This is a genomic window from Paenibacillus sp. EKM301P (genome assembly GCF_011800295.1).
Lineage (GTDB): Bacteria > Bacillota > Bacilli > Paenibacillales > Paenibacillaceae > Paenibacillus > Paenibacillus polymyxa.
In genome coordinates this window covers 230,686-326,744 of the sequence record NZ_JAALFM010000004.1, presented here as the reverse complement: position 1 = coordinate 326,744, position 96,059 = coordinate 230,686, and the positions used below count along the sequence as shown (strand labels likewise).

General features: G+C 45.9%; 88 protein-coding genes (1 of these 88 running past the window's edge). 21 read left to right on the top strand and 67 right to left on the bottom strand.

Annotated features, from left to right (window positions below; genetic code table 11):
* Positions 1–191: 191 nt before the first annotated feature.
* The 27 genes from HFD99_RS12950 to HFD99_RS12820 form a co-directional block, all read right to left on the bottom strand.
* On the bottom strand, positions 192–743 hold the full coding sequence (locus HFD99_RS12950) for a nitroreductase family protein (protein WP_031463315.1): 552 nt from the start codon (positions 741–743) through the stop codon (positions 192–194).
* Between the two features lie 158 nt (positions 744–901).
* Positions 902–1,285 (bottom strand): YraN family protein, encoded by a 384-nt coding sequence (locus tag HFD99_RS12945; protein WP_016819286.1) that lies wholly within the window; start codon positions 1,283–1,285, stop codon positions 902–904.
* Entirely contained in the window at positions 1,285–1,584 is a 300-nt protein-coding gene (locus HFD99_RS12940; protein ID WP_016819285.1) for an EscU/YscU/HrcU family type III secretion system export apparatus switch protein, read from the bottom strand. Before HFD99_RS12940 ends, HFD99_RS12945 begins: the two co-directional genes overlap by 1 nt.
* Positions 1,581–3,701: a DNA ligase gene (locus tag HFD99_RS12935; RefSeq protein ID WP_025364642.1), complete on the bottom strand. Its 2,121-nt coding sequence runs from the start codon at positions 3,699–3,701 to the stop codon at positions 1,581–1,583. Before HFD99_RS12935 ends, HFD99_RS12940 begins: the two co-directional genes overlap by 4 nt.
* Positions 3,702–3,791: 90 nt before the next feature.
* A complete protein-coding gene (locus HFD99_RS12930) occupies positions 3,792–4,439 on the bottom strand; it encodes a ribonuclease HII (RefSeq protein WP_123797131.1) in 648 nt (215 codons plus the stop codon).
* Positions 4,440–4,647: 208 nt separating this feature from the next.
* Positions 4,648–5,508 carry a ribosome biogenesis GTPase YlqF gene (gene ylqF, locus HFD99_RS12925; protein WP_026065473.1) on the bottom strand — a complete coding sequence of 287 codons (861 nt, stop codon included), beginning with the start codon at positions 5,506–5,508 and terminating at the stop codon, positions 4,648–4,650.
* An 87-nt stretch (positions 5,509–5,595) separates the two neighbouring features.
* On the bottom strand, positions 5,596–6,222 hold the full coding sequence (gene lepB / locus HFD99_RS12920; protein WP_016819281.1) for a signal peptidase I: 627 nt from the start codon (positions 6,220–6,222) through the stop codon (positions 5,596–5,598).
* A gap of 101 nt (positions 6,223–6,323) precedes the next feature.
* Positions 6,324–6,668 carry a 50S ribosomal protein L19 gene (gene rplS / locus HFD99_RS12915; RefSeq protein WP_007429998.1) on the bottom strand — a complete coding sequence of 115 codons (345 nt, stop codon included), beginning with the start codon at positions 6,666–6,668 and terminating at the stop codon, positions 6,324–6,326.
* A gap of 227 nt (positions 6,669–6,895) precedes the next feature.
* Positions 6,896–7,711, bottom strand: coding sequence for a tRNA (guanosine(37)-N1)-methyltransferase TrmD (gene trmD / locus HFD99_RS12910; RefSeq protein ID WP_039277115.1), 816 nt, complete (start codon positions 7,709–7,711; stop codon positions 6,896–6,898).
* Complete coding sequence (gene rimM, locus HFD99_RS12905) at positions 7,711–8,226, bottom strand: ribosome maturation factor RimM (protein WP_016819279.1); 516 nt, start codon at positions 8,224–8,226, stop codon at positions 7,711–7,713. The genes trmD and rimM overlap by 1 nt, the downstream gene beginning before the upstream one ends.
* A gap of 97 nt (positions 8,227–8,323) precedes the next feature.
* Complete coding sequence (locus HFD99_RS12900; protein ID WP_013370648.1) at positions 8,324–8,554, bottom strand: KH domain-containing protein; 231 nt, start codon at positions 8,552–8,554, stop codon at positions 8,324–8,326.
* 23 nt (positions 8,555–8,577) lie between these two features.
* Complete coding sequence (gene rpsP, locus HFD99_RS12895; protein ID WP_013370647.1) at positions 8,578–8,850, bottom strand: 30S ribosomal protein S16; 273 nt, start codon at positions 8,848–8,850, stop codon at positions 8,578–8,580.
* Between the two features lie 69 nt (positions 8,851–8,919).
* The gene (gene ffh, locus HFD99_RS12890; RefSeq protein ID WP_017427912.1) at positions 8,920–10,296 is read right to left on the bottom strand and encodes a signal recognition particle protein; all 1,377 of its coding nucleotides are present in this window, start codon (positions 10,294–10,296) and stop codon (positions 8,920–8,922) included.
* Positions 10,297–10,347: 51 nt separating this feature from the next.
* Complete coding sequence (ylxM, locus tag HFD99_RS12885) at positions 10,348–10,716, bottom strand: YlxM family DNA-binding protein (RefSeq protein ID WP_016819277.1); 369 nt, start codon at positions 10,714–10,716, stop codon at positions 10,348–10,350.
* Between the two features lie 166 nt (positions 10,717–10,882).
* Positions 10,883–11,533: a PAQR family membrane homeostasis protein TrhA gene (gene trhA, locus HFD99_RS12880; protein WP_016819276.1), complete on the bottom strand. Its 651-nt coding sequence runs from the start codon at positions 11,531–11,533 to the stop codon at positions 10,883–10,885.
* Between the two features lie 148 nt (positions 11,534–11,681).
* Entirely contained in the window at positions 11,682–12,698 is a 1,017-nt protein-coding gene (ftsY, locus tag HFD99_RS12875; protein WP_039277112.1) for a signal recognition particle-docking protein FtsY, read from the bottom strand.
* A gap of 38 nt (positions 12,699–12,736) precedes the next feature.
* Positions 12,737–16,306 carry a chromosome segregation protein SMC gene (smc, locus tag HFD99_RS12870; RefSeq protein ID WP_123797101.1) on the bottom strand — a complete coding sequence of 1,190 codons (3,570 nt, stop codon included), beginning with the start codon at positions 16,304–16,306 and terminating at the stop codon, positions 12,737–12,739.
* Between the two features lie 255 nt (positions 16,307–16,561).
* Positions 16,562–17,260, bottom strand: a complete 699-nt coding sequence (rnc, locus tag HFD99_RS12865) for a ribonuclease III (protein WP_013309856.1) — start codon at positions 17,258–17,260, stop codon at positions 16,562–16,564.
* A 12-nt stretch (positions 17,261–17,272) separates the two neighbouring features.
* A complete protein-coding gene (gene fabF, locus HFD99_RS12860) occupies positions 17,273–18,511 on the bottom strand; it encodes a beta-ketoacyl-ACP synthase II (protein ID WP_123797099.1) in 1,239 nt (412 codons plus the stop codon).
* A 227-nt stretch (positions 18,512–18,738) separates the two neighbouring features.
* Positions 18,739–18,972: an acyl carrier protein gene (locus HFD99_RS12855; protein ID WP_007429985.1), complete on the bottom strand. Its 234-nt coding sequence runs from the start codon at positions 18,970–18,972 to the stop codon at positions 18,739–18,741.
* A 109-nt stretch (positions 18,973–19,081) separates the two neighbouring features.
* On the bottom strand, positions 19,082–19,831 hold the full coding sequence (fabG, locus tag HFD99_RS12850) for a 3-oxoacyl-[acyl-carrier-protein] reductase (RefSeq protein ID WP_039277108.1): 750 nt from the start codon (positions 19,829–19,831) through the stop codon (positions 19,082–19,084).
* A gap of 51 nt (positions 19,832–19,882) precedes the next feature.
* Positions 19,883–20,824: an ACP S-malonyltransferase gene (fabD, locus tag HFD99_RS12845; protein WP_016819271.1), complete on the bottom strand. Its 942-nt coding sequence runs from the start codon at positions 20,822–20,824 to the stop codon at positions 19,883–19,885.
* Between the two features lie 81 nt (positions 20,825–20,905).
* Positions 20,906–21,895: a beta-ketoacyl-ACP synthase III gene (locus tag HFD99_RS12840; RefSeq protein WP_017427907.1), complete on the bottom strand. Its 990-nt coding sequence runs from the start codon at positions 21,893–21,895 to the stop codon at positions 20,906–20,908.
* 8 nt (positions 21,896–21,903) lie between these two features.
* Positions 21,904–22,896 carry a phosphate acyltransferase PlsX gene (gene plsX / locus HFD99_RS12835; RefSeq protein WP_017427906.1) on the bottom strand — a complete coding sequence of 331 codons (993 nt, stop codon included), beginning with the start codon at positions 22,894–22,896 and terminating at the stop codon, positions 21,904–21,906.
* Entirely contained in the window at positions 22,880–23,476 is a 597-nt protein-coding gene (gene fapR, locus HFD99_RS12830; RefSeq protein WP_014599659.1) for a transcription factor FapR, read from the bottom strand. Before fapR ends, plsX begins: the two co-directional genes overlap by 17 nt.
* A gap of 276 nt (positions 23,477–23,752) precedes the next feature.
* The gene (gene rpmF / locus HFD99_RS12825; protein WP_013370634.1) at positions 23,753–23,926 is read right to left on the bottom strand and encodes a 50S ribosomal protein L32; all 174 of its coding nucleotides are present in this window, start codon (positions 23,924–23,926) and stop codon (positions 23,753–23,755) included.
* A 190-nt stretch (positions 23,927–24,116) separates the two neighbouring features.
* Positions 24,117–24,638, bottom strand: coding sequence for a YceD family protein (locus HFD99_RS12820; RefSeq protein ID WP_017427905.1), 522 nt, complete (start codon positions 24,636–24,638; stop codon positions 24,117–24,119).
* Between the two features lie 354 nt (positions 24,639–24,992).
* Here HFD99_RS12820 and HFD99_RS12815 point away from each other — a divergent pair, with 354 nt between their 5' ends.
* On the top strand, positions 24,993–26,228 hold the full coding sequence (locus HFD99_RS12815) for a nucleotidyltransferase (protein WP_039277104.1): 1,236 nt from the start codon (positions 24,993–24,995) through the stop codon (positions 26,226–26,228).
* Here the strand turns inward: HFD99_RS12815 and HFD99_RS12810 are convergent.
* The gene (locus tag HFD99_RS12810) at positions 26,218–27,249 is read right to left on the bottom strand and encodes a SepM family pheromone-processing serine protease (protein ID WP_039277102.1); all 1,032 of its coding nucleotides are present in this window, start codon (positions 27,247–27,249) and stop codon (positions 26,218–26,220) included. The genes HFD99_RS12815 and HFD99_RS12810 overlap by 11 nt on opposite strands.
* A gap of 193 nt (positions 27,250–27,442) precedes the next feature.
* On the opposite strand from HFD99_RS12810, the gene HFD99_RS12805 reads away from it, so the two are divergent.
* Positions 27,443–28,726 carry a nucleoside recognition domain-containing protein gene (locus HFD99_RS12805; RefSeq protein ID WP_019686973.1) on the top strand — a complete coding sequence of 428 codons (1,284 nt, stop codon included), beginning with the start codon at positions 27,443–27,445 and terminating at the stop codon, positions 28,724–28,726.
* Here HFD99_RS12805 and coaD read toward each other — a convergent pair.
* The 8 genes from coaD to HFD99_RS12765 form a co-directional block, all read right to left on the bottom strand.
* The gene (gene coaD / locus HFD99_RS12800) at positions 28,689–29,210 is read right to left on the bottom strand and encodes a pantetheine-phosphate adenylyltransferase (protein ID WP_016819264.1); all 522 of its coding nucleotides are present in this window, start codon (positions 29,208–29,210) and stop codon (positions 28,689–28,691) included. The genes HFD99_RS12805 and coaD overlap by 38 nt on opposite strands.
* Complete coding sequence (gene rsmD, locus HFD99_RS12795) at positions 29,203–29,841, bottom strand: 16S rRNA (guanine(966)-N(2))-methyltransferase RsmD (RefSeq protein ID WP_016819263.1); 639 nt, start codon at positions 29,839–29,841, stop codon at positions 29,203–29,205. Before rsmD ends, coaD begins: the two co-directional genes overlap by 8 nt.
* Positions 29,842–30,157: 316 nt before the next feature.
* Complete coding sequence (locus HFD99_RS12790) at positions 30,158–30,280, bottom strand: cyclic lactone autoinducer peptide (protein WP_013370626.1); 123 nt, start codon at positions 30,278–30,280, stop codon at positions 30,158–30,160.
* Positions 30,281–30,285: 5 nt separating this feature from the next.
* A complete protein-coding gene (locus tag HFD99_RS12785) occupies positions 30,286–30,801 on the bottom strand; it encodes an accessory gene regulator ArgB-like protein (RefSeq protein ID WP_039277100.1) in 516 nt (171 codons plus the stop codon).
* A complete protein-coding gene (locus HFD99_RS12780) occupies positions 30,794–31,426 on the bottom strand; it encodes a hypothetical protein (RefSeq protein ID WP_039277099.1) in 633 nt (210 codons plus the stop codon). Before HFD99_RS12780 ends, HFD99_RS12785 begins: the two co-directional genes overlap by 8 nt.
* Before the next feature lie 170 nt (positions 31,427–31,596).
* The gene (locus HFD99_RS12775; RefSeq protein WP_039277097.1) at positions 31,597–32,715 is read right to left on the bottom strand and encodes an acyltransferase family protein; all 1,119 of its coding nucleotides are present in this window, start codon (positions 32,713–32,715) and stop codon (positions 31,597–31,599) included.
* A gap of 164 nt (positions 32,716–32,879) precedes the next feature.
* Positions 32,880–34,697, bottom strand: a complete 1,818-nt coding sequence (locus tag HFD99_RS12770; RefSeq protein WP_013370622.1) for an APC family permease — start codon at positions 34,695–34,697, stop codon at positions 32,880–32,882.
* A 193-nt stretch (positions 34,698–34,890) separates the two neighbouring features.
* Complete coding sequence (locus HFD99_RS12765) at positions 34,891–35,727, bottom strand: AraC family transcriptional regulator (RefSeq protein ID WP_019686969.1); 837 nt, start codon at positions 35,725–35,727, stop codon at positions 34,891–34,893.
* Positions 35,728–35,864: 137 nt separating this feature from the next.
* Between HFD99_RS12765 and HFD99_RS12760 the strand changes: the two genes are divergently transcribed.
* The 3 genes from HFD99_RS12760 (at position 35,865) to HFD99_RS12750 (ending at position 40,022) form a co-directional block, all read left to right on the top strand.
* Positions 35,865–37,892: a beta-galactosidase gene (locus tag HFD99_RS12760; RefSeq protein WP_123797095.1), complete on the top strand. Its 2,028-nt coding sequence runs from the start codon at positions 35,865–35,867 to the stop codon at positions 37,890–37,892.
* Between the two features lie 67 nt (positions 37,893–37,959).
* Entirely contained in the window at positions 37,960–39,186 is a 1,227-nt protein-coding gene (locus HFD99_RS12755; protein WP_123797093.1) for an MFS transporter, read from the top strand.
* Between the two features lie 209 nt (positions 39,187–39,395).
* On the top strand, positions 39,396–40,022 hold the full coding sequence (locus tag HFD99_RS12750) for a BclA C-terminal domain-containing protein (protein ID WP_123797091.1): 627 nt from the start codon (positions 39,396–39,398) through the stop codon (positions 40,020–40,022).
* Between the two features lie 74 nt (positions 40,023–40,096).
* Here the strand turns inward: HFD99_RS12750 and HFD99_RS12745 are convergent, their stop codons facing one another.
* A complete protein-coding gene (locus tag HFD99_RS12745; RefSeq protein ID WP_016819255.1) occupies positions 40,097–40,927 on the bottom strand; it encodes a DegV family protein in 831 nt (276 codons plus the stop codon).
* Between the two features lie 425 nt (positions 40,928–41,352).
* Between HFD99_RS12745 and HFD99_RS12740 the strand changes: the two genes are divergently transcribed.
* Positions 41,353–41,874, top strand: coding sequence for a hypothetical protein (locus HFD99_RS12740; protein WP_016819254.1), 522 nt, complete (start codon positions 41,353–41,355; stop codon positions 41,872–41,874).
* Between the two features lie 88 nt (positions 41,875–41,962).
* On the opposite strand, the gene HFD99_RS12735 is transcribed toward HFD99_RS12740, so the two are convergent.
* The 3 genes from HFD99_RS12735 to HFD99_RS12725 form a co-directional block, all read right to left on the bottom strand.
* Positions 41,963–42,544 (bottom strand): NAD(P)H-dependent oxidoreductase, encoded by a 582-nt coding sequence (locus HFD99_RS12735; RefSeq protein ID WP_016819253.1) that lies wholly within the window; start codon positions 42,542–42,544, stop codon positions 41,963–41,965.
* A 72-nt stretch (positions 42,545–42,616) separates the two neighbouring features.
* On the bottom strand, positions 42,617–43,039 hold the full coding sequence (locus HFD99_RS12730) for a MarR family winged helix-turn-helix transcriptional regulator (RefSeq protein ID WP_016819252.1): 423 nt from the start codon (positions 43,037–43,039) through the stop codon (positions 42,617–42,619).
* A 191-nt stretch (positions 43,040–43,230) separates the two neighbouring features.
* A complete protein-coding gene (locus tag HFD99_RS12725; RefSeq protein ID WP_016819251.1) occupies positions 43,231–44,382 on the bottom strand; it encodes an iron-containing alcohol dehydrogenase in 1,152 nt (383 codons plus the stop codon).
* Positions 44,383–44,628: 246 nt separating this feature from the next.
* Here HFD99_RS12725 and HFD99_RS12720 point away from each other — a divergent pair, with 246 nt between their 5' ends.
* From HFD99_RS12720 to HFD99_RS12705, 4 genes are all read left to right on the top strand, one after another.
* Complete coding sequence (locus HFD99_RS12720; RefSeq protein ID WP_045243871.1) at positions 44,629–45,663, top strand: stalk domain-containing protein; 1,035 nt, start codon at positions 44,629–44,631, stop codon at positions 45,661–45,663.
* A 265-nt stretch (positions 45,664–45,928) separates the two neighbouring features.
* Positions 45,929–46,453 (top strand): GNAT family N-acetyltransferase, encoded by a 525-nt coding sequence (locus HFD99_RS12715; protein ID WP_031463300.1) that lies wholly within the window; start codon positions 45,929–45,931, stop codon positions 46,451–46,453.
* A gap of 33 nt (positions 46,454–46,486) precedes the next feature.
* A complete protein-coding gene (locus HFD99_RS12710; protein WP_123797089.1) occupies positions 46,487–46,858 on the top strand; it encodes an iron chaperone in 372 nt (123 codons plus the stop codon).
* Positions 46,859–47,145: 287 nt separating this feature from the next.
* Positions 47,146–47,823 carry a tetratricopeptide repeat protein gene (locus HFD99_RS12705; RefSeq protein WP_016819245.1) on the top strand — a complete coding sequence of 226 codons (678 nt, stop codon included), beginning with the start codon at positions 47,146–47,148 and terminating at the stop codon, positions 47,821–47,823.
* A gap of 109 nt (positions 47,824–47,932) precedes the next feature.
* Here the strand turns inward: HFD99_RS12705 and HFD99_RS12700 are convergent, their stop codons facing one another.
* From HFD99_RS12700 to HFD99_RS12655, 10 genes are all read right to left on the bottom strand, one after another.
* The gene (locus HFD99_RS12700) at positions 47,933–48,571 is read right to left on the bottom strand and encodes a GDSL-type esterase/lipase family protein (protein ID WP_045243873.1); all 639 of its coding nucleotides are present in this window, start codon (positions 48,569–48,571) and stop codon (positions 47,933–47,935) included.
* A gap of 69 nt (positions 48,572–48,640) precedes the next feature.
* Positions 48,641–49,063 (bottom strand): GNAT family N-acetyltransferase, encoded by a 423-nt coding sequence (locus HFD99_RS12695; protein WP_045243874.1) that lies wholly within the window; start codon positions 49,061–49,063, stop codon positions 48,641–48,643.
* A gap of 41 nt (positions 49,064–49,104) precedes the next feature.
* Positions 49,105–49,659 (bottom strand): nucleotidyltransferase family protein, encoded by a 555-nt coding sequence (locus HFD99_RS12690; protein ID WP_017425770.1) that lies wholly within the window; start codon positions 49,657–49,659, stop codon positions 49,105–49,107.
* A 21-nt stretch (positions 49,660–49,680) separates the two neighbouring features.
* A complete protein-coding gene (locus HFD99_RS12685) occupies positions 49,681–50,934 on the bottom strand; it encodes an MDR family MFS transporter (protein ID WP_017425771.1) in 1,254 nt (417 codons plus the stop codon).
* 34 nt (positions 50,935–50,968) lie between these two features.
* A complete protein-coding gene (locus HFD99_RS12680) occupies positions 50,969–52,702 on the bottom strand; it encodes an ATP-binding protein (RefSeq protein WP_123797087.1) in 1,734 nt (577 codons plus the stop codon).
* 49 nt (positions 52,703–52,751) lie between these two features.
* On the bottom strand, positions 52,752–53,816 hold the full coding sequence (locus HFD99_RS12675; protein ID WP_017425773.1) for a cobalamin B12-binding domain-containing protein: 1,065 nt from the start codon (positions 53,814–53,816) through the stop codon (positions 52,752–52,754).
* 182 nt (positions 53,817–53,998) lie between these two features.
* Positions 53,999–54,460 carry a MarR family winged helix-turn-helix transcriptional regulator gene (locus HFD99_RS12670; RefSeq protein ID WP_013309820.1) on the bottom strand — a complete coding sequence of 154 codons (462 nt, stop codon included), beginning with the start codon at positions 54,458–54,460 and terminating at the stop codon, positions 53,999–54,001.
* Between the two features lie 197 nt (positions 54,461–54,657).
* The gene (locus HFD99_RS12665) at positions 54,658–55,125 is read right to left on the bottom strand and encodes a VanZ family protein (RefSeq protein ID WP_167440911.1); all 468 of its coding nucleotides are present in this window, start codon (positions 55,123–55,125) and stop codon (positions 54,658–54,660) included.
* Positions 55,125–55,793 carry a ribose-5-phosphate isomerase RpiA gene (rpiA, locus tag HFD99_RS12660; RefSeq protein ID WP_016819237.1) on the bottom strand — a complete coding sequence of 223 codons (669 nt, stop codon included), beginning with the start codon at positions 55,791–55,793 and terminating at the stop codon, positions 55,125–55,127. Before rpiA ends, HFD99_RS12665 begins: the two co-directional genes overlap by 1 nt.
* Before the next feature lie 60 nt (positions 55,794–55,853).
* Entirely contained in the window at positions 55,854–56,324 is a 471-nt protein-coding gene (locus HFD99_RS12655; RefSeq protein ID WP_017425775.1) for a GNAT family N-acetyltransferase, read from the bottom strand.
* A 467-nt stretch (positions 56,325–56,791) separates the two neighbouring features.
* Between HFD99_RS12655 and HFD99_RS12650 the strand changes: the two genes are divergently transcribed.
* The 3 genes from HFD99_RS12650 to HFD99_RS12640 all read left to right on the top strand — a co-directional run bounded on the left by HFD99_RS12650 (position 56,792) and on the right by HFD99_RS12640 (position 63,518).
* Positions 56,792–58,561: a methyl-accepting chemotaxis protein gene (locus HFD99_RS12650; protein ID WP_016819213.1), complete on the top strand. Its 1,770-nt coding sequence runs from the start codon at positions 56,792–56,794 to the stop codon at positions 58,559–58,561.
* 144 nt (positions 58,562–58,705) lie between these two features.
* Positions 58,706–62,401 (top strand): non-ribosomal peptide synthetase family protein, encoded by a 3,696-nt coding sequence (locus tag HFD99_RS12645; protein ID WP_016819212.1) that lies wholly within the window; start codon positions 58,706–58,708, stop codon positions 62,399–62,401.
* A gap of 118 nt (positions 62,402–62,519) precedes the next feature.
* Complete coding sequence (locus HFD99_RS12640) at positions 62,520–63,518, top strand: polysaccharide deacetylase family protein (RefSeq protein ID WP_016819211.1); 999 nt, start codon at positions 62,520–62,522, stop codon at positions 63,516–63,518.
* Positions 63,519–63,605: 87 nt separating this feature from the next.
* Here the strand turns inward: HFD99_RS12640 and HFD99_RS12635 are convergent, their stop codons facing one another.
* Both HFD99_RS12635 and HFD99_RS12630 read right to left on the bottom strand, forming a co-directional pair.
* Positions 63,606–64,226: a TraX family protein gene (locus HFD99_RS12635; RefSeq protein ID WP_016819210.1), complete on the bottom strand. Its 621-nt coding sequence runs from the start codon at positions 64,224–64,226 to the stop codon at positions 63,606–63,608.
* A gap of 22 nt (positions 64,227–64,248) precedes the next feature.
* Complete coding sequence (locus tag HFD99_RS12630) at positions 64,249–64,926, bottom strand: CBS domain-containing protein (protein WP_038978158.1); 678 nt, start codon at positions 64,924–64,926, stop codon at positions 64,249–64,251.
* Between the two features lie 215 nt (positions 64,927–65,141).
* On the opposite strand from HFD99_RS12630, the gene fsa reads away from it, so the two are divergent.
* The 3 genes from fsa to HFD99_RS12615 all read left to right on the top strand — a co-directional run bounded on the left by fsa (position 65,142) and on the right by HFD99_RS12615 (position 67,679).
* Positions 65,142–65,789: a fructose-6-phosphate aldolase gene (fsa, locus tag HFD99_RS12625; RefSeq protein WP_013370592.1), complete on the top strand. Its 648-nt coding sequence runs from the start codon at positions 65,142–65,144 to the stop codon at positions 65,787–65,789.
* A gap of 233 nt (positions 65,790–66,022) precedes the next feature.
* Positions 66,023–66,478 carry a MarR family winged helix-turn-helix transcriptional regulator gene (locus tag HFD99_RS12620; RefSeq protein WP_016819208.1) on the top strand — a complete coding sequence of 152 codons (456 nt, stop codon included), beginning with the start codon at positions 66,023–66,025 and terminating at the stop codon, positions 66,476–66,478.
* A gap of 1 nt (position 66,479) precedes the next feature.
* Entirely contained in the window at positions 66,480–67,679 is a 1,200-nt protein-coding gene (locus HFD99_RS12615; protein WP_045243876.1) for an MFS transporter, read from the top strand.
* Between the two features lie 118 nt (positions 67,680–67,797).
* Here the strand turns inward: HFD99_RS12615 and HFD99_RS12610 are convergent, their stop codons facing one another.
* Both HFD99_RS12610 and HFD99_RS12605 read right to left on the bottom strand, forming a co-directional pair.
* Positions 67,798–69,114 carry an MFS transporter gene (locus HFD99_RS12610; protein ID WP_016819206.1) on the bottom strand — a complete coding sequence of 439 codons (1,317 nt, stop codon included), beginning with the start codon at positions 69,112–69,114 and terminating at the stop codon, positions 67,798–67,800.
* Positions 69,115–69,204: 90 nt separating this feature from the next.
* Positions 69,205–70,923, bottom strand: coding sequence for a methyl-accepting chemotaxis protein (locus HFD99_RS12605; RefSeq protein WP_045243877.1), 1,719 nt, complete (start codon positions 70,921–70,923; stop codon positions 69,205–69,207).
* 276 nt (positions 70,924–71,199) lie between these two features.
* On the opposite strand from HFD99_RS12605, the gene HFD99_RS12600 reads away from it, so the two are divergent.
* Positions 71,200–72,150 carry a serine hydrolase domain-containing protein gene (locus HFD99_RS12600; RefSeq protein ID WP_045243878.1) on the top strand — a complete coding sequence of 317 codons (951 nt, stop codon included), beginning with the start codon at positions 71,200–71,202 and terminating at the stop codon, positions 72,148–72,150.
* 141 nt (positions 72,151–72,291) lie between these two features.
* Here the strand turns inward: HFD99_RS12600 and yicI are convergent, their stop codons facing one another.
* The gene (gene yicI, locus HFD99_RS12595) at positions 72,292–74,616 is read right to left on the bottom strand and encodes an alpha-xylosidase (RefSeq protein WP_045243879.1); all 2,325 of its coding nucleotides are present in this window, start codon (positions 74,614–74,616) and stop codon (positions 72,292–72,294) included.
* 181 nt (positions 74,617–74,797) lie between these two features.
* On the opposite strand from yicI, the gene HFD99_RS12590 reads away from it, so the two are divergent.
* Entirely contained in the window at positions 74,798–75,727 is a 930-nt protein-coding gene (locus tag HFD99_RS12590) for a helix-turn-helix transcriptional regulator (protein WP_031463290.1), read from the top strand.
* Positions 75,728–75,845: 118 nt separating this feature from the next.
* On the opposite strand, the gene brnQ is transcribed toward HFD99_RS12590, so the two are convergent.
* Positions 75,846–77,198, bottom strand: a complete 1,353-nt coding sequence (gene brnQ, locus HFD99_RS12585; RefSeq protein ID WP_016819201.1) for a branched-chain amino acid transport system II carrier protein — start codon at positions 77,196–77,198, stop codon at positions 75,846–75,848.
* Between the two features lie 558 nt (positions 77,199–77,756).
* On the opposite strand from brnQ, the gene HFD99_RS12580 reads away from it, so the two are divergent.
* Entirely contained in the window at positions 77,757–79,031 is a 1,275-nt protein-coding gene (locus HFD99_RS12580; protein WP_019686955.1) for an oligosaccharide MFS transporter, read from the top strand.
* Between the two features lie 63 nt (positions 79,032–79,094).
* Here HFD99_RS12580 and HFD99_RS12575 read toward each other — a convergent pair whose 3' ends face one another.
* Positions 79,095–80,798 carry a methyl-accepting chemotaxis protein gene (locus HFD99_RS12575; RefSeq protein ID WP_016819199.1) on the bottom strand — a complete coding sequence of 568 codons (1,704 nt, stop codon included), beginning with the start codon at positions 80,796–80,798 and terminating at the stop codon, positions 79,095–79,097.
* Between the two features lie 31 nt (positions 80,799–80,829).
* On the bottom strand, positions 80,830–82,107 hold the full coding sequence (locus HFD99_RS12570) for an ABC transporter substrate-binding protein (protein ID WP_016819198.1): 1,278 nt from the start codon (positions 82,105–82,107) through the stop codon (positions 80,830–80,832).
* Between the two features lie 244 nt (positions 82,108–82,351).
* Here HFD99_RS12570 and HFD99_RS12565 point away from each other — a divergent pair, with 244 nt between their 5' ends.
* Positions 82,352–83,200, top strand: a complete 849-nt coding sequence (locus HFD99_RS12565; protein WP_029514320.1) for a copper amine oxidase N-terminal domain-containing protein — start codon at positions 82,352–82,354, stop codon at positions 83,198–83,200.
* Between the two features lie 137 nt (positions 83,201–83,337).
* On the opposite strand, the gene HFD99_RS12560 is transcribed toward HFD99_RS12565, so the two are convergent.
* The 5 genes from HFD99_RS12560 to HFD99_RS12540 form a co-directional block, all read right to left on the bottom strand.
* Positions 83,338–83,679, bottom strand: a complete 342-nt coding sequence (locus HFD99_RS12560; RefSeq protein ID WP_016819196.1) for a darcynin family protein — start codon at positions 83,677–83,679, stop codon at positions 83,338–83,340.
* Between the two features lie 82 nt (positions 83,680–83,761).
* Entirely contained in the window at positions 83,762–84,343 is a 582-nt protein-coding gene (locus HFD99_RS12555) for a Crp/Fnr family transcriptional regulator (RefSeq protein WP_025364613.1), read from the bottom strand.
* A gap of 124 nt (positions 84,344–84,467) precedes the next feature.
* Positions 84,468–86,309: an adenine deaminase gene (locus tag HFD99_RS12550; protein WP_016819194.1), complete on the bottom strand. Its 1,842-nt coding sequence runs from the start codon at positions 86,307–86,309 to the stop codon at positions 84,468–84,470.
* A gap of 103 nt (positions 86,310–86,412) precedes the next feature.
* Positions 86,413–88,773: an RNA polymerase recycling motor HelD gene (gene helD / locus HFD99_RS12545; RefSeq protein WP_016819193.1), complete on the bottom strand. Its 2,361-nt coding sequence runs from the start codon at positions 88,771–88,773 to the stop codon at positions 86,413–86,415.
* Between the two features lie 360 nt (positions 88,774–89,133).
* Entirely contained in the window at positions 89,134–90,165 is a 1,032-nt protein-coding gene (locus HFD99_RS12540) for an FUSC family protein (RefSeq protein ID WP_031463284.1), read from the bottom strand.
* A gap of 355 nt (positions 90,166–90,520) precedes the next feature.
* On the opposite strand from HFD99_RS12540, the gene HFD99_RS12535 reads away from it, so the two are divergent.
* Positions 90,521–91,690 (top strand): glycosyltransferase family 4 protein, encoded by a 1,170-nt coding sequence (locus HFD99_RS12535; protein ID WP_016819191.1) that lies wholly within the window; start codon positions 90,521–90,523, stop codon positions 91,688–91,690.
* Positions 91,691–91,723: 33 nt separating this feature from the next.
* On the opposite strand, the gene HFD99_RS12530 is transcribed toward HFD99_RS12535, so the two are convergent.
* From HFD99_RS12530 to HFD99_RS12515, 4 genes are all read right to left on the bottom strand, one after another.
* Positions 91,724–92,356: a DUF2238 domain-containing protein gene (locus HFD99_RS12530; RefSeq protein ID WP_016819190.1), complete on the bottom strand. Its 633-nt coding sequence runs from the start codon at positions 92,354–92,356 to the stop codon at positions 91,724–91,726.
* A gap of 26 nt (positions 92,357–92,382) precedes the next feature.
* Positions 92,383–92,586 (bottom strand): YwbE family protein, encoded by a 204-nt coding sequence (locus HFD99_RS12525; protein WP_016819189.1) that lies wholly within the window; start codon positions 92,584–92,586, stop codon positions 92,383–92,385.
* 69 nt (positions 92,587–92,655) lie between these two features.
* The gene (locus HFD99_RS12520; protein WP_016819188.1) at positions 92,656–93,396 is read right to left on the bottom strand and encodes a DUF1361 domain-containing protein; all 741 of its coding nucleotides are present in this window, start codon (positions 93,394–93,396) and stop codon (positions 92,656–92,658) included.
* A gap of 215 nt (positions 93,397–93,611) precedes the next feature.
* On the bottom strand, positions 93,612–96,059 hold the 3' portion of the coding sequence (locus HFD99_RS12515; RefSeq protein ID WP_016819187.1) for a beta-mannosidase. 105 nt of this gene lie beyond the right edge of the window; 2,448 of the gene's 2,553 nt are visible here — the last part of the coding sequence; its start codon lies beyond the right edge, outside the window — the gene reads right to left on this strand; it ends in the stop codon at positions 93,612–93,614.

Here is a 96,059-nt window from a genome sequence, read left to right as displayed (position 1 = left end):
CACGTTCCATGTAATTTTTTATACATATCAAAAAGCACCTCTTCTCATATTGAAATGTTCCTCTGGGGAATCATTGCCTATATGAAAAAAAAGTGCTTCCAAATTTTCATTCATTGCAAAAAAATATAATGTTCTAAATTTAGCTCTCAACCCTAATTTCAAACCCTCAACTAAGCTTATCTGACGACAGATTATTTGTCAATCAAGGTTAACTTATCGGCTACTGGAGTACGGGATCTTGATTCCGGGATAACATCAGGATAGCCTGCATATATCATTCCAATTACCTTCTCACCTGGTTGAATTCCCAAGCAATCACGGAACTTAGGCGAATACAGAAATGGTTTTGTCACCCAAAACGTTCCGATTCCTTTGCTCCATGCAGCAAGCATAAAGTTCTGTACAAGCGCGCTGACCGCTGCAAAATCTTCATCCCAAACCGCTTGACGCGGGTCTTCTTCCATCACCACTAAAAGCTGTATCGGGTTGTGTAAAATCCCACTTTCAAACTTGTTATCCTTACCGATATCGGCGGCAATTGCCTCTGCAAGCTTTCTCCGTCCCTCACCAGCAAACAACAGAAAGCGCCACGGTTCACGCATTTTATGATTAGGAGCCCATACCGCGACGTCCAGTAGTTCTTTAATCGTATCTACCGGGATAGAGTCAGATTTGAATCGTTTAATCGTCCGGCGTTCCTGAATTACATCTATGACATGTTCACTAAAGGTATGCTTTGTCACGTAAATCCTCCTTCACAGGTACAACGACTAGATATTCATTATAGAATGAAAATGATAACTATTCTCAATAAAATATACCTGCAGCTTTCCTTTCTGTCAACCTGTACATATGAATTCCGTCCTGCGCTCCAACCTTCGTAAAAGTTCTTACTCTTTTTTTAAAATGCATCTATAAAATGGTCCGTAACCACAGCCGTTTCATCAGATAATCGTACAGAAATCATATCAAAACGAATTGGAGCATCTCCAATTCCGTTCATATGCAAGTATACTGCGGCTGTTTGACGAACCTGGGTGATTTTACGCGGAGTAACTGATTCTGCTGGTGTTCCATATTTGGAGCTACTTCGGCTACGTACTTCAATAAACACGAGTATGTGCTCCTGCCTGGCAATCAGATCTATTTCCCCGCTGCGGCATCGCCAATTGCGGTCTAGGATACGATAACCCAGGGTTTCTAAAAACAAAGCTGCAGCATCTTCTCCCATTGCTCCTTTGGCTTTCCGTTGATCCTTGCCTCTCGTCTTCATGTCATACCCCATCACCAGTCATCTCTTGGAGCAAGCCGATCCATTTGATAAATATAGGTTAGCACCTCTGCTACCAACTGATAGAGTTCAGCTGGGATTTGCTCGTCCAAATCAAGTTTGGACAGTACTTCAACCAGCGCAGCATCCTCCTGAACAGGAACGCCATGCTCTTTGGCTTTTTCTAAAATACTGTCCGCAATGCGGCCGCTCCCCTTGGCAACGACAATCGGCGCTTCGCTCTCACCGGGCGTATATTTAAGGGCGACCGCCTTCTTCATGGAAGGTGAAGGAGGTTCCAAGGGCTCTTTCATATTTTAAGATCGACTCCTTTGTACGGCTGAGGCACATAGCTTTGTACCTCGGAAGAGGCAGGGCTGCTCTGTTCAGTCCTTACGGGCATAGGCTCGGTTCGCAACGTTAGAAGTTGGTAGCCTAGCGACTCCAGCGCGGTGCGAATGGACTCACGTCCACTGGTTAGCAGCGAAGCCGCCCAATCCTGATCATTATGAAGCTTGAGACTTACAATCCGATCTACAACCTGCACATCCACCAGCGTCGGACCAAGCCCTTTCATGTCCAAATCAAACCAAAGTCGACAGTTGGAGGCATCCAGTTCTCCGCGTTTGCCACGGCGGGACTGAATCTGGATTGTAGCTGTTTCACGACCGTCCGGTCCAATAAACGGTATAAACATATGCACTTGTGCAAAAGGCGCCGTTCGGTCTGTATTGAGCAGCAGCTGCTGGCCTGTCAGGTGCTGTACAACCTGCTGTGCCGCCTCTTTCAAAGCAGGCGGCAGGTCGTCACTGCTCATTAGCTGGAGTAGTGCCCCTTTTACGGTGTCTGCGGCCGCTGACACGGAGTCGTCTGCCGTAGCCGCTAATCCCGGCAGCGTCTGCGGCACTCCCTCGGGCGGCTCCGTACGTGCCGCCGTCCCTTGCGCGAGCTGTGCAGTCGAGCGGTGTACCTGCTGCTCGTGCTCAGCACCGAGTAGCTTCAGCACGCGGCCTACCCACGGATCCTCCATAGGGCTGATCTTCGTGCTCGTCGTAGGCTGTGAAGCGGCAGCATCTGCCGTACGCGAAGCGCCAGCCGCTGGCTGCGCTACCTCTCCCTTGGACTGATCTGGCGCAGCCGTGCTCAGTTCGGGTGGCACTGCTGCACGCAGCTCTTGCAGCAGGAGACGCAGCCGCTGGATCGGAGCCTCTAGCGTAGCAGCGTTGCCCGCCGCGGAGGGCGGCGCAGAGCCAGCTGCTGACTGTGCAGAAGGACGGTCTGCCATGACTACGTTTAAGGCAGACTTCGCTCCCGCAGGCTCTGCCGTGGCCGGAGCTGGAGCACCATCGGCATCCTTAAGCTGCGTACCTGCCACAGTAGCTTGCTGTGGTTGCTCCACTTTAGTACGGGAGCCGTTTAATGCGTCAGCAGCGTCCGATTCAGGCGCATTTGCACCAGCGTCCAATACCACTGTCGCTCCTCGTCCGTTAACTGCTTCCGGCTCTTTTGAGGCAGTCCCGTTGGCTGCAAATGCAGTAGATCCCGCCGGAGTATCCGAATCGGTAGCCAAAACACTCGCTTCGCTCACTGTAGCAGCAAGATTGGCTGCCTGAGTCCCTTTTAACAATTCCTTGCCACCTGTGGCTTGTTGTCCCGTTTCTGCCTGTTTTGCAGCGGCAGTGCCAGAGGGCTCCTTGGACAATGTAAGAGTTTGGCCTTCCTGTCCATCTGCAATCATCACAGAAGAAGTGCCTGTTGGACTAACTGACGTTCGGTCAGCGCTTTTTATTGTTGCTTCCCCAACTGAACGGTCAGTGGGCGTTCCCTGCCCTTGCTGCTTTAACACCGCTTCAAGTTCTTGCTCCAACGATGACAACAGATCATTTAAAGGAGGCCCAAACATCGTTTGGCGCAATCCATTTATGCTTTCGGCTGTTAATGGGAGTCCCCGCTGAAAGGCAACTGCCGCTGCCTGTACAAATGTGCCCAATTGCACATTACCGCTTTGCTTCGACAAGGCTTCTTGTAAAGAAGCCGCATTTTCAGATGTCAACGGCACACCATTCTTTTGCATTGCCTGTATAAGCTCTCTGTTCTGAGCTGTATCCGGCAGTCCCGCCGATTCCAATACATCTGTCAGCGCTACGGTTTGCTGTGGCATATTGGCAGCATCATTCAGAGGCTTAAGCACAGTCATTCCACTGGAAGAAGCCGGCTGTACCTGAAACGTTGCAGTCTGTCCAGGTTGAAGAGGGGTCTCCAGCTTTGCCCTAACCTGAGAACCCTGTATTTGCAACACTGCCTCGTCGCCGTCCTCAGACACCTTTAATACGACTCCTCTTACGACCTGGCCTGGCTGCATATCAAGTTTTTTCGCCTCTCCCGCCTTCACATCTCCAAGTAATCCACGGAATACAGATCCGATGTTCATATCGCCCCTCCCCTCGCTCTTCCCCTATCAAAAGGGCCTGTAATATTAGATATATTTTATATCGGTATTGTCCTGATTCATAATAAGTACCTACAGATCAAACAACGTCGGTTGCTCGGTTAACAAATTGCCCAGAAAGCTGCGTCTATGCATTTCTGTAGGCCCTAGCGCCAAAATTTGTTCTCTATGCAACTTGGTAGCATAACCTTTATGTATACCAATCCCATATTCCGGATATTTCGCATCCCATTCACCTTTGCATAGCCGATCACGGGTCACCTTGGCAATGATAGAAGCTGCTGCAATAGACTGACTGTTCGCATCCCCCTTAATGATGGATAGCTGGGGAATAGGCACATCTACCTTTTCTGCATCCACAAGTAAATAATCGGGAGACACATGCAAATCCTCAATAGCCTTTTTCATAGCTAAACGAGCCGCTTGTTTAATATTGATATCATCAATCATCCGCGCGTCTACATGACCAATTCCTACAGCGATTGCCTTCTCCATAATCAGTTCGTAGTAGGCTTCTCTTTTCTTGTCCGTCAATTTTTTGGAATCGTCTACACCCTCCAATAGCTCACCTACTGGCAGAATGACTGCTGCCGCCACAACATCTCCAAACAGACATCCACGCCCCACCTCGTCAATACCTGCAATCCGCTCACAAGATTGCTCCCAGCATTTTTTTTCATAGTGTAGCATGTCCTTTACTGCATTCTCTTTAGCTTCCATATTCAATACCTGCCCATCTTTACGTAGTTTAAGCTTCACTCATGCCGTAGCTCTAGCGATTGAATTCAGCTTACCACATACCTCTACCGTTCAAAACCCTTTTCTATATACCTTTACATACCAAAAAACCTTCCTCCTCTCCGGAGAGATGAGGAAGGTTCTTCCTTGCCACAAAATGCAATCTTCTGTATCGGGTGTACTAGGATTATCAGTATGGTGCTTCTAAACTGAATCGTCCCAGCTTGCCTGCACGCAGCTCACGCAAAATAATTTTTGACGCCTTTTCGAGATCTACACGCCCGCCACTCACAATACAGCCACGTTTACGTCCGATAGCCTCCATAACGCTCACAACATCATCTGGATTTTCTGTATCCTCAGGACGTTCGGTAAGCTCAAAACGCTCTGCCATGGTATCCCAATAATATTGGACAAAATATTTTGTCGCGAAAAAGGCAATGTCCTCTACATTTAGAATTTCTTCCTTGATCGCGCCTGTAACTGCCAGACGATAGCCGACGTTCTGATCCTCAAATTTAGGCCACAAAATACCTGGTGTATCCAACAACTCAATTTCACCGGTCTTGATCCACTGTTGCGCCTTCGTTACTCCTGGACGATCGCCTGTAGCTGCAATATTACGTCCTGCCATTCGGTTGATCAATGTCGATTTGCCGACATTTGGAATTCCGACAATCAAAGCACGTATAGGACGCGGATTCATTCCCTTCGAAATCTGCCGGTCTATTTTTTCCTTAAGTAACAGCTTGGCCTGAACCGGAATTTCTTTGAGCCCCGTCCCTGTCGAGGCATCCACCGGAAAGGCTACATGCCCCTGCTCCTTAAAGTAGGCAATCCATTGCTGTGATACTACAGGGTCCGCCAAATCTGCCTTGTTCAAAATAATCATTCGCGGCTTGCCTTGCAAAATATCATCAATCATCGGATTTCGGCTGGAAAGCGGCAACCGAGCATCAATCAGCTCAATAACCAAATCAATCAGCTTTAATTTTGCTTCAATTTGGCGGCGCGCTCTGGTCATGTGACCAGGAAACCATTGAATCGTCACCGTCATCACCCCATTGAGCGTAACCCCTACATTTACCCTTAGGCTCCTAGTTAGGGTTACGGCAGCTATGCTGCTTATTAGTTATTTCTAGTGGTTAATCCACTGCATATCTTTCACCGGCCAAAAAATGACATCAGCCCGGCCAACGACTTCCTTCAAATCAATGTATCCAATCATCCGGCTATCTGTACTATTGGAACGGTTATCGCCCATAACAAAAATATGCCCTTCTGGCACTTTTCCATCCTTAAATTTCTCATTTGGAAAATTGGTAAACTTGTTGTAAAGCTCGCCATTTTGATGTGCTTCTTCCAAAGAAGTCTTGAGATAAGGTTCTTGAATCGGCTTACCATTTACTGTAATCGTGTCACCTTCTACTTTGACCGTATCACCCGCAACGGCGATGACGCGCTTGATGAAGTCTCTCTTTTCTTCCGGGACATGGAACACAATTACTTCACCCGGTTTAGGAGCACGAAAATCATACAAAATCTCATTTACAATGACGCGTTCTCCGGTATGAAAGTTAGGCTGCATCGACGGGCCATCCACAATAAAAGGCTTAAAGAGAAGCCAGCGGATTAAAAAGACAAGCACTAACGCAATAATGATGGCCTTGAGCCACTCAAAAATCTCATTTTTTGGTTTACGCTTGGGCGTACCATCCTGATCAGTTGGCTGCTGTACAGCTCCTTGTCCTACTTCTTGTTCCATAGCTCACTGTCCTCTCTTTACGGTCAATAATCCACAGTTCCCTATGTACGTAGAAAAAACGAAAGGAGCTTGTAACCAAGCCCCTTTCGTTATTCGTTGTATTAACGACGAATTTCTTTAATTCTCGCTGCTTTACCGCGCAGTTCACGAAGATAATAAAGCTTCGCACGACGCACTTTACCACGGCGAGCCACTTCGATTTTATCGATTTTTGGGGAATGAAGCGGGAAAGTTCTTTCCACACCTACACCGTAAGAAATTTTACGAACTGTAAAAGTCTCACTGATTCCACCACCACGGCGTTTAATTACTACACCTTCAAACAACTGGATACGCTCACGAGTTCCCTCGATAACTTTCACGTGCACTTTCAAAGTGTCACCAGGACGAAAGTTAGGCAAATCTTTACGCAGTTGTTCTTCAGTAATCGCTTGGACGATATTCATCTATGACTCCCTCCTTCCGTACAGGTGTTCATGTTTCTTCTGGAAACTCTTCCGTTTCCTTCATCATCCACAGAGGACCACCGTATTACACACAACAGATGTATTGTATCATGGAGGTTACCGCATTGCAACAACAAAAAGGGATTTGACCAAACATTATTTAATTGACTTCATTATAAAACAGGTCACCGCCTGCTTTCAAATCCACTCATGTTAATAGTGCTTTATCACTTGTCCCCCGAACGGTCCGATTGGTGCTGCTCCTCAATCCACGCGCGCTCCTTGCTTGTCAGTTCAGCCTGTTCCAGCAAGTCCGGTCGACGTTCCATCGTGCGACGTAACGCCTCTTGTCGTCTCCAAGAGCCAATATTGACATGATGCCCTGATAAGAGTACATCTGGCACTTTCCAGCCCCGAAACTCAGCAGGCCGAGTATAATGGGGGTATTCCAACAGCCCTGTACTAAACGAATCTGTTACCGCACTCGTTTCATTACCTAGCACTCCTGGTAACAACCGTGTCACACTATCGATGACGACCATGGCTGGCAACTCGCCACCAGTCAATACATAATCTCCGATCGAAAGCTCATCCGTCACCAAATGCTCTCGAATACGCTCATCATAACCCTCATAATGTCCACATATAAAAATAAGATGCTCCTCTTTGGCCAGCTCTTCCGCTTTTTTTTGCGTAAAAGTCTCTCCTTGTGGACACATCAAAATAATACGCGGAGTTTTTATGTCTGCGTTATGTTCGGCATCTTCATGTAGAATACCTTCAACGGCAGTTTCAAATGCTGGTTGCTCTGATTTATCCAACAGCGCCTCCACGGCAGCAAAAATAGGGTCAGGCTTCAAAACCATGCCGCCCCCACCACCATAGGGCGTATCATCCACTTGCCCATGCTTGTTACCAGCATACTGGCGAAAATTAACCGCTTGCAGTGATACAATCCCCTTATCCCTTGCTTTTCCCAGAATGCTTGCATTAAAAACTCCATCAAACATCTCTGGAAACAGGGTCAGTACATCCACCCGCATTACAGCAGACCTTCCATTAACCGTACTGTAACCCGTTTTTCACGCACGTTTACATCCAAAATAACATCCTCTATATACGGCAATAGCAGTTCCTTACCTTTAGGCATTTGGACTACCCATACATCATTGGCTCCTGGTGTCAAAATTTCTTTTACCACACCGAGCTCAGCTCCGTCTTCCGTTACTACTTCCATACCAACTACTTCATGAAAATAGAACTCGTTTTCTTCCAATTCCCCTAGCCGCTCAGCAGAGACCTTTAACAAAGTACCTTTATATTTTTCAACATCATTGATGTTGTGATATTCCTTAAATTTCACGATAACCATATTTTTTTGAAAACGCGCTGTTTCTACAGTTACGGGAATCGGTGCTTTGTCATCTGCTGGAAAGATCATTAGCTCGCTGCCTTTGGCAAAACGATCCTCAAGAAAATCAGTTGTCGTTAATATTTTTAGCTCACCGCGAATTCCATGTGTATTCACAATTTTCCCGACATTAAACATTTGCTGCATCGTGTTCCTCCTGCATGTGATCGGTTCCGCTCCATATCATCTTCATCATGTACGAAAAAGGGTTAGGACATACATCCTAACCCACTTTCGTATATCTTTAAGATATGATGTCTACGGTAACCCGTTTATCCATCTTAACGGCTGCTGATGCAACCACAGTGCGAAGCGCCTTGGCGATACGTCCCTGCTTGCCAATGATCTTGCCCACATCCTCAGGATGTACACTAAGCTCATACACTACAAGTCGATCCTTCTCCAAGGTCTTCACGGTCACATCATCCGGATGATCGACTAAAGCCTTAGCAATGATTATCACTAATTCTTCCATGGTTGACCCTCCGTATCAGCACCTTATTTCTGTGTTTTAAGCTCATGAAACTTTTTCAACACGCCCGCTTTGCTAAGCAAGTTGCGAACAGTGTCGGATGCTTGTGCACCATCTTGCAACCATTTCAGCGCTTTATCTTCATCAATTTTTACAACCGCTGGTACTGTAATAGGGTTGTAGTAACCGATTTCTTCGATAAAACGACCGTCACGCGGGGAACGAGAATCAGATACCACGACGCGATAGAAAGGAGCTTTATGTGCACCCATACGTTTCAGACGAATACGAACTGCCACGAAAATTCACCTCCTTCAAAAAGTAGACTGTATATTGCTATCCCATAAATCCAAAGGCCTATCGACCTTTTAACGGAAAGGAAACTTCATACCTTTGCCCATACTCTTCAGCTGCTTCAGAGCCTTGTTTTTGCCACCCTTAGGTCCCATCATATCTGAGAACTGCTTCATCATACGGCGCATTTCGTCAAATTGCTTAATGAGACGATTTACCTCAGCCAGCGATGTTCCACTGCCTACAGCAATCCGCTTGCGACGGCTATGATTAATCATGTCCGGGTTTTGCTTTTCCTGTGTAGTCATCGAATGAACGATAGCCTCAATCCGGCCCATCTGTTTGTCATCCACTTTGATGTCTTTCATTTGCTTCATGTTGCCCATACCAGGAATCATATCGAGAATCTGGTCGATCGGGCCAAGCTTCTTAACCTGATCCATTTGCTCCAGAAAATCTTCGAAAGTAAACTCGGCATTGCGCATTTTCCGTTCCATTTCCTTCGCCTTATCGGCGTCGATATTGGACTGCGCTTTTTCAATCAGGGACAGCATGTCACCCATGCCTAAAATCCGTGAAGCCATTCGCTCAGGGTGAAACGGCTCCATCGCATCCAGCTTTTCACCCAATGTAGCAAACTTGATCGGGCATCCCGTCACAGCTTTAACCGACAAGGCCGCGCCACCACGAGTGTCGCCATCCAGCTTTGTCAGTACAACTCCCGTTAACTCAAGGCTATTGTTAAAGTGCTCCGCAACGTTAACTGCGTCCTGTCCTGTCATGCTATCTACAACCAGCAGAACTTCATCCGGTTTGACATTAGTATGGATCTGACGCAACTCTTCCATGAGTTCTTCATCAACATGAAGACGACCGGCAGTATCTATAATAACGTAGTCATTACCATTATCCTTAGCATGCTGCATACCCTGTTTTGCGATTTCCACCGGGCTTGTCTGGTCTCCCAATGTAAATACAGGTGCATTAATCTGCTCACCGAGAATCTGAAGCTGCTTGATCGCGGCAGGTCTATAAATATCACCAGCTACAAGCAATGGACGATGGTTTTGCTTTTGCAGCAACTTCGCCAGCTTACCTGATGTCGTCGTCTTACCTGCGCCCTGGAGACCCACCATCATGATGACTGTAGGCGGTTTGTTTGCTTTGGCAAGCTTGGCCTGACTTCCACCCATCAACTCGGTCAATTCCTTGTTTACGATGTCGATAATGACCATACCTGGCGTAAAGCTGTCCATCACTTCCTTACCAACGGATTTCTCCTTTACCTTGGCAATAAAGTCCTTTACAACCTTGAAGTTAACGTCCGCTTCAAGCAAAGCCAATCGCACTTCACGCATTGCCTGAGCCACATCATCCTCAGACACCTTTCCTTTGCCGCGCAATTTACTGAATACATTTTGCAAGCGAGTCGATAATCCTTCAAATGCCATACTTTCGCACCTCCTTGTCTACCAGGGTTGTTAGTTCTTCATTTATATATCCTACAATTCCTGCAGGCGATTTACAATTTGTTGGACATGTTGCAATGTCCCCTCATCAGGCTTACCAACTTTACCGAATGCATCATATAGCGTCACATTCAGCTCCTCTAAATCTTGGAGTCTACGTTCATGCTTACTTAGCAATCCAAGCTTTTCCTCATACATTTCTAATACCTGTTCAGCACGTTTAATATGTTCATAGACTGCCTGACGGCTAATTTGGAATTCCGATGCAATTTCCCCTAAAGAAAAATCATCATGGAAGTAATATTTTAAAAACATCTGTTGCTTCTCTGTAAGTAGAGGTTCATAGAAGTCAAACAGTCGGTTAATCCGGTTTGTCTTTTCCAGCCGATTCTCCTGACTCATCGTGTATACCTCCATCGTCAAGGAAAAACACTTTACAGTTCTTTTCAACGTTCCTTATCATACATAAAAGAAAAGAAGATGTCAAGCGTTATCCCTTGTCATATAAAAAAAAGCCGATCCGCTACCCTTAAACGGGAAAACAGATCGACTTTTTTGTCCCTCTCACTCACACTCTTACCGGAGTAAGATACAGCAGAATAGCCAGAAAATGAAGTATGCTGCCTGCTAAAACAAACAGATGCCAGATCGCATGGTGATATGGAAATGCTCGCCACACATAAAAAATCGTGCCCAGCGTATACATAAGACCACCTACGAACAATAGCGTCATCCCTCCGGCGGGAACAATGGCCATCAGGGGATTCCAGGCAATGGTAATAAGCCAGCCCATTATAATGTAAAACACAGTAGACATAAACAGGAAGCGTTTGGTGAAGAACGCCTTGAACAGTACACCAAACAAAGCAATCCCCCAAATCACTCCAAACAGCGTCCATCCCAGAGTACCTCGCAATGCAACGAGCATAAAAGGGGTGTAGCTACCTGCAATGAACAGGTAAATACAAGAATGATCGAATATTTCGAACAAATCCTTCAATTTTCCTTCACGCAGGCTATGAAGCAACGTGGAATTGGTATACAGCAACAGCATTGTAATTCCGTAAATTGTAAAGCTTACGACATGCCAAGCAGTTCCTTTCATGCTAGCAAAAACAATGAGCAGCACAAGCGCCGCCACACTTAAAACGGCTCCAATACCATGTGTAATCGCGTTAGCTACTTCTTCCCGTCGGGAATAAGTATAGGTGTTTGCCATCGTTTTTTCACCCGGCTTCCTGAGTAATATTTTTTTACAAGAATTTATCCGGCATCGTCAAACCTTTTGCTTTCATTATACAGTTGGGCGGGCTTAAGCAGCAACAGGAGCACTGCTTAGTACTTATAAGCAAGCCTAATCAAACGGATTAGTTCTGCTCTTCCTCGCCAGCAGCAGTTGCTTCGACAGCCTCTTCTTGGATCAAACCGGCGAACAAGGCATGAACGAATTGTTCTGAATCAAACGGTTGAAGATCATTCACTTTTTCACCTAAGCCTACCAGCTTAACAGGCAAATTCAATTCCTGACGGATGGCCACAACAATCCCACCCTTTGCTGTACCATCCAATTTTGTCAGTACCAGACCGGTTACGCCGCTCTTCTCACCAAATAGCTTGGCTTGGTTAAGTGCATTTTGTCCAGTCGTCGCATCAAGTACCAACAAAACTTCATGAGGTGCGTCTGGAATTTCACGCTGGATAACGCGGAATATTTTGTTCAATTCCTCCATCAGATTGCTTTTATTCTGAAGACGTCCTGCTGTATCGCACAACAAAACATCTACTTGACGCTGCTTGGCAGCCTGTACGGCATCAAACATAACCGCAGCTGGATCAGAACCAGATTGTTGTTTGATAACCTCTACTCCTGCCCGCTGACCCCAAACCTCCAACTGTTCAATCGCGCCCGCTCGGAACGTATCTCCAGCGGCTAACAATACTTTTTTGCCCTCTTGTTTAAAACGGTGAGCCAACTTGCCAATGGTCGTTGTTTTGCCGACTCCATTAACGCCTACGAATAGAATGACTGTAATCCCGTCTGGATTCATTTTGAGCTGACTATTGTCATTGCCCCGCAGCAACTCAGACAGCTTTTCCGACAGTACAGGCTGTAACTCGGATGCATCCTCGATTTTGCGTTTTTTCACTTCTCCCCGCAAGTCTTCAATGAGGTTCATAACCGTATTGACGCCTACGTCCGCTCCGATCAGAATTTCTTCCAGTTCCTCATAAAATTCCTCATCAATTTTTTTACGGCGAATCATCAGGTCCGTTACTTTTTCAACAAAACCTTTACGTGTCTTTTCCAAGCCATCTTTGAACTGCTTTGTGACCGATTCCGTTTTGCTTGCGATGCTTTCCTTCAATTTTCTAAAGAAACTCATGGATTCCCTCCGTTGATCTGAAAGTATGTTATTTGATGTCAGGCAATCTCAGCTTCATCGTTGTCCAGCTTGACAGATACGAGTTTAGAAACCCCGCCTTCTTCCATTGTAACCCCGTACAGCACATCGGATTCTTCCATGGTGCCCTTACGGTGTGTAACTACGATAAACTGTGTCTGCTCTGAGAATTCCCGTAAATACTGAGCAAAACGCACCACATTTGCTTCGTCTAATGCTGCCTCTACTTCATCAAGTACACAGAATGGAACAGGTTTAACGTGTAAAATGGCAAATAATAAAGCCATTGCTGTTAGAGCCCGTTCACCGCCTGACAACAACTGCAGGTTTTGAAGTTTTTTGCCTGGAGGCTGAGCTACAATGTCAATACCCGTCTCCAGCAATCGTTCTGGATCAAGCAACACAAGGTCTGCACGTCCGCCTCCGAATAGCTTGGAAAAAACCGTTCCAAATTCGCGACGAATCGCATCGAACGTGGTCTTGAAGCGTTTGGACATTTCATCATCCATTTCACGAATAACCTGGTAGAGCGTTGTCTTGGCCTCTACCAAATCAGACTTTTGCTCATCCAGAAACGTATAACGCTCGTGTACACGCTGGTATTCCTCAATAGCACCCAGATTAACCTCACCCAGCGCAGAGATCCCGCGCTTGAGCCTTTCCACCTCACTCTGCGTACCTTCAATATCTTCCGGTATAGGGTAACGCTGCTTGGCCAGCTCATAGCTGAGTTCATAATCATCACTTAATTTTTTCAAAACATTTTCCAGTTCCACATCAAGTCGGTTTACTCCAATTTCTGTTTGGCGAAGCAGTTCCTCCACCGACTTAAGCTGAATTCGCTGTTCTTTTGTATCATTCTCAGCAGCTTCCAGTTTTTTGGATAAGCTGCTACGTGCAGCCCGTTTGAACTCCAATTGCTCTGCAGCTTCTTCCTTTTTCAAACGGTATTGATTGAGATTTTCAATCTGTTTCACGGTCTCCTGCTCATTGGTGAGCAAATCCGCTTCAATGGAAGCAAGCAAGGTCTTGTTTTGTCTTGAGTCCTTACCAAGGGTATCATAATCCCCACGCAATCTGCGAATCTGCTCTTCCAATGAAAAACGCTCTTGGTCCAGCTTGCCTTCTCTTACCTTGAGATTCGTAAGCTCTCCCTGCAGCTGCTCTTTGGCTGATTCATTCGCTTTACGCGCAAATTCGGCAGCGTGAATGGCCTGATGCGTTTTCTTCTCTTCTTCCTCCAGCGCAGCCAACTTTACCAGTGCTTCTGCACGGGAAGCTTCCAGCTCCTTGATTTCCTGGTCAAAGCCCTTTTTCTCCTGACCAGACGCTGCTACCTGCTCCAGTACATGACGAAGTTCATGCTCGAGTTGTTTGAGCTCCATTGCCATCTGCTGCTCTTCGGTCCGCTTCACATCGCCACCCTGGCGCAGTTCGTCCAGACGGGTCTGTGTCTCCTCCAACTGCCGTTTGGTATCTATTGCACTCTGACGCAATCTTGCAATTTGCTGTTCCGTATCTAGAATGTCTTGATCTAACTGATCCAGCTGACGTTTACGGCCTAGCAGATTAGCATTTTTCTTGAACTGGCTCCCCCCAGTCATGGAACCACCTGCATTGACAACATCGCCTTCCAGCGTGACAACACGATATCTATATTGGCAACGGGCCGCAATGCGATTGGCATCTTCCAACGTACGAGCAATGACCACATTCCCCAAGAGACTGCCTACGATTCCGGCATATCGATCATCGTACTGAATAAGATCTGCACCGATCCCGACAAAGCCTTCTGCGCTTTCCACAATCTGGCGTTCCCCCGCACCGATCTGACGCGGACGGATAACATCCATAGGCAAGAATGTCGCTCTGCCCAGTTGACGTTGCTTTAGAAAACTGATCGCCTGTCTGGATACCGATTCATTTTCCATCACAATATGCTGAACTGAAGCGCCCAAAGCGGTTTCCATCGCCTGCTCTAAATGCTCAGGTACTCGAATCAGCTCCGCTACCGCTCCATGCACACCGTGCAAAGTACCCTTGCGTGAAGCCTTTAACACCTCTTTAACTCCGAGCATGAAGCCGTCAAAGTCATCCTGCATTTCTTTCATTGTATCTCGTCGTGAAATTTGGGCCTCTCGTTTTTGTTCCCATTTACGAACCGTACCCTGGTTTTCTTCCAGTAGTTTTTGCAGGGCCTGGTATTGTTCACTTCCCTGAATATAGCCACTGCGCAAACTGCTAATTTCCTGTCCCAGCTTCTGAATCGCTGCTTCCAATCCTTTTTTTCGCTGTTCAAGCTCAGCTTTCTGGGCTTCCCATTTGCCGGATTCATCACTCACACGATTCACTCGGCGTTCCAACGCTTCCCTCTGTTGGTCGGTATAACGAATTTCGTTACGCGCCTGCGCCATCTGATTCATCAGCTCCAGCAGACCACCCTTAAGGCTCTCCTCTTGCTCCTGGCTGATTCCACCTGTGACGCCAATCAGTTTGGCTTCTTCGTCAGACAGTCGCGCACGCAACTCGTCCAACTCTACATTCAGCGTTGACAGCTTTTCATTTAGTTGATCCAGTTCGCTTTTGCGTTCGGAATGCCGTGATTCGCTTGTGCTGAGGGATAAGATCAATTGTTCCCGATTGGCCTCCAAATTGCGTGTGCGCTCTTTGAGCAATTCACCGTAGCCTTCACTTTTTTCCGTAGCTTCACTGTATTGCAGCAGATCCTTTTGCAGACGTTCTACTTGCTCTTCCAGTTGCCGTAATTCATTGCGGTCGCTTTCCAGCATTGCATCGTGGCGGGACACCACTGTAGACAATTGAAGCTGCTCCTGCTGCAACAAAGCTAGTTTGGAAGTCGCTTCGCTCCATGAAGTGTGGATTTGTTCAATTTGATGGACGTACATCGAAATTTCTTTGGATTTTAATTCACTGCGCAGCTCTTTAAAATGAATCGCCTTTTCAGACTGCTCCTTAAGAGGTCCAATCTGCTCCTCCAGTTCACTGACCAAATCGTGAATACGCAGCAAATTTTGCTCTGTTTCATCCAGCTTGCGAACCGCATCTTTTTTACGTGATTTATATTTTACAATACCCGAGGCTTCCTCAAAAATCCCCCGTCGATCCTCAGATCGGGTACTTAGAATTTCTTCAATACGTCCTTGCCCAATAATCGAATAAGCTTCTTTACCAATCCCTGTATCCATAAACAGCTCTGTAATATCTCGAAGTCTGCATGATTGACGATTAATGAAATATTCACTATCCCCACTCCGATGCACACGTCGCGTTACCGTCACTTCACCAAAATCCAGAGGCAACGCCTGATCTTCATTATCCAGCGTAAGCGATACTTCACCGTAATTAACAGCCTTACGAGCATCACTACCTGCAAAAATAATGTCCTCCATCTTGCCGCCACGCAGTGATTTGGCACTCTGTTCGCCCAGTACCCAACGAATTCCGTCGGAAATATTACTTTTCCCGCTCCCATTGGGTCCGACGACTGCCGTAATGCCGCGGACAAATTCCATTTCCGTTTTATCTGCAAACGATTTGAAGCCCGCCAGCTCAATGCGCTTTAAAAACATCCTCAATCTCACCTCTAACATTCAAATATGCTTGTACATCACCATTGCCTGATTGATATGAATTATCCCTATTGTAGCATAAGACTAATGTGGAAAAAGCACAGTATCGACGCTCACGTTATAGCAGTAAAGCCACGAAAAAAGAGCAAAACGCAGTCCATTCGCCATTACGGGCCGGGACTCCCCGCGGACTGCCCTTTGCTCTTACTTTGTGTCCTCTGCTTGCGTCACCCGTTCGGGCCGCTCAGGTACCGATTACGATTCCGCCAGCTTCAAACGGTTTAAAGCAACTGCCGCCGCTTGCTGCTCAGCTTCTTTTTTGGAGCGTCCTGTACCTGCCCCCAGCCGTTCGCTGTCCATATATACCTCGGCTACAAACTCACGTTCATGGGCAGGTCCGCGTTCCTCGACAATCTTGTATTCAAGCATCCCCATGTTATGATGCTGTGTCAGTTCCTGAAGCTCTGTTTTGAAATCACTCATCTGAAGCTTACCGTTTAATACAATTTGAGGAAAAATATAACGTTCTAGAAACGACCGGACGGCTTCCAGACCCTGATCCAAATAAAGCGCGCCTACGAACGCCTCGAACACATCAGCCAACAGAGCAGGACGAGTACGTCCGCCTGTCAGCTCTTCACCTTTTCCAAGCAGTACATACTGCCCGAACTCAAGCCCGACAGCAAACTTCACCAAAGAAGGCTCACAGACAATAGCTGCACGCAACTTGGTTAGTTCGCCTTCGGGCCGGTTAGGGTACTGATTGTACAATTGCTCGGACACCGTCAGCTCCAGAACAGCGTCACCCAGAAATTCCAGACGCTCATTATCTGCATGCTGACTGAACCGATGTTCGTTTACGTAGGAAGCGTGCGTAAAGGCCTGCTTCAGAAGCTGCCGATTGTTGAATTGAATATGAAGTTTCTGCTGTAATTGCTTCAAGTCTCCACTCAACGAACTGACCCCTTACGCTTCATATTTTTTTAGAATAACCGTAGCATTGTGACCGCCAAAACCAAAGGAATTGGACATAACCACATTCAGTTCCGCTTTTCTTGGCTCATTAGGCACATAATCAAGATCACAAGCCGGGTCTTGATTATCCAAATTAATTGTTGGCGGAATCGTCTGATGTTGAAGCGCAAGACCACAGATTACAGCTTCAACACCTCCCGCTGCACCCAGTAGATGCCCTGTCATCGACTTGGTTGAGCTGATCGCTACCTTATAGGCATGCTCTCCAAGCGTTTTCTTGACTGCTTCTGTTTCCGACTTGTCACCAACCGGTGTAGATGTACCGTGTGCATTGATATAATCGATTTCTTCAGGATTCAACCCAGCATCACGGATCGCCATTCTAATGCAGCGTGCTGCTCCCTCTGGATCCGGCTCTGTCATATGATGGGCATCACCAGAAAGACCGTAGCCAATCACTTCGCCGTAAATATGTGCACCACGCTTCAAGGCATGATCCAACGATTCCAGAATCAGAACACCAGAGCCTTCGCCCATAACAAACCCGTCTCTTTCGGTGTCAAATGGACGACTTGCCTTTTCCGGCTCATCGTTACGTGTGGACATCGCTCTCATGGAGCAAAATCCAGCAATACCAATCGGGCGAATCGTCGCTTCGGCACCGCCGCAAATCATAGCGTCAGCGTCACCACGCTGAATCATGCGGAAGGAATCACCAATGGCATGACTACCTGTGGCACAAGCCGTAACTGGCGATGTATTGGGGCCCTTAGCTCCGAGTGAAATCGAAACTTGACCGGAACCCATATTAGCAATCATCATCGGGATGAAGAAAGGGCTTACGCGTTTAGGTCCCTTTTCGATCAATGCATTATGCTGATCTTCCCAAGTACCCAATCCGCCAATGCCAGAACCGACAGATACACCAACACGCTCGGCATCCACATTCTCTCCGATTACGAGCTTACTGTCCTCAAGTGCCAATTTACTAGCAGCAACCGCAAACTGCACAAAGCGGTCCATTTTGCGTGCATCCTTACGATCGATATAATCCTCTGGATTAAAATCTTTAATGGAAGCGGCTATTTTTGTAGTGTACTCACTTGTATCGAAAGCTTCGATTTTACTGATACCAGATTTACCAGCCATCAGATTATCCCATAGTGTGTTCAAATCCTGTCCCAGCGAAGTGATTACACCCATTCCTGTTATGACAACACGTTGTTTCAAAGATAATCACCTCTATGTCTACTGCAAATTGTATTTTTAGATCGCACACGCTTGTGTACAAAAATAATATAGAATCAACTAAAGTTAGTAATGCCGCATTATACTCAGCCGTTGACGAAGTGAAACTAAGCAAATTCAAAAACACACGACAATTCCGTCTTTAGTTCAATCTGTATAATTAGGAGAAAGTCCCGCCTGTAACAGAACGGGACTTTTGATGACATGAATTAGGTATGAGATTGTATGTACTTCACAACTTCACCTACAGTTGTAATTTTCTCTGCATCTTCATCAGAGATTTCCATATCAAACTCATCTTCCAATTCCATAACCAATTCAACTACATCGAGAGAATCAGCGCCTAAATCATCTTTAAAAGATGCTTCAAGTGTAACTTCGGCTTCGTCGGCTCCCAAACGGTCAACGACAATGCGTTTTACGCGCTCCAATACATCGGACATCCGGCTCACCTCCTCCTTATGGTATTATACGAAAATTACAATTAAAATGCCATAGAAGAGAGTTTTCATTAACTACTCTCCATCGGGGCATGCGGATTGGCAACATGAACTACATATACATGCCGCCATCCACATGCAAAGTCTGGCCCGTCATATATGAGGAAGCATCCGAGGCCAAAAATAGCACCACATCTGCAATTTCCTCAGGCCGTCCAAGACGGGCCAGCGGAATACCGCTAAGCATATTGTCACGCAAATCATCAGCCAGCACCTGCGTCATTTCAGTGTCAATGAATCCAGGAGCCACACAGTTGACTGTAATTCCTCTTGAGGCAAGCTCTCTAGCAGAGGATTTAGTAAGTCCAATCACTCCCGCTTTAGCAGCAACATAGTTGGCTTGTCCTGCGTTACCAAGTACACCAACAACGGAAGAGATATTGATAATTCGGCCGGAACGCTGCTTCATCATTGGACGTGTCGCCGCTTTGAGACAATTAAACACACCCTTGAGATTCGTTTCGATCACCTGATCGAATTCCTCTTCTTTCATCCGCATGATTAAATTATCTCTTGTTATGCCAGCATTATTCACCAGGATATCAATCTTGCCCCAAGCGCCGACCACATCCTTGATCAACTGATCAGCTTCTTCAGCACGTCCCACATTAGCCTGAACTGTAATAGCTTCCACACCTTTGGCACGAATCAGCTCTGCTACCTCAGTCGCAGCCGCTTCACTACCAGCATAGTTTACTGCAACATTAGCGCCTGCTTCAGCCAGCGCCAGTGCGATACTACGGCCAATTCCGCGCGATGCTCCCGTAACCAGCGCTATTTTTCCACTTAATGCCTTAGACATCATTATCCTCCCTTGCAAGTATTTAACCCGTAAAGGTAATCATTAATACTTTTAACGGGCTTCTAGGGCTTCTGTTATAGAAGCAAACGACTCCAGGCTACTCATGTTATACAGCTTAACCGTTTTGTCAATCTTTTTAACCAGTCCGGTCAAAACACTTCCCGGTCCGAACTCAACAAAGGTGTCCACCCCTTGTTCCAGCAGCCATGCTACGCTGTCTTCCCATAGTACCGGGGAATAGACCTGTTCCACCAACAGTTGGCGAATTTCACTTCCCTCACGTACAGGTTTTGCTGTCACATTGGTCACAACCGGAATCTGGGCTTCGGCAAATTTCACAGTCTCCAATTTATCGGAGAGCTTATCTGCCGCTTCCTTCATCAATGACGAGTGAAAAGGTCCGCTGACCTCCAAAGTAATAGCACGCTTGCCGCCTGCTTCCTTCACACGTTCAGCGACGGCAGCTACGCCCGCCTGTGTACCGGATACAACAATCTGTCCGGGACAGTTGATGTTGGCCAGTTCAACCAGTTGACCAGATTCCGTAATATCACGGCACAATGCTGCCAATGCTTCACGATCAGCGCCCAGCACAGCAGCCATCCCGCCTTGTCCATCAGGAATGGCCTGCTCCATAAACTGACCACGTGCACGAACAGTCTCAACTGCATCCTCAAATGTGAGAACACCGGAAGCCACTAGCGCACTGTACTCTCCTAGACTGTGCCCAGCCACATAATCAGGGCGGATGCCCTTTTCCTTGAACGCTTCATACAACGCAATACTCGCCGTTAACAGCGCAGGCTGCGTATTGGATGTTTGCTTCAAGGCTGTGTCAGGCCCTTCAAAGATCAGTGTGCTTAGCGCGAAACCCAAACGTTCGTCCGCTTTACGGAATACTTCTGTTGCAGCCGGAACTGCTTCATAAGCATCTTTAGCCATACCTACAGCTTGTGAACCCTGACCGGGAAATATAAATGCCGTTTTGCCCATCGTGCATGCACCTCTCTGTATCCAATGCTTCTTCTGTAAAACACCAGACAAATTCAATATTATATCAAATCTTCCACTTAATTACCAGATAAGAACCGACGCACCCCAAGTCAAACCGCCACCAAAGCCCACCATTAGTATACGGTCGCCTTCCTTCATGCGGCCTTCCTCAGCTGCTTCCACAAGAGCAAGAGGAATGGATGCTGCGGATGTATTTGCATATTTATTAACATTAATAACTACCTTTTCCTCTGGCAAATCCAAACGTTGCATTGCTGATTGGATGATTCGGATATTGGCCTGATGCGGAACGAACAGATCGATGTCGTCCTTGGACAACCCAGCTTTTTCCAACACATCAACCGTTGCTGTTCCCATAACGCGAACCGCGAACTTGAACACTTCGCGTCCATTCATGTAAATATAGTGCTGTTTATTTTCCAGTGTGTCTGCACTCGCAGGCAAACGTGAGCCCCCAGCTTCCAACTTGAGCAAGGTGCCTCCAGCGCCTTCAGCCCCCAGATCAAAGGATTGGAATCCTCTACCTTCAGGTACTTCACCAATCACTACAGCTCCTGCTCCATCTCCGAAAAGCACGCAGGTGTTGCGGTCAGTATAATCTGTAATCCGGGAAAGGCAGTCTGCACCAATGATTAACGCATTGTTATAAATACCTGTCTTAATGAAGCTAGTTGCGGTAGCCAGCCCGTACACAAAACCCGAGCATGCAGCAGACAAATCGAAAGCCGCTGCGCCTTTGGCCCCCAACTTGTCCTGAAGAATGCAAGCAGTTGACGGAAACGCCATATCTGGTGTAACCGTAGCTACTATAATCAGGTCCAGATCTTGTGCCGTCATACCCGCAGACTCCAACGCCTTAACTGCTGCTTCATAAGCCAAATCAGATGTAGCCTGTTCAGGAGCAGCAATATGGCGCTCCTGAATCCCTGTACGGCTAACAATCCACTCATCACTTGTTTCAACGATTTCTTCCAAATCTTTATTGGTCAGAATTTTCTCAGGTACGTATTTCCCTGTTCCGATAACACCAACCGGCCGTAATTTATTCATATCGTCACTCACTTCCTGCTGATTTCCTTGGATATACTTTCCACCAACCGGTTTTGCAAGGCCGTACGAGCCTGCCTTACCGCATTTTTGACGGCAATGCCATCAGACGAACCGTGACTTTTTAAGACGAGTCCGCTCAACCCCAACAAAGGAGCCCCGCCGTGCTCTTTATAATCGAGTTTCCCTTTCAGCCCCCGAAGTTCAGGCATAATCAAGGCTGCCGCAAGCTTGGTCTTTAAGGATTTGGTGAACTGCTCTTTAAGGAGAGAAAATATCGCTCCAGCTGTTCCCTCTAGCGATTTTAGCATAATGTTTCCGGCGAATCCGTCGCACACCAGTACATCACAATTTCCGGTTAACACATCTCTGGATTCAACATTCCCCACAAAATTGACAGGTAACTGCTCGATAAGAGGATACGCCAACTTTGTTAGTTCATTGCCTTTTCCTGCTTCAGTCCCAACATTCAGCAGACCTACCCTTGGAGAAGCCACTCCGTGAACTTTCTGACGGTACAAGCTCCCCATCAGTGCGTACTGGGCAAGATGTTCAGGCTTAGCATCCATATTGGCCCCCAAGTCCAGCGCCAGAATACCTTGATCATCAATCGTCGGTATCATCGGCGCAAGAGCCGGACGCTCAATGCCCTCCATTCTTCCAACCACTAGCAATCCTGTAGTCATTAGAGCGCCTGTATTACCTGCGGATATCATGGCATCCGCTTCGCCTTCTCTAACCATTCGACCCGCTACGACCATGGAGGCATCCTTTTTACGCCGCACTGCCTTTACAGGTTCGTCCTGCGCATCTATCGTTTCGGACGTATGGCGAATGGTGAGGTTCGTCGGCAGCGCCCTCCCGTTCAAAACCGCTTCAATCCGTTCCCGGTCACCAACCAGCGTAATGTCTGTATCCTTCCATTCCGCCGCCGCAGATAACGCGCCCTCTACTGTCGCCTCAGGAGCATTATCTCCTCCCATGGCATCAATGGCGATCCGCATGCTGACTTCCTCCTTCGCTATACTCTTCCTCCGTGGAGCGATAAATGACAAAGTTGCCTTGGAATACCATTTCTTCTCCTACGTAAGCAAACACTTCCACTTTGGCCTTCCCTTTTTGTTCTGGATTTGAGCGTACATATGCCTTGGCAATACATTTTTCACCCAAATGAACCGGACGAACAAAGCGAATATCCGCTGAAGCGGTCAATGCTATCTCATCGTTAATTACGGCAACGGCCAATGAATTGGCCTGTGCAAACACATAATGTCCTCGCGCAATGCCTGTACGTGAAAAAGTATGTTCCTCTTTGATTTCAAAAATCGAAATACCACTTCGATCCAACTGGAGATCAACGATGTCCCCAATTACTTCATGTAAAGGCAAGGAACGAACCTGATCGTAGGAGCGCTCAGCCATCAGCTTTAGCCGCTCCCGTAATTCTGGGATTCCCAGTTCCATCCGGTCCAGCCGAATGGTCTGAATGCTTACCTTCAGCTGTCTTGTCAATTCCTGATCCGTCACGAACGGATTATCGTCAATTAATTGAGTCAGCCGTTGCTGTCTCTGTCTCTTCGGCAAACGTTCGATATCAGTGACGCCTCCTTTCCCTACAGTAAACTGCCGTTCAGCCGACAGTTCAGGTTACTTCACGTTCTAACGGCTAAACTTCAAGCCGGTTTGTCTTCTTGTATGTATAAAGGAACCCCTTAGGCCCTTCTTTCTTAGAACCTGGTACTAAAACAGTATATAGCATGCTGACGCAAAAAGAAAGCATGCTGATAAAAAAAGTAGCGCCTCACTGTAGTGAAGCGCTACTTTCTCTGCGAATATTCCAAAGAATCCGCTTATCGGACATTATTGAGAGATGATCTCTCTAGCTTTGTACGTTCCGCAAACTTTGCACACATGGTGAGCAAGTTTCAATTCGCCGCATTCGGAGCATTTCACCATACCTGGTACTTCCAGTTTAAAGTGAGTACGACGTTTGTCGCGACGAGTTTTGGATGTTCTCCGTTGAGGTACTGCCATTATTCCCACCTCCTTAAACAGATCAACCCCGCATGACGGGTATGACTTCTTATCTCATTCAAGACCGAAAGAAAATGCCAAAAGACAATGATCTTACAGCCGGTGAATCAAGCCTGCAACATCCACGTATCGGTTCAATAACTTCCCGGCACAAGCGGATGATGATTTTTTTCAGAATTGAACTCAATTCTCATTTAAAAAAATCCTTAAGCCCTGCCAGACGCGGATCAATCTTTTCCGTATCACTATCGTTACTGTCGTCGGAGCCAAGGCTCCAGTCTTGTCCGGCCGCTGGCGCGATCCCCTGACAATCCTCACTGCATATAGGCGCAAACGGCACATGCAGTACAAACAGTTCTTCACAATACGGTGCAATGTCGAAGGAATCCTCCGTCACTGCGATAAAATCGCCATCTTCATCCTCCTCTTCAACATTTGAAGATGAGGTTTGCTTAAACCGTTCACGAAATTCAATATTCAAATCCTCGTGCATCGGGCTCAAACAGCGGGAGCAAAGCATGTCCAGACCTGCGGTCAACGTGCCTTCCACACTCATCGAGCCTTGACCCAGACTAACGGCGACCAAGTCGGTCTCCAGCGGGGAAACGGCTGTAACATCAGCACGATCATCCACCAATTCACTCACATTAAGAGATTCACGGATAGGAAAGGGACCGTCACTTGTTGCTACTTTGCGAAAAAATAGTTGCATCACTATCACTCCAAACAAACAAAAATTATTATACCGACTGATCGAGTCGTTTGTCAACACCTTTCACTTTACACCACTTACAAATCCATCGATTTTCCAATGGTTCGGCAAGATCTATGCGGATGCAAAAATGTGTTGTATTTATCATGTACCTGTGAGTATTCGTACCCCCGCCACTCTTCGTGTACAATAATGCGAGTATAAAGCTTTTTGCTCCAGGTCTCAATGGTCTTGTTCAAGTGCATGATGAAATATCAGATAGCTGCCCTGAAAACATGCATTCGCTAGTAGTAAACCACTCATTCAAAATAGTTATCAAATAAGCTACTTCAAGAAAGGAGCCGACATACAGTCTTGAAAACACTCGGTATCATTGTAGAGTATAATCCCCTGCATAACGGACATGTCCATCACTGGAAGGAGTCTCTTCGTATCACTGGTGCACAGCGAACGGTGGCTGTGATGAGCGGTCCCTTCCTTCAACGAGGCGAACCCGCGATTACAGACAAATGGTCACGCACCGAAATGGCACTTGCTATGGGCGTAGACCTGATTCTGGAGCTGCCTGTGGCCTATGCTGTCCAGCCCGCAGAATGGTTTGCCCGCGGCGCGGTGACCCTGCTCTGCGCGACGGGCATCGTCGACGCGCTCTGCTTCGGCAGCGAGAGCGGAGATATCGCCCCGCTGCACACGCTGGCCCGCGTGCTGGCGGCAGAGCCGGCCGAACTCAAGGCCGGCATCGCCCAGCGCCTGAGCAAGGGCGCAAGTTATCCTGCCGCCTACGCAGGAGCCGCAGCCGCGCTGGCAGCCGAAGGAGCGGACGGTGCTGCGCTCGCCGCTCTCATGCAGCAGCCCAACAATACGCTCGGGCTGCATTACTTGATTGCGCTGGAACGGCTGGGCAGCACAATCAAGCCCTTTACGGTGGCCCGCACGGGATCGGGATACCATGAGACGGTGGCGCCTGCGGACGGAGCCATCGCCAGCGCCACGGCCATCCGCCGTCTGCTGCTGGACGGCGGGCCGGAGGCCGCGTCGCCGTACGTACCTGCGGCGACCCTGGAGATTTTGCAGCGCGAGTGGCAAGAAGAACGTGCCCCGCTGCATTGGGAAGCGTTCTGCCAGCCGTTGCTGAACGCCCTGATCACGCGTAGCCCGCAGCAGCTGGCGGAGCTGCACGAGGTCACCGAAGGGCTGGAGCATCGCCTACAGCAATCACTGTACACGCTGCCTCATCCCTCTATGGAGGCCCTGTTTGCCGCTGTCAAGACAAAGCGCTATACTCGTACAAAGCTTCAGCGGATGTGTACACATATTTTGCTGAATCATGCCAAAGCTGATATGACTCCCACTGAGCTGGCGAAAGGTCCCGGCTATATCCGCGTGCTCGGCTTTAATAGGGCTGGACGCGAGTTGCTGGCGCGAATGAAAGACACCGCCACCCTGCCAGTATGGGTCAAGCCGTCTGCCGGATCACATGCCCATCTGGACTGGGATACTGCCGCAGCCGCCATACATGCAGCCGGGATGCCGCGTCCCGCCATACGTGACATGTATGCTGATTACTTGCGACCGCCCCTTATGGTTTAATAGGCAGCTTTTCCATATAATTCAGCGCATCGCCAAGCTTGCGAACCGGGACAAGCTTCATCTGGGTTCCGATTTGCTCTGCTTTGGCTTTGGCCTCTTTATAATTATCCGCCGGGACGAAAAACAATTCCGCACCCTGACGGTCAGCAGCGACGATTTTATACTTGGCGCCACCAATCGCTCCAACCTGACCGTCCTTATCAATAGTACCCGTACCGGCTACACGATATCCCTTACTTAAGTCACCTGGCGTCAACTGGTTATAGATTTCCATAGTAAACATCAAACCTGCCGAAGGTCCGCCGACATCCGTGGATGTAAAATGAATCGTTTTACGTCCATCCTTTGGCTCTACCTTCTGTACTGTAGCAATACTGACACCAAACCCGGAACGTTGTTTTCTCGTCTCACTGTCCGTGATGGTTGTTAATGGAGCTTGCACTGCCAGCAACTTTCCATCGCGCTTTAGCTTCACTTTAGCCAGCGTTCCGGGTTTCTCATCCTCCAATGCCTTCCGAATGGAATGATTATCAGTTACCCTCGTACCGTTTAACTCTAATATTTCATCTCCGGGCTCAAACACGCTGTTCGGTCCCGGAACCTTAAATACATACACATAATTCGGCACAATGCGATAGGAAACATGGGCACGGGTATAGGCAGCCTCCATCGCGGAAGATTGGGAATCCCCCATATACCATACCTGCTCTGCTGCATATTCATCTTCACTTCTGCCATGCAGACGATCCTCTTTGCGCTGAATCTCCGAGTTGCTGTCCAGTTTGGACATAGCTAGCATGATGACATTGGCATATCGCGCCGATACCGTCGTCATCATAAAGCTCCCCCGTTCGTTGCTATCACCTTCCTGTACTTTAACCATCGGTTTGATCTCGTTTGCCCCACCTGGTCCATAGATCAGATAAGGGGTTGGCATATAAACCAGCACATAGACCATTGCAGCCAGCATTAAGACATAACCGGTTGTAAAAAAGGCTCTTTTCCGGTTAATTCGCATCATTGCTTCTCCCCCTTGCAGCCTAACTTCTCTTATCTTACCCAACCTCTGCACCACCTGTTCTCAAGCCTTTCAAAAAAGCATACATTGTTTACGACAACATGTACGAGCAACCTATATCCAGACAATGAAGGTGAATAACGCTGGAGACAGCATCCGACTCTCCTTAGTATATTTATGAGAGGTGAAATCTTTGATGCAAAAGGAAGCCCGCCCTGCTCCTTACTGGACAACCTTGCTGCTTGGCCTCGGAGCCATTTTGCTTGTAATGGCTATTGTTGCCTCACCAGAAGAAGTATTTCAAGCCTCTACCCAGGGACTTAAATTATGGTGGAGCATTATTTTCCCGGCCATGCTGCCTTTTTTGATGCTATCTGAAATGCTCATCGCCTTTGGTCTGGTACATGGTCTAGGTGTTCTGCTGGAGCCGTTCATGCGATCCTGGTTTCGGCTGCCAGGACGAAGCGGCTGGGTATTGGCCCTCGGTCTAACTGCGGGATTCCCGGCTGCTGCGGAAGCGGTACGCCAATGGGCACAACAGGAGGATATGACCGCGCTTCAGCTTCGACGTCTGACCGCTATCGCTCATTTCTGCAATCCGATTACGATCCTGCTCGTCATTGGCACAGGACTGCTGCACAATGCTGCTGTAGGTGGGCTGTTACTTGCCGTTCACTGGATTTCCGGGCTGCTGGCAGGCTGGATCACAGCCAGAATACCTGATTCGTCCAAAAAATCGAAAAAACGGGAAACGCCAGCTGCCATCCGGCGCGCTTCTGTTTCCCGCACTACCACCTCCCTGATCCGATCCGCATGGGAAGCTACCCGCTCTGCCAGAGAACGGGATGGCCGCAGTTTTGGAAAACTGTTAGGCGAAACCGTATCCCATGCTGTACAGATGCTGATGGTGACAGGTGGATTCATTATTTTCTTTTCCGTACTGATTCGGCTGCTGACCTTATACTCAGGTCAAGGAACGCTTTCTATGGTGTGGCCTGCTTGGATGGAAATCCATCTGGGTTCCTATGAAATCAGCCGCCTGCCCTACGATCTCCGTACACAAGCAGCGCTGATCAGTGCTGTGTTGGGCTGGGGCGGCTTGTGCGGCTGGCTTCAAATTACCGCCGTCACCAAACCTTCCGACAAGGGCATCACCTTCACCTTATCACGAGTGCTACATGGGATCATTGCTTTTGGACTAACCTTGGCGGCATGGACTCCGCTTAGCCACATTGTCAGTAATACAATTCCTGCTTACGTCAGCCGCAGTTCTGTATCTTCTTTTGCCGAAAGTGTAAATGATTCCGGATCGCAATCTGTCATGGCCGGAGCCAGCAGCTTATTAACACAAATAGTAGGAACATCCATGTACCCCTGGCAACTAACCGTACTGTCCGTTGTACTTCTGAGTACGATTATACTTGCTCTGCTCGCCGTTTCCTTTATGACTTCATGGTGGAGCCACCGCGATTCGCGCTAACCTTGGCACGCAGTGCGTCTTCCACCTCTGGTGACACCAGATCTACGACCTTGCCATCAAAATGCGCAATTTCCTTCACCATACTGGAACTCAGATATGAATAAGCCGGGTTGGTCATCATAAAGATCGTTTCCGCATCCGGGTTCAACTTATGATTTGTAGAGGCTAATTGGAGTTCATATTCAAAATCGGTCACTGACCGAATTCCTCTGACAATAACCTGAGCCCCTTTTTGGCGTACATAATTGGCTGTCAGATCACGGAAGCTGTCCACTTCAACGTTTGGAATATCGCGAGTTACCGTACGTAGCAGCTCCATTCGCTCCTCAAGTGAAAACAGCGGATTTTTACTAATATTGTTAAGAACCGCGACGATCAGTAAATCAAACTGTCGGGCCGCTCTTTGAATAATATCCTGATGCCCCATCGTCACGGGATCAAAGGTTCCCGGATATACGGCAATACGTGGTTTGTGCTCAATCATGATGGTCCTCCCCGTCTGATTCGGTGATGCCGAATTTGACCCCTTCGGCTTCTGTATGTTCTTCGGCGTCTGACAAAGCATCATCAAAGTGATAAATGGATAACGCTGTTTCACCATAGACCGCTTTTCTAACCTGTTCAAACGGTCCGAAACTTATCGGATACTCATGTCCCGATTCATACTCCAGCACGATGATTGCACCTGAACGAAGCAAGTCCAACTCGGCCATACGGCTCATCAATTCATCCCCGTGCTTGAGACGATAAGGCGGGTCCAGAAAAACAGCATCAAAAAGAGCTCCACGTTTTGCCAGCGCCTTAAGCGCTCGTCCGGCATCATTGCGGAACACTTCTGCCTTTCCTTCCAATCCAGTTTTTCGCAAATTTTCTTTAATGACATCAATGCTTTTGGATTCCATATCAATAAAAACTGCCTTGTCCATTCCCCGACTAAGCGCCTCTATACCCAGGCCGCCACTGCCAGCAAACAAATCAAGCGCGACTCCTCCATCAAAATAAGGACCTATCATGCTAAATAGCGCTTCCTTGACCTTATCCGTGGTCGGTCGCGTCCCGGTGCCGGGAACTGCCTTTAACGGCCTTCCTTTGGCACTACCCGATACCACTCTCACGCTGAAACTCACCTATTTTCTATATGTGTTCATAACCATATAAAGATTATGACGTTATCGTACCACATGCATCGCCGTTTGAAAAACTTAGTGATGAAGCAGGTATAAAAAACCATCTCCTGGGCATCCTTAGGATATCGGCATTCAACCAATGTCGTAGACAACCGCGGAGAAGACTTACGTTTCCCCATAAGCTCTTCGTCCGGTTTCTCCTCTCCCATTCGGGCGCTCTTTCGTAGAGCGCCTGTTTTTTTTGCATAAAAAGAAGCTGCTTCATAGCAGCTCTATGTATTATTTTTTCTATTCTGCATTTTGCTTATTTCAGCAGTTCCTCGGGTGTATCTCCTTGATAAACATACACATAACTTGCCACTGATACAGCAAAAGTCGCGAACATAGACAACGATGTGGCTAACCCGTATACTACTTTTTTCATCATTCCACTCACCTCCTTCCCCGGATTAATGTTAGGCTTTGAACCAAAAAAGCAACAGCCACTACAGAAGAACCTATTACAAAGTTAGTACATACAAGCAAGGAAGATAACAATCGCAAGAGGGGATAAAATCGCACTGGAATGCGCGACTGCTTTTCAATTCTGGACGGGGCAAAGCATAAAACAAGAATGAGAGCGATTCCGGTAAACAGGTTTGTCAACCCATTATTTAAGGAAATGCAAGATATGTATGTAAAAGCTACAGAGGTCACCAGCACACATGCCATACCCGTTTTCAAGTGAATACCACCAGATACTTGGCGCAGCAAGGCAAAAGCGACGAGAATCGTTACAGCTTCGACCATCCGCCCCGTGAAGAATGAGGCGAATAGTGTCAACACGATGATCATAGACGCATTCAGAATGAGAGCAAGTGCGTATTTAAGTACTGCGACGGAGGCCGGATGATCAGGCACAGTACGTTTAATCTGGTTAGCAAGTTTGAAAGCCATCGTTTCAATCATCTCGGTATTCCTTTCCGACTGCATAGTAGATAAAAAATCCCGATACCAGTGCAAAAAATATCATACTCAACCATACCTCGCTATAGTAAAGCACAATAGAGGTTGAAACGAGAGACAGAATGATCAGTGTGATGACAATGCCATATTCCTCTTTGAACTTAAGCTTTTTGAAATTTGGGGAAAAGCCGATCTCTTTTCGATACAATATAAATGAAATAAGTAGTCCTGTCGCTGCGCTAACCACTTGTAACAGATAGCCCTTCAAGGATCCGTTCTGCAGTTCAGCAACCGGCAGGTTACCGAACATAGCTTTCAGGAGTACCGACTGAATAACGGCATATGCAAAATAACCGGTAACTGTCATAATACCTGACCAAACAATCGGAATCTTCACCACCGTAGCAAGTAAAAAAATAAAAAGCAGCATATTAATGACAGGTACTAAATAGGAGAGTGAAAATTCCTCTCGGAGCAAATAGCTTTGCAGGTTCATAATCAGATTCACAAAAATAGCCTGCCATAGATAAGGAGTCATTCTAACTTTAAAGATACTGAGAATCAGCGCAAAAACAGCTACTCCTTCCAGTGTAGAGAAAAGTAAAAAGCCAAGTGGCTCCAAAAGCATACGTGCATCTCCTTTACAATTCCAACAAACCTCATCGGTGTATTCAAAAACTTGGATGTACATCGAATATAAAGGGCTGGGAGCTACTTTTCAAGGGGTCTTTTCAATAATTTCGTAGATTTATTCAAGCACTTCAACCAAATGTTATCTGATGCTGCTTCAAGTTGCAACTAAGCAACACTTTCTTTGACCGAATCTTCCTGCTTGCGTACAGATTTTATACGTGATATAAGCTTTTTCCCCAATCGGATGCCGGGCTGTTCTATCCACGTGTAGGTAAACCAGGAAAGTCCAGCGGTGATTAGCAACGTCATGATGAACATAAGTGTGAGGCTGACCAAAGGAGCAAACGGTAATTTAATCTGTATGATTAGCCCCAGGACCAGCATATGCGTCAAATACATGCTATAGCTGAGGCGGCCGATCCATGACCACACGCGATTAAGTAGCCATTTCGGCTGCCAATGATACAAAGCATACGCCCCTAACAGCAAGCCAACACCTATGAGATAATCCGTCATACCTCCAAAAAACGCAAACAGCACAGTAACAAGCAGAAGCCCCCCACTGAGCGGGTCTACACTTTTCCAATGACGCTCGTCTTTCCAAATGAAAAACAACAATATCCCCAGCCCAAAGACAGGCAACTGATTCGGAAACCATAAATACAAATAATGCCCCCATAAAGATTGATCACTAATCAATGGATATTGAGCAAACACCGTATTTAACCCGAAGCTTGCCACAAGCACCATCACGACAAACCAAGTCGCATGGCGAACCGATTGAATCAACTTAAATAAGAGGGGGATAAATAGATAAAACATACATTCCACCGCAATGGACCATTCCACACCGATAATGCTGTTGATCCAATACGGATTGAGACCATTCAAAAACAGAGCATGGGCTGCAATATTAGTGACAGTAACTCCCTCCTGATCTCCAAGCCAAAATCGCGGACCTGTCCCATTTACAACTAAATAGATTCCTAACATTATGTAATACAAGGGTGCAATCCGAAAAAAACGACGCAACAGGTAGGCCACCATTCCTTCTCTCTTGTCACTCGAACGCCTGCTCAGAGATAGAAACAGCGTAAAAGCGCTAGCCATATAAAATAAAGCGACTCCTTTGGCTCCTATGCTCAAGCCTTTTTGCAACCAACCGTTTAATCCGTCCACATACTGACTGACATGCACAAGTAACACTCCGATAATCGCCAGCGCCCTTAGCGTATCTACAAATTGCAACTTATCTTGTTCCATCTTCCCCTTGTCTTCGGGCATCGTATCCCTCCATAACAATTCTTAATGATACGTTTTGTATCCATAATACACAAAATGTATCACCCAAGTAAATATCCCCATTATGTAAAAAAACACTCTCCGACCGCACCAAGATGCGGTCAAAAAGTGTTGATTTTATCATGCTAATGAGTATTAATATGGCTTTATTTGTTTAAATGAAAAGGTACGGTCGTTACGATGACGTCTTTGTAATTGATTAAATAAGCTCTCATCAGCAAACTGGTCTGATTGTGCAGTATATTTTCCCACCAGTGTTTAGTGATAAATTGTGGAATGAGAACTGTGATATGGTCCTCGTCTGCCTTTTTCCACTCTACTGTATCGATGAACTTGCGGAGCGGATTAATGATGCTGCGATAACGGGATCTCAGCACTACTAAACGTATACCTACATCCCACTCTTCCCACTTCTGTTCCATTTTTTGAATCGCTTCATCATCCACACCCACATATACAGCAACCACATTGTCCGACAATGTTTTGGCATAGCTGATGGTATTCATAACGACTCGTGTAATGCCTGCCACCGGAATAATAATCGTATTGCCCTTGACCATAGGTTTGTCCTTCGTGATATCAATGCGTAGTTGTTCAGCCGTATTTTTGTAATGTTTGTTGATCTTCATAAAGAAATACAGTACCAAAGGCAGGAAGATAAAGACTACCCACACCTGGCTAAACTTAGTGAAGATAAAGATGAGCGTAATCGACAGCGTGGTTAGCATCCCAACCGTATTAATAGCCAGCTTGACGACCCAGCCAGCAGGTTTGAGCCGAATCCATCGAATCATCATACCAAGCTGGGACAGGGTAAACGGGATAAATACCCCTACAGCATAAAGCGGAATGAGATTTTCGGTATTGCCACCAAAAACGATGACCAGCAATGCCGAGAAGATACTCAAAAACAGGATACCGTTAGAATAACCGAGTCGATCTCCACGAACCATAAACATATGCGGCATATATTTGTCCTTAGCGAGCATAAAAGCGAGCAACGGAAAGGCTGAATAGGCTGTGTTGGCCGCCAAAAACAAGATAAGCGCCGTCACACCTTGAATGATGTAGTACATCACACCGCGCCCAAAAGTGGCATTCGCAATTTGCGAAATGACTGTTTCTTGCGGATTAGGACGAACACCGTACCAATAAGCCAGCAAACTAATTCCGATAAACATACAGCCGAGAATCAAGCCCATCATCATCAATGTAGTTGCCGCATTTTTGGCAGCAGGCTTGCGGAAGTTCGGAATGGCATTGGAGACAGCTTCTACACCGGTTAGCGCCGAACAGCCCGAGCTGAATGCTTTCAGTAAGAGAAACAGACTGACGTTGGATACCGTAGCTCCAAATTGCGGCGCCGCCGCATGGGCTCCTCCTGCCAGATAGTGAATGATACCACTAATAATCAAAACAAAAATGGCAACAACAAATAAGTAAATCGGTATCGCCAGCACCGAGGCAGATTCCGTCACCCCGCGCAAATTCATAATAGTCAAAAAGATAATCATCACCAAAGCAATTGCGATCCGATGATCATGTAACGATGGGAACGCCGATGTAATGGCATCTGTACCTGCCGATGAGCTAACAGCTACCGTTAGAATATAATCGACCAGCAGAGAGCCGCCTGCAATCAGACTTGGACTCTTTCCCAAATTGTCCTGTGCGACAATGTAGGCTCCCCCACCACCAGGGTAGGAAAAAATGGTCTGTCTATACGACAGGATCAGGATGATAAGCAAACCCAACACCGCAATGGATATAGGGATGGAATACCATAGGGCAGCGAAGCCCGCTGTAATTAAAACCAGCAGAATTTGCTCCGTGCCGTAAGCTACAGAGGACAATGCATCTGAGGACAGAATGGCCAGTGCCTTGAGCTTATTCAGTTTCTCATCTTCAAGGGCCGTCGACTTTCGCGGACGACCGATTAATAACCTTTTGACTTTACTCAGCATTTCGTTGACTCCTTCTTTGGATGAGGGTTTTGCAAAAGAACTATGAATCGTATATTTATTATGTCACCTGCACATCAGATTGATGAAACAAATGAACTATTATTTTATACTCCCTCATCCAGAAAAAAACAATAAGGAATGCTCCCTAAAAAGAGCATTCCCGAGTAAGAAAGAGTATTTTGATAAAATACCCTTATGTATACAGTATTTTGAACCTTTCAGGCGTAATTCCTTCCGCTCGGCGGAATGTTGCCACAAAATGACTGACATCTCGGAAGCCTACGCGCTCCGAAATCTCCTTCACCGTTAATTGCGGATACTCCGTCATCATTTCCTTCGCCTTCCGCAACCGAATTACAATCAGATAAGCATACGAAGTCACACCGAACGCTTGCTTAAACAATGTATTTAAATGACGAGCGCTGACATTCATCATCACGGCCATATCCCTTAAACCCACATCTGGGCTGGCATAATTTTGCTCCATAAAGGTCAGTACAGGGGTTAAACGTTCCACATTATGAGAAAGGGAAGGCATCGAGCTATGTTGTCCATGTTTACGCAGCAGAGTCAGAAAACGGTACATATTGGCCGAAGCATCTAATCCAGACAAATCACGTTCACTAACCATGGAGTGTAGCATGTTTTCCCCAAAGCTGTGCAGCTCGCTATCCGGGTCCCAATGATACCCTCGCGTATGCTTCAATCCGAGTGCAGTCAATACAGCAGCGGCGATGGGTCCGTCAAATGTGATGTATAACGTTCGCCATACCTTGGTCGCCCGTCTGTATGCATGGGCTTCGCCTGGCAGCAGCAGGACCCCGGACTGCTCGCCCAAACGGAAGGTCCCCCCTTTATATGTAAACATCCCCTCACCAGACACTGTCTGAATCCAGTGAAAACATGGATAGCCCTCTGGACGGGACACATCCTCCTGTCTGCTATTAAATCCGATACTTTCAATAAAAAGAGGTAAAGAGTGCTCACGAGTAGTCAGGAAAAATCGCAAATGATGGGGAGTCAAAATCATAAAAAGCACCTCCGGCGTATGCGGTATTTGTGTCTCATGTAGATCCATATTGTTATATACATGTTCATTTTATTATATTTAAAAGCATTAATTTGTATTATAAGATAGGATTATTCTTATATACAGAGGTGATTGGCATGATAAGCAGCAAACTTCCTAAAGTATTTTACGGTGGGGATTACAATCCTGAGCAATGGGATGAGGCCACGCATCAGGAGGATTTACGGATGTTCAGGCAGGCCGGCATTGATATCGCCACACTCAACGTTTTCTCATGGGCTAAAATTCAGTCTGATGAAATCACATATCATTTTGAGTGGCTAGATCAGCTAATTGATAATCTTTATGAAAGCGATATCTTCGTTTGTCTAGCTACTAGTACGGCAGCGCACCCTGCTTGGATGGCTACCCGTTATCCCGACATTCTTCGGGTCGATGCTGACGGGCGTAAGCGAAAATTCGGTGGACGCCATAACTCTTGTCCAAACAGCCCAACCTATCGGAAATACGCGGAGCAGATGGCTGACCGACTTGCAGAGCGATACAAAGACCATCCCGCGATCCTCGTGTGGCATGTTTCCAATGAGTATGGCGGGGATTGCTATTGTGAAAATTGTGCCGCAGCGTTCCGAGTGTGGCTCAAACAAAAATACGGATCACTGGAAGAGCTAAACCGAGTGTGGAATACTTCCTTCTGGGGTCACACCTTCTATGATTGGGATGAAATTGTACCTCCAAATAATCTAAGCGAACATTGGGGAGAAAATCACTCCACATTCCAGGGTATATCCCTCGATTATGCGCGCTTTAATTCAGACAGTATTCTGGATTGCTACCTGCTGGAATATAACGCGATAAAAAAACATATTCCCGATGCCGTGGTAACAACCAATCTGATGGGATTTTTTAAGCAACTGGATTATTTTAAATGGGCTAAGCACATGGATATAGTATCTTGGGATAGCTATCCCGGAGCTAATACCCCGATAAGCTATACGGCGATGGCGCATGATCTGATGCGCGGCTTGAAGGATGGGCAGCCCTTTATGCTGATGGAGCAAACACCGAGCCAGCAGAATTGGCAGGCGTATAATTCACTTAAACGGCCTGGTGTTATGCGTTTATGGAGTTATCAGGCTGTAGCACATGGCGCGGATACGGTCATGTTTTTCCAGCTTCGCCGCTCGATCGGTGCTTGTGAGAAATTCCACGGGGCTGTAATTGAGCATGCCGGGCATGAGAACACACGTGTATTTCGCGAGGTGGCACAGCTTGGCAGCGAGCTTGGTGCTTTAGGCAACACGCTGCTTGACGCAACTGTTCATGCCAAAGTAGCTATTTTGTTTGATTGGGATAATTGGTGGGCTTTGGAAAAATCAAGCGGCCCTTCTGTCGCCTTGAAATACTTAGATCAGGTGCATAAGTATTATGCTACCTTCTTTCGGCGCAACGTACAGGTAGACATGATTTCTGTGGATACAGATTTCCAAAAATATGATCTCATTATCGCGCCTGTACTCTACATGGTCAAGCCGGGTACTGCTGAGAAGCTGGAACAATTCACAGAGCGTGGCGGCACCTTCCTAACAACCTTTTTCAGCGGCATTGTAAATGAAAACGATCTGGTCACAACCGGAGGATATCCTGGTAAGCTGCGTAATCTGCTCGGGATCTGGGTGGAGGAAATTGATGCGCTTCTGCCTGAATCACACAATCGCATTATATTGAAAGAAAAAGTGGGCGTATTAGAAGGTGAATATAAATGTGGGTTGCTCTGCGACTTGCTGCATAGCGAAGGAGCCGAGGTGCTGGCGGAATACGGCGATGATTTCTATCAGGGCAAGCCAGTGCTGACACGCAATCGTTTTGGTGAAGGTGAGGCGTGGTACGTCGCTTCAGACCCTGAGGAACCTTTCCTTGATGGTCTGCTGGGCTACATTTGTGAGCAAAAAGGGATTTCATCCCTGCTGCGTGCTCCTGCGGGCATAGAAGCCACTATGCGGTCCAAAGATGGAAAGTCTTATCTATTTGTTCTGAACCATAATGCCCAGACACAGCAATATCATCTGGATGACCAAAAAGGAAAAGAGCTAATCAGTGGGAAATTCCTGGAAGGGGATATTTCTATTGAAGGCTATGGCTTTCAAGTACTGGAGCTATCCTAATGATTCAAATCTGACTTATACCATTCACTTTACTGCATGAAGGTAATTAGTACCAAAGGAGTTAATCATGAAACGACTGCTATGGATCGGCAGCTTGTCTTATTTTTTAATTGGTCTAGCCCATGTGGTTGTAGGCTCCCTACTGCCCGTGTTGCTAGAGCATTACGATAGAAACTATACAGATGGCGGAAGCCTGATATTCGCTCAATTTTCCGGCTTTCTGGCTGGAGTCCTACTGTCACCGTGGCTTGCCCGGACTTTTGGCAAACGCCGAAGCCTGATATTTGCCCTCCTCCTGCTATGTGCGGCTGAAGTGCTATATTCACTACTGCCGCCTTGGGGCTGGCTATATGCCGTCGGGGCAGTAGCCGGATTTGGCTTCGGCATGGTAGAAGCAGTCATAGGTACTATTGTTATTGGGGGTATTACCCAAGGAACGGGCGCGGCTATGAGCCGTCTGGAAGTCTTTTTCGGGATCGGCGCCTTAGCAATGCCGGCTATCGCCAGCCAATTCATTGCTCTAGGTTGGTGGCGACTGGCATTCCCCATCATCTCCTTGTTTGCAGCCGTAGCCACTATAGCCTGGCTGCGCGGGTCCTTTGGCACAATGGACGCTCTATTGGACGAACAAGAACACCGAGGTGACTACCATAAGCGTGCCACTAATTCACTGGAGTCACCTACCGTAAAGGCTTCTAAAAGCAGCCCTATAGGCAATTGGAGGCTCCTTGCATTATTTATCGTTTTTTTCTTTATCTACGTAGGAACAGAGATGAGTCTGGCCAATTTCCTGCCCTCCATGTTCATCGAGCGACTCGGTCTCACACAAGCCGAAGCAGCACTCAGCGTCACCTGCTTTTGGTTGGCAATGGCCTTTGGACGGTTGTTCACAGGCTACATTGCCGATCGATACGGCTACGGTGTCTTTGTCGCTCTGAGCTCACTGGCAGCGACTCTGCTGCTGTGTGTGTTCCCGTTGATCCAAGGCACTGCTGGTGCCTTTGTCCTTATCGTACTGCTGGGACTCGGCATGTCAGGCATCTTTTCCATCGCTCTTGTTTTTGCCAGCAAAATGATGCCAGGTACAGAAGAATCGACGACCAGCCTGCTTATCGGTGCAGGTGGAGTCGGAGGGGCCCTGCTGCCCCTATGGCTTGGAAACAGTATGGATCGTGGAGGGGCAGTTGCTTCAGCTTGGTTACTGGCAGTATTTGCTTGTATCCTGTGCCTGCTTGGCGGTATCCTGTACGCCCTATATGTGCGAAAAAAGCGGCTTCAAACCGCTTCATCATGATATAAGCTACTACTGGCACCCCAAAAGTATCCTTAGTTGACAACCAAGGATACTTTTGGAGGTGCTTTTTACATACTAGACGAATGTACCTTGTACAGAAGCCTGTTTTTAGTCAAAATAGATCGTTTCCTATGAAACACAGGACAGATATCTATGCCTCCTCTAGATGAATGGAGTACTATACAACAAACCATATGGAGGTGTTTGTATTGGGTCGTCCAAAATTGAACCAAAAAAAAGGCCGTAAAAAAGATGTTTTCGTTCGTGCCTGGTTTGATAAGCTAGAAAAAAAGTTTGAGGAAATGCCCCCCAAAAAAAGAAGCCGCTCGAAACGGAAATCGTTTGGTAAAGACATCATTGTCAAAAAGCAAGTTGTACGTGTGAACATTAATCATGATGCTGAAGGGGATTCCAGAACCACAGGTGATATAGCGCAGTTCGGTTACATTTATAATGTGAGGCCCCAACTCGTTTCGATTGAAGGGGAGGTCATTTTCGATACGAACGGCATACTTACACCTGGGATTGCTCACCTTCCAGGGACTACACAAATTGCTGTAGCCGATGCAGGAAAGTATGAAGTCCGCTTTTCGGTGTCGGGTGTGGAACCTAACCAATTCGCCATCTTTATTAATGGCGTACTGGCTGAGGGAACCGTGTACGGCTCAGGAGCGGGAACACAACAGAACACCGGGCAAGCCATCCTCGCCCTGGCATGCGGTGATGTCCTTACTCTGCGTAACCATAGCTCTACTGCTGCTGTTGCCCTGCAAACACAGGCCGGAGGAACTCAAGCCAGCATAAACGCCTCTGTTCTCATTAGAAAATTGGGATAGGCTTAGACTCATGCAAAGCCCCAATATACTAAAAAGGGTTTATCCATCGCACGAGGATAAACCCTGAATACTTTTTAAAAGGCGATAATGATCCCTTTGTCATTGGCATACATTGAACTAATTCCCCTGGTGGGCACAATATGAATATCTTTAAATTGATAGCGGTTCTTCAAGGTATTCATTAACTTTTGCGCCAGTCCGGGATTATTGCAATGAGTAATAACGATGCTTTCTCCTTCGGTACTTCGACCACTTTTTTCAATGGTATCTGCCAACTTTTCAATGATTTGATTTTGACCACGGGCTTGAGTAAATAATGCGATGTTTCCGTCACCATCTGAACCTAAAATGGGCCTGATATGCAAGAATGAGAGTATCTTTCCAGTAATTTTATTCATTCGTCCGTTCTTGACCAAATTATCCAAATTCTCTAAAACAAAATAGGTTTTCATCTTGCTGATAAAGCTCTCCAGGGAAGAGATAATTTCGCTTTTATGATATCCTTCGTCGATCAGCTTGCGTAGTTTTAAAGCTAACAAGAGTTGCCCAGCCGATGCGCTTTTCGAATCGAATACATGAACATCCGCTCCCTCTTCTTCCGCCATATCCTTTGCTACCAACGCACTGGAATACGAGCTGGACAGGTTGCTGGATAATGTAATGGCAAAAGAAGTATGCGCGCCTTGAAAGGCTTCCTTATACAGCATAGGTGATGGTGATGCGGAACCAATCTTGGTTGTACAGGCTTTCATTTCTTCCATAAACTGAGGCAAGTCCAATGTGTCATCATCTATGAAGCATTTTTCACCCAATGTCATGTTTAATGGAATCGTAGTTACTTGCATCTCTTCTTTAAGCTCTGTCGTTAAGTCGCAGCAACTATCTGCTATGATTTTATATCTCACCCAGTACACCCTCACATTATGTTATTTTTCACTAGAATCCGCATTCATCATATTCAAGGAAAGCTCAATTAACTGCATCAGGCATTTCCATTGCCACATCGCCTTTTTCCTTATTCCCGTAAGCGCTGCCGTAATTCTTATTCTGAATACATGCAGGTAATCACTGAGTAAGGAAAATTAATTTCATTATCTCGACGTTAAACTAAATATGGATACTATGTACTATAAAGAATTGCCAACGATAATAACAATGAAATATTTGTGAATTATTATACTTTCCCCCTACACCTTCAGAGGTCTCTTAGCCCAAAACAAAAAAATTCTTTAATCTCATTCATCGACTCGTTACAATTAAATAGTATACTCCAATATTTGCGATAAAATAAACCATGCTAATCTCTGTGATAGTAAGGAGTCTTCAAACTATGCTTAAGCTAATCTCCAAAAAAAGCTTCATTATATGTATTGTTATCCTGATCGCTTTAACGGCATATTTCACAAAAGATCTATGGACGGAGATGTCGGTAAAATCAACGGATCTATCGGAATTGACAATAAACCATATTCCACTAAGCAAGAATATTGCGGAGATTGATTTGACTGCTTATAGAAAGAATCCGGATTTTAACGATAAACACACGAAAGATGCCGATCACAGATATTTTGAAAATTTCTTGATTGTCTATAGCTCTAGTGGAGAGATTATGAAACTGCAAACCTTGTCCGAGAGTGAATTTTCCAGTATCGATGGTCACAAGCTTCAGAAACTTGATGATGTAAAAAATAAATTGGGTAACCATTTCGTGGATCAAAGCTACGACTCCGCCCAAAGCCTAAACGCCTTAGTATATTATGACAAAACAAATCATACAAAGGCTAGTTTTGTATATCCCCATAATAACAAGCAGGATCAGATCGTTGTCTGGACTATATTAGAAAAGTATTAGCACTTATAAGAAAAGGCCAACCCTCAAATGCTGGTTGACCTTGTCGTTTAAAGAATGTCCTACGCTTCTGAACGAATATGAACTAACTTTACAGCACTGTTTTAACCGTGTCTTGTACTTGTTTCAGCAATCCTTTATAACCGTCTTCATCAAGGTAGCCGATACTTCCAAGCAGCAAGTGGCCAACCGATTCAATTCCAACGAAATCAAAAATTCCTGTATCTGATGTGAGCTTCAATCCTGTGGTCATACCGATTTCATCGTAGATCGCGTTGGGAGTACCATGTGTATTCACGATAAACCCTTTTTTACCTGTAAGCAGCTTATTAATCCCTTCTGTACCAGCCGTATAGGCAAAGCCGTATGCAAATACACGATCAACATAACCTTTCAAGATCGCAGGAAGTCCTGTCCACCAAATGGGCGAAATAAACGTAATCGTATCGGACTGCGTGATATACTCCTGCTCTAATTTGATATCAGCCGGTGTTTGTCCAGCTCTCATCGCAGCAGTATCCTCAGGTTTTAATACCGGTTGAAAATTAAGAGCGTATAGATCGCGTACAACGACTTCGTCACCTTTTTCCTTCAAGGTGGTTACAACCGTTTCCAGTATCGCGTGATTAAAGCTTTCAGCGTTAGAGTGAGCATAGATGATAAGATGTTTCATTTTCATAACCTCCAGATGTTTTATTGTTATTTTGGCATTTGTATAGATATCTATACATTTGTTTAAAAAAATTTAAAACCTGTTTTTTACATGCTCCAGCAGATATTCCAGTTGTTTTTGTTCCTCGTCTTTGAGACCCCCATAGATGGTTTCTTTTAATTTATAGGAGATCGTCTCAAATATAGGCTCCAGCTCTTTTCCCTTTTCGGTAAGATAGATCAGAGTAAGCCGGCTATCCTCCCTTTCTTTTTTCCTCTCCACATACCCCAATTTTACTAGCTTGTCGATCAAAACAGTGACTGTGGGCTGCTGACGAGCAATTTTTTGCGTCAATTCCTTAATCGAAAGTCCATCCGTTTGATACAGAAACATCAGTATTCCACCATGGGTAGGTACAATTCCTTCAACTCCATAGGATTCGAGCTCAGATACAATTAATTTATTGATCGAGTCCCTAATGGTTCCTACAAGTGCAGCTGCATTATTTTTTAACATACAAGCATTATTGCATAGACATCTATACAAATCAAGTATTCAGTCAGTCTGATCGGATTTTCACGTATGAAATGCTTCAAAGAATAAGATTTAAGTCTGTTATAATAAGAATGCAAAGGGCCGTCCCTGGTGTTCTTAATCAGTTCCTGGGACAGCCCTTAAAGTATATAACAAAATAATAGCAGTATGATTTATAGAATTTTCTTAAACATTTCGATAACTTGTTCTTTGCTAGGTATGAACGGATTGCCCGGAGCACAAGCATCCTTCATGGAGTTTTCGGCAAGCAAATCTAAATCCACCTCATTTACACCTAGTTCAGAAAGTTTGGCAGGAATCCCTACTTCCTTCGACAGGTCTTTGATTCTTTGAATTACATAGTCCGCGCATTCTTTATCCGTTTTCCCCTTATCTTCAAAACCGATTACCTTAGCGATGGCACGAAACTTCTCTGGTACATGCTTGGCATTCTCCTCCTCCACAATCGGCAGCAGCATGGCATTGCAAACCCCATGAGGCAAATCGTATACGCCGCCTAGCTGATGGGCCATAGCATGGACGTAACCCAACCCGGCATTATTAAATGCAAGTCCTCCCAAGAAAATAGCGTAAACCATTTGTTCACGTGCTTCTATATCATGACCGTCGCTCACTGTACGGGCCAAGTTGTTAAAAATAAGTTCTACTGCTGCCAACGCGGTCGCATTTGTAACAGGATAAGAACCCGGAGTAACCAAAGCTTCAATGGCATGAGTCAAAGCATCTAGTCCTGTAGCTGCCGTTAATGCGGCGGGTTTGTCTACCATCAGTTCAGGGTCGTTGACTGAAATCGTAGCTACGCTATTCTTGTCAACCATAACCATTTTGACTTTGCGCTCTTCGTCCGTAATGACATAATTGATTGTAATTTCTGCGGATGTTCCTGCCGTTGTATTAATGGCGACAATGGGCAGCGATTTATGCTTGGATTGATGAACGCCCTCATACTCCGTTATATGTCCCCCATTGGTAGCAATAATGCCAATTCCCTTGGCCGTATCCTGTGGGGATCCTCCACCAATAGAAATTAAAAAGTCGCAGCCGTTGTCCTGTAGAAATTGAACGCCATCATGTACGTTTTTACAGGTTGGATTGGGCTTGACCTCATCGTATACTACATAGTTCAAGCCAATATCATTCAGCAAGGATGTGACCTTGCCTGCAATTCCACTCTTCATCAGAAACTTATCGGTCACGACCAGTGCTTTGTTTAAATGTAGTTCTTTTATATAGGGTCCAACTTCATGCAAACAGCCTTTTCCCATCAGATTGATAGATGGTACAAAAAATACATGTGCGCTCATAAAAATCTGCCTCCTAAGGATTCACTTTTGATCCCTCGCTAAATACAGAACTACTCTAAAGTGAAACATTTCACATTTGTAATTCTATCTTTATTTAATTTTGATGTCAACATAAAAACACAGATATGACTTTGTTTTATTTTTGTTTATTTTGGTTTTTGAATTAATCCAATAATTGGTACACAACTAATCGGAGGCAGTCTCGTACAACTTAGATGAACAACTTAACAACGAGGTGATGACAGCATGACAATCAACAAGAAAGTAGGGCTGGCTCTGCTGGCCGTATCACTGCTGCAAGCAACCCCGTCTTACGCCAAGTCGGCGCCGCTAACTCCAGTAACAACCGTTTATGTGGATGACCGCCCGCTTGAGCTTACTGCCCAACCGCTACTGCTAGACGGGACAACGCTCGTCCCTATGCGTCAGTTGTTTGAGGCGCAAGGAGCTGTGCTTTCCTGGAACGGAGCCAGCAAAACCGTAACAGCAACCAAAAACGACACGACGCTGACCTATCGTATTGGAGAAGTTGCTGCCACCCTCAACGACAAAACGCTGTCCCTGAACGTTCCCGGACAGATTGTTAAGGGCAACACAATGATTCCACTGCGTTTTGTGAGCGAAGCACTCGGGAGCACAGTGAAATGGGACGCTCTAACCCGAACGATCCGAATTGCCTCTAAAGAAGACTTTTTCACAACGATTCTTTCTGGAGTCAACTTGCGCAGCAAACCAGATTCATCAGAAGCTTCTCCTTCCCTGCGGCTTATTCCAACCGGTGAAAAGGTTCATGTCATCCGCGAGGTTAATGCTCTCTGGCTGGAAGTACGCACTAAAAACAACCTGACCGGATACATATCGGCTAAACCAAAATACAGTGATTACACCAGCACTTCTCTAGCAGAACGGCAGGGTGATGAACTGATCGCCTACGGGCAAAAATTCCTTGGTACCCCTTATAAATTCGGCGCAGCAACCGGACAGACAGCGACCTTTGATTGTTCCTCATTTGTAGGGGAAGTGTTCCGACATACGCTCTCTATCGACCTCCCCCGTGTCTCTTACGATCAGGCAAAAGAAGGCCGGGAGGTGGGGCTGAACGAACTGCGCAAAGGTGACCTGCTGTTCTTCAGTGCGCGTGGGCTGGAGATCGGCCATGTGGCGATCTATGCAGGGAACAACAAATTGCTGCATACTTTCTCCAAAGAGCGCGGCGTTCATTTTGATACGTTTGACGATAAATGGAAGAAACGTTTCGTAACAGCCCGTAGACTGTTTTAAGACGGACTGGATAGCCAATAACAGTAGCTAATCCAGTACCACATTCAATTTTTTCTGTTTGCCTTTTGCCGGACGCCTCCCTTGCGGTTTGCGTTCAGGCGGCAAAAGGATTGATTCGTTCCCCTTATTCAACACGTAATTCGATCCTCTTCTTTAACACTTTCTCTCAAAATCTTGAATATTCCATCAGATCTGCTTAAATAGGTTTAATAGCTTGTGCAGAAAACACGAATATGTATGCTAATGATGGACAGGAGGAATCGTTATGCAATTTGAAACAGATCGGCTCATCATTCGTGATATTTGCAGATCCGATTGGGGAAGTATACATACCTACACGTCATTGCCCCAAGTTACTAGGCACACAGCATGGGGACCCAATACAGAAGAAGATACAAAGGCATATATAGAACAAGTTCTAGTCTCACAGCAGGAAAAGCCACGACAAGACTACGAACTAGCTATATGTCTGAAAAACACTGGAATTCTGATCGGCGGTGTTGGTATTCATGTCAAAGATACTAATGCAGAAGTGGGTTATATTTTAAACCCAGATTATCAAGGAAAGGGTTATGCAACAGAAGCGGCACGAGCCCTGCTAGGATTTGGATTTAGTACACTTGATGTCCATCGTATTTATGCAACATGTCGTCCAGAAAATAAAGCTTCTGAGAAGGTTATGCAACAGATCGGAATGCAACGTGAAGGTATAATGCGAGAACACTGGTACTACAAAGGCGAGTTTCATGATTCATATTTGTACTCTATTCTTGTTGAGGAATTCCTCTGAACGATACAATTTTGATTTTAGGAGGGAACTTACATGGAAGCTTTTGCAGAATATTTAGCGCATATTGATAACCCGCAACATCAAGCCCGAACGGAAGAGGTTTTAGCTTGGGTAATCAAGAAGTTTCCAAATTTAATGCCAAAAATTGCGTGGAAACAGCCTATGTTTACCGATCACGGCACATTTATTATTGGCTTTAGCATAGCCAAACATCATTTGGCTGTTGCCCCTGAAAGGGCAGGGATTAATCATTTTTCTGATTTAATTGTGCAGGCTGGCTATAATCACACCAAGCAGTTGATACGTATCCCATGGGATAGTGCAGTTGATTTCTCATTACTTGAGAAAATAGTCGAGTTTAATATTTTGGATAAGGCCGACTGTTCAACCTTTTGGCGGGAATAAAAAAATAGGATGGACCAATGCAACTAACTCATCTGCATATTCCCAAGTTGTCTTCAGTCACTCAATGTAATACTGATATTTCTCATGCTCCTCCATACAAGGAGGAGTCTTTGTACATACGACATTTTCACAAGCATCAATCTAAACGATGTATACTCTTCCATTCCCCCACCCACATAGAAAGCTATCATTCTTCGAAATCTCATCATGCTAATGCCCCTGAAAGCGCCCCTATGCTATAATGTGGAAAGTATGGATAGCTACATATACAGGAGGATTGGAGCAGAATGATTGGGAAATTTTTGATTTTCTCTCTACTGTGGAGTTTGCTCGGTAACCCGTTTTTGGCAATGCTCGTACTCTTAATCTTGATCTATATATTGGATCGCAGCTTTGTCGGTGTATTGCCCAGCATCAGCAAACCGTGGAAAAGAAGACGCAATGCAGCACGATTGCGTCAACAGATTGCGTTAAACACCAACGATGTGGCTGCCAAGTTTGATTTGGCTCGAATTTGGATCGAAAGCAAGAAATACTCGCAGGCTTTGGAGCTACTATTGGAAATTCAATCCCGATATGAAGATTCAGCAGACTATTGGAACGCGCGGGGTACGGCTGAGGTACACACAACCCATCTGGAGGATGGAGAACAGCATTTACTCAAGGCCCTGGACATTAACCCGCGAGTGCAATACGGTGAGCCCTATTTGCATTTAGCCGCTGCTTTCAAGGAACGTGACGTAAATAAGTCACTACACTATCTACAGCAATTTCAGGAGATCCAGTCTTCTTCTAGTGAGGGCTATTATCTGACAGGCCTAATGTACCGTATGCTGGGACGCAAGGATGAAGCCAGCGCTGCATTTAACCAATCCATTGCTGTCTATCGTTCTCTGCCCAAATACCGCAAACGAAGTGAGCGCAAGTGGGCTGCTCGTAGCTTATTCCGTAAATTAATCGGCTAAACCGCACACTGAAACGCAAAAAAAAGAGGCTTATGATGGTCAGTTCCTACTGGCATCATGAACCTCTTTCTTTCATATACTTTGTCCGATCCGAAGCATCCGCTCACACTCATCGTAACGGCGCATAACCAAGTCGATTCAGTTCTTCCGCAATCACGCGATAACCACGGCTGTTCGGATGTATCCGGTCCAGCGAAAGCAATGCCCGTTCATTGCCTTCGAACGCGGGATAAATGTTCGCTACCCGGTAATTGGGTCCACCCAATGTATAGAGAAACGAGTTGAATTGGCGTACATATACTCCCGCCTCTCTTATCCCTGGAAAAGGATTATATAATCCCACCATTCGGATGATAAATGGCTCACGCTGACCGGACTTTATTTGATACAGGGCATGTACAATTTGGCGTACATGTTCTTTGGTATGATTCAGTGCTTGTGGAATGGAAGAACCTGAAGAGCCTGGGCCTCCAGCAAGTGTACTGATATATGGACGTAGATCATTGCCGCCGATCGTCACCGTTATGAGTTCAGCCCGATTGATTGCTGACCGAAAAAGCGGATTGTTGCGAACCATAGACAGCAGCTCCTGCGATGTCAGTCCGTTGATTCCCAGATTCTCGTAACTGACTGGTGTACGGAGATATCTTTCTGCCATTTGCCGATAGACAGGTACAAAGCCGCCACCTAGCAACGTCCCTGCACCTGTCGTTAAAGAATCTCCAATCGCTGTGTAGTGATACGCCAATGAACCCCACCTCCCTCCGACATAACATATATTATGTAGAAAAAAAGGAAGCGGGACCCGGAGATTCGCTTATTCTTCGTCTATTTCATATACACAATGAAATTGCCCACCATCTGGCAAATCCTCTGATCCATATACAGCAAACCCCACGTTGCGGAAGAAATCTGCCCCCTCCGCATCTGTATCCACCATAAGTCGCTTCGGGCTACGCTCCTTAATAAGCGTAAGCAACATCCCTCTGCCGTAGCCTCTATGACGATTTTCAGGCAATACAGCCAGATGATGGAGCACAATCGTTCCATTCTCCCGCTCCTCAAAACCGACAACACCTACAATAAGTCCTTCATCTTCCACACCGAACAACTTCCATTCATCCGAGGCTTGATAAGCACGCAAAGCTGCCTCTCCGCGTTCAGGATGATCTAGCACGGCGTAGGTAAGCAGCTCCAGCACCTCCTCACGAGCTGAATCTGGTTTTATATTTTTAAACATCGTTAGTCGTCTCTCCTTACAATCTGAAATGAGATTACACTTTAATTTTCCACAATAAGCAACGGCCAGTTATCTAGCCACTGTTTTTCAAATACACGCTGACGAAAAGCCGTAGTGTGACGGAACAATGGGCTTTGACGTACCCGCATATCCAGCAGATCTTCCAGCCCATGCGGACAAATGACCTCCATTTGATCCTTGGCATTCAATCGAATGGCTACAGCAGTTGCCGTCTCTGGCCAGCGACTCATCGCATCCTCTATCGAGGAATACGGAGCCTCCCCATTGCGAATATGCATCCGAGCTTGATTTTTGACAGACCAGTTGCGTCCCGCCTGTTTACGATTCAAGGACTGCTCCAGAAATTCATCTCGTTCCTCTAGCGTATTTTTGGGGTCAAAATAAATAACATCGATATCGTTTAGTGGTGTAGCTGTTGTATAACCATGTAGCTTGTCCCACACACGGTTGCGTACATAGCCCGCGGCTATACAACCTTGCGGAAGCTTCAGCTCTCGCACATAGCGCAAGTCTTCCAAGACCTGTGGATCATTCATATATTGTATGATTCGTAGCACATTTTCTTCCGACTTCATCCTGTACTCAGCCCCCTTTTTTTATGATGACAGTTGCTGCACAGACTCTGCTCCTTGAGCCGCGAATCGGGCTGTACGCTGCGCCAAACGGCGGCGTGCGACCAGCAGGAAGGGAATACCGATCACAACCGACAGTGCAACCGGAACAAACACGGCAAGCGGTGCCGTTTGACCATAGACATCCAGCAACCAGCCACCAAATAAAGGAGCCAGTACACTACCCAAATTATTAAAGCCGATCGTACCGAAGTAGGTCCCTTTATATTGAGCATCAGCAATTTGATCAATCAGTACGTCCAGCATCGTGAACAATAATACTTCGCCTATTGTAAACAGCACCATATCCAGTATAAACATCCAGCCTGAGTTTAGCATACCGCACAGCAGCAAGCTGACCGCAATACATATATTCCCTGCTATTAAGGAATTCACTGGAGAAAAGCGGCTTGCCAGCCGCACCAGTGGATACTGAAAAGCCAATACGCAAACCGCGTTGACCGTTAGCATGTATGTAAACCACCGGGTACCTTCCTCGAAGGACAACGATAAAAATTGAGGCATTGTCGAATTGGAATGGGCATAGCCCATTACGCAGAATACAGTTCCCAACAGAATCGGCATAAATATGGGATCTCTGCTGGCTGTTCGGAACGCCTCGCCTATCCGCAGCGGAGCCTCTCCCGCTGTTGTGCCTACATGCAGATCCGATGCATACCGAGTAAACTGGATCAACAGCAGTACCCCGTACAGAGCATACACACCAGCGGCTACCATGAACGGCGTACCTGTAGATGCCGATCCCAACATCAAACCAAGCAGCGGTCCTGCCACCACACCAACATTAATCGCCGCATATCTCATGTTATAGACAAGCAATCTCTTCTCCTTGGGGGTTACATCGGATAATAGCGCCCGCGAAGTTGGCTCGAACAAGGATCTGCACAGTCCATTCAGAGCATTAATAACAAAAAAGGCCCAAGCCGCTTCTGCCAACGCAAAAGCGACAAATACAAGCGCCCAACTCGCGATGGATACCAGCATGACCTTACGTCGTCCGATCCGATCTGAAATATATCCACCGTAAAAGCTGGCAAAAATGCCAACCAGCGAGCTGACCGATACGATCACCCCCGTATGAAAGGGGGTGACCCCCAGACGGGTGGTCAGATAAATAGACAAAAATGGGATGCTCATAGAGGTCGCCATCCGACCAAAAATCGTACCCGCTATAATTGTCCAGGCCAGCGGGTGAATGGAACGCAGCTGTTCTTTCATATATATATTTTAGTTCCTCCTTCTAGGTACAAGTCTAACAAGGGGGAGACAGTCTCGACTGGTGAATATAACGTTCCAGTTCTAAACACGTTGCCTGATAGACAGACTGGAGCGCAGACAACTTCCCTTGTACATTCTCAAGTCGGTTCTCCCGTGCAAGCTGTTCAATATCAGACAGCAATTTGGACAAACGCCCGACACCCAGACTCACGCTGCCTGATTTCAACTCATGAGCAGCCTCTACTACTTTTGTGGCTTCGCCCGCAGCAACCAGTTCTTTTAACTTGTTGATTTTGGCAGGTGTATCACTGGTATACATTTCGACCAATGACTCAAGTAATCCCGTGCTACCATCCTCGTCCAGCAGCATGATCTCACGAATAACATCCTCATCCAAAATAGGCTCAGATTCCGGAATGGATAGCCATTTGGCCAGCTTTTCTGAGAGATTTTCAATCGTCACTGGCTTCATCAAGTAATCGTTCACACCAATCTCCCGCCCACGAGCCTGGTCTTCCTCGGACACATTTCCGGTCAAAGAAATGATCGGCACAGGCGGCTGTTGGTTTTCTGCTTCCCACTGGCGGATCGCTTTCGCCGCATCGTGACCATTTAGCAAAGGCATATGATGATCCATTAGAATGCAGGCGTAGGATCGTTCGGAGGCCGCTCTTACTGCAGCTTGTCCATCCTCGACAAAGTCAATATGCTGGAATCCCAGGTGGTTAAGCTGTAATTGCACTACTTGACGATTCACCCGATTATCCTCTGCTACCAAAATAGCTTGAGAATGACTATGCTCACGAAGCAACTCGCTACGTACCGTCAATTCACCATTTTCATGTTCCTCTATTTCAACTGCCTGTCCTGATGCCTTCCTGAAGGGAATTTCAAACCAGAACGTGGAGCCTTGGCCTTCTTCACTAACGACCCCAATCTCTCCCTGCATAAGTTTCACAAATGAGCTGCATATCCACAGCCCCAGTCCCGTTCCTCCATATTGGGAGGCGCTGCCTTCACCAGCTTGCACATAAGGCTGAAACAGCTTGTCCTGATCCTCCGCTGAAATCCCGATGCCCGAATCCTGCACCTCAAAACGAACACGTTGGGAATCCTTAGTTTCCTCAACCAATTTTGTCCGAACAACAAGGTTCCCTTCGCTTGTAAATTTATTTGCATTGTTCAACAGATTGAGCAAGATCTGCATGATCCTTGCCGAATCTCCTTCGAGATGCTCTGCCACGGCACGATCAGTCTCTATACTCAACTGGTTGCCCATCTGATAAATTTGCGGCTCCAACAACTGGGCAACATGGCTCATAATCGCCTGAACTCTGACATTTCCGATCTCTAACTCCATCTGTCCTGCTTCTACTTTGGATATATCGAGCAGATTATTAATCATGTTTAGCAGCAGAGAGGCCGACTCACGTATCACACCGATGGCCTGCCGCTGATCTGGAGACAGTTTGGATGAAGCTAACATTTCGATCATCCCCAGAATTCCGTTCATTGGCGTTCTAAATTCATGACTAACCACGGCGAGAAAAGTGCTCTTCAGGTCATTAGCCCTTATCGCTTCTTCCTTTGTCCGCTTTAATTCCGCATTGCTTTTGGCAAGCTGACGCTGCAGATTGACCAGTTCGTTGTTCATTGCTGAAAATTCATTCAGCAGCTTTTCTTCCTCAGCCTTGCTTTTCAGAACCTCATCCGTTAATTGTTCGACCGTTCTCCGCAGGACAGCCATTTCTGCTGTCGGTTCCTTCATATTAAAAGGCCCCCTTTACAAAATGACTTACGGGTTGCCAACACTAACATTATCTCTTGAGCGAAAGTATGTCCTCTGCTACCTCCAGCGCTTCCTCCGCACCTGGTGCATATCCATCCGCTCCCACTTCCTGCCATAAGTGTGAATCAAGATTAAAGGGCAATCCACCGACCATAATTTTCACATGACTTGTAGTTGTATTTTGGCGGATCACAGTAATCAGCTTTTTCACCAGATGGACATGGTAAGCCATGGTAGCTGAGATAGCCACCACATCTGCGTTGTAGCTCACAATGGCCTGAAGCAGACTCCGATCAGGTACATTGGCACCTAAATAGTACGTATCCCAGCCATCCATCTCGAAGATATCAGCCAGCATACGCAGACCTATTTCATGCTGCTCGCTGCCTACACATGCTGCTACGAGGCTGCGTCCCTTATTTCCAGCACCTATCCATCTGGGATACAGACTGGAAATAATAAACTGAGTCGCGGCAGTACAAAAATGTTCTTGACCAACCGTAATTTTGCCTTCATGCCACAGACGACCTATTTCATATTGCGAAATTTGAAAAATATATTTATAAGTATGTTGAATAGACATACCTTCATCTAGCAAATGGATGATCCAATCCAAAGCCTGTCTGCGATTACCAAACAGTAAATATTCCAAATATTGAGCCACATCGGCAGCATAGGGATTATCATCTGTAATAAAAGAAGCGTACTCCTCTTTCTTCCCAATTTGCTGTATCCCCAATTCTAAATGCTCCAGCACCACCGTTTTTTCCCTGTGATGAAAGTGCTCTACCAATGTCTCCCGAATTAATTGAAAATTGATGATCAAATCTTCTTGGGTTATGCCGAAACCTTCTAAAAGTCGCTTTAACCAGGAAACATAATACGTAAATAAAATAGGACTGCTCACGATTACACTTTCAGCTAAATAGTTCAAACTATATAAAGAGTCCTGTTTTGTCTTTATTTTACCGTTGTCCCCAAAGCGCTCCAAAAGATCTGGCTGTAATTCGTATTGTTTGTGGGTAACTAGCTCAGCCAAATCTCCTGCTTGCATCAATAGCGACTCACCTGCGGTATATTGCTGTATACTCATGTACAGCTCCTTCCCCGACAAGGTATTTGTATATGAAACAGGTTCTAGGGATGACCTCAGATCGAGACTATTAGACAATTATACCTGATTTGCGTCCCCACTGCCCAAAATTAGACAAAAAAATAAAATACCGAAAAGTCGGTATTTTATCTTAAAGCTGATTTAACCAGAAAATGCAACACTTATGATCCGTTACTCTTCTGTCCCTCAGCTGTTAGTCCAAGCTTTTTTAGCAGATGAATAGCCTGCTCCTTCTCTTCCACGGATAAGCCATCCACAGTCTCCATAATAACACGATGATGCTGCGGGAATATTTGCTCAAAAAAATGACGTCCATCATCAGTTAATTCTGCATAAATTACACGCCGATCATCTTGTGACGCACGGCGGGTAAGCAGGTTTTTTTTCTGGAGTTTATCCACCACATACGTAATATTCCCGCTGGAGATCAGTACCTTTTCTCCAATCTTCTGCAAAGGCTGCGGTCCGCGATAATACAAAAGGTCAAGCACACCAAATTCAGTTGTATTTAATCCATGACTATGAATGTCCCGATTCGTGCGAGACGTGACCGAATTATAGGCACGAGCCAGAACAACGAACAAATTAAGCGCTAAGTCCTGATCATCTGGTTTTACAGACATATTAACAGCCTCCGTTACTCATATCTTTATTCCAAGATATCTTAATTGCGTACTTTTGTCAAGTTTAAGCGCTTCCCTTCCTGCTTTTACGGTCTGTATTGAAGGAATTACCATCTATTATGCGGAAGTTGTCGTTCATTATGTAAAAAAGCCTGCCCTCGACCAGTCATTAAATACTGATATCGAGAGCAGGGCGATTATGATTCAATTCTTAATTTCTTACGTAAAAATACGTAGGCAACACGTCCGCATAATACTCCCAGTACATTCAGTATGATGTCATCCACATCCATCGTACCTGCGCCCAGCAGCATTTGGGTTACTTCGAGAATGACCAATGCGGCCACCACCACTAACAGCAGCCTGCCTACCCTTCGCATAGATACCCAAATGATCGGCAAAAGAATACCGAAGGGGATGAACACACCAATATTCCCGAGCAAATTAACACCCCATACCCGAAAAGGGGAAGAATGCATGGCCCGCCAGTATCGCCCGATCGTATCCAAGGGAACAACATTATATGAATACGGAGGTCCTGATGAATACGGAGGTCCTGGCCGCAGCGTGCGACCAAAACCGAGAAACATCCAATATAATAGAAGCCCTGTATATAATATCAATAACACGAATGCTACATTATAAAACAGACGGTTACCAGACATTATTTATTCCGTACGTCAATTTGTCCATTAGCTCGTGCGATAATAACTTGATCCGCCATGTTAATGAACAGTCCATTATCGACTACACCCGGAATCTGATTCAAGCGAATTTCCAGTTCCTGTGGGTTTTCGATCGTACCATAGCGGCAATCGGCAATATAATTTCCGTTATCCGTAAGGAAGCGCTCGCCGTCTTTCATACGCCATTCCGCTTTACAGCCTGTCTGCCGCAGAGCCTCTAACGTCCATTCACTGGCAAAAGGCACCACCTCGACCGGCAAAGGGAATGCGCCCAGTACCTTCACATCCTTGGACTCATCCACAATAATGATTAATCGATCGGTATTGCTTTCCACAATTTTCTCTCTCAGCAGAGCACCGCCTCCACCTTTTACCAATACCAGTTGCTCATTCACCTCATCTGCACCGTCAATGGTAACGTCAAGCCTCCCAATCTGATCAAACGGAATGATGGGAATTCCCAGCTCCCTGGCCTGATCCTCCGAGGCTTGGGATGTAGCTACAGCCTGTATATGTAATCCTTGTGCCACACGCTCTCCGATTTTTTGAATAGCCCAATAGGCTGTCGAGCCTGTACCAAGTCCTACTTTCATACCTTCCTGAATCGCCTCAACTGCTTTTTCGGCCGCTTTTTGCTTCAAATTCATTATCATCTCTCCCGCTATATAGGCTAGTGTTGATCAACATCTATTTTATATGAGAACGCTTTATAAAGACAGAGACAGCTTTTTACCATAACAAAGACTATTTTCATCGTGTTCATACTCCCCAAATCGTTCAATAGGTTCGTATCCCTGCTTGGTATAGAAGGCAATTGCTTCAGGTTGAGCTGCTCCAGTCTCTAGATTAATCCTTACTACTCCCCGCTTTCTGGCTTCCTCTTCCAGAAAAGATAATAGGCTAACTGCAATTCCTTGTCTGCGATAAGAGGAATCAACATAAAATCTTTTAAGCTCCATCTCTTCCGCATCTATAGGCCTAAGCCCTCCGCAAGCAACTGGTTTTTCATCCATATACACAACAGCGAAAATCATATTTTTAACTTTCGGGTTGGAAAAATCAACCAAGTAAATTTGATCGGCAGGATACCTTTCCAACAAGTCTTCATCCAGCCTGCGAATCAAATGATGCAGATCCGCATGATCGCTCTCAACCTTTAAAATCGTAAACCTCGACACTTTTCTCATCCCTCTTCTCTATACATAGATACATGGACTCATTTCGCAAACAAATCACGAAAACCGCGATAAATCAAGCATTCGCGGCTTCAAATATGAAAAATGTCCCAAATTGATAAGTGCATTTGACTCTATTATAAAGTATGATGGTTTCTGTTGAATAGTTGCTTATGGACTGAAATGAACTCGAATTTCAAGCAGGAGTATAAATTGGAAAATACTGAAATACACACAACCTTTACCTATTAAAAATTAATTTTTTATTGCGTTAGGTATTCATTTCATGAGCTTTTTGTACGACATATATATAGGGATATCATACTTGTCTGAAAAAGACTTAAGACCTATTTTGAAAAAATCAAGGGTCAATTATCTCTATTTATTGTGTTTGTAAGGGGGACTTGATTATCTCATTCGATAAGCGGTTCAACACCATATACAAAAATACTACCAGGGAGTGGAACATTTTGAAAAAGTGGAGTAGCTTATCATTCTTCACCAAAAACTTATTATTATCCTTCTTCAATATCGTATTGATCGGGCTAGTCCTTATTGTGTCTAGCTATTTGATCCAACGTACGATTTTGATTGACCAATTGCATGGGCAAGTGGAAAAAATCACATTGAAGTGGGCGCAGGGCATTAATTCCGATGAAGTATCCCAAGCGGTTCAAGAAAAAAATTATGATGGACCCATTCAAACCAAACTTCGTACCTATCTAGATAACATCATGGCAACGAACCCGAATATCTCTCACGCCTATATTTTCGGAACAGAGCTGGAAAATGGCAATCAGACATCCATTGTCGCCATGCCAACAGATCTGAGAGAATCATTTGAGAAAGATAAAATGGGTGTCGGCGCTATGTACGAGCAACCCAATGTCGTAGCTGTAGGCGTAACTAGCATGCTGGACTCCGGCAAACCTACATTCACCAGTTTTTACGATGACTCTTTTGGTACATGGACGACTTTGATGACGCCGATTAAAGATCCTAGTGGCAAAATCTTTGCCTATTTTGCTGTCGATGCTGATGCCGGTGCTGTACCTGCCGGATTGACCAAGCTGCTCATTAGCGGCGCCACCATTTTGGTGATATTCCTACTGATCTGCCTGGCGCTTCAATATTGGGTAGTAAAACGCACACTATCTCCGATTAAGCAACTGATGTACGGTATCAGTGAAGTAAGCAGAGGAAATCTGGATGTTCAAATTCATGCTGGCCAAGATGACTTGGGGCTCGTGAATCAAAACTTCAACGATATGGTAAGCCATATTAACAGCATTATGACCAAAGTGAAGCAGACTACTGATGAAGTCAATGAATCTGCGAAGGAATTACTCGCAATCTGTGAGCAAAACGGAATCAATTCCAACATCATCAACCAAAATATCAATGAAATTACGGATAATATCCGTTCACAGGAAAAAGCGACAGGCGATAGTGCACGAGCTATGGCTGAAATGGCATCAGTCATTCAAAATATTGCTACCAGTTCTTCCAATGTGGCGGAAGAAGCCAATTCGGTAGAGAAGCGTTCGAATGAAGGTAACGAGATTGTAGATAAGGTATCATCCCAAATGCATTTGATTACCGATTCAGTAACGAATACTTCCCGTATCATCAAGTTGCTGGACAGCCGTTCACAGGAAATTGGCAATATCATTAGCACCATTTCAGGAATTTCTAGCCAAACGAACCTGCTCGCCCTGAACGCTTCTATTGAAGCTGCGCGTGTCGGTGAAGAAGGTAAAGGCTTTGCCGTTGTGGCCAATGAAGTACGCAAGCTGGCAGAACAATCTGCGGAGGCAACTAAACAAATTACGTCTCTGATTGAAGAAATTCAAAGTGAAATCGGACAAGCTGTGAATTCGATGGAGCAAGGGAACGTTGAAGTTCAAAACGGTATCGTCGTTGCTGGACAAGCAGGCGAGTTGTTCAATGACATTCTTCAAGCAACTAAAAATCTAGCATGGCAAATCCAAGAAGTATCCAGTGCTACTGAGCAAATATCTGCGGGGACACAGGAAATGACCGCGACAGCAGACGATCTTTCCTCCACCGTAACCAAAACAGCCAATAACAGTGTTCACATTATGCAAACGGTAGAGGAACAAAAAGCCTCTTTGGATTCTATCATTGAGTCATCCCATAAGCTGACGTCCATGTCTGAAGAGCTTCAAGAAATTACATCTTATTTCAAAATTGCAGACACAAACCGTACCAAATCATAATATCCATTTATCGATTTCAATGCATATTTCATAAGTAAGTCGTTCGGTGATGCCTCCCTCCTGTTCATCCATTTGAAGGGATCGGGGGCATTTATTAGCTTCATCACTTATATTGAAACATCAAACATTCAGGAGGTTAGCGTAATGGCTTCATTACTACAAAACAGCACACAGACAGCTCCATCCCCATTCCTAGTTCCCTTGGATTTTGCACGTATACAGCGCAAGTATACATCCTCTACTTATCAAGTAGAGTTAGAAACATCCATCTCGGAACAACTGAATCAACAAAACACTCCGGAAGACAAACAAGCAGTGCTCTTATCAGCGTATACTGCATGGTTATATCGTCTATCCGCAGAGGAAGAAGTTTCTTTCTCTACTTTTGTGCCTCAATCCGGTCTGCTTATAGCATCGTTGACAGTTGAAAAGGAAACGACTTTTCATGAACTGGCAAGCTTATTTCAGGAGATGCTCCGTGAGCCTAATGCATTCCTGGCAGAACCGCAAGCTGATACTTCATTTTCAACAACACTTCCTACAGACAGCGGTGTAGAATCCCGTATTATGGACTGGGCTGTTCGTGATAACAATGGCACTTATCAATTACAGATTCGGTATGATCAATCACTCTTGCTGGAAACAACGGTGGTTCGCTACGCAGAATACTTTGCAACCCTTCTGCGAGGCGCGCTCAACAACAGCCATGCACTTGTAAATTCCATTGACATATTATCGGACGCAGATCGAGCTGCTCACGAAGCTTTAAATGATACCGTCGTAAAATATCCTGAGCATCAGACGATTCACGGAATGTTTGAAGAAGCGGCTTCCCAGTACCCTGATCGTCCAGCTATTGCTTCGCATACCGGGGAATATACGTACCGTGAATTGAACGAGCGTGCTAACCAAGTCGCACGTGTTTTGTTATCCAAAGGCCTCACCAAAGGTGAATTCGTGACCATCTTCATGGAACGAAGCTTGGAGACCGTTATTTCCCTGCTCGGCATCCTAAAAGCCGGAGGCGTGTACGTTCCTGTTGATCCCGCTCATCCTGCTGACCGGAGTAGCTACATTGTCGAGGACACGCGTTCTCCTTTTGTCTTAACAACTTCCGCACTCACCCAACAAGCGGCTGAACTATGCGGGTCCATTGAAACCGTAAAAGAAATATTAGCTATTGACGGACCACTGGCAGGTTATGCAGCAAGCAATCCAAACGTTGAAGTAAGTCCAGATGATCTAGCTTATGTCATCTACACCTCCGGTTCTACAGGCAAACCAAAAGGTGCCCTGATCGCTCACCGCGGTGTCGTTAACCTAGGAGCTGTCGTACAACGCGATTGTGACATTACGCCTCAGGATGTATTGACCCAATTCGCCACCTATAGCTTCGATGCTTCTGTATGGGATACGATTGGAGCCTTGTTTTACGGTGCAAAATTGTACTTGCTGTCTTCCGAAGAGCGCGTATCTGTGGAAGAATTCGCTGAAGCCATCGAACGTACGGGCACGACGATTATTACCATTTTGCCAACTGTATTCTTTAATCAGCTATCGACGTACTTGTCAGACGAAGGTTATCGCAAGCTCGCAAATGTTCGGATTGTTACCGTGGCAGGCGAAGCGCTGTATGGCTCACAAGTTCGGGCGTTCCAAAGCAAATTCGGTACAGACACAGACATCGTCAACGTATACGGACCAACCGAATGCACCGTAGCGACGACGACCCATCGGGTCCGCGGTGCCGTCCCTGAACATGTCGTTAATATCCCGATCGGCAAGCCGATTTACAATTACAAAGTGTACATCGTTAACGACGATAACAAGCTTTGCCCAGTCAATATTCCGGGTGAAGTATGTATTGCTACGCCTGCGTTGGCCCACGGCTATCTCCATCAGCCGGAGCGTACAGCCCAATCGTTCGTGGACAATCCTTTTGTCCCAGGTGAAAAAATGTACCGTTCAGGTGATATTGCCAAGCTGCTGCCAGACGGTACGATTGAATACGTAAGCCGGAAGGACTCGCAGCTCAAAATTCGGGGGAACCGGATTGAAATAGGAGAAATTGAAGACCATTTCTCCAAACATCCAGGTGTTCAGGACGTAGCTGTTGTCGCCGTCAAGGATCACACAGATCAGAACATGTTAGTGGGCTATTTCACCACTTCGGACGGACAGTCCATTCCACAGGACGTTATACAGTCTTATATTGGAGGCAAGCTGCCTTCCTATTTTGTACCAACCCATGTCATTCACCTGGAAGCTATGCCTATTTCACCAACTGGCAAGATCGATCGTAAAAAGTTGGCTCTGCGCCCACTTCCTGAAGTGTCTGATCTTACGTCCGGCGGGGAACCTCTCCGTGAAGGAACTGAAACACTCATTGCCGAAGCATGGACACAAGTGCTTGGTAAACATAACATTGGCGCGACTGATGATTTCTTCCTGATCGGAGGCGATTCGCTTCGTGTCATTCATGTGCTGGCTATTCTGAAGCCGCGTTATGGCGCGCTGCGTATTGGAGACTTCTTCCGCTATAAAACTGTTCGTGAGCTTGCTGAATACGTGGAGCAATTAGGTACAGAACAAGCGCCGCAGCGCAAGTCACTCGCGATTTCTCAGGAAAAAACAGATTTGAATGAACATCCTATTGAGTTGCCTGGCGCTTCAGATTTAGCTGAAATCCGCGACTTGCGCGTGATTTTATTGACCGGAGCCACAGGATATCTGGGTTCACACATTCTGTATGACCTGCTCCACCGGACAGAAGCCAAAGTATACGCAATGGTACGCCCTTCTCAGGACGGTCCATCTGGCTTTGAGCGTATTCAATCCGTTTTGACAGGATATTTTGGTCAAGATATCTCCAGCTTGATGGAAGGACGGGTGAAGGCTATCTATGGGGATCTAGAGCAAGCGGATCTGGGTCTCTCTTCTGTCGACCGCCATATGCTAGAGCACCAGATCGACGGTATCATTCACAGCGCTGCTGACGTTCGCCATTTTGGTGATTCGGCAACCTTCGATCGCACGAATGTGACCGGAACATTGGAACTGCTAAAAATCGCTCAAGCTAAGCCAGGAGTCTCCTTCCATCATGTTTCCACTATGGGAATACCGGAGGATCTTGCAAACGAAGGAAAATGGGAAACGACATTAGAGCTCTCTGCCTTCCCAGATGAACTGAACGTGGACAACCTGTACACGAACAGTAAACTTGCGGCAGAGAAGCTATTGTTCCAAGCAGCTCAAGCAGGTACACCTGTCTCGATCTACCGTGCGGGTAATTTGACAGCCCATTCGGCCAACGGACGCTTCCAGCGTAATATCGACAGCAATGCTTATTATCGTATGATGAAGGCGATGCTGCTGCTGGGCAAAGCTCCACAAGCCGATTGGCATACAGACTTTACACCAATTGATTACGCCAGCCGTGCTATCGTAGAACTGTCCGTCAAACAAAAAAGTGCGAACCGCATTTTCCATATCTGTAATCCGAACCCACTGCCATATGATGAACTGATCGCTATGGTAAACCAGCTTGGTTACGCAGTAGAAACGCTGCCTTTTGACGATTACAGCGCTTGGCTGCTGAATCCGTCTTCTGGCATTCAGGAAGATGCACTTCACCTTGCTATGGGACAACTCGAAGGTGATGGTGCCAAGGATTCAGCTTACCGTTACGGCTGCTCTGTAACCACAGCTCTGCTGGAACAAGCTGGCGTACAGTGTCCGGTAACCAACCTGGAGTTTATTCGCAATATGATCCAGCATGCGGTCGAGATCGGTTACTTCCCGGCCTCATCTTCGGTATCTGTACAAGCAACACAGAGGTAACAAAGTTGTGATATTTCCCCCGCGTGTTTTCGGTATGATAGACTAGATTTTGCTAGTTTCATATTTAGTATAAACCTCTATACTTTCAGAATTTTTTGCATGCGGGGGATGTCATTCAATGAAACACACTTTTTTAAAAAGAACATTGCTCATCATAAGCTTGGTAGCTATTCTCGGGATTTTGGTGCATGAAGCACGTAATATTTATCACACACCTGTAGTCAAAGGAACTCATCGTACACGCACTGCTAATGCAGATCGACTGGTACGCCATTTATTTTCACTGACGCCTACGCCAGATAAGGTATATTACCAAAACAAAGTAATTGTCCTGATGTATCATGAAGTAACCAAGACTCCACCTGATCCCGGTGCTCTCAAGCTTAGTAATTTAACAAAACAATTGGACGAAATGAAAGCAAATGGCTTCCATTGGATCACCATGAAAGAGTATACGGATTTTATTTTACATAAAGGCAAGGTTCCCGCTAATGCGGTCCTTATGACATTTGACGATGGTTATGAATCCTTCTATACGGACACTTTTCCCGTGTTGAAGAAGTATCATGTTCCGGCTACCAATTTTCTCATTACATCCACAATCAGCAATCCTAAACATATTGGTATACCCAAGCTGACATGGGATCAAATTCATCAGATGCATGCAGAGGGCATTGATTTTTACAATCATACCAATGACCAGCATGCTTACGGATACTCCAACACAAAGCGCACCAAACAAAAACCACTTCTGATGGGCCCGGTGTATTCGAAAAAGCTGGGGCGAATGGAAACCGAGGACGAGTTCAAACAGCGGGTTTATACCGATTTGGACCTGGCTGACAAGAAGCTGTTTAAACATTTACACAATGATCAGAATGTACTGGCCTTCCCTTATGGTGGGTATACCAAGGAGACGTTGGAAATTTGCCGCTCCTTGGGAATTGACGTTACGTTTACGGTGAAACGAGGAATTAACTCACCAGGGCAAACGAACGGCTATCGCGTCAATGCAGGAGGAATACACAATATTCCCGAAGTATTGGTGCAATATATGAAAGAAGGGGCTCCACTTCGCCCACTTCCTTTTGCCCAAGGTCCCAACAAAGTATCCTGAACAGCATAGTATATTTAGGATAAAAAGAACCTTTACAACCACTATAAGTCGTGGTTGTAAAGGTTCTTTTGTTGTATGGATTCGAGTTCAGGGCCAGATACGAATTAGCGCAATAACAGCCAGATGTACGGGATAAAAGCTGCGCCACAACCAACGCGGTACCCGACGATAAAATCCGCTCTCCCCTGTGGCAAAACATACAATCAGAATACTGGACAGCAGACTAAAGTGCTGAATATTCGCATGGTGTACCATATCATACACAACATTCAAAACAAAATGGGCAGCAATCATCATATATGAACGGGTGTATCGATAGATGAGAACAAGCAGCAGACCATAGGCTCCGTAATCCATCTGGCTGAGCTCCATGAACAGGGCTGTGAGGACGTACAGACCCGATACAGCCACCCAATGCTTCATGCGAGATGCAGCAGCCAGCGCGAGTAACGACGCCAGTAGCGTCCAGATCACATTGGGTCTATACACATCAAATGCCAGCATATAGGGCACCTGGGAGATCAAGGCCAGCCCTAGCAGGCGAAGCATGTAGCTCCGCATATTTCGGGTACGGGTATAGCCCATATAGAGGGCGTATGCGTAGATTGGAAAAGCAAGCCTGCCGGCAATTCTCCAAGCCGGATCTGTCGGAAAAAACACAAGTCCGACATGGTCAATCAGCATCGTCAGCATGGCCAACCAGTACATATAAGGCCCCCTTATTCATGTTTTAGGTCTTTTCTTCCGTCAAATTCAGAATGGCGTTCATAATATCCGTTTTCGTAACCCGCCCTACTAGCCCCTGAATTGGAGCCGAGGAGGTACATGGCTCGTCCAAAACAGGAAGACAATTAATCTGATGCCGGATCAGTCTCGATATTGCTTCCAGTAAAGAATCTCCTGGAGCAAGCGTCGTCATTTGGGCCCGGCGAGTCATAGCCATGGTCACCGGGACAGTGTGAAGATCAGTATGTCCCAGCATGACCTTCAGCAAATCCTTGCGGGTAACAATACCAATGAGCTCCTGCTCCTCCCCCGTGACCATCAGCGTGCCTGTATTTTGCTGAAATAGCATTAACACCGCATCATAGGCGGTAGCATCACCTGATATCAAAATCGGGTCACTCAGTATATCTGCCACAGTCAGCTTTTTGAGCATACTGCCGATATGGCTATCATAGTTTGGATAACGCCCTGGCAAGTAGCCTACCTTTGGTTTGGCATCTACTAGCCCGAGCATAACGAGCAAAGCAAGGTCAGAACGCAAAGTCGGCCGCGATAGTCCCAGCTCTTCAGCAATTTTATCCCCTGTAACAGGCGCCAGACGCTGGACAATATCTACAATTTCCCGCTGTCTTTCTGACAGTTGAATAATGATTACCTCCTTATGGAATGGGGTAGTATACATTATAATGAGATAGGTCGGTCAATTTCAGCATGTTTCGACAATTCATCAAATTTTAATCAAAGACCGCTTGTTTTCAAATTTAAAATGTGTCACAATTAAAAATGTAATACATACTAATTATAAGTTTAACGTGTGCAATATGCTACATTTAAATGAGCTAATGTACGCCATATGATATGTATTATGTACTATATAACCCTGAGGAGGAAAATCAAATGAAATTTTTCTTGGATACTGGTAACATTGAAGAAATCAAACGTATTGAACGTTTGGGTCTGGTTGATGGTGTAACAACGAACCCTTCCCTGATCGCTAAGGAAGGTCGAGTGTTCAAGGAAGTCATTCAGGAGATTTGCAGTATCGTTGAAGGTCCCGTAAGTGCTGAGGTAATTGGCCTGAAGGCTGAAGATATGCTCGCAGAAGCTTATGACATCGCAAAGTGGGCACCTAACGTGGTGATCAAGCTTCCTATGACCGAAGACGGTTTGTACGCTTGTAACGAGCTGACCAAGAACGGAATCAAAACGAATGTAACATTGATTTTCTCCGCAGCTCAAGGTTTGATGGCAGCCAAAGCTGGTGCTACTTTTATCAGCCCGTTTGTGGGACGTCTGGATGATATCGCCGTTGACGGCATGAAGCTGATCCGTGATCTGAGACAAATTTTGGACATTCATGGTTTGAAATCCGAAATCATCGCTGCTTCCATCCGTAACATTAAGCATGTAGAAGATGCAGCTCTGTCTGGTGCACATATCGCCACTATTCCAGGTTCCTTGCTTCCTTCTTTGTGGAAACATCCGCTGACAGACAGTGGTATCGAACGCTTCCTTAAGGATTGGGAAACCGTACCTAAAGCTTAATTCGCCAGTCATGGCAAACTATATTGTACTAAAACCCGAACAGCCCGTTTTTTGCGGGCTGTTTTTTTGCTCTTTTTCCCGCATAGACAAGTAAAAGTAAAGTAGAAAAGGAATGTATGTTTACAAAACGCTGCACAACTTCTTTTGACAAAACAACTTGTTGTCCATATAATTGTTATAACAACTAATTAATTTCAAAGTATCCTGTGCGGAAAATTAGAAAGGAGTGTCATATGAATAATTTGCCTCCCGATTGCTCTATTGGGATGTTGCTTGGAATCACCCATCGCAAAATGAGTCAACAGCTCTCGCATCGGCTTAAACCTTATGATATTTCCCCAGAGCAATGGTCGGTTCTGTACCAAATCTATCAGGCCGAGGGTTTAAATCAGAAAGAAATTGCAGCTAAGGCTGTAAAGGACCAGCCCACCACGACTCGTATTATTGATTTGTTGGACAAGAAGGGCTGGGTACAGCGTGTGAACAGCCCACAGGATCGCCGGGCTTATTTGCTTCATTTGACTGAAGCAGGCCGACAGCTTGTGAAGGAGACTCTCCCCGTCGAACGAGATGCCAACCACGATTTTGTAAAAGGAATTTCCTCTGCAGATCTGAAGCAATTCCGCCAAACGCTTTTACAAATTCATACCAACATGACTGAATCAGAAAAACAAGGAGAGAACGATTAATATGCAACAAGGCAAGCAACCTCTTTGGACCAAGGAATTTATCGTTCTTACGGTTTCCAATTTATTTTTGTTTCTGGAACTACAGATGATTGTATCTTCCATTCCTTCCTATGTGAAAAATGCATTCCATGCTACCTCCGTGCAGGTCAGTCTTGTTACGACTTTGTTCGCATTAAGTGCAATTGTCGCAAGACTTTTTTCTGCCCGTATGCTGGAAAAAGGACATCGCAGCGTCCTGATCTTCGTTGGACTGCTGTTTGCATTAGCAGGAACGTTGGGATACAGTGTTTCACCGACAATTGCGGTACTCCTGCTCATGCGTATGCTGTTTGGGATTGGCTTTGGTATGAGCAGCACTGCCTTTCCAACAATGGTCACTGACGTCATCCCTCCCAAACGTCTCGGTGAAGGAATGGGATTTTTTAGTCTGTCCACTAGTTTAGCCATGTCTATTGGGCCAACCATCGGTATTTCGATGCTGCAATACGGCAGTTTTAACCTGCTTGCCTATTCGACATCTGCTGTCATTGTTGTCATTTTCCCTCTAGCCTACTGGCTCATTCGCACACTGCCTAAGGGGCATGTCGAACCACCTATGGTCCCTTTGGAGGAAGGGCGCAAACCGGCATTCAACCGTAAATTGTGGATTCCCGCCTTGTTGAACATGTTGATGTCTATCACATATGGCGGGTTGCTCGGTTTTATGGCGCTCTATGGAGATGAAGCTAATCTGGCGCACCCGGCTTACTTTTTCCTGTTTAATGCGGTATCTGTACTGATCGTGCGCCCCTTCTCGGGCCGTATATATGACAGAAAAGGGGCAAAGGCACTGCTCATCCCTGGTTCCCTGTTTCTCATTGGTGGTCTGATTCTGCTTTCCTACGCACACAGTGACGCCTTTATGTATCTGTCTGCTCTTTGCTACGGTATCGGGTTTGGTGTTATGCAGCCAACCTTGCAAACCTGGATGATTCAGGTCGTGTCACCTAAACAGAGGGGCATGGCAAACGGTATGTTTCTCAATTCCCTCGATTTTGGAGTCGCAGCCGGAGCACTTATACTTGGCGTTATCGCCAAAGCCAGTGATTATGCATGGATGTATCGTCTTTCGTCACTGTTTGTTGTGCTGTTCTTGCTGATTTACGTCATTCAGATTATCGCAAGCCGCAAGCCTAAAACAAATGTCCCTCTGGAGGGGTAAGACTATTCTTTAAAATGAGTATCCATCTATATTTGCTCAAATATCAAAAGCACTCGTTACCATGGCTTTACATGGAAAACGGGTGCTTTTTTTATTTCAAAGCTTTTTCAATTGCAATTTATTTATATTTCGCAGGAGTTTTGTGTCTTAGCTTAGAAGAAAGAGGCTTTTCTCGAGACACGTATGTCATTCCCTCAGTCTTATGGCTACGATCACTGGATTTGCCCCCTGCGGGTTCATCCTGCTCTGGCTTGACCGCAAATAGCATAAGCAGAGCCGCAATCCCCCCCACTGCGGCCATGACGCCAAAAAGCAGACCATGCCCACTGCTGCCGATCAGCAAGGATACAACCGGAGGGCCTAAAGATACTCCGACAAAGCGCATACTGCTGTACAAGGAAGTGATGGTTCCGCGCTCTTCTTTTTCAATTCCCTTAGTAATCAGTGCATCCAAACAAGGGAGTGCGAGCCCAATACCACCGCCCCCTAGCGTAAACAGGCCAATCACAGCATAAATATGTTGAAAAAATCCGAGAATAGCAAAGCTGATCGTCAATATGGCCAAACCACCGAAACCGATCCATTTCATACGCTTTTTGTGCTTGCCAATAACCTTGCCACCTAAATAAGAGCACAGACAGAGGGAAATAAGCGGTATGGCCAGCACAAAGCCCTTCCAGACGCCATGGAGGTTGTAACGACTTTCCAGTATGTCGGATAAGTAGAACAAGACGCCAAAAATGACGAACATACAAATACCGCCCATAGCAAAAATAGCATAGAGCCAGCGTCCTTTTTCGGCAAGCACCTGCTTCACATTCCCCACAAATTCTCGAAACCTAATCGGTTGGTTTTTACGCTTGGGTACATGGATCAGCCAAATGACCAAAATAAGCGAAATCAGACAGAGGCCCGGAATCACTGCCAATGGCAAAAACCATAGTACAGCTCCCAGCGCAGCACCAAGAATCGGACTTAATACTTTACCGAATGTGTTGTAGGTCTCGACTACCCCCAGGTTCTTGCTGGCTTCATCCTCGTTCTCATACAGATCGCCCACAAGTGGAATGACTATAGGAAAAGCCCCCGCCGCTCCCGCGCCCTGAAGTAGACGACCTGCAATAATGGTCCAGTAAGCTGCCAGGTCATGTAGTAGCCATGCTCCCACCGCAGAAATGCCCCCTCCAATCACAGTCAGAATCAGACAGGGAACAATCACCGCTTTACGGCCAAAACGGTCGGATAGATAGCCAGCAATCGGTATCAGTAAAATGGCCACCACCGCATACACTGTAATCAACATGCTAATCCGAAAGGAGCTTACATGTAGCTTACGTCCGATTTCCGGTAAAACCGGAATCAGCATGGAATTACCCAGCGTCATCATCAGCGGGATGGAACCTAATGCAACCAGATTCCCTTTATTTTGTTGCATCCCGTTACCACCTTTGCAAAAGTAATAACACAGCTGTCCAGATTCGTTCAACAGATGTTATTGTGTTTACATTGGTGGGAATTTATACGACTATACTTTAAAACCACCGACCCTTGCGTTTAGCAATTGCGACATATCCGCCAGAGTGTGAATGGACGATGCAATTTCCTCCATGGAAGCCAGTTGCTCTTCAGCCGCCGCACTAACGCTTTGGGTTCCTCCTGCCGTCTGCTCCGCTACTTCACGTATGCGTTCCGCCGCCTTCACCATTCGCTCTGATCCATCGGACATTTGTTCTACAGACCGATTAACACTGTGAATCTGCTCGCTGACCTGTTGAATGGAACTTCCAATCTGGCGAAATGCAGTTTCAGCGGATTGCATGACCTTTACGCCAGATTGCACTTCAACTGTTCCAGACTGCATTGTGGAAGCGACATGCCCAACATGCTCCTGAATGTTTTGCACAAACTGTGTGATTTCTGCTGCTGAAACCGATACCTGCTCGGACAATCTTTTTACCTCAGAGGCCACAACAGCAAATCCTTTGCCCTGTTCTCCCGCTCTTGCCGCTTCAATGGATGCGTTAAGCGCCAGCATTCCAGTCTGTTTGGCAAATCCGGTAATAACAGATCCGATCATGCCAATCTGCTCCGCCTGTTCACTAAGTGAACGTACAGCACGTGCAGAGCTGTCTACACTTTCGCTTACCTTCTCCATCTGACGCATAGCCTGACCTATCGATTGTTCCCCTGCTTCTGCATCTTTAGCGGCGGTATCAGACAAATCATATACCTGCTCGCTTGTGGTAGCAATCTGTTCCAGCTCGTAGGCAAGTTCTTTCATGGTATCTGTAGTTTGTGTAATATCATCGACCTGATGCTCCATGCCCGTCGCAAGCTCTTCCATTACACCGGAGGTATGACGATTGGCCTGATTCATTTCCTCAGTACTGACGTTAACACGCTCTGCGGTTACCGTTAATGTACGAGCCGTATCCTGAGCATCCACAATGATACTGCGGAACCCTTCAATAAGCTTGTTGTAGGAGCTCGCAATCATACCGATTTCGTCTTTGGACGTAATATCCAGTCGACTTCGCAAATCTCCTCCACCTTGAGACATTTGCAACAACTGCTCATTCATATGGTGTAATGGACGAATCGAACGAATCAAAACGATAGATTGAGCAATGCTGTAAATAATAACCAAAAGCCCTACAATGCTCGTAATCAAAGTTGTATTCGTCATCGTTTGGTGCGCCTGCTGTATTTTCACCGTTACCATATCTTCCTGCGCCTTGACAAATGCTACCACCTTGGTATCCAGTTGCTTACGCAAAACCCGTTCGTTTTCAAAATCATCGAGCAATTCAGAAAATGGAGGGAAAGCATCATCTCTTGTACTCTTATACCCCGCTGTAGTCAGTAGACTATGAACCTGATTCATATAGGTATTAATCCCTGTTTTGAGATCAGTCATCTTCTTCTTTGTATCCTCATTACCTGTATTGAGTAGAGCTTCTGTCTCCTGTAGCAACTTTGCAACTTCACTCTGCTTGTTTCCGATCTCGTTCCCATACTGTTCGTCACGAGTCAGCAAATATGCCCGCTCATCATTGGATATCCCGTTTAATAAAAATTGAAGAGACTTGGAGTTATACGCAATCGTCTCTTCACGATTCATAATATCTTTGTACTCGTTCTCACTATGTACACTTAAAATGTAATTGGTCAGCAGCATAGCAGCAATCACACTTGGGATCAGTATCGCGCTGAGAATCATTTTGGCCTTAATTGTTAAGTTCATGAATTGGTCCCCCAGTTGTTTCAAAATAAAATGTTCAACTTACTATATATCGTTTTATTGGTCTGTTTTTTTAAATGAAAGCGGAAAAGTGTATAGATTTTTAAGTATATTTGTGTCTATTAAGTGAACATATATATGTTTTTTAATATCAAAAAACAAAAAAATTCAAATTAGGGAAAAGATAAGAACTATTATCCGTTTGTACTTGTCGGATTCGGAAGATTAAAAAATGATATACTATGTAATGGTATGCTAAAAGCCTCAAGGAGGAACTGCATGAAAAGTCTGGAGCTCAAACCGCTTATTCACGTACTTAACGAGTTGGAAACCCGCAGCTGTCTTATTGAGCAGCAGGGAAACATGATCATGGATTACTACCGTGAACCTCAAATTGCCAACCAACTCTATAAAATAAATTCCTGTACCAAGAGTGTGATTTCCGCATTAGTTAGTATTGCTATGGATCAACGACTGGTACCCAAACCAGAGACACCGATCCTCGAATTTTTCCCCCGGCTGGCCAAAGATAGTGACCCTCGAAAGCGTGATATTACGATTGAACACCTGCTGACGATGTCTGCTGGCTTTAACTGGACGGAATTTGGGGGACAAAATTCTTTTCCTACCATGAGCAAAACGTCCGATTGGGTGCAATTTGTGCTTTCACAGCCATTATCGGATTTACCAGGTACGCGAATGGAGTACAGCTCTGGCTGTTCTCAACTTTTGGCCACCTTGCTGCGTTCTGCCTCTGGACAAGCCGTTGCTGAATTTGCCGAGGAGCAATTATTCCAGCCGCTCGGTATCGATAACTATCATTGGGAAACCGATCCGCAAGGCACTCACACCGGAGGCTTCGGGCTGCATCTCAGACCGCTGGACATGCTCAAATTCGGACGCCTTTATCTGAACGAAGGAAGCTGGGAAGGACGGCAGATCATCCAGACGGAGACCGTCCGATATTCGACTCGTCCATTTCTTCCAGCCTCCAAACCACAAAAAGCATATTATGGCTGTCACTGGTGGGCTTCTTCCTTTTCTGATGAAGAGACTGGAACGGAAATAGACTATTTTTACGCACTAGGCTTTGGTGGGCAATATATTATTGTCGTCCCGTCCTATGACTTGGTAGTTGTCCTCACGGCTGATACATTTAAAAAGAAGCGGACTCCTGTGGATATTTTCCGGCAGTACCTTATACCACTACTACTTCAGCAGAATGCATAGGGTTTGATATCAAAGCTAAAGTTGAAGATATTATCGGAATGACACATCAAAAAGGGCCTGCCTGGTTTGTATCAGGCAAGCCTTTTTTTCGCAATATAATCGCTATATTATAATCTATCCATCTACAGATGGACTCCTGATCTAGCCCAAGTGAATAGTAAGCTCTTGTTGTCCGCTGGAGGCTGGTGTAATGATTACCCCCTGTTCTCCTGCCAGACTGCTGCCTTCCTCCACTTGAACATCCTTATGGATACCGCGCAGTACTAACGACCACGGTTTAACGGCACCTTCTGCCTTCACCGTAATGACAGAATCCTTACGGCTGGCAGTAACCGTGAGCTCTTCTTCGCCTGATGTATTCACGATAACCGAACGAGCCTGTTGCCCTTCGCCGAGCTCAAACAAATGAAGCGTCACTTGATCTGCATAATCATAATCCGGACGACGATCCTCATGACCGATGGCCAACAATGTGTTTGGCTTCACGAGCACAGGTAAGGTTGTAAAATCATGATGCTCGTTGACCCAACGACCACCAGACACGATTTCATTCGTTAACAAATTCGTCCATTGTCCCTCCGGTACATAATAGGTTACATTGCCTTCTTTATTAAAGATCGGGGCTACCAAAATGGAATCCCCCAGCATGTATTGTAAATCCAGCGTTGCACAGGTTGGGTCCTGCGGGAATTCCAATACCATAGCCCGCATCATCGGCAGTCCCCTCACCGAGGATTCCACAGCAGAAGCATACAGGTGTGGCATCAGTGAGCATTTGAGTTTGGTAAAGCTGCGCACCACGTCGACTGACTCTTCGTCAAACAGCCAAGGAACACGGTATGACACATTTCCGTGTAGACGGCTATGGGAGGATAACAATCCAAACTGTACCCACCGTTTGTATAAGTCCGGCGCAGCCGTTAGTTCAAAGCCGCTAATATCATGGCTCCAAAAGCCAAAGCCACTCAAACCAAGCGATAATCCGCCCCGCAAGGACTCTGCCATCGACTCATACGTGGACGAGCAGTCTCCGCCCCAGTGAACTGGGAACTGTTGTCCCCCGGCTGTGGCAGAACGTGCAAATAATGCGGCTTCATTTTTGCCCAGCTTTTCCTCCAGCACATCAAACACAGCTTTGTTGTACAAATGCGTATAGTAATTGTGCATTTTCATTGGATCAGAGCCATCATAATAAACTACATCTGTTGGAATACGCTCACCAAAGTCGGTTTTGAAGCAATCCACGCCTTGATCGATCAGCACCTTCAGCTTATCCTGATACCAGGCAACTGCAGCCGGGTTCGTGAAGTCAACCAGCCCCATCCCCGCCTGCCACATGTCCCATTGCCACACGCTGCCATCAGCTGTTTTGACCAAATAGCCATTCTCCATACCTTCATCGAACAAAATGGACTTTTCTGCAATATACGGATTGATCCATGCGCAAATTTTGAGTCCCTTAGCCTTCAATCTCTGCAACATACCTTCTGGGTCTGGGAACATATCTTGATCCCACTGGAAATCGCACCATTGGTATTCCTTCATCCAGAAGCAGTCAAAATGGAATACCGTGAGTGGCAGATCCCGTTCAGCCATCCCGTCGACAAAATGGTTTACTGTCGCTTCATCATAATCGGTCGTAAACGAAGTGGTCAGCCACAAACCAAAGGTCCAGGCCGGTGGCAATGCAGGTTTGCCTGTCAGCTTGGTATAATTGTCCAGTACCTCCTTAGGATTAGCTCCACCAATAATAAAATACTCTAACGATTCGCCAGCAACGCTAAACTGTACCTTCGAAACGTTTTCCGATGCAATCTCGTAAGATACCTTTTCCGGATGATTGACGAATACACCGTACCCTTTGTTGGATAAATAAAATGGAATGTTTTTGTATGCTTGTTCACTGCTGGTCCCGCCATCTTCATTCCAAATATCAACAACCTGACCATTTTTCACAAATGGAGTGAAACGCTCTCCAAGGCCGTATACGTACTCCCCCATACCCAGCTCCAGCTGCTCCCGGAAAAATGGCTGGTCCTGCGGGTCTGTAATATAGCCGGGTCCCCGATGCCCACTGCCCGTGACTTTACGATCCTTGACATAAAAGCCTACGTCCCAGCTCTTTCCACGACCGACTCGCACACTCAGATCGCCGCTCTTCAGCACTGCTACGTCCTCACCCACCGTAATATCCACCTCTGTCGGCAAGGTGTGAATTTCAAAATCTGGTCCATGATGCACCCGTCCCTTATGGTGGTTCAGACGCACCCGAATAACATTCGGCATGGGAGAGCTGTAGGTCGCTTTCAGTAATGCTCCATTTAGCGTATCCCCTTTGTGCTCGATCCGGTGGGTTGCTGCATATACCGTCATGGAAGCATCGTCCGTCACGATATCACGGATGTCAGCAGGATTTTGTATTTCATAGCCCTTGCGAACCAACCAATAGCCATCAGTAAATTTCATCTGTCTCTTCCTCCATCTCGACTTTTATATTCCTTGTTCCCAAATCGCTGATTGGATTTTTTCGAAATCCTTACTATAATAATATTGATTTATGTAAGGGTTTACTTCTTTTATTTTGACGTTTAGTATTAATATTTTGATGTTTTCTATATAAATCAGTGTGCCGAAAGGAATCAGTAAAATGCAAAGGGAAATGTTAAGAGAAAACCGTATTCACGGCAATCCCATGTATCCAGTCAGCGTATATCCGAGCGTAGAGCAATTGAACGGAAATAGTATATTGGAGTCCCATTGGCATGAGGAAATGGAGTTTATCGTAGTAGAACAGGGGAGCGCTATATTTCAGACGGATATGGTCTATACGGAGGTTAGCGAAGGTGAAGCCCTTTTTGTACACAGTGGCGAGCTTCACGCTGGTTATTTACAAAAAAGTCCTCGCTGTGTATTTTCTGCGGTGGTGTTTCACCCGGATATGCTGCACAGCCGCACGCAAGATACAGTTCAGACGCAGTTTATTGAACCATTTATCCATAAAAAACTCGTCCCTCCCCCTCACATTCGCGGTGTGCAGCCTTGGGAGCAGGAGCTATTGACCGCGTTGAAACGTATTATCACTAGCCATGAACAGAATGCGCCTGCCCGTGAACTGGCGACCAAGGCGCAGCTCTATAGCATAATTGCCTGCCTGTTCCCGCACATGACTCCGGCTAGCGGAGAGGACGTGGTTATGGCGAGTCAACGCAACAAGGTCGAACGGATCAAAAAAGCACTGGCGTACATCAACAGCCATGCGCATGAGCCCATTCGTTTGCGAGAGATCTCAGATGAGGTTGGGATGAGTGAGGGACATTTCTGTCGTTTCTTCAAGCAGATGGTGCAGAAAAGTCCGGTTGAATATATCAACTATCAGCGGATTCAGAAGGCTTGCAGGTTGCTAGAGCAAAGTGACCGCAAAGTAGTTGATATTGCGCTGGATGTGGGATTTGAAAATCTAAGCTATTTTATTGCAACCTTTAAAAAATGGAACGGTCTGACTCCTTCGCTATACCGCAAGCAGCACGAAGCAGATCAGGCGCTTGCTGTCCTTTCTATAACAGACGGAAATTTATGATTTTGTTTTGAATAGCTGCGCGTAAAGTTACAAAAAGAAAGAACGAACAGAAGATCAAGTTCTCCGTTCGTTCTTTCTTTTGGTTATACATGTCCAATTCACCGAATAAGCAAATCATTTATTTTTTGGGCTTCATAAGTATAAGGACAATTTTTCTTCGTTTAATATAGTAGAATATATACCCCCCTACTCCTCCTAAAACAGAGGGAATTAACCAGCCTAATCCTACATCATATAACGGAAGAATTTGAGTAAAAAAGTCATTAATTACTTTAATTTTTATTCCAGCAGCATTCAAGCCGTCAAATAGACTAACAATGAAGGTTAATATTAAACTGCCTTGATATACTTCTGATTTTCCTTTAAACACGGAATGTAAAAATGTTAAAAATATTAGAGAAATCGCAATAGGATATATTGCAATTAACACTGGTGTTGAAACCTTAATGAGCTGTGTTAAACCTATATTGGCTACAATGGTACTAAATATGGATAACATGAGAGCAATTCTTTTATAAGAAACTTTCGGAAACAAGGTATGAAAAAAGGAAGAACAGGACGTAATAAGCCCTACGCTTGTCGTTAAACACGCTACTGTAATCATTAAGCCTAATAAAATGGAGCCGTAAGATCCAAAATAATAGGATGAAACCTTGGCTAACACCTCAGCACCATTTTCTAAAACACCCAGTTTTTCAACGCTAGAAGCTCCCATGTAGGCAAGAGACGTATAGATAAATGCTAAGAGGACAACCGCAATGGTTATCGATTTGGCACAAATAATCATCAGCTCTTTTTTGGCAGTAACTCCTCTTTCCTTAATTGCATTCACAATAATAATTCCAAAAATAAAGGCTACAAGAGCATCCAATGTTAAATAACCTTCTTGAAAGCCTTTGAAAAAGACGTGCGAAGTATAGCCTTCGGCAGGTGCTTGGAAGGCTCCTATGGGGTGAATAAGGGCTACGACCACCAGAATCCCAATGAATGTCAATTTAATGGGTGTTAAAAACTTTCCGATCACATCAATAATTTTTGTAGGGTTAAGTGATAACAAGCATGCAACCCCAAAAAAAAGAATGGTAAATACAAAAAGTGCGACAGGATGATCTGTATGGTTTGAAAAAAAAGGCTTGACACCAATTTCAAACGACACACTACCGGTTCTTGGAATTGCATATAACGGGCCAATGGCTAGATAAAGAATCGTTGTAAAGACAATCCCGAATACAGGATGTACACGACTCGCTAAAGTTTGTAAATTGCTTTTGCCTGAAAAAACAAAGGCAGTGATGGCTAGTAACGGTAAGCCAACTCCGGTAACCAAGAAACCCGCATTGGCTATCCACACATTCTTTCCAGCCATTTGACCAAGCATAGGTGGGAAGATTAGATTCCCTGCACCAAAAAATAAGGCAAATAGCATCGATCCTATGATAATAATAAAGGACGAAGAAACACTTTTTGACATAATAAATCCTCCAACCATGAAATCACAACAGTTTGTTATCATTCATTTTCTTTTTATTTTGTGTAGTACATGCTCATAGGGTTATAGCAGCACCAAGTAGGGATAGCCATCCGCTAACCCTTCCCGACCGGTGTGAAACGTTATTCAAGATGTGGGGTTCGATAACTCATCATTACACAATACTCTATATACGTTCACGGTATCAAGTAACTTTGTACTTGCGAAAGAACCACTTCATCCCCTTGCTTTAGCAATTTATTGTGCTATCAGTATGACCATGTCAGCCAGACCTTAGAACAATTCTACTTCTTGCCGTGTTTCTCCTCCTACCAAATGAGCTCAATGAACTATAAAGAATTTTACACGTAGGACTTATTTCTTACAAGATGAGAAAAGTTATGTACAACCCAACCTGGCAATTGATTGCAATAAGCACAGGAAATCTTGGGAAAATGCCCTATGGATTCAATTCAATCCTCCTTACAATTAATAGTACAGACAATGCTTAATGACGTTGTCAACACATTGAGCAGCTACAATTTGAAGGGGTGCTTATACATGAGGAATTTGGCAAAACGCAACTATTGGTCTTTGAGCGTTTTTAACTTCGCTTATCTGTTTACATGGTCTGCCGCCATGTCTTTTTTTGTCATTTGGCTAGGACAAAGCCTGGGGATTTCAGAAACCTACACAGGGTTTTTATACGCGGCTAACTCTATCGTTGCCTTGATCATGCAACCCCTGTTTGGGTACTTATCCGACAAGCTGGGCTTGAGAAAACATCTGCTGTACATACTTTTTACGATTCTTTTGCTCGTCGGACCCTTTTTTATCTATGTGTACGGTCCATTGCTTCAAACGCAGTTCGTCATTGGTGCTATTGTCGGCGCCCTATTTATCGGCCTGGTGTTTAATGCAGGTAATGGTGTCGTCGATTCCTATATGGACAAAGTGTCACGCAAATACGGGTTTGAATACGGACGAGTTCGTATGTGGGGCTCACTCGGGTGGGCAGCTGCTACCTTTGTTGCGGGACGGGTCATCAATATCAATGTGAATCTGACCTTCTGGATTGCCTCCGTATCTGCCGTTGTTGCTATGATCTGCATCTTCCTGACCAAAGTCGAAATTTCTGGACAGGAGCAGCAGAAAACTGAATCGTTGAAGCTCACTGACGTACTGCATCTCGTACGCACCACAAAGTTCTGGTTTCTAATGCTATTCATGGTTGGCGTGACCCAAATTTATGAGGTATATGACCAGCAATTTGCCACCTATTTCGTATCTCAGTTCAGTTCTAAAGCAGAAGGAAATCAATTCCTTGGTGATTTAAGTGCTGTGCAAGTATTCCTGGAATTTGTGTTTCTGTTTGTTACCCCATGGTTTGTCAACAAAACGACTGCCAAATGGGCATTGATTATTGCCGGAGCGATCATGTCATTGCGTATTATCGGTTCTTCGCTGCCGTTCGGTTCCATATGGGTGGCTGCGATGAAGATGATTCACTCCCTGGAAAAACCGCTGATTCTGGTCGCCATCTTCAAGTACATTACCGTCAACTTTGACCAGCGCTTATCGTCCACCATGTACCTGCTGTATTTGTTTATGGGCTCCCTGGTGGTATCTGTTTTCTCACCTATTGTCGGACATATGTATGAAGTTCTGAATTTCCCGATCACTTATGTTATTTTGGGTTCCATTGCCGGTCTGTTCACCATCATTTCCTGCTTTACGCTGACAGCTGACAAGAAAAATGGAGAACGGTATCTAGAGGAACGCCGTAAACAGGATCTGAAAAGATCTGCTAAAAAAGCTGAAGCCGTTCACTCGTAATCTAATGGTAACAGCGGTAGTCTAGGACTCGTTTTTCTCGTCCAAGGCTACCGCCAACTTACTTTAAATTTTGAATACAGACACCGTTTGATTCATCTCTTCCGCCCGCTTGGCAAGCATGTTAGCACCTGCAGACACTTCCTGCATGGAAGCAGTAGTTTCCTCGACTACGCTTGCGACTGTTTGAGTAGAATCGGCTGCACGTTCGGAGATTTCGGCAATTTTCTTCATAGATTCCACCATAGAAACGGTTCCTTCATTTACGGATCTTGCTTCTACAGCCGCAGTGTCTACCTCACCGCTCACTTCTTCAACGGCACCGACAATTTCAGAAAAGACGTTACCGACACCTTCGACAAGCATCATACCTTCATTTAGTGATTGAACACCTTCATTCATCGAGATGACCACTTCGTCTGTTCTTAATGCGATTTCGTTGACCAGAGAGGAAATCTTGCCGGTTGCTTCACTTGCTTGTGCCGACAAATTGCGTACTTCATAAGCGACAACCGCAAATCCTTTTCCCTGCTCTCCCGCTCTTGCAGCTTCTATACTCGCATTGAGTGAAAGCAAGTTGGTTCGGGCTGCTATATCACTGATCATAGCTGTGATCTGTCTAATCTCCGCTGACTTTTCTCCTAGAATATTTACTACTTCAGCGGATTGAGTTACCTTGGTATGCACATCTCTTATTTGAGAGACAGTGGAAGACATTTGGGTTTTCCCGTTGTTTGCTTTTTCTTGTGCTTGGATTGTGAGATTAGCTACATTCACAAAGCGATTGGTTATGTTCTCTACACTTTTAGAAACACCTACCGTGTAATTCAGCGTTTCAGCAATATCTGCAAGCTGTGTCTGAGATCCCTCTGCGACTTGAGTGGCACTTATAGCTATCTGCTCGGTAGCAATGCTTGTCTGTTCTGCACTGGCTGTTAACTGTTCAGCCGTAGAAGCAACCAGTAAGGAATTATCCACAACTTCCTTTAAAAGGTTGCGCAGTGAATCGCACATTTCATTAAAATCGGATGCCAATTCCCCGACCTCATCTTTGGATCGGACCCTAAGAGGTTCCACTTGCAGGTTCCCCCTCGTTACCAGCTTTATCTGTTCCGCTATCCTTAATATGGGCTTAGTGAACGATTGAGCCAGTAAAAAAGAACCGATAATTCCCAGGATCGTACATATGATAGTCAAAGAAATCATCAAAAGTCTACCTGAATGGTAAGATTGACTCGATTGATTAGCTGCCTCAGTGGCATACTGCTCATTAAGCACCTTCAGTTTATTTACATCGTCTAATGCCGCCTTATAAATAGAAGAATTTCCATGAACGATCATGTAGGCCATCACTTTGTCGTTTTCTTCCATGGCAGCGGAAACCACCTTTAGATGGCGAAGATACATTGCCCACTGACCATAAAAGTTGGTGAACAGTTCTTTTTCCTCCGCTGTAGAGGCTAAACTTTGATATTTATTTACACTCTTATCCATTGAAGCTGTAGCTTTGGTTAGTTCTTCTTGATAAGTGGTGCGAATAGTCTCATCCTCTTCGAGTATCAATCGAACAGTTAGTCTATCGATTTCTGTAATCTGCTTATCCATACCCTGAAGAAGAATAACCGCAGGTAAAGACCTGTTATTTACCTTATCAGAAGCCTCTCCCATTTCCGACATCTTAATGACGCCTATAACACTTGAAAGGGACAGTACGACAACCAGTATGAGAGCTGCACTAATTATTTTTTTCTTTAACGTTAATTTAAACATCCTTATCTTCCTTCCCGTGACTGGTCTCATATCATCCCTGCTGAGCTTTCCAGTATATGCGTATTTGGCGCAACAGCTCAGTCTTATCTATCTTTCCACTAATGTAGCTTTGGATAGATGCTCCTGTGATGGCCCCATGATCAGGTGGAAGTGTTGCCATAAACGGCAGCGTCTTTCCGCTCGACAAATATGACTTGATCGATTTACTCAAGGGATCGGTAGGCACCAAGTCAATACTCTTGAAGGCCGGTATAACATTGGCCTTGTTGACCAAAAGTTCCTGACCGGACTTTTCGTATACCAGCCAGTTTAAAAATTTCTTGGCTTCCTCTTGCTGCTGAGGCGTGGTAGCTGTGGAGTCGATGAATACATACTTTGTCACACCAACTGTGATCTTTGAATTGTTTGGATCATTCGTATTATCATTTAACGGAAGAGGCAAAAAACCGTATTCCTCATTTGCCGTATCATTGCTCTTTATTCCATTCCAAGCCCAGTTACCCATAAACCAAAGCCCTACCTTGCCCTCTCCCAAAGCTTTGGCTCCATCGTCATACGTACTGTCCAAAGGCGAGTGCTTATTGATGCTGTTATCCTTGAGCAGGTCTAAAGTTTGTACCCATCCAGACATTACACTGTTTTGGGACAAATCGATGGAGTTGTTCTGCATACCTTTAACAAACTCTGGAAAACCTTCGGGTTGAACAGAATAAGACAGAGCTAAAAGATGAGAGCCGAGAGACCAGTCCATTGGTGAAAGCATGACCGGTGCTACTCCCGACTGCTGAATCTTAGCCATTAATGAGTTAAGACTGCTTCTACTTTTCACCGAAGAAGGATCAAAAGAACCCCCTGTTGCCTTGTCCAATACTTTTTTGTTATAGATTAATCCATAGCCTTCCACTGCAAATGGAAATCCCAGCACAGCATCGTTTTTCTTAACGGCGTCAAGTCCATTTTCTATCGTATCGGCTACCCACTTCTCATTACTTAAATCAACGGCTTTATCCAGGAATGTCTGCGTGTCTCCCGGGTCAAGCATCGACATCGTTGCTGGACTTCCTGAGCCGTACATCGACATCAGCTTTTGATATGCAGACGTTCCCTCTGGAGCAGTAATAATTTCTAAAGATACTTCCGGATGCTCTTGATTGTATTTTTTTGCCACTTCTTCCAATTGGGTTTTTATTTCAGATTTGGAATTCAAAAATGTAATCTTGGTCGTCTGCTGTGATACTGGTGATGCTGAACAACCTATAAACATCAATAAACATGCTAGAGAAATCGCAACTTTTAGCTGTTTTCTCATTAACTTTCCCCCTAAAGATTTACTTTGTAAATTTTATGAACAATATTCAATGTTATCGACATAATTCCCCAGGGAGATTAGAAGTTTTTAGTTGGTAAATATATGCAAATCAATTAAATAGTATAAACTCGTTGTTACGTTAAGTTAATGAATAAGAAAGCGCAACAAAATTTTATCCATTCGCGTCTTAATATGGAGGAAAGTTACTGTGCAACAAATTAATCAAAAAAAGGAGCAATCTTTTATGAACAAAGCATTCTTTGTTTTTTTTCTTGCTATCTTTTTATGTATTTCATCGTCCACTACATATGCAGCACAAAATCAAATCAAAATTGACGGTGTGGCTATTGCAACCGATGCGAAGCCAGAAATGAAGAACAAACGTACAATGGTACCTTTACGTGTTATTAGCGAAAGTTTGGGGGCTAGCGTCGAGTGGTCCGATTCCGGGGTTATTCTCGCTAAGAGCGATATGAAAGTAAAATTAGCAATAAACAGAAGCATAGCGGAGAAAAACGGTAAAAAGATACTGCTTGATGTAAAACCATACGTGAAAAACAATCGCATATATGTTCCACTTCGTTTTATTGCAGAGGCGTTTGGATGTAAAGTCAATTACAGCAACCTTATAGTGACTATTACTACTGAACCATTGTTCATAAACGGTGTACAAGTAAAGGCACTTCAACAGGAATACCATATGATATTGGGCGGCGTAGTTCAGCAAATTCATGGCAATGCATATAATGAAACCATTTATAATATTTTTACAAAAAACAAAGGTCAAAAGGTCGAAGCACCTGAAAACTATTCTTGGAGCTTCACTATTGACACACCTGGGTCTTATTATAAAAATGCACAATACGATTTCTTAGACCCAAAAGGGAAAAGCTTAGCTCGTTTTGACGTGTATTCTTTAATCCAGTCCTTTCCATCCGAAGTTTTAGTCGGGTATCCCAAGTTTTTGATTCATGACGTATCCAAAGATGAGTGGTACTTGTTTAGCGATAGCGCAGCAAAATCTATTAATCAGTTAATTAATAATGCAACAAATAATGGATTTCTGAAGGTTATAAGTGATACCGTTGTATAATACAATTTTTCCTTGCGATCATCTCTAATAGATAAAAGGCGAATTCCCAGCTGAATAAAAACAGCACGGGAACTCGCCTTGTTTAAAGCCTGTACAAACTCAACTCCTACTTTTATATAGTAAGGGAGTACGGAGAGTTATTTGTCCATCTGCAGCATTTCGAACTCATAGGACTGAAATGCATTTTCCATCCCCATTACTACATCTTTAATCTTCATGTACCCTTTAGTATACGGCTCCGAATCACGAATTTCTTCCCACATATAGTGATATTGCTTCATATCCTCTGTTTCGCATACGACGAAATCCGTATAGTCCTTTCCGGGCAGCGCTTCTGCATCAAAAAAACGAACCTGAACATGTTCGCTGTACTTCTGAATATGAGCCTGCAAGGTTCCCGCATGTTTGCGACGTTCTTCCCGAGGAAGAGCCAACCAGGAAGGGTAGAATTCCAATAATACAATCATCATATAACGCATATGCCTATCTCCTTTTTTGTGAAGTTTGAATGGATTTATCGTTATTGTACGCTGCTTGTCTGCCAAGCCGCATTAACATAGGTTAATGCGGCTCGCTGCGCAGCAAACGACTAAGTGAGACGGGGGATACACCTATGTACGAAGCTATATGGTATTGTGCAACTCGTTTGTCCAACCCGGGATACTTGAGAAGAAAGGCATCATAACGTTCCCTAGCAGAAAGATACAACAATTCGCGTTCTCGTTCCTCCTTGCGAATGTATAGTCTTTCCACGCTCTTACGCACGAATCTTTCCCACATATGGCTTGTATCCATAAGCTCCTTCAGGACATGATATGGAATTTCAATAACAACCGAATCTTCCATGGCCTCAATCGTAAAAGTGGATGGTTTACCTTGAACCATAGCGCCATAAGAGGTTACATAATCATTTTCTGGTGAAAAACCAACATTATATTCTCTACCATCTGCCAAAGTATAAAACAACCGGAATAATCCCTCCGAACAAAAATAAGCATGTTTCACAGGTTCCCCTGTTTCAATAAGATATGTACCCTGTTGAACATGCCTCACACGGGTTTGCTCTACAAACCTGTTCCAATCCTGATCTATAATTGAGGCTTGATGAGCCATTTTTTCTAATGAACGATAATATAATTGCATCTGCTCACCATCCCACAAAACATTGATTAAGGAATTAAAGATACCTTTCGGACTATATAACAAAACAGGGGCTATCCCTCAGGTCTGGGTAGACCTGCAGGACAACCCCCAGCGACGTATTCTATCAGGCTTCCGTAGCATCCTCTTCCACGAAAAGAGACACCTTGCGTATACCGTCGGCTCCGATCACGACAAGTCCCTGATCCGACAGGCGGATTTCAGGGATTACGACCAGTGCGAGCAACGACAGTGTCATCAGCGCGTTGTTCAGCATGCAGCCGGATTGTTGAAGTGCCCGGCTGATACTTTCGGACTGCGCAGCCACCTCTGCAAACGGAGCTGGGGACATCAGCCCAGCGATCGGGAGCGGGAAGCGCGTCTCACCCGAGGCGGATACAACCACCACGCCGCCACGCAGGGCAACGGCCTGCTTCGCCGCCTGGGTCATGAGCTCGTCATCATTACCAATGACGAGCAGGTTGTGGCTGTCATGCGCTACGGTCATGGCAATTGCAGCCGGCTCGGTGAAGCCGACGCCTGTCACAAGCGCTACCGCGTGGCTGCCACTGGCATGATGCCGCTCGAAAACGGCCATTTTGCACAAATCCTGCGCAGGATCTGATGCAACTTCACCATCACGCACCAGAACGGTCATCCGCACTTCCTTCGTATCCACATGATTTTCCGTGACACGAATTACTCGTACAGGTACATTCCCTTCCTTTACTGGAGCCGCAATACGAAAATCTGCGGCACTCAGCTCTCGGCCCAAATGGACCGTGTCCATCACTTCCGCAGGATAAACAAAGCCTTCCCAGTCGGCGACCATTTGTCCGTACTCAGCCACCAGTTGGCCCGCTGCGATGGTAGCCGTCACATTCACTTCGGCCAAGCGGCCATCGAGCAGGATAATATCGGCAATCGCACCGGGAATAATCGAGCCAATGTCCCGTGCTACGCCGAAGCGCTCTGCCGTATTCAGCGTTGCCATTTGAAAGGCAGTCACGGGCTTAACGCCCTGCGCAATCGCATGACGCACCACGAAGTCCATCTGCCCTTCATGGAGCAGGGATTCCGCACTGCGATCATCCGTCACCAGCATCATGCGGCGCGTGTCGAGACCCATTTCCGTGCTGGCACGGATCGTCTCGGCCACATCATGCCATGCGGAGCCTTGCCGCATCTTGGCATACATGCCGAGCCGGATGCGCTCGGCTACATCCTCGGGCGTGACACATTCGTGATCGCCCGTAATTCCTGCGGCTGCGTAGACCGGCAGCCGCCAATCATCGGAGGCCCATGTAAAATGGCCGTCCGCCACCTTGCCGGCGCGCAGCGTGGCCTGAATTTCCCCAATCATCACGTCGTCACCATAGACGACGCCAGGGAAATTCATTACTTCGCCCAGTCCAATCATATCTGGGCCCCAGCTTAGAGCCTCTGCGACTTCCGCCGGACCGAAAGAGGCACCGGTCGTTTCCAGCTCTGGGCCTGTGGAAGGCACGCAGGAAGCTACCTGCATGTAAGCAGCCAGCGGTGTCGTGCGGGCTTCGTCCAGCATTAGACGAAGCCCTTTTAGACCGAGCACATTGGAAATTTCATGTGGGTCAAAAAAACCGCCCGTCACGCCCAGCGGCAGTACAGCCTTCGCGAATTCAGTTACGGTGAGCTGTGTGCTTTCGATATGACAATGTCCGTCCAGCAAACCCGGTGCCATATAGCGGCCTTCCGCTTCAATGATTACGGTGTCTTCTCCAATCGTATGGCTAACGTCTCTACCAACGTAGGCGATACGAGAGCCTTGCACAGCAATAGACATGCCCGGTAACAATTCGCCCGATACCACATTGACCAGCGTTCCTCCGCGGATCACCAGCGATGCCTTGCGCTCCCCTCTAGCTGTAGCTACCAACTCGGGCACACAGTCCGCCAGCGGTGGGCGTTGAAATACTCTTTTCATGTCCATTACGTTTGTAACCTCCGTTTATGCTTCTTACCTGTTTGGCTTATTTGCTTATGTTACTGGAATACGCTCAATATTGCCAGCGCCCCTAAAGAACCTGGTCACTTTATTTCACTTTACGGATATACGTCTCCGATTCCTGCGAACTCACGAATGGCGTAATCTCCCCTATGCTATAGATATGCAGCAAATGCATCGCTCGCGTACAGGCCGTGTAGAACAATTTACGCTCACTCTCACGCTGGTATTCTTGGGCCGATCCGTCATAAATGAGAACCGCATCAAACTCCACGCCTTTCGCCAGATAGGCCGGAATAATATGAATCCCCTTTTCAAAAGCGGGAGTTGTTTTCTTAATTAATTTTGGCTTTACTGGCAGTTGTCCTTCTAGTGCTGCGTAGGCTGCCGCGCTTTCATCAGCATTTTTACAGATCACCGCGATGGATTCATAGCCTTCTGCCAGCAATTTTGTAACATTCTCAGTTATCAGTTGATGCAGCTTTTCACGCGAGTTCACCTCGGTTACCAGAGGCTTCTCACCCTTACGGTTAAACGGAACAATATGCTCCCCTCCTGCTACCATCCCCCGGGTAAACTCTACAATCTCCTGTGTGGAACGATAGCTGCGTGTCAGGGAAATCATCTCGGTCTGTTCTGCTCCATACAGGTCATACAATGGTTCTGCATCCTGAAGCACCGAAGCATGGGCATAGATAGCCTGATTAAAATCGCCCAGTGCTGTCATTTTAGCCTGTGGAAATAATCGTTTGAAGAACGCCAGCTGGAATGGTGAATAGTCCTGTGCCTCATCAATAAACACATGACGGATGTTGCTATTGGAGCGGAAGCCCAGCATCAGCTCACGCAAATATAAAAAGGGCGTCACATCCTCATACGCTAGTTCTCCAGCCTGAATGCGTTTCAGAGTTTGCCGACTAATTTCACTCCAGTTGACGGGCAGCTCTGCATGATTCGACAGTTCGCTTAATAACGCCTCGTTCATAAACAGTTCGCTGTATAGACGGGTTGTATCCACGAAGCGAAGTGCCTTAATCCACTTGCGCAGGGGCTTTAAGCGATCACTGACCACCATACGCGCCAATATTTCTCTTTCACGCGTAAAGTCGTCGAAGGTATCGCCTTTATTCTTGGATTTCCGACGCATGCGGTTATATGCACGCTGATAATCCTCCGGCTCCATCAGATCCATCTGCTGGTCCACCCAAGGAGCGGAGCATTCTTCCTTACCAAAGCGAGCCAGTTCTTTGAGCATCCAATCACGCAGCAGCTCCAATCTGTTCGCCAGCCGCACAGCCGAGTCAAATCCATAAAACTTGCTTGCCAATTGCTCTACTGAAATCACCTCACGTCCCTGAAAACGAACCGGTTTAAAACGCATTCCCTTTTGTTCCAGGTGCGCTTTGTAGCCTGTAATCACATGTAAGAACGTCTTGGATGACTTAAAGCGGATACCTTCCATCCTAGCCTCATACCCAGGCTGTGATGACGCTGATAGCACATATTCCAGCTGCTCAAAAGGATCTTCTAGCTGAAACTCCCGGCCCAAACGCCGTTCCAAATATTCCTGAAATGTGGCCTGAAGCATATTTTCCTCACCCAATTCAGGCAATACTGTCGAAACATAACTGTTGAACATGGGGTTTGGCGAGAATAACACGACCTGATCTGCTCGCAAGTGATCCCGATACTTGTATAGCAAATATGCTACTCTCTGAAGCGCAGCGGAGGTTTTACCGCTTCCTGCCGCTCCCTGAACTATCAGCATCCGGCTTCGATCATCACGAATGATGCGATTCTGCTCCTTTTGAATGGTGGCGACAATGCTTTTCATTTGAGCATCCGAGCTCCGGCTTAATACGGCTTGAAGGAGTTCGTCTCCAATGGTGACACCGGTATCGAACATAAAGCGGATCTGTCCGTCACGGATCGAGAATTGGCGTTTGAGCGTCAGTTCTCCTTCCATCTCCCCTGCTGGGGTCTTATAAGAAGCGGGACCTGGCATGTTATCGTAATAAAGATTCGAAATAGGCGCGCGCCAGTCGTAGATCAGAAATTCCTCATCCTGGTTATCCAGCAGGGAGGCAATCCCCAGATAAATACGCTCCGCAGTCTGCCCTTCCTCAGCAAAATCAATACGTGCAAAATAAGGTGAGTCAAGCAACTTTTTCAAACGACCTAACGCCTCAGTGGAATGCTTGTGTCTTCGTTCCCGCTCAGACAAAATCTCAGACTGCTGACGCAAACTGGTGGACGTCTCTCCCACATCATCCGCCTCACTGAAATTGATCGTTACCTCATCCCAGAAGTCTTTACGCATATCGACGACATCGCCTCGCACAGAACCAACCTCTGTCTCCAGCTTCCGAATACGCCCGCTAATGACTGCGGTCACATCTTCTACTCTTCGTTGTTCCTCATTCCATTGCTGCTCAGTAGTCACTGACATCGCTCCTGTTCCGTTTCCTCCTGCTCCGCGCAGGGCTCCCTTGCGTACAAACTATGCTCTATTATGGACCCGGGCATACTCATCGCATCCCCCTGATCCGGGAAAATTGACTATTCCTTTGAAGCATGCTATAATGTAACAAGTAGTGTGTTAACAACTTATGCAATACGGTTTTACTATGTAAAACATAGCATCCTCTATTGTAGCAAGTTCAGTCCCTGTTCGCAACCAGTGGGCTTTTTTTGTGCTTTCTGGCAACCTTCCATTAGCCTGTTCCTACTTTATTAAATTCATTACATAAAAAAGCGACCGTCCATCTGATTGATGAATACGGTCGCCTTTTCTTTTTTCCGAAATCGCCTATCGGCTCTCTTCCACAGGATGAATATGGTCGGCCAGTCTGCTCAATCGCTCCAGTTGATGACCATAGTCGTACATCGTCGCAGCTACGATGGAAAGTCGTAGCATTCCCTCCTGACAATGGTCAAAACGTGTAATTGCATGCTTCATAAAATCACCGTTAGCCTGCTGGAACAATTCACTTTCATCCTCATTTGGTTTCAGTTTATTTTCGAATTTCAGCAGAGCGTGCTCGTGGAAACGAATCAGCCGCTCCAGATGGTCGTCAAAAAACGCATCTGTTCCCTCTGGACGTAAAGATTGGAAGTAGTGCCTTTCCACCGCATCCAAGACCTCGTAACCTTTGTGCAAACTTTCGAGCATTTGTTTGTATACGACCATTTGTCTCGTCTGACTGAACTTGGTGCGCTTGAGCTTTTTCTGCTCCTCTTCGAACAAATGATATTTATCCGAGAGTGATTTAATAGCTCCCTCCAAATTTCCTTTTTCCTCTCTAAAGACAGACTCCTTAATCTCATCGGAAATGGCAGTTCGCAGCAGCAAGGACATGCTGTTAAATACATTTTGAATCTGATTGATAAACTGCCTTTTCGGTTTGGGAGGAAAAACGGTAATGTTGATGACAAAAGCAGACACAATCCCGATCAGAGTCAGCGCAAAGCGGGTTACCGCAAATTTCCAGTCCCCTGAAGCTTCCATGACAGAAACAACGGTCACAAGTGTCAATCCAACCGTATCAGCCATGTTTATTTTCAGACATATCATAAGTACCAATACACATACCAGTCCGACCGCAATCGGCTCATTCGAAAATACCATTCCGCCCAGCAACGCCATGATTGCACCTAATGTGCTTGTTTGGAGTTGATCCAGAAAATAACGCCACGACCTATATATCGACGGTTGCATGGCAAAAATAGCGGCTATCGCTGCCCCCACAGGCGAATGGGTGTTCAAAAGCGTGCTCAGAAAAAGGGCGAGCGTCACTGCGATTCCCGTTTTTAACACCCGTGCTCCAAAAGCCACAGCCATCCCTCCTGCTTACCCTTCAAATTTATTCATACCGAATTACTATAATGAAATTTCAAGACAAAGTCCATGTTTTATTATTACCCAAAACCATCGGAGATCAGGAATATTTATGAAATGTACAGCTCCTACTAGGATACATATCAACAGAATTAACCTATATGCATCAACCTCACAAGAGGAACTTATCGTGCTATGGATTAGTAAAATCTGAGAAGAGCGCCTGTCCGCAGGCCAACTTTTACAAAACCCAGCAAGCCCGTAAACAAAATCATGACACAATAAAAGCCGGAGCCTCCAAGCGGACTCCCCTGGAACATCATAGGATAAATGAGAATGGCGGAGGAGGAATGAAGGCATGCTTCGAGTCGCATTATTTACAGACACGTATACGCCTGATGTCAATGGCGCTGCTCTGACACTGGAACGATGGATTGGCTATTTGGAGACACATGGGGTATCTACGCTTGTCTTCGCACCGGAGGCAGATCATCATCTGTCCTCGGGGCCGGGCGTGGAGCGATTCCGAAGTATTCCCTTTTTATTGTACCGGGAATGCAGACTTGCCATCCCTAACGCCAAACAAATCAACGAGCGCCTGTCAGCCTTTTCCCCGCATCTAATTCATGTCGCTACTCCGTTTAACCTTGGCTTGTATGGAACAAGCTACGCTGCCAAACACCATATTCCACTCGTCGCCTCCTATCACACCCACTTTGATAAATACCTCGAATACTACAAGCTTCGCTGGCTTGAACCTGCATTATGGAAATACATGCTCTGGTTTCACAGACATTGTGAAAGGGTATATGTCCCCTCTCGGTCAACCATGGAATTGTTACGCAATAAAGGAATGGGACAGCTCGAAATCTGGGGTAGAGGAATTGATACCGACCGCTTCCAGCCCACAGTGAATCGCGAAGCGATATGGGAAAAATGGGGCGTTCATGCAGACGCATTTGTGATTTTATATGTGGGCAGACTTGCACCGGAAAAGGGGATAGACACGTTACTGGATTCCTATCTCCAGTTACCCGACGACGTCCGCGCAGCCTCAGTACTGGTCATTGCAGGAGATGGCCCATTGTTTAAGTACAAAACTGCAGCAGATATCGGGGTGCCAGAGCACACAGTTCACTGGCTTGGTTTTGTAAAAGGAGCGGAATTAGCTGAACTCTACGCTGCAGCCGATGTATTCCTCTTTCCCTCCACTACAGAAACCTTCGGTAATGTCGTGTTGGAGGCTATGGCCAGTGGCACACCCGTGATTGGCGCGAATGAAGGCGGGGTCAAAGACAATATAATCGATGGGGAAACAGGGCTACTGTGTCCAGCTGGGGACGCGGCTGCCTTTGCCAAAGCTGTACTCCTGTTGTACGAGGATGCCCCACTTCGCGACTTTCTGTCCAGAACCGGTAGAGCATACAGTCTGGAGCAGACATGGGACCGTATTTTTGAGCGGCTGCTGGACAGCTACATGGATGCAGCGACCCTACATCTCGACAGTTACCCTGTGACGCGAATATAACCCTCAAAAATATTGGACTTTCAAGAAACCCTGCTACACCTTTAGCTGCTTGAGCAGCTTGTTATGTACCCCGCTTAACAAAATCACCGCTGTCAGGGCACCGATGAACGCAAGAAGCATATCCCATTGAGTATCCCATATATCTCCCTGTGTTCCCAAAAAGGCCTCTGCCGCTGTACCGGTTGCCTTGGCAACGGCAAACTCAATCAGTTCGTACACAGCACTGATCGCAAGACATACACTAACCGTTAGAAAAGTGAGCCAGCTCCCGCTTCCCAAAGCCGTCTTACGTAGCAGCACTTCCCTGACAATGAGTGCAGGCACAAAACCTTGCGCAAAATGCCCAAGTCGATCATAATAATTGCGCTCCAGCCCAAACGTATCCCGAATCCAGTTGAATAGCGGCATTTCAGCATAGGTATAGTGCCCGCCGACAATCAGGATCAATGCATGTAGCCAGATGAGGGTGTATACCAGATTGGTAAAACGAAATCGACGGTAAATAGCCGCCAGCAGTACAGCTCCCAAAACGGCTGGGAGAACTTCCAGTACCCATGTAAAATAATCCGCCGGACGAACCAAGGACCAAATGAGAGCAAGCACCAGCAGTACAAGTAAAACAAGCGGGTAACGATCATTTTTAGACCATGCCGTTGCCTGATTCATACATCATCCCTCCTAAGCCTACAGCTCTATCCTTCTTTCATTACAATATGTTTGACACGTCCAACCTGCCCGTCTGCCAAACGTACTTTGATTCCATGCGGATGACGCGGGGAATTGGTCAAAATATCCTTCACCGTTCCTCGCGTCAGCTTACCCGTGGGCTGATCCTTTTTAAGCACAATATCCACCTGAAGACCAGCGCGGATATCAGATCGATTCTGTCCGTTCATTGTAGCTATTCCTCCTTTGCCTTTACATTTTATCTTATGATGATAATTAGCCACTCAGCCCCATCGTAATCACCAGCGATGCCATTCGTCCCGGCGGCTGTTCCCCATCCAGACCACGCACATCATGGATACATAGCTAACGAGCATAATCACGAATATCATCCCGCTAAACTCCACAAAATGCGTGCGTTGCAAAGAGTCTGCCCATATGGAAGATATTTGTGTGTACAACTGGGACGGCGCAGACACAATATCCCATGTGTTTCCTCGAAAGAAACGACCAATATAAATCCCCAGGCTACTTAGCAGGAGTACCGCCAGCATAAACAACCAGCTGACAAGCCCGCCTCGAGCACGCTGCACCAACTGTCGTACGGATTCAAGCGATACAACCCCCATGGTGAGGCCAAGCACAGCTACCAGCAGCATCCCTAATACATGATTCCAAAAGTACGGATTGCCCCAAAAACGCTGCTCCCCGAGAAATGGATATCTGGCGAATACATGCAGCAAATCTGTAATCAAATAGGGTATATTGGGATAAAAGAAAAGCCAGCCAGCCCCTATGATCCAGAGCATAAATGTCCTCGTTCCCCGTCTCCACGAGCAATGAATGACATCTAGCAAAAGCGTCAGCAGCATAGGAATCCAGGCCAGCATCATATTCCACCAAATAAAAAAGTAAGGGCGGCCCCCTGAGGGCAATCGCACGTTAATGATCCACAATGTACTGATTACGGAGCATAAGGCCAGTGCGATAAAAATATAAAGTTTGACTGGATAATTTAACGATCTTAAACGGTCATACATATGTTACTTTCCCTCCTTGTAACCTTCCATCCTTCCTGACGTTCCATTTTACACCTGTTCTGGACAGTGTACACCACAATGGCTTCAAGCTCAATGGAAGCGCTCCACTCTGCATAAAATGAAGATAAAAAAACATCTGTTCTCCCGAAGTTGACCTCATGTCCCCGGGAGACAGATGCTTACTATATTCAAGGCGGATAACCTTTTACCGTCCTCTACCCTTGTATCCAATTGACCAATGATTGTACCGTCAATGCACCTGGCGCAGCTGCCTCAAATGCGGAGGCACCGTTACGCAAGGTCAGAAATTCCACCGTTTTGGGAATACCGGGAGCCAGATCCAGGTGGTTGTCACTGAAAATCCCCTCCTGTTCTGCGGTCAACCACACATGTCTAGCAAGTGTATCCGAACAGAGCATGAATCTACTGCCCCCACTTCCCTGTATCTCTGTCACTTCAATTTTCACCAGAGGTAAATCCATCTCTTTCGTGCCTGCAAAATAAATTTCGCTGGAGGCCACCTGTTCACCGTTTTGTATCAGACGTGCGACTAGCATATGCTCCGTACGATCCAGGCCATTCAGCCATTGGTCGGTAGGCAGTATATGTACGATCCCTGCGCCGCCCGCCGGCTGTTCTACCTTAACGTTCTCATCACGAATAGCCTGACTGCCACGGATATGCAAAAGCGTCAGCCGCAGCGTACCTGCTATCGGCTCTAGCGTATCGTTAACCAGATGCAGTTCTTTACTCCCCTGTTCCGTATCTACTGCACTCAAGAGCACATCGGCAAAGCTGCGTTTAGCTGTATATTGAAGCGCCTTCCAACGACCAAAATAGTCCATACTCGACCAAGAGGCAACGGGCCAGCAGTCATTCATCTGCCAGTATAATGTCCCCATGCAATAGGGCTTGTGACGACGATGGGCCTCTATAGCCATTTTCATCGCCTCTGCCTGTAAAACTTGGCTCATGAGAAGAAAACATGTAAAATCCTTGGGCTGCCGCATGTACCGTCCCATGTATTCTTGAATCAACCGATTGCCTGAACCGTTTTTTTGATGTGCCAGCATCACCGCAGATTCCAGTTCCAAATCCTTCTCTTCCGCATACGTGCGAACAGACTTGTATTCAGGAAAGGACTGAAAACCATACTCACTCATAAAACGGCCCACATGTATGTGATAATTCTCAAACGGCTCAGACGCATGCCATACTCCCCAATAATGAATGTCTCCTGCTGTTGAGGACGGATGAGCATGCTGGTTTCGATCTCCGGTCAGGTCAATTAGCGGTGAGGAGGGCCAATATGCCGTCTGCGGAGCCCAGGTATTTACCGCCTCCGGTAAAATCCGGTGAAAGAGCGTCTCATAATCATCCCATAGGCGTTCCCGTTGCTCAGGCGTGTAGGCCTTTTTCCAGCCCCAGCCCGCATTTTCTTCATAATGGGCCCACGCAGAATCAATCTCATTATTGCCGCACCATAACGCAATGCAAGGATGATGGCGCAATCGCTTGATGTTATCTTCGGCTTCCTGCGTCACATTGTCCAAAAAAGCCTGATCCCCCGGGTACATGCTGCATGCGAACATAAAATCTTGCCACACGAGCAAGCCGTATTCATCACACAAGTCATAAAATACGTCTTGTTCATAAATACCGCCACCCCACACCCGCAACATATTCATATTGGAGGCGGCTGCACTGGCAATTTCATGCCGATATCGTTCCAACGTAACTTCGGCAGCAAAGCTGTCATTCGGAATATGGTTGGCTCCTTTAGCAAACACGGGGATTCCATTCAGTTCAAAATAGAAGCTTTCGCCTGCCGTATCCCGCTCACGTATAAGACGGATCGATCGCAGTCCCGTTTTCACTGATTTTTCCGCAATCACCGCTTCCTGTGCTTGCTCCTTCAATTCGGCTACAAACGTATACTGAAGCGGCTCTCCCAGTCCACGACACCACCACAGCTTCGGCTCCTTTATCACCAGCCCCAGCTCCACTGTTTGCTTTCCCTTCCGCAGGCGAACCGGTTTGGACCATACCCCGCCGTCAACAGAAATACACAACTCGGCATCTCTAATCTCATCTGCATTTTCAATTTCTACCACTGCCGTGAGTTCAGCCCTCTCCGTACTCACTTCGTCCTGTCGAATAAATAAGTCTCTCACGATCAGTCCAGACCAAGCTTCAATCCGAACCTCTCTCCAGATTCCGCTCGTCACCAGTCTTGGTCCCCAATCCCAACCATAGTGATAGGGAGCCTTACGAGCGAAAACGCTTACTTTTTTATCGGACAAGCCACCTATCTCGGACTGATCATTCGGTGCGGGAAGTCCATAGCCCAACCTTTCCAGCTTAGGCACATCTTCCGTAATTGGAGAGCGAAAATGGATTTCAAGCCGATTTTTCCCTTGCTGAACAAATGCCTTCACATCCTGTCTCCATACCCGAAACATATTATTGGCCGATAAGACAGCTTGACCATTTACTCTTACATCTGCGTATGTGTCCAGGCCTTCCAACACCAGCTCTACACATTGACATTGAAGCTGATTTGCATCTATCTCAAAATAGGCTTCGTATATCCAATCCTGCTTATCAACCCACTGTACCTCTATCTCGTTCATACCGATAAAAGGGTCAGGAATTTTACCATG

Coding starts and splice junctions, on each gene's coding strand:
- HFD99_RS12550 (WP_016819194.1), bottom strand. CDS start 86,309: ATGGACATGAAAAGAGTATTTCAACGCCCACCGCTGGCGGACTGTGTG.
- HFD99_RS12710 (WP_123797089.1), top strand. CDS start 46,487: ATGGAAGCTTTTGCAGAATATTTAGCGCATATTGATAACCCGCAACAT.
- HFD99_RS12670 (WP_013309820.1), bottom strand. CDS start 54,460: ATGTCTGTAAAACCAGATGATCAGGACTTAGCGCTTAATTTGTTCGTT.
- HFD99_RS12590 (WP_031463290.1), top strand. CDS start 74,798: ATGCAAAGGGAAATGTTAAGAGAAAACCGTATTCACGGCAATCCCATG.
- HFD99_RS12575 (WP_016819199.1), bottom strand. CDS start 80,798: ATGTTTAAATTAACGTTAAAGAAAAAAATAATTAGTGCAGCTCTCATA.
- smc (WP_123797101.1), bottom strand. CDS start 16,306: ATGTTTTTAAAGCGCATTGAGCTGGCGGGCTTCAAATCGTTTGCAGAT.
- HFD99_RS12705 (WP_016819245.1), top strand. CDS start 47,146: ATGATTGGGAAATTTTTGATTTTCTCTCTACTGTGGAGTTTGCTCGGT.
- HFD99_RS12770 (WP_013370622.1), bottom strand. CDS start 34,697: ATGCTGAGTAAAGTCAAAAGGTTATTAATCGGTCGTCCGCGAAAGTCG.
- HFD99_RS12735 (WP_016819253.1), bottom strand. CDS start 42,544: ATGAAACATCTTATCATCTATGCTCACTCTAACGCTGAAAGCTTTAAT.
- trmD (WP_039277115.1), bottom strand. CDS start 7,711: ATGCGGGTGGATGTACTGACCCTGTTTCCAGAGATGTTTGATGGAGTT.
- HFD99_RS12810 (WP_039277102.1), bottom strand. CDS start 27,249: ATGATGCGAATTAACCGGAAAAGAGCCTTTTTTACAACCGGTTATGTC.
- HFD99_RS12730 (WP_016819252.1), bottom strand. CDS start 43,039: ATGTTAAAAAATAATGCAGCTGCACTTGTAGGAACCATTAGGGACTCG.
- HFD99_RS12685 (WP_017425771.1), bottom strand. CDS start 50,934: ATGAAAGAACAGCTGCGTTCCATTCACCCGCTGGCCTGGACAATTATA.
- HFD99_RS12645 (WP_016819212.1), top strand. CDS start 58,706: ATGGCTTCATTACTACAAAACAGCACACAGACAGCTCCATCCCCATTC.
- HFD99_RS12935 (WP_025364642.1), bottom strand. CDS start 3,701: ATGAACATCGGATCTGTATTCCGTGGATTACTTGGAGATGTGAAGGCG.
- HFD99_RS12740 (WP_016819254.1), top strand. CDS start 41,353: ATGCTTAAGCTAATCTCCAAAAAAAGCTTCATTATATGTATTGTTATC.
- HFD99_RS12945 (WP_016819286.1), bottom strand. CDS start 1,285: ATGGGGTATGACATGAAGACGAGAGGCAAGGATCAACGGAAAGCCAAA.
- HFD99_RS12805 (WP_019686973.1), top strand. CDS start 27,443: ATGCAAAAGGAAGCCCGCCCTGCTCCTTACTGGACAACCTTGCTGCTT.
- HFD99_RS12570 (WP_016819198.1), bottom strand. CDS start 82,107: ATGAGAAAACAGCTAAAAGTTGCGATTTCTCTAGCATGTTTATTGATG.
- HFD99_RS12780 (WP_039277099.1), bottom strand. CDS start 31,426: ATGCTTTTGGAGCCACTTGGCTTTTTACTTTTCTCTACACTGGAAGGA.
- HFD99_RS12640 (WP_016819211.1), top strand. CDS start 62,520: ATGAAACACACTTTTTTAAAAAGAACATTGCTCATCATAAGCTTGGTA.
- rplS (WP_007429998.1), bottom strand. CDS start 6,668: ATGAATATCGTCCAAGCGATTACTGAAGAACAACTGCGTAAAGATTTG.
- ylxM (WP_016819277.1), bottom strand. CDS start 10,716: ATGAGTCAGGAGAATCGGCTGGAAAAGACAAACCGGATTAACCGACTG.
- HFD99_RS12605 (WP_045243877.1), bottom strand. CDS start 70,923: ATGAACTTAACAATTAAGGCCAAAATGATTCTCAGCGCGATACTGATC.
- ftsY (WP_039277112.1), bottom strand. CDS start 12,698: ATGAGTTTCTTTAGAAAATTGAAGGAAAGCATCGCAAGCAAAACGGAA.
- rpmF (WP_013370634.1), bottom strand. CDS start 23,926: ATGGCAGTACCTCAACGGAGAACATCCAAAACTCGTCGCGACAAACGT.
- HFD99_RS12790 (WP_013370626.1), bottom strand. CDS start 30,280: ATGATGAAAAAAGTAGTATACGGGTTAGCCACATCGTTGTCTATGTTC.
- HFD99_RS12695 (WP_045243874.1), bottom strand. CDS start 49,063: ATGTTTAAAAATATAAAACCAGATTCAGCTCGTGAGGAGGTGCTGGAG.
- lepB (WP_016819281.1), bottom strand. CDS start 6,222: ATGGAACAAGAAGTAGGACAAGGAGCTGTACAGCAGCCAACTGATCAG.
- plsX (WP_017427906.1), bottom strand. CDS start 22,896: ATGCGGATCGCCATTGATGCCATGGGAGGAGATAATGCTCCTGAGGCG.
- HFD99_RS12530 (WP_016819190.1), bottom strand. CDS start 92,356: ATGAATCAGGCAACGGCATGGTCTAAAAATGATCGTTACCCGCTTGTT.
- HFD99_RS12600 (WP_045243878.1), top strand. CDS start 71,200: ATGAAAAGTCTGGAGCTCAAACCGCTTATTCACGTACTTAACGAGTTG.
- HFD99_RS12540 (WP_031463284.1), bottom strand. CDS start 90,165: ATGGCTGTGGCTTTTGGAGCACGGGTGTTAAAAACGGGAATCGCAGTG.
- HFD99_RS12930 (WP_123797131.1), bottom strand. CDS start 4,439: ATGGAAGCTAAAGAGAATGCAGTAAAGGACATGCTACACTATGAAAAA.
- yicI (WP_045243879.1), bottom strand. CDS start 74,616: ATGAAATTTACTGATGGCTATTGGTTGGTTCGCAAGGGCTATGAAATA.
- rimM (WP_016819279.1), bottom strand. CDS start 8,226: ATGCAGCAAATGTTTAATGTCGGGAAAATTGTGAATACACATGGAATT.
- HFD99_RS12665 (WP_167440911.1), bottom strand. CDS start 55,125: ATGTCTGGTAACCGTCTGTTTTATAATGTAGCATTCGTGTTATTGATA.
- HFD99_RS12560 (WP_016819196.1), bottom strand. CDS start 83,679: ATGCGTTATATGATGATTGTATTATTGGAATTCTACCCTTCCTGGTTG.
- HFD99_RS12525 (WP_016819189.1), bottom strand. CDS start 92,586: ATGAACGGACAGAATCGATCTGATATCCGCGCTGGTCTTCAGGTGGAT.
- helD (WP_016819193.1), bottom strand. CDS start 88,773: ATGTCAGTGACTACTGAGCAGCAATGGAATGAGGAACAACGAAGAGTA.
- HFD99_RS12725 (WP_016819251.1), bottom strand. CDS start 44,382: ATGAGCGCACATGTATTTTTTGTACCATCTATCAATCTGATGGGAAAA.
- coaD (WP_016819264.1), bottom strand. CDS start 29,210: ATGATTGAGCACAAACCACGTATTGCCGTATATCCGGGAACCTTTGAT.
- HFD99_RS12535 (WP_016819191.1), top strand. CDS start 90,521: ATGCTTCGAGTCGCATTATTTACAGACACGTATACGCCTGATGTCAAT.
- HFD99_RS12630 (WP_038978158.1), bottom strand. CDS start 64,926: ATGTATACTACCCCATTCCATAAGGAGGTAATCATTATTCAACTGTCA.
- HFD99_RS12820 (WP_017427905.1), bottom strand. CDS start 24,638: ATGCAACTATTTTTTCGCAAAGTAGCAACAAGTGACGGTCCCTTTCCT.
- trhA (WP_016819276.1), bottom strand. CDS start 11,533: ATGGCAAACACCTATACTTATTCCCGACGGGAAGAAGTAGCTAACGCG.
- HFD99_RS12855 (WP_007429985.1), bottom strand. CDS start 18,972: ATGTCCGATGTATTGGAGCGCGTAAAACGCATTGTCGTTGACCGTTTG.
- HFD99_RS12620 (WP_016819208.1), top strand. CDS start 66,023: ATGAATAATTTGCCTCCCGATTGCTCTATTGGGATGTTGCTTGGAATC.
- HFD99_RS12610 (WP_016819206.1), bottom strand. CDS start 69,114: ATGCAACAAAATAAAGGGAATCTGGTTGCATTAGGTTCCATCCCGCTG.
- fabD (WP_016819271.1), bottom strand. CDS start 20,824: ATGGGCAAAACGGCATTTATATTTCCCGGTCAGGGTTCACAAGCTGTA.
- HFD99_RS12565 (WP_029514320.1), top strand. CDS start 82,352: ATGAACAAAGCATTCTTTGTTTTTTTTCTTGCTATCTTTTTATGTATT.
- HFD99_RS12900 (WP_013370648.1), bottom strand. CDS start 8,554: ATGGAAGAATTAGTGATAATCATTGCTAAGGCTTTAGTCGATCATCCG.
- HFD99_RS12690 (WP_017425770.1), bottom strand. CDS start 49,659: ATGAAGTCGGAAGAAAATGTGCTACGAATCATACAATATATGAATGAT.
- ffh (WP_017427912.1), bottom strand. CDS start 10,296: ATGGCATTTGAAGGATTATCGACTCGCTTGCAAAATGTATTCAGTAAA.
- rpiA (WP_016819237.1), bottom strand. CDS start 55,793: ATGAATTTGAAGCAAAAAGCGGCCGAAAAAGCAGTTGAGGCGATTCAG.
- HFD99_RS12785 (WP_039277100.1), bottom strand. CDS start 30,801: ATGATTGAAACGATGGCTTTCAAACTTGCTAACCAGATTAAACGTACT.
- HFD99_RS12520 (WP_016819188.1), bottom strand. CDS start 93,396: ATGTATGACCGTTTAAGATCGTTAAATTATCCAGTCAAACTTTATATT.
- fsa (WP_013370592.1), top strand. CDS start 65,142: ATGAAATTTTTCTTGGATACTGGTAACATTGAAGAAATCAAACGTATT.
- HFD99_RS12675 (WP_017425773.1), bottom strand. CDS start 53,816: ATGAGTATACAGCAATATACCGCAGGTGAGTCGCTATTGATGCAAGCA.
- HFD99_RS12775 (WP_039277097.1), bottom strand. CDS start 32,715: ATGCCCGAAGACAAGGGGAAGATGGAACAAGATAAGTTGCAATTTGTA.
- HFD99_RS12555 (WP_025364613.1), bottom strand. CDS start 84,343: ATGCAATTATATTATCGTTCATTAGAAAAAATGGCTCATCAAGCCTCA.
- fabG (WP_039277108.1), bottom strand. CDS start 19,831: ATGTCTAAGGCATTAAGTGGAAAAATAGCGCTGGTTACGGGAGCATCG.
- HFD99_RS12760 (WP_123797095.1), top strand. CDS start 35,865: ATGATAAGCAGCAAACTTCCTAAAGTATTTTACGGTGGGGATTACAAT.
- HFD99_RS12755 (WP_123797093.1), top strand. CDS start 37,960: ATGAAACGACTGCTATGGATCGGCAGCTTGTCTTATTTTTTAATTGGT.
- HFD99_RS12765 (WP_019686969.1), bottom strand. CDS start 35,727: ATGATTTTGACTCCCCATCATTTGCGATTTTTCCTGACTACTCGTGAG.
- brnQ (WP_016819201.1), bottom strand. CDS start 77,198: ATGTCAAAAAGTGTTTCTTCGTCCTTTATTATTATCATAGGATCGATG.
- HFD99_RS12940 (WP_016819285.1), bottom strand. CDS start 1,584: ATGAAAGAGCCCTTGGAACCTCCTTCACCTTCCATGAAGAAGGCGGTC.
- HFD99_RS12840 (WP_017427907.1), bottom strand. CDS start 21,895: ATGAATAAATTACGGCCGGTTGGTGTTATCGGAACAGGGAAATACGTA.
- HFD99_RS12720 (WP_045243871.1), top strand. CDS start 44,629: ATGACAATCAACAAGAAAGTAGGGCTGGCTCTGCTGGCCGTATCACTG.
- HFD99_RS12580 (WP_019686955.1), top strand. CDS start 77,757: ATGAGGAATTTGGCAAAACGCAACTATTGGTCTTTGAGCGTTTTTAAC.
- HFD99_RS12615 (WP_045243876.1), top strand. CDS start 66,480: ATGCAACAAGGCAAGCAACCTCTTTGGACCAAGGAATTTATCGTTCTT.
- HFD99_RS12680 (WP_123797087.1), bottom strand. CDS start 52,702: ATGAAGGAACCGACAGCAGAAATGGCTGTCCTGCGGAGAACGGTCGAA.
- HFD99_RS12635 (WP_016819210.1), bottom strand. CDS start 64,226: ATGTACTGGTTGGCCATGCTGACGATGCTGATTGACCATGTCGGACTT.
- HFD99_RS12715 (WP_031463300.1), top strand. CDS start 45,929: ATGCAATTTGAAACAGATCGGCTCATCATTCGTGATATTTGCAGATCC.